The 112315-nt window shown below is 62.5% G+C and carries 106 protein-coding genes and 1 riboswitch (1 of these 107 cut by a window edge); of the genes, 57 read left to right on the forward strand and 49 right to left on the reverse strand.

Features of this window, described 5'->3' with window-relative positions; genetic code table 11:
• A partial coding sequence (locus PSN43_RS02815; protein ID WP_272699205.1) for an integrase core domain-containing protein occupies positions 1-471 on the forward strand: 471 nt, incomplete at its 5' end.
• A gap of 108 nt (positions 472-579) precedes the next feature.
• Here PSN43_RS02815 and PSN43_RS02820 read toward each other — a convergent pair.
• The 3 genes from PSN43_RS02820 to PSN43_RS02830 form a co-directional block, all read right to left on the reverse strand.
• Positions 580-774, reverse strand: coding sequence for a YwbE family protein (locus PSN43_RS02820; RefSeq protein WP_272699206.1), 195 nt, complete (start codon positions 772-774; stop codon positions 580-582).
• Positions 775-898: 124 nt separating this feature from the next.
• The gene (locus PSN43_RS02825; RefSeq protein WP_272699207.1) at positions 899-1402 is read right to left on the reverse strand and encodes a hypothetical protein; all 504 of its coding nucleotides are present in this window, start codon (positions 1400-1402) and stop codon (positions 899-901) included.
• A gap of 72 nt (positions 1403-1474) precedes the next feature.
• Positions 1475-2524: an OmpA family protein gene (locus PSN43_RS02830; protein WP_272699208.1), complete on the reverse strand. Its 1050-nt coding sequence runs from the start codon at positions 2522-2524 to the stop codon at positions 1475-1477.
• 233 nt (positions 2525-2757) lie between these two features.
• On the opposite strand from PSN43_RS02830, the gene rfaD reads away from it, so the two are divergent.
• The 8 genes from rfaD (at position 2758) to PSN43_RS02870 (ending at position 13925) form a co-directional block, all read left to right on the forward strand.
• Complete coding sequence (gene rfaD, locus PSN43_RS02835; protein WP_272699209.1) at positions 2758-3738, forward strand: ADP-glyceromanno-heptose 6-epimerase; 981 nt, start codon at positions 2758-2760, stop codon at positions 3736-3738.
• 15 nt (positions 3739-3753) lie between these two features.
• Positions 3754-6141, forward strand: a complete 2388-nt coding sequence (locus PSN43_RS02840; protein ID WP_272699210.1) for an LPS-assembly protein LptD — start codon at positions 3754-3756, stop codon at positions 6139-6141.
• A 66-nt stretch (positions 6142-6207) separates the two neighbouring features.
• Positions 6208-8055: a DNA mismatch repair endonuclease MutL gene (gene mutL / locus PSN43_RS02845; RefSeq protein WP_272699211.1), complete on the forward strand. Its 1848-nt coding sequence runs from the start codon at positions 6208-6210 to the stop codon at positions 8053-8055.
• Entirely contained in the window at positions 8055-9179 is a 1125-nt protein-coding gene (gene alr / locus PSN43_RS02850) for an alanine racemase (protein ID WP_272699212.1), read from the forward strand. The genes mutL and alr overlap by 1 nt, the downstream gene beginning before the upstream one ends.
• 71 nt (positions 9180-9250) lie before the next feature.
• Positions 9251-9472 (forward strand): hypothetical protein, encoded by a 222-nt coding sequence (locus PSN43_RS02855; RefSeq protein ID WP_272699213.1) that lies wholly within the window; start codon positions 9251-9253, stop codon positions 9470-9472.
• Positions 9473-10156: 684 nt separating this feature from the next.
• Positions 10157-11929, forward strand: a complete 1773-nt coding sequence (locus PSN43_RS02860; protein WP_272699214.1) for a HAMP domain-containing sensor histidine kinase — start codon at positions 10157-10159, stop codon at positions 11927-11929.
• A gap of 39 nt (positions 11930-11968) precedes the next feature.
• Entirely contained in the window at positions 11969-13207 is a 1239-nt protein-coding gene (locus tag PSN43_RS02865) for an inorganic phosphate transporter (protein ID WP_272699215.1), read from the forward strand.
• A 43-nt stretch (positions 13208-13250) separates the two neighbouring features.
• The gene (locus tag PSN43_RS02870) at positions 13251-13925 is read left to right on the forward strand and encodes a DUF47 domain-containing protein (protein ID WP_272699216.1); all 675 of its coding nucleotides are present in this window, start codon (positions 13251-13253) and stop codon (positions 13923-13925) included.
• Between the two features lie 82 nt (positions 13926-14007).
• Here the strand turns inward: PSN43_RS02870 and PSN43_RS02875 are convergent, their stop codons facing one another.
• Entirely contained in the window at positions 14008-14457 is a 450-nt protein-coding gene (locus PSN43_RS02875; RefSeq protein WP_272699217.1) for a YbaY family lipoprotein, read from the reverse strand.
• Between the two features lie 256 nt (positions 14458-14713).
• Here PSN43_RS02875 and PSN43_RS02880 point away from each other — a divergent pair, with 256 nt between their 5' ends.
• Entirely contained in the window at positions 14714-15034 is a 321-nt protein-coding gene (locus tag PSN43_RS02880; RefSeq protein WP_272699218.1) for a tetratricopeptide repeat protein, read from the forward strand.
• Between the two features lie 2 nt (positions 15035-15036).
• Positions 15037-15720 carry an HD-GYP domain-containing protein gene (locus PSN43_RS02885; RefSeq protein ID WP_272699219.1) on the forward strand — a complete coding sequence of 228 codons (684 nt, stop codon included), beginning with the start codon at positions 15037-15039 and terminating at the stop codon, positions 15718-15720.
• A gap of 389 nt (positions 15721-16109) precedes the next feature.
• Here PSN43_RS02885 and PSN43_RS02890 read toward each other — a convergent pair whose 3' ends face one another.
• The 5 genes from PSN43_RS02890 to PSN43_RS02910 all read right to left on the reverse strand — a co-directional run bounded on the left by PSN43_RS02890 (position 16110) and on the right by PSN43_RS02910 (position 20153).
• Positions 16110-16985 (reverse strand): Mrp/NBP35 family ATP-binding protein, encoded by an 876-nt coding sequence (locus PSN43_RS02890; protein ID WP_272699220.1) that lies wholly within the window; start codon positions 16983-16985, stop codon positions 16110-16112.
• Positions 16986-17097: 112 nt separating this feature from the next.
• Entirely contained in the window at positions 17098-17448 is a 351-nt protein-coding gene (locus PSN43_RS02895) for a NifB/NifX family molybdenum-iron cluster-binding protein (protein WP_272699221.1), read from the reverse strand.
• 155 nt (positions 17449-17603) lie between these two features.
• Positions 17604-18935 carry a sigma-54 interaction domain-containing protein gene (locus PSN43_RS02900; RefSeq protein ID WP_272699222.1) on the reverse strand — a complete coding sequence of 444 codons (1332 nt, stop codon included), beginning with the start codon at positions 18933-18935 and terminating at the stop codon, positions 17604-17606.
• 186 nt (positions 18936-19121) lie between these two features.
• Positions 19122-19781, reverse strand: coding sequence for a hydrogenase nickel incorporation protein HypB (hypB, locus tag PSN43_RS02905; RefSeq protein WP_272699223.1), 660 nt, complete (start codon positions 19779-19781; stop codon positions 19122-19124).
• Between the two features lie 15 nt (positions 19782-19796).
• A complete protein-coding gene (locus PSN43_RS02910; protein ID WP_272699224.1) occupies positions 19797-20153 on the reverse strand; it encodes a hydrogenase maturation nickel metallochaperone HypA/HybF in 357 nt (118 codons plus the stop codon).
• A gap of 144 nt (positions 20154-20297) precedes the next feature.
• Positions 20298-20445: riboswitch (FMN riboswitch) on the forward strand.
• 126 nt (positions 20446-20571) lie between these two features.
• On the opposite strand from PSN43_RS02910, the gene ribB reads away from it, so the two are divergent.
• Positions 20572-21225 carry a 3,4-dihydroxy-2-butanone-4-phosphate synthase gene (ribB, locus tag PSN43_RS02915; protein ID WP_272699626.1) on the forward strand — a complete coding sequence of 218 codons (654 nt, stop codon included), beginning with the start codon at positions 20572-20574 and terminating at the stop codon, positions 21223-21225.
• 296 nt (positions 21226-21521) lie between these two features.
• On the forward strand, positions 21522-23183 hold the full coding sequence (gene ilvD, locus PSN43_RS02920; protein WP_272699225.1) for a dihydroxy-acid dehydratase: 1662 nt from the start codon (positions 21522-21524) through the stop codon (positions 23181-23183).
• 1034 nt (positions 23184-24217) lie between these two features.
• On the opposite strand, the gene PSN43_RS02925 is transcribed toward ilvD, so the two are convergent.
• The 6 genes from PSN43_RS02925 to PSN43_RS02950 all read right to left on the reverse strand — a co-directional run bounded on the left by PSN43_RS02925 (position 24218) and on the right by PSN43_RS02950 (position 29611).
• Complete coding sequence (locus PSN43_RS02925) at positions 24218-25408, reverse strand: pyridoxal phosphate-dependent aminotransferase (protein ID WP_272699226.1); 1191 nt, start codon at positions 25406-25408, stop codon at positions 24218-24220.
• Between the two features lie 99 nt (positions 25409-25507).
• A complete protein-coding gene (gene sppA, locus PSN43_RS02930; RefSeq protein ID WP_272699227.1) occupies positions 25508-26485 on the reverse strand; it encodes a signal peptide peptidase SppA in 978 nt (325 codons plus the stop codon).
• A 141-nt stretch (positions 26486-26626) separates the two neighbouring features.
• Complete coding sequence (locus PSN43_RS02935; protein ID WP_272699228.1) at positions 26627-27043, reverse strand: hypothetical protein; 417 nt, start codon at positions 27041-27043, stop codon at positions 26627-26629.
• 134 nt (positions 27044-27177) lie between these two features.
• Positions 27178-27909: an adenosylcobinamide-GDP ribazoletransferase gene (locus tag PSN43_RS02940; RefSeq protein WP_272699229.1), complete on the reverse strand. Its 732-nt coding sequence runs from the start codon at positions 27907-27909 to the stop codon at positions 27178-27180.
• Position 27910: 1 nt separating this feature from the next.
• Complete coding sequence (locus PSN43_RS02945) at positions 27911-28735, reverse strand: SAM hydrolase/SAM-dependent halogenase family protein (RefSeq protein WP_272699230.1); 825 nt, start codon at positions 28733-28735, stop codon at positions 27911-27913.
• Positions 28736-29611: a YitT family protein gene (locus PSN43_RS02950; RefSeq protein ID WP_272699231.1), complete on the reverse strand. Its 876-nt coding sequence runs from the start codon at positions 29609-29611 to the stop codon at positions 28736-28738.
• A 144-nt stretch (positions 29612-29755) separates the two neighbouring features.
• On the opposite strand from PSN43_RS02950, the gene PSN43_RS02955 reads away from it, so the two are divergent.
• The 6 genes from PSN43_RS02955 (at position 29756) to PSN43_RS02980 (ending at position 37458) form a co-directional block, all read left to right on the forward strand.
• A complete protein-coding gene (locus PSN43_RS02955) occupies positions 29756-30244 on the forward strand; it encodes a PocR ligand-binding domain-containing protein (RefSeq protein WP_272699232.1) in 489 nt (162 codons plus the stop codon).
• Positions 30245-30847: 603 nt separating this feature from the next.
• Complete coding sequence (gene lepA / locus PSN43_RS02960) at positions 30848-32653, forward strand: translation elongation factor 4 (protein WP_272699233.1); 1806 nt, start codon at positions 30848-30850, stop codon at positions 32651-32653.
• A gap of 24 nt (positions 32654-32677) precedes the next feature.
• Entirely contained in the window at positions 32678-33298 is a 621-nt protein-coding gene (gene lepB / locus PSN43_RS02965) for a signal peptidase I (protein WP_272699234.1), read from the forward strand.
• Between the two features lie 112 nt (positions 33299-33410).
• Positions 33411-34190: a LytR/AlgR family response regulator transcription factor gene (locus tag PSN43_RS02970; protein ID WP_272699235.1), complete on the forward strand. Its 780-nt coding sequence runs from the start codon at positions 33411-33413 to the stop codon at positions 34188-34190.
• Positions 34191-34199: 9 nt separating this feature from the next.
• Positions 34200-35900 (forward strand): LytS/YhcK type 5TM receptor domain-containing protein, encoded by a 1701-nt coding sequence (locus PSN43_RS02975; protein WP_272699236.1) that lies wholly within the window; start codon positions 34200-34202, stop codon positions 35898-35900.
• Between the two features lie 136 nt (positions 35901-36036).
• Positions 36037-37458 (forward strand): carbon starvation CstA family protein, encoded by a 1422-nt coding sequence (locus PSN43_RS02980; protein ID WP_272699237.1) that lies wholly within the window; start codon positions 36037-36039, stop codon positions 37456-37458.
• Positions 37459-37546: 88 nt separating this feature from the next.
• Here the strand turns inward: PSN43_RS02980 and PSN43_RS02985 are convergent, their stop codons facing one another.
• The 3 genes from PSN43_RS02985 to PSN43_RS02995 form a co-directional block, all read right to left on the reverse strand.
• On the reverse strand, positions 37547-38347 hold the full coding sequence (locus PSN43_RS02985) for an MlaA family lipoprotein (RefSeq protein ID WP_272699238.1): 801 nt from the start codon (positions 38345-38347) through the stop codon (positions 37547-37549).
• Positions 38344-39609 carry an alpha/beta fold hydrolase gene (locus PSN43_RS02990; RefSeq protein WP_272699239.1) on the reverse strand — a complete coding sequence of 422 codons (1266 nt, stop codon included), beginning with the start codon at positions 39607-39609 and terminating at the stop codon, positions 38344-38346. The genes PSN43_RS02985 and PSN43_RS02990 overlap by 4 nt, the downstream gene beginning before the upstream one ends.
• 106 nt (positions 39610-39715) lie before the next feature.
• Positions 39716-41740: a molybdopterin-containing oxidoreductase family protein gene (locus tag PSN43_RS02995; protein ID WP_272699240.1), complete on the reverse strand. Its 2025-nt coding sequence runs from the start codon at positions 41738-41740 to the stop codon at positions 39716-39718.
• A 232-nt stretch (positions 41741-41972) separates the two neighbouring features.
• Between PSN43_RS02995 and PSN43_RS03000 the strand changes: the two genes are divergently transcribed.
• The gene (locus PSN43_RS03000; protein WP_272699241.1) at positions 41973-44648 is read left to right on the forward strand and encodes a cobyric acid synthase; all 2676 of its coding nucleotides are present in this window, start codon (positions 41973-41975) and stop codon (positions 44646-44648) included.
• Positions 44649-44664: 16 nt separating this feature from the next.
• Here PSN43_RS03000 and PSN43_RS03005 read toward each other — a convergent pair whose 3' ends face one another.
• A complete protein-coding gene (locus PSN43_RS03005; RefSeq protein ID WP_272699242.1) occupies positions 44665-46281 on the reverse strand; it encodes a sensor domain-containing diguanylate cyclase in 1617 nt (538 codons plus the stop codon).
• A gap of 354 nt (positions 46282-46635) precedes the next feature.
• Here PSN43_RS03005 and PSN43_RS03010 point away from each other — a divergent pair, with 354 nt between their 5' ends.
• From PSN43_RS03010 to PSN43_RS03045, 8 genes are all read left to right on the forward strand, one after another.
• A complete protein-coding gene (locus tag PSN43_RS03010; RefSeq protein ID WP_272699243.1) occupies positions 46636-47292 on the forward strand; it encodes a CBS domain-containing protein in 657 nt (218 codons plus the stop codon).
• A 117-nt stretch (positions 47293-47409) separates the two neighbouring features.
• Positions 47410-48207 carry an ABC transporter ATP-binding protein gene (locus tag PSN43_RS03015; protein ID WP_272699244.1) on the forward strand — a complete coding sequence of 266 codons (798 nt, stop codon included), beginning with the start codon at positions 47410-47412 and terminating at the stop codon, positions 48205-48207.
• Between the two features lie 138 nt (positions 48208-48345).
• A complete protein-coding gene (locus tag PSN43_RS03020) occupies positions 48346-50259 on the forward strand; it encodes an AMP-binding protein (protein ID WP_272699245.1) in 1914 nt (637 codons plus the stop codon).
• Positions 50260-51147 carry a branched-chain amino acid ABC transporter permease gene (locus PSN43_RS03025; RefSeq protein WP_272699246.1) on the forward strand — a complete coding sequence of 296 codons (888 nt, stop codon included), beginning with the start codon at positions 50260-50262 and terminating at the stop codon, positions 51145-51147.
• Between the two features lie 2 nt (positions 51148-51149).
• Positions 51150-52196, forward strand: a complete 1047-nt coding sequence (locus PSN43_RS03030) for a branched-chain amino acid ABC transporter permease (RefSeq protein WP_272699247.1) — start codon at positions 51150-51152, stop codon at positions 52194-52196.
• A gap of 89 nt (positions 52197-52285) precedes the next feature.
• On the forward strand, positions 52286-53500 hold the full coding sequence (locus tag PSN43_RS03035) for an ABC transporter substrate-binding protein (protein WP_272699248.1): 1215 nt from the start codon (positions 52286-52288) through the stop codon (positions 53498-53500).
• Positions 53501-53670: 170 nt separating this feature from the next.
• Positions 53671-54471: an ABC transporter ATP-binding protein gene (locus tag PSN43_RS03040; RefSeq protein WP_272699249.1), complete on the forward strand. Its 801-nt coding sequence runs from the start codon at positions 53671-53673 to the stop codon at positions 54469-54471.
• 186 nt (positions 54472-54657) lie between these two features.
• Positions 54658-55896 carry a phenylacetate--CoA ligase family protein gene (locus PSN43_RS03045; protein WP_272699250.1) on the forward strand — a complete coding sequence of 413 codons (1239 nt, stop codon included), beginning with the start codon at positions 54658-54660 and terminating at the stop codon, positions 55894-55896.
• A gap of 316 nt (positions 55897-56212) precedes the next feature.
• Here the strand turns inward: PSN43_RS03045 and PSN43_RS03050 are convergent, their stop codons facing one another.
• The 3 genes from PSN43_RS03050 to PSN43_RS03060 all read right to left on the reverse strand — a co-directional run bounded on the left by PSN43_RS03050 (position 56213) and on the right by PSN43_RS03060 (position 57511).
• Complete coding sequence (locus tag PSN43_RS03050) at positions 56213-56560, reverse strand: hypothetical protein (RefSeq protein ID WP_272699251.1); 348 nt, start codon at positions 56558-56560, stop codon at positions 56213-56215.
• A gap of 18 nt (positions 56561-56578) precedes the next feature.
• Positions 56579-56899, reverse strand: a complete 321-nt coding sequence (locus tag PSN43_RS03055) for an IscA/HesB family protein (protein ID WP_272699252.1) — start codon at positions 56897-56899, stop codon at positions 56579-56581.
• Between the two features lie 267 nt (positions 56900-57166).
• Entirely contained in the window at positions 57167-57511 is a 345-nt protein-coding gene (locus tag PSN43_RS03060; protein ID WP_272699253.1) for an IscA/HesB family protein, read from the reverse strand.
• Positions 57512-57672: 161 nt separating this feature from the next.
• Here PSN43_RS03060 and pyrR point away from each other — a divergent pair, with 161 nt between their 5' ends.
• Genes pyrR through PSN43_RS03075 form a run of 3 tightly spaced genes read left to right on the forward strand, consistent with a single transcriptional unit; the run spans position 57673 to position 59353 of the window.
• Positions 57673-58215: a bifunctional pyr operon transcriptional regulator/uracil phosphoribosyltransferase PyrR gene (gene pyrR, locus PSN43_RS03065; RefSeq protein WP_272699627.1), complete on the forward strand. Its 543-nt coding sequence runs from the start codon at positions 57673-57675 to the stop codon at positions 58213-58215.
• Between the two features lie 2 nt (positions 58216-58217).
• On the forward strand, positions 58218-58754 hold the full coding sequence (gene thrB / locus PSN43_RS03070) for a homoserine kinase (protein WP_272699254.1): 537 nt from the start codon (positions 58218-58220) through the stop codon (positions 58752-58754).
• Positions 58751-59353 carry a hypothetical protein gene (locus tag PSN43_RS03075; RefSeq protein WP_272699255.1) on the forward strand — a complete coding sequence of 201 codons (603 nt, stop codon included), beginning with the start codon at positions 58751-58753 and terminating at the stop codon, positions 59351-59353. Before thrB ends, PSN43_RS03075 begins: the two co-directional genes overlap by 4 nt.
• A 228-nt stretch (positions 59354-59581) precedes the next feature.
• Here the strand turns inward: PSN43_RS03075 and PSN43_RS03080 are convergent, their stop codons facing one another.
• Positions 59582-59932, reverse strand: coding sequence for a hypothetical protein (locus tag PSN43_RS03080; protein WP_272699256.1), 351 nt, complete (start codon positions 59930-59932; stop codon positions 59582-59584).
• A gap of 99 nt (positions 59933-60031) precedes the next feature.
• On the reverse strand, positions 60032-60853 hold the full coding sequence (locus tag PSN43_RS03085; protein WP_272699257.1) for a WcbI family polysaccharide biosynthesis putative acetyltransferase: 822 nt from the start codon (positions 60851-60853) through the stop codon (positions 60032-60034).
• Positions 60854-61001: 148 nt separating this feature from the next.
• On the opposite strand from PSN43_RS03085, the gene cobT reads away from it, so the two are divergent.
• Positions 61002-62069 carry a nicotinate-nucleotide--dimethylbenzimidazole phosphoribosyltransferase gene (gene cobT, locus PSN43_RS03090; RefSeq protein WP_272699258.1) on the forward strand — a complete coding sequence of 356 codons (1068 nt, stop codon included), beginning with the start codon at positions 61002-61004 and terminating at the stop codon, positions 62067-62069.
• A 318-nt stretch (positions 62070-62387) separates the two neighbouring features.
• Here cobT and PSN43_RS03095 read toward each other — a convergent pair whose 3' ends face one another.
• From PSN43_RS03095 to PSN43_RS03105, 3 genes are all read right to left on the reverse strand, one after another.
• On the reverse strand, positions 62388-62585 hold the full coding sequence (locus PSN43_RS03095; protein ID WP_272699259.1) for a hypothetical protein: 198 nt from the start codon (positions 62583-62585) through the stop codon (positions 62388-62390).
• Positions 62586-62763: 178 nt separating this feature from the next.
• The gene (gene hemC, locus PSN43_RS03100) at positions 62764-63696 is read right to left on the reverse strand and encodes a hydroxymethylbilane synthase (RefSeq protein WP_272699260.1); all 933 of its coding nucleotides are present in this window, start codon (positions 63694-63696) and stop codon (positions 62764-62766) included.
• A 49-nt stretch (positions 63697-63745) separates the two neighbouring features.
• A complete protein-coding gene (locus PSN43_RS03105) occupies positions 63746-63994 on the reverse strand; it encodes an FmdB family zinc ribbon protein (protein ID WP_272699628.1) in 249 nt (82 codons plus the stop codon).
• Between the two features lie 237 nt (positions 63995-64231).
• On the opposite strand from PSN43_RS03105, the gene PSN43_RS03110 reads away from it, so the two are divergent.
• Positions 64232-65179 (forward strand): tetratricopeptide repeat protein, encoded by a 948-nt coding sequence (locus tag PSN43_RS03110; protein ID WP_272699261.1) that lies wholly within the window; start codon positions 64232-64234, stop codon positions 65177-65179.
• A 257-nt stretch (positions 65180-65436) separates the two neighbouring features.
• A complete protein-coding gene (locus PSN43_RS03115; protein ID WP_272699262.1) occupies positions 65437-66417 on the forward strand; it encodes a tetratricopeptide repeat protein in 981 nt (326 codons plus the stop codon).
• Positions 66418-66676: 259 nt separating this feature from the next.
• On the opposite strand, the gene lon is transcribed toward PSN43_RS03115, so the two are convergent.
• From lon to lptE, 5 genes are all read right to left on the reverse strand, one after another.
• Positions 66677-69193, reverse strand: coding sequence for an endopeptidase La (gene lon / locus PSN43_RS03120; RefSeq protein ID WP_272699263.1), 2517 nt, complete (start codon positions 69191-69193; stop codon positions 66677-66679).
• Positions 69194-69395: 202 nt separating this feature from the next.
• Complete coding sequence (locus PSN43_RS03125) at positions 69396-69668, reverse strand: acylphosphatase (protein ID WP_272699264.1); 273 nt, start codon at positions 69666-69668, stop codon at positions 69396-69398.
• On the reverse strand, positions 69669-70349 hold the full coding sequence (radC, locus tag PSN43_RS03130) for a RadC family protein (RefSeq protein WP_272699265.1): 681 nt from the start codon (positions 70347-70349) through the stop codon (positions 69669-69671).
• A gap of 1 nt (position 70350) precedes the next feature.
• Positions 70351-71346 carry a DNA polymerase III subunit delta gene (locus PSN43_RS03135; RefSeq protein WP_272699266.1) on the reverse strand — a complete coding sequence of 332 codons (996 nt, stop codon included), beginning with the start codon at positions 71344-71346 and terminating at the stop codon, positions 70351-70353.
• A 20-nt stretch (positions 71347-71366) separates the two neighbouring features.
• On the reverse strand, positions 71367-71864 hold the full coding sequence (lptE, locus tag PSN43_RS03140; RefSeq protein WP_272699267.1) for an LPS assembly lipoprotein LptE: 498 nt from the start codon (positions 71862-71864) through the stop codon (positions 71367-71369).
• Positions 71865-72229: 365 nt separating this feature from the next.
• On the opposite strand from lptE, the gene PSN43_RS03145 reads away from it, so the two are divergent.
• The 6 genes from PSN43_RS03145 (at position 72230) to leuS (ending at position 78890) form a co-directional block, all read left to right on the forward strand.
• The gene (locus PSN43_RS03145) at positions 72230-72961 is read left to right on the forward strand and encodes a glycosyltransferase family 2 protein (protein WP_272699268.1); all 732 of its coding nucleotides are present in this window, start codon (positions 72230-72232) and stop codon (positions 72959-72961) included.
• A gap of 130 nt (positions 72962-73091) precedes the next feature.
• The gene (locus PSN43_RS03150; protein ID WP_272699269.1) at positions 73092-73865 is read left to right on the forward strand and encodes a GGDEF domain-containing protein; all 774 of its coding nucleotides are present in this window, start codon (positions 73092-73094) and stop codon (positions 73863-73865) included.
• Positions 73866-74103: 238 nt separating this feature from the next.
• Positions 74104-75315, forward strand: coding sequence for a bifunctional 3,4-dihydroxy-2-butanone-4-phosphate synthase/GTP cyclohydrolase II (locus PSN43_RS03155; protein WP_272699270.1), 1212 nt, complete (start codon positions 74104-74106; stop codon positions 75313-75315).
• A gap of 72 nt (positions 75316-75387) precedes the next feature.
• A complete protein-coding gene (ribH, locus tag PSN43_RS03160; RefSeq protein ID WP_272699629.1) occupies positions 75388-75858 on the forward strand; it encodes a 6,7-dimethyl-8-ribityllumazine synthase in 471 nt (156 codons plus the stop codon).
• Positions 75859-75861: 3 nt separating this feature from the next.
• Positions 75862-76311: a transcription antitermination factor NusB gene (gene nusB, locus PSN43_RS03165; RefSeq protein ID WP_272699271.1), complete on the forward strand. Its 450-nt coding sequence runs from the start codon at positions 75862-75864 to the stop codon at positions 76309-76311.
• Positions 76312-76388: 77 nt separating this feature from the next.
• A complete protein-coding gene (leuS, locus tag PSN43_RS03170; protein ID WP_272699272.1) occupies positions 76389-78890 on the forward strand; it encodes a leucine--tRNA ligase in 2502 nt (833 codons plus the stop codon).
• A 205-nt stretch (positions 78891-79095) separates the two neighbouring features.
• Here the strand turns inward: leuS and PSN43_RS03175 are convergent, their stop codons facing one another.
• From PSN43_RS03175 to PSN43_RS03200, 6 genes are all read right to left on the reverse strand, one after another.
• A complete protein-coding gene (locus PSN43_RS03175; RefSeq protein ID WP_272699273.1) occupies positions 79096-79755 on the reverse strand; it encodes a riboflavin synthase in 660 nt (219 codons plus the stop codon).
• 70 nt (positions 79756-79825) lie between these two features.
• On the reverse strand, positions 79826-80503 hold the full coding sequence (locus tag PSN43_RS03180) for a substrate-binding periplasmic protein (protein WP_272699274.1): 678 nt from the start codon (positions 80501-80503) through the stop codon (positions 79826-79828).
• A gap of 183 nt (positions 80504-80686) precedes the next feature.
• Positions 80687-81439: a substrate-binding periplasmic protein gene (locus PSN43_RS03185; protein WP_272699275.1), complete on the reverse strand. Its 753-nt coding sequence runs from the start codon at positions 81437-81439 to the stop codon at positions 80687-80689.
• Positions 81440-81545: 106 nt separating this feature from the next.
• Positions 81546-82640, reverse strand: coding sequence for a bifunctional diaminohydroxyphosphoribosylaminopyrimidine deaminase/5-amino-6-(5-phosphoribosylamino)uracil reductase RibD (ribD, locus tag PSN43_RS03190; RefSeq protein ID WP_272699276.1), 1095 nt, complete (start codon positions 82638-82640; stop codon positions 81546-81548).
• Positions 82641-82650: 10 nt separating this feature from the next.
• Positions 82651-83109, reverse strand: coding sequence for a deoxycytidylate deaminase (locus PSN43_RS03195; protein WP_272699277.1), 459 nt, complete (start codon positions 83107-83109; stop codon positions 82651-82653).
• A gap of 178 nt (positions 83110-83287) precedes the next feature.
• Positions 83288-83491 (reverse strand): FmdB family zinc ribbon protein, encoded by a 204-nt coding sequence (locus tag PSN43_RS03200; RefSeq protein WP_272699278.1) that lies wholly within the window; start codon positions 83489-83491, stop codon positions 83288-83290.
• Between the two features lie 278 nt (positions 83492-83769).
• Here PSN43_RS03200 and PSN43_RS03205 point away from each other — a divergent pair, with 278 nt between their 5' ends.
• The 4 genes from PSN43_RS03205 to PSN43_RS03220 all read left to right on the forward strand — a co-directional run bounded on the left by PSN43_RS03205 (position 83770) and on the right by PSN43_RS03220 (position 88619).
• The gene (locus PSN43_RS03205) at positions 83770-84297 is read left to right on the forward strand and encodes a Spy/CpxP family protein refolding chaperone (RefSeq protein ID WP_272699279.1); all 528 of its coding nucleotides are present in this window, start codon (positions 83770-83772) and stop codon (positions 84295-84297) included.
• Between the two features lie 152 nt (positions 84298-84449).
• Positions 84450-85268, forward strand: a complete 819-nt coding sequence (locus tag PSN43_RS03210; RefSeq protein ID WP_272699280.1) for a DUF4405 domain-containing protein — start codon at positions 84450-84452, stop codon at positions 85266-85268.
• A gap of 7 nt (positions 85269-85275) precedes the next feature.
• Complete coding sequence (locus tag PSN43_RS03215; RefSeq protein WP_272699281.1) at positions 85276-87228, forward strand: two-component system sensor histidine kinase NtrB; 1953 nt, start codon at positions 85276-85278, stop codon at positions 87226-87228.
• Positions 87229-87230: 2 nt separating this feature from the next.
• Entirely contained in the window at positions 87231-88619 is a 1389-nt protein-coding gene (locus PSN43_RS03220) for a sigma-54-dependent transcriptional regulator (RefSeq protein WP_272699282.1), read from the forward strand.
• A gap of 233 nt (positions 88620-88852) precedes the next feature.
• Here PSN43_RS03220 and PSN43_RS03225 read toward each other — a convergent pair whose 3' ends face one another.
• Positions 88853-90019: an SGNH/GDSL hydrolase family protein gene (locus PSN43_RS03225; RefSeq protein WP_272699283.1), complete on the reverse strand. Its 1167-nt coding sequence runs from the start codon at positions 90017-90019 to the stop codon at positions 88853-88855.
• Between the two features lie 64 nt (positions 90020-90083).
• Here PSN43_RS03225 and PSN43_RS03230 point away from each other — a divergent pair, with 64 nt between their 5' ends.
• The 5 genes from PSN43_RS03230 to gltX all read left to right on the forward strand — a co-directional run bounded on the left by PSN43_RS03230 (position 90084) and on the right by gltX (position 95226).
• Complete coding sequence (locus PSN43_RS03230; RefSeq protein WP_272699284.1) at positions 90084-90713, forward strand: MBL fold metallo-hydrolase; 630 nt, start codon at positions 90084-90086, stop codon at positions 90711-90713.
• Between the two features lie 152 nt (positions 90714-90865).
• Complete coding sequence (locus PSN43_RS03235) at positions 90866-92107, forward strand: OprD family outer membrane porin (protein ID WP_272699285.1); 1242 nt, start codon at positions 90866-90868, stop codon at positions 92105-92107.
• A gap of 102 nt (positions 92108-92209) precedes the next feature.
• Positions 92210-93277: an HDOD domain-containing protein gene (locus tag PSN43_RS03240; protein ID WP_272699286.1), complete on the forward strand. Its 1068-nt coding sequence runs from the start codon at positions 92210-92212 to the stop codon at positions 93275-93277.
• 121 nt (positions 93278-93398) lie between these two features.
• Positions 93399-93620, forward strand: coding sequence for a NifU family protein (locus PSN43_RS03245; RefSeq protein ID WP_272699287.1), 222 nt, complete (start codon positions 93399-93401; stop codon positions 93618-93620).
• A 208-nt stretch (positions 93621-93828) separates the two neighbouring features.
• On the forward strand, positions 93829-95226 hold the full coding sequence (gene gltX, locus PSN43_RS03250) for a glutamate--tRNA ligase (RefSeq protein ID WP_272699288.1): 1398 nt from the start codon (positions 93829-93831) through the stop codon (positions 95224-95226).
• 80 nt (positions 95227-95306) lie between these two features.
• Here gltX and PSN43_RS03255 read toward each other — a convergent pair whose 3' ends face one another.
• On the reverse strand, positions 95307-95588 hold the full coding sequence (locus PSN43_RS03255) for an SHOCT domain-containing protein (protein WP_272699289.1): 282 nt from the start codon (positions 95586-95588) through the stop codon (positions 95307-95309).
• A 246-nt stretch (positions 95589-95834) separates the two neighbouring features.
• Entirely contained in the window at positions 95835-96050 is a 216-nt protein-coding gene (rpmB, locus tag PSN43_RS03260) for a 50S ribosomal protein L28 (protein WP_272699290.1), read from the reverse strand.
• A gap of 208 nt (positions 96051-96258) precedes the next feature.
• On the opposite strand from rpmB, the gene PSN43_RS03265 reads away from it, so the two are divergent.
• From PSN43_RS03265 to glyA, 8 genes are all read left to right on the forward strand, one after another.
• The gene (locus PSN43_RS03265; protein ID WP_272699291.1) at positions 96259-96780 is read left to right on the forward strand and encodes a YceD family protein; all 522 of its coding nucleotides are present in this window, start codon (positions 96259-96261) and stop codon (positions 96778-96780) included.
• Positions 96781-96845: 65 nt separating this feature from the next.
• On the forward strand, positions 96846-97025 hold the full coding sequence (gene rpmF / locus PSN43_RS03270; protein ID WP_272699292.1) for a 50S ribosomal protein L32: 180 nt from the start codon (positions 96846-96848) through the stop codon (positions 97023-97025).
• On the forward strand, positions 97018-98067 hold the full coding sequence (plsX, locus tag PSN43_RS03275) for a phosphate acyltransferase PlsX (RefSeq protein WP_442874861.1): 1050 nt from the start codon (positions 97018-97020) through the stop codon (positions 98065-98067). Before rpmF ends, plsX begins: the two co-directional genes overlap by 8 nt.
• A gap of 78 nt (positions 98068-98145) precedes the next feature.
• Positions 98146-99132 (forward strand): beta-ketoacyl-ACP synthase III, encoded by a 987-nt coding sequence (locus tag PSN43_RS03280; RefSeq protein WP_272699293.1) that lies wholly within the window; start codon positions 98146-98148, stop codon positions 99130-99132.
• A 140-nt stretch (positions 99133-99272) separates the two neighbouring features.
• Entirely contained in the window at positions 99273-100016 is a 744-nt protein-coding gene (fabG, locus tag PSN43_RS03285) for a 3-oxoacyl-[acyl-carrier-protein] reductase (RefSeq protein ID WP_272699294.1), read from the forward strand.
• 35 nt (positions 100017-100051) lie between these two features.
• A complete protein-coding gene (locus tag PSN43_RS03290; protein WP_272699295.1) occupies positions 100052-100285 on the forward strand; it encodes an acyl carrier protein in 234 nt (77 codons plus the stop codon).
• Between the two features lie 105 nt (positions 100286-100390).
• Complete coding sequence (gene fabF / locus PSN43_RS03295; protein WP_272699296.1) at positions 100391-101629, forward strand: beta-ketoacyl-ACP synthase II; 1239 nt, start codon at positions 100391-100393, stop codon at positions 101627-101629.
• Positions 101630-102093: 464 nt separating this feature from the next.
• On the forward strand, positions 102094-103332 hold the full coding sequence (gene glyA, locus PSN43_RS03300; protein WP_272699297.1) for a serine hydroxymethyltransferase: 1239 nt from the start codon (positions 102094-102096) through the stop codon (positions 103330-103332).
• A 293-nt stretch (positions 103333-103625) separates the two neighbouring features.
• Here glyA and PSN43_RS03305 read toward each other — a convergent pair whose 3' ends face one another.
• The 8 genes from PSN43_RS03305 to murC form a co-directional block, all read right to left on the reverse strand.
• Positions 103626-104366, reverse strand: a complete 741-nt coding sequence (locus PSN43_RS03305) for a dienelactone hydrolase family protein (protein WP_272699298.1) — start codon at positions 104364-104366, stop codon at positions 103626-103628.
• Positions 104367-104510: 144 nt separating this feature from the next.
• Positions 104511-105257, reverse strand: coding sequence for a substrate-binding periplasmic protein (locus PSN43_RS03310; protein WP_272699299.1), 747 nt, complete (start codon positions 105255-105257; stop codon positions 104511-104513).
• 127 nt (positions 105258-105384) lie between these two features.
• Complete coding sequence (locus PSN43_RS03315) at positions 105385-107025, reverse strand: radical SAM protein (protein ID WP_272699300.1); 1641 nt, start codon at positions 107023-107025, stop codon at positions 105385-105387.
• 60 nt (positions 107026-107085) lie between these two features.
• Complete coding sequence (ftsZ, locus tag PSN43_RS03320; RefSeq protein WP_272699301.1) at positions 107086-108339, reverse strand: cell division protein FtsZ; 1254 nt, start codon at positions 108337-108339, stop codon at positions 107086-107088.
• Between the two features lie 63 nt (positions 108340-108402).
• Positions 108403-109641, reverse strand: a complete 1239-nt coding sequence (ftsA, locus tag PSN43_RS03325; protein ID WP_272699302.1) for a cell division protein FtsA — start codon at positions 109639-109641, stop codon at positions 108403-108405.
• A gap of 41 nt (positions 109642-109682) precedes the next feature.
• On the reverse strand, positions 109683-110576 hold the full coding sequence (locus tag PSN43_RS03330) for a cell division protein FtsQ/DivIB (RefSeq protein WP_272699303.1): 894 nt from the start codon (positions 110574-110576) through the stop codon (positions 109683-109685).
• Complete coding sequence (murB, locus tag PSN43_RS03335) at positions 110573-111454, reverse strand: UDP-N-acetylmuramate dehydrogenase (protein ID WP_272699304.1); 882 nt, start codon at positions 111452-111454, stop codon at positions 110573-110575. Before murB ends, PSN43_RS03330 begins: the two co-directional genes overlap by 4 nt.
• Before the next feature lie 10 nt (positions 111455-111464).
• On the reverse strand, positions 111465-112315 hold the 3' portion of the coding sequence (gene murC / locus PSN43_RS03340) for a UDP-N-acetylmuramate--L-alanine ligase (RefSeq protein ID WP_272699631.1). Its footprint extends 538 nt past the window's final position; only the last 851 of its 1389 coding nucleotides appear in the window; the start codon falls outside the window, past its right edge — the gene reads right to left on this strand; it ends in the stop codon at positions 111465-111467.

Below are 112315 nucleotides of genomic sequence, written 5' to 3' on the forward strand. Positions count from 1 at the left end.
GGCATTGACGTCGAGTTTATCGAACCCGGCAAGCCGCAGCAAAATGGCTCGCATGAAAGGATGCATCGCACTTTGAAGCGAGAATTTCGCAAGGGCCGGGACATGCGCCAGCAGACACGGCTCATGCGCTCCTGGCGCAGGATTTACAACCATCGGCGCGGTCACGAGGCGCTTGGCATGGCCGTGCCCGCCAGCCGATACGTCAGATCAGTTCGGAGTTTTCCCCCTATCATCCCGGATTTTCAATATGATGAGGGCGAGGCTGTCAGGCGTGTCAAACGCAGCGGGGAAATCCTATGGGCCGGGAAAATGCGATACATCAACCAGGGGTTGCGCGGTTGCTCGGTGGGGCTGCTGGATGATCAAAACGGCGACTTGATTGTTTACGCAGGATCGGTCCTGCTGGGGCTTTTGAAAAGGGACGGCTCCGGGGGCCTGATCAGGCCCCCGGAGCCGAAACAGAAACGGTAAAAGTGTTACCTATGTTCCCGGGCAGAAGTGTTACCCATGTTCCTGGTTGCACAAAACCCTTTTCAAAGGGTTTCCTTCCCCTTCCCCCGGCCGCCGGAGGCAAAATACTTACTCTAATATCTCTTTCACGCGGCCGACCTGGCCGTCGGCGAGGCGTACCTTGATGCCGTGCGGGTGTGTGGGGGATTTGGTCAGCAGGGCGGCGACCACGCCTTCGGTGAGAGCGCCTGTACGCTGGTCTTTTTTGAGCACGATGCGGACCTTTTGGCCCGGCTTGATATCTTTGCGGTTTCTTCCGTCCATGGTGGTTCCTCGGTTTGGCGCTGTTCACGACATGATGCGGGGGCGGCGATGTGTCCGGCGCGGCGTAGCTTGGGCGAACGCGAAGAGCGGCGAGGGCCGCCCGGTGTGATAAAGGGGAGTTGGGCTACTGCCAGGAGCCTTTCTTGAAACTGAAAATCTGGCGGTTGGGGATCACGGTAACCGGTGTGAATTCGGCCGCACGGCAGGCGGCGGGAGAATCGCCCGAGGCTTCCATGACCAGTTCGCAGAAGCGCATGACGCCGACGAAGGGGACGGATTTGGAGGAGGACCGGCGTACATTGGTGACGATGGAGTCCATGTCGATGGCGTGGAAGCGGGCCAGATAGGAGCCGTCCGCCTGCTGCGTGATCTGCATCCGCGAGCGCGCCAGGCGGTGATTGCGGTCCAGAGACTTGGCCCGGGTACGGGCGAACTGGGTGAAGTCGGCTTTCTTGGTGGCCAGTCCCGTGTCCAGGAAGACCGGCATGTTTTCCGCGGTGACGGGGGTGGATGCGTCGCCCGGCGAAATTGAGGCGAGGTCCTGCGCCCAGGCGGGCTGGACGGAGGCCGCAAAAAAAGCCCCGGTCAGAAAAACGGCCAAGGAGGCATAAACGATAAATTTGTGCATGGCGTTGAATCCTTCCAACCAGAGCAAGGGGTTGGGCGGCGGTGCGCCGCCCAACCTATATTTGCTGTACCTCTATTTGGTCTGGATTTCAACCCTGCGGTTGAGCTTACGTCCTTCCTTCGTGGAATTGTCATACTTGGGAGCCATCTCGCCGTAGCCCTTGGCCTCCAGGCGGTCGGAAGCGATGCCGTTGTCGGTGAGCCACTTCATGACGGAGTTGGCGCGGCGTTCGGACAGACCCTGGTTGTAGGCCTCGGTGCCGGTGGCGTCGGTGTGACCGGAGATCTCGTAGGTGGCGGCGGAATCTTCTTCCAGGATCATCTTAGCCTGTTCCAGGACCGGGATCATCTCATCGGTGATCTGGTACTTGTCGAAGCCGAAGTTCAGGTTGAAGGTAACCACTTCCTTGGCCGGAGCCGGAGCCATGACGACCGGAGCCGGAGCCGGATCGGCGACTTCGGAGTAGAAGACGTCCTTGGCGTACTGGTTCAGCGCGGCGGCGTCGGCGAAGGTGGCGCCGTCGGCGGCCACGGAACAGGGGAAGGCGGCGCGGATGCCGTCAACAACGGCCTGGCCCTGGGCGGTCTCGGCGTAGCTGACAACGTGGACGCACAGGTTGTTGCCGTACTTGGCGTACATGTTCTTGGCGACCGCGATCGGGTCGGCGCCGTAGTTGGACTCGCCGTCGGTGAAGATTATCAGCGCGGTCTTGCCGGACATCTTGGCGAGAGTCGGGTTGATTTCGTCAAGGCCGACGCCCATGGGAGTCCGACGGTTGAAGATTGCATAGTCGGTGTTGATGGAGTCGATAGCCGCTGCGACAGTGGCTTCGGAGTAGGCCTTGGGCGGGCACTGAACCTGGAACGGCGCGAACAGGGCCACGGCCGAGTTGTAGTCCAGGGCCGGGATAGCGGCGTTCAGGGCCGCCATGTCGCTCTTCGCCTTTTCGTTTTTCTTCATGCCGTCGGCGTTTTTCATGGCCATGGAGCCGGACTGGTCGAGGAACAGTATGAAGTTATCGACTTTTTTGACCATCTTGGCGTTGGCCGTTGCGGCGAAGGCGAACGAGAACGTAAGCATCAATGCAAGGATCAACAAAAGGGGTTTTCTGGATTGTGTCATGATTCCACTCCTTTAGAGGTTGTTGGCACTTCCTGAATCAATATAACAGAAACCATTATTCTCATTATATACGCATAACGAAGGTAGGAGGCAAGTGGAGTGAAGCAGATTATAAATAGTATAAGGGCTGTCCTGTGGGAGGAGGATGGTCCTTGCGGTTGCGTCCTGGCCGTGAACACAGTATGTAAAGACGTTTACGCCTCTAGGCGTCATTGAGGCAGCAAGGAGTAGCCATGTATATTGTCACCGGCGGCGCGGGTTTCATCGGCAGCGCCATGGTCTGGAAGCTCAACACCATGGGCATCGACGACATCCTGGTGGTGGACAACCTGTCCACCAGCGAGAAGTGGAACAATCTCGTGGGCCTGAAATATCAGGACTACCTGCATCGCGATCAGTTCCTCAAGTTCATTCTGGAGGGCGAGGACCCGTTCAAGACCGAGGCGGTCATTCACATGGGCGCCTGTTCCTCCACCACCGAGCGCGACGCGGATTTCCTCATGGAGAACAACTACCGCTACACGCAGTATGTCTGCCGGTTCTGCATGGCCCATGACGCCCGGTTCATCAATGCTTCATCCGCGTCCACCTACGGCGACGGCGAATTCGGTTTCGACGACGACGAGGACGGCATCGACAGGCTGCGTCCCCTGAACATGTACGGCTATTCCAAGCAGCTCTTCGATCTGTGGGCCAAGGACGCGGGCATCCTCGACCGGATCGTCTGCCTCAAATTCTTCAACGTGTTCGGCCCCAACGAATATCATAAGGATGATATGCAGTCGGTCATCTGCAAGGCCCACGCCCAGATTCTGGAGACCGGCAAGCTCAAGCTCTTCAAGTCCTACCGGGACGAATATCCCGACGGCGGGCAGAAACGCGATTTCGTCTACATCAAGGATTGCGTGGACATCATGGCTTGGTTCCTGGAGAACCGCGACAAGGGCGGCATCTTCAACGTCGGGACGGGAACCGCCAGGACCTGGAACGACCTGGCGAATGCGGTGTTCGCCGCCATGAACCGCGAGCCGTCCATCGAGTATATCCCCATGCCCGAGGCCATTCGCGACAAGTATCAGTATTTCACTCAGGCGAACATGGACAAGCTCAAGGCCGCCGGGTGCACAGTTGAGATGACGAGTCTGGAGGATGGGGCCAGGGATTACGTCCGGAATTATCTGGACAAGGACGACCGGTACCTCAGGTCCAGGTAGCCGGGGGACTCCCTTTTGAAACTGAATCTTTCGCGTATATCGCTGGCCGCCGGGGTGCTCCTCGTCCTGTCGCTGTGCCTGCCGTGGACGATCATGGGCAAGTCTCCGGACCAGAACAGGGTCCGGAAGTACGTGCCTGACGCTCCCGCGCAGGCTCCCGCCGGCAACGAGTGGACCTTTTCCGCCGACCGGGTGTCGGGCGACCACACCAGCGAATACGTGGAGGCGTTCGGCAACGTTTCCCTGAGCCTGGGCGACGATCAGCTCCGCGCGGACTTCGCGCGCTACTACCAGTCCACCGGCTGGGTTTTTCTCAAAGGCAACATCCGTGCGCATTGGGGCGGCGATTTCCTTCAGGCCGAAGAAGGCGAGTTCGATCTGACCAACATGACCGGCTGGCTCAAGAACGGAAAGCTGTTCATGGCCAAGCCGCACGTTTACGTCGAGGCCGAGCGTGTGGGCAAGGCCGTGGGCGATTCCTATACCTTCAAGAACGCCAAGGTGACATCCTGCTCGGGCGAAAAACCCGCCTGGTCCGTGACCACCGAAGAGGGCGACGTGGCCCTGGACGGCCGCATCAAGCTGTACCGTTCGGCCTTCAGGATTAAGGATGTGCCGGTCTTCTACTGGCCGTATATGGTCCTGCCCGGACGGGGGGACCGCCAGTCCGGATTTCTCATGCCCTACCTGTCCAACTCGGACAAGCTGGGTATGCAGGTCAACCTGCCGTATTTCTGGGTCATCAACGACGAGATGGACGCCACTTTCTACCAGAATTTCATGAGCAAGCGCGGCTACATGCAGGGCGTCGAGTTCCGGCACACCGAGGACGCCTCGTCCAAGGGCATGTGGCGGGCGGATTTCATGAACGACAGCATCACCGCGGCGGAAGATGCGGAGGAGTGGGGGGATTACCGGGGCGACGGCTTGACCCGAAGGAACAGCGACCGCTGGTGGGTGCGCGGCAAATATGACGGTTGGCTGGGCAGTCCCCAGTGGAAGATCAAGTTCGATCTGGACGTGGTTTCGGACCAGAACTACCTGCGCGATTTCCAGGACGGGCCCAACGGATTCAACGATACCCGCGAGGAGTTCCTCGACGCTTTCGGCCGCGACATCGAGAACAAGGATTCTCTGCACCGGCTGAACAAGGCCTATGTCAGCCGCAGCTGGGACCGCTTCGGCGTGGTCGGGCTGGCACAGTACGACCAGAACCTGGCGTATCGGAACGGGAACAACCCGAGCAACCTGAATCCGACCACCCAAATCTTGCCCGAGCTGAACGCGTTCGCCTTCCAGCAGTCGCTGGGGGCCGGATTCGAGGGGGCGCTGGACGCCAAGTACGATTATTTCTATCGGGAATACGGGGATTCGGGCCACCGCATCAAGCTTTCTCCCGAACTCAAGTATCCCATGAAGAGCCGGTTTCTGACGGTCATTCCTTCGGTCTCTCTGGATCACACCGCCTACTCCCTGACTCACCGCGAGTCCGTGGGCGATCTGGAGGTCGTCGGCACCGGCGGCCGGAACGATGTCATCGACACCACCAAGATCAAGGACGGCTTCCAGACCAGGACCACGTGGACCGGCGGCTTCTCGGCCTTTTCCGAGATGACCCGCACCTTCGCCGTGGGCGAGGCCCCCAAGGCCGACCCCAGCCTGGCCGGGACGTCCAGCTGGACCCGGCTGAAGAATTCGATCATGCCCCGCGTGGATTACGTGTACACGTCCAACGTCACCGGCCAGGAGACGCTGCCCTATTTCGACGCCTACGACCGGCTGGAGGGCAAGAACGCGGTGACCTATTCCCTGACCAGCGTCCTCGACCGGCGTCGTGACAAGGTCGTCCTCTCGCCCGGCACGGACGGCGAGCCCGTCGCCAGGGTGGCCCGCGACTATCTCGACTTCCTGCTCTTCCGGGTGGAACAGTCCTACGACATCCGGGAGGCCCAGCGAAAAGACGAACTCGGCCGCTACGAGCGCAGGCCGTTCTCGGACATCATGGCCGAACTCAAGATCAAGCCCGTAAATTTCGTGGACTTCCTGACGCGTAACTGGTTCTCGCCCTACAAGGGGGACATGACGCAGAGCGAAAACTCTCTTCGCTTCTACAAGGACGGCCTGGGCGAGATCACCGTGGGTTACGACTTCCTGCAAAGCCTGGACGAGTACAAGCGCACCCGCGACGACTCCATGTCCATCCTCAGGTTGGGAGCCGAGTGGGAGATCAACGAGGCCCTGACTCTGGGTGCAAGATACCGCCACGACTTCGTGGATGAGCAGGACCTGGAGCGGACCCTGTACCTGGATTGGGCGGCCGAGTGCTACACCCTGCACTTCGTCTACACCCGGAAGTCCAGCGACAACCGCTTCGAAATCGGTTTCGACCTGTTGAACTTCTAAGCGCGGCCGCCTGTCCGGCGGGAACCGGGTTGCGTCTCCGGGCGCGATGGTTACATTAATGGGGATATGACCGCATTGCCTGAAATTCGCGTATTGCCTCCGGGGCTCAAGAACCAGATCGCCGCGGGCGAGGTGGTCGAACGTCCCGCCAGCGTCGTCAAGGAATTGGTGGAGAACGCCCTGGACGCCGGGGCTACCCGCGTTGACGTGACCGTCGAGCAGGGGGGGCGCTCCCTTATCGTGGTCCAGGACAACGGGGCGGGCATCCCGGCCGGTCAGCTCAACCTGGCCGTGACCCGGCACGCCACCAGCAAGATTCGCGACTTTCGTGACCTGTCCTCCATCGGCTCCTTCGGGTTCCGGGGCGAGGCCCTGCCCTCCATCGCGTCGGTCTCCCGTTTCGTCATGACCTCCCGAGCCGCCGGGGCCGCCGAAGCCGCCTTCATCGAGGTGCGCGCGGGCGAGGTGGCCGCCGAAGGACCGGCCGCGCTGGCCGCTGGAACCCGGGTGGAAGTCCGCGATCTGTTCGCCTCCACTCCGGCCCGGCTCAAGTTCCTCAAGACCGACTCCACCGAGAATCGGCGTTGCCAGGATGTGCTCATGCGCGCGTCCCTGGCCCACCTCGACACCGGCTTTTCCCTGACCGTGGGGGGACGTGAATTCTTCCGCCTGCCGCCCGGCCAGGCGCTGGCCGATCGCCTCGCCTCCTTCTGGCCCCCGTCCGTCTGCGAGAGCCTCAGTCCCTTCGATTGCGAGCGGGACGGCTTCCGCGCCCGCGGTGTTGCCGGTTCGCCCAACACGGCCCAGGGGCGCGGCGACCGGATTCTGCTCTATGTCAACGGCCGCCCGGTGCAGGACAAGCTCATGCTTTCGGCCGTGCGTCAGGCGTACAAGGGAATGCTCCTGTCTCGGGAATATCCGCAGATGGTCCTTTTCCTCGATCTGCCCCGCGACGAGGTGGACGTAAACGTACATCCGGCCAAGCTCGAAGTGCGTTTCATCGATGAGCGGCGCGTTTTCTCGGTCATCCGTTCGGGCGTGCTTCAGGCCTTGTCCGGCAGCGACGAGGAAGTCGCGTCCGGATTTCCCGTCCCGGAATCGCGTCCTGATCCGGCTGTTTTCTCCGGCTCGGGTTCCGTGTTCCGTGAGACCGGTCCTGCGGAACGTTCCGGCCCCGCTTACCGTTCCGACTCGTTCGAGGAAGCGAAATTTTCCACGTACAAGGCGTTCAAGGAGGACAGGGCGCGTTCCCTGGACCTTCCGGTGCCGCCTCCCGCGCCCTCCTTCTCGGCAGGACGGCAGGGCGGGGACGCCCCGCCCACGGCCCGCGAAGCCGGGACGGACGCCCTGCGGCCCGCATCCCTGGCTGCCGGCGGATACACCTATCTCGGCCAGATCGCCGACACCTACCTGGTCCTGCGCCGGGGGGCCGACATGTTTCTGGTCGATCAGCACGCGGCCCACGAGCGGGTTTTGCTCGCCTCCATGCGCGATCAGCGCAGGAAGGGCGACTCCCAGCCCCTGGCTCTGGCCCTGGAGTTGCCCCTGCATCCCAGTGAGGCCGAGGTCCTGGCCTCCCTGCGCGAGGATTTGCGCGCCATGGGGTTCGTCATCGAGATGGACGGCCCGGCCAAGGCTTTGGTCAGGGGAATTCCCCCGACCCTTGAAACCGGCGAGGCTCGGGAGTATCTCAGGGACGCCCTGGCGGAAAAAGCCAGGGGGCTGGACGACCTGTGGACCATGATGGCCTGCAAGACCGCCATCAAGGCCAATCAGCCGCTGGCCGTGGACGAGGCCCTGGCACTGCTGGAGACCTGGCTTGAGACGCCCGAGCGCGAGTTCTGCCCGCACGGCAGGCCCGTGGTCCTGCGCTGGACGCCTTCCGATCTCGAGAAACTGTTCAAGAGAAAGTGATGATCGACTACAATAAACTGCGCGTGCGCATCCATCTGGATAATCTTCGCCACAACTACCGCCTGTTCGCCGAAATCCACGACAACGTCATCCCGGTCATCAAGTCCGACGCCTACGGCCACGGGCTGGTCGAGGTGGCCCGAGCCCTGGAAAAGGACGGCGCCGCGACTTTCGCCGTGGGCTTCGTCCACGAAGCGGCCAAGCTGCGGGATTCGGGCTGCGGCAAACGCATCCTGGCCCTGCTCGGTCCGGTTTCCGACGAGGACATCCGCTCCCTGTGGAGCCACCGCATCTTGACGCCCATATCCCATTTCACTCAGCTTGGGCGGGTCCTGGCCGCGTCCGAGGAACTCGGTCCCCTGGAGATCGGGCTCAAGTTCGATACCGGTATGCGCCGCCTCGGCTTCCTCCCGGAGGAGGCGGGCGAGGTCGCGGCGCTGCTCAAGGGGAGCAGGGTGACGCCGGTCATGGCCACCTCCCACCTGGCCCGCGCCGACGAAGCAGGCCGCGAGCAGGATGTGGCCCTTCAGGCCCGGCGGTTCAGGGCCGCTCTGGACGGGCTGGCCGGGGCCGGATTCGAGGTGGAGGCCAACCTGGCCAACTCCGCGGGCGGCATGGTCCACGACATCTGCCGCCTGGACTCAATGCGTCTGGGCATCGGCCTGTATGGCTGCGACCCCCTGGAAGGGAGAGGCGGCGAGGCCCTGTCGGGCAAGCTCATGCCCGCCATGGAGGTTTCGGCTCCGGTCATGCAGGTCCACCCGCTGAAAAAGGGCGAATCCATCAGCTACGGCTGGACCTTCACCGCCGAACGCGACTCCATGGTGGCCATCGTCGGCGTGGGCTATGCCGACAACTACAGCCGCTCCCTGTCCAATCGCGGGGAAATGGTCATCCACGGCAGGCGCGTGCCCATCCGGGGCCGGGTTTGTATGCAGATGACCGCGGTTGACGTGACAGACCTTATGGGTGAAGGGAAGGACGTCCTGCCGGGCGACGAGGCGTGGCTTCTGGGCGGTCCCGGAGACAACCCCGTAACTCCCGAGGACCTGGCCGAGTGGAGTGGGACCATCACCTACGAAGCGTTCTGCCTGCTGGGGCAGAACCGGCGCGAATACGTTTAAGCATTTTTCGTGAACGAATAACTTGAGGCCGGACGCGCGCGGAGCGCCGCGGACGGTCGGGGAGCAATAATATGCCTGCTGTGCAAGACGATGAATGGGTTGTGGCCGAGAGCTATCCCGTCCGGGAAATGGAAGCCAACGGCGTGACCCCCGACTGGGTCGAAGGCAAGTGGCTGGATGTGGCCGAGGACATGGCCCTCATTCCCGAGAACAACGTGCGCCTCATCGTGGAAAACGGCGTTTGCCGGGTGGAGGTCTCCACCTACCTCATGGAGTGCGTGCGCGGCTTCTAGACGGCCTGAGGGCCAAAAAGATGGGAACTCCCCTTTAACTCCTGAAGAGGGAAGTCAGGCGTTGAAAGCCGCTTCGCGACAATAGTCGGGTGATTTCGCCTCCGGCGGGCAAGGGTTCGCACCCTTGCATCCCCTGTAAGCGCCTTTGGCGCGGGCTTTCACTCCGCGCGTCCTGCCGCGCAAGAGGGGAGTTAAAGAAAATATAGGTCTCCAAGATATTCCGGCCCGGATCGGCACGCGGAATTCCCGCGTTCCGGCCCGGGGCTTTTTGGGTCCGGCGTCGGTTGCCTCGGTGCGGCGGCGTCTGTCGTCCGGTCCGGCCCATTCTTTTTTGGGGCGGGTCAGATTTGTCTCCTGCCCATCGATTTCCCCGTCCTGCCGCGCGTGGCCGACGGGGCGTTTCCCGGGTGGAACGGCCCCCGCTGTCTCGCTGGATAATACCCGTTGATACAATGCCTTGAACGGTTTTTCAGCCTCCCGCAGGAGCGCTTTCCCGCGGCTTTATCCTTGATTTTTAGCGGCGTCTTTGTCACAGAACTGTAACAATGGAAAATATTACAATTCAGTTACGATTGTGTTACACAGCGCACGCGTTCGGCGAAAGAGGTACTTGATCTCGTCGATCAACATGTAACCGCCGAACGTGCGATCTAAGGACGGGCAATGAAACTGCGCTCTTTTCAAATGCGGATACTGCTGTGGACCTGGGGACTGCTCCTTATGGCCATGGCCGTGGTCTTTTTTTACTCCACGAGCATCGTGGGCGACGAGTTGGTCACCGAGGCGGAAATCCGTACGCGGCACCAGATCGAGGCCATCGAGTGGCTCATCCGCGACCACTCGTTGTTCGAATCCGAGCAGGATTTCGCCGAGTGGCTGGACGCGCTGGCCTTCAAGCTTAATTCCAGGATCACCTATATCGTGAACGGACGGGTGGTGGCCGATTCGGAGGTGCCTTACGCCGATCTCGGTTCACTGGACGACCACGGGCACCGTCCCGAGGTCCTGGCCGCCCTCAAGGAAGGCTGGGGGGTCAACGTCCGCCACTCCGACACCCTGAGCAAGGACATGCTCTATGTGGCCCGGAAGTTTTCCGGCCTCAGCTACATGGACGGGGGCATTCTGCGCATGGCCGTCCCGTTTTCCCACGTCAGTTCCCGCCTCGACCTGCTGCGCACCAATCTCATCTGGCTCTTCCTGGGCACCTTCGCATTGGCCGTCATCCTGAGCGTGGTCATGTCGCACAACATGGGCCGCGACATCCGGGCCTTTTCCGATCTGGCGAAGTCCATCGGGGAGGGCGACTACTCGAAGAGGGTGCGGGCCGTGCCCGGCGGCGAGTTCAAGCCGCTGGCCGAATCGATCAACGCCATGGCCCAATCCATCGAGCACAACATCGAGCTTATCCGGGACCAGAAGGGGCAGTTGCAGGCCGTGTTCGACGGAATGCGCGAGGGCGTGCTGACCGTGGACGCGCATGGCCGCATCGAGTCCTTCAACAATTCCCTGGACGAGATGTTCAACCTGCCTTCCTCCACCATCGGCCGGTCGCCCATCGAAGTCATCCGGCGCTATGAGATTCAGGACCTGGTGGAACACGTCATCGCCGACCCCGATGCCGGGCCGAGGTCCATCCAGATCGACATCATGGACACGCGCACCGTCGAGGTCACTGCGGAGCTGTTCCTGGACCAGAACGGGGTGCGCAAGGTCATCCTGGTTTTCTACGACATCACCGAAATGAAGCGCAGCGAAAAGGGGCTCAAGGACTTCGTGGCCAATGCCTCCCACCAGCTCCGCACCCCCCTTACCTCCATCAAGGGGTACACCGAAACGCTGCTGGACATGCCCCCGGACGATCCCGAATCCGCCCGCCGGTTCCTGGAGACCGTGCTCAAGAACGCGGATCATATGGACAAGGTCATTTCCAGTATGCTCGCGCTCGCCAAGTCCGAGCAGGCGGGCAAGCTTCTCAAAATGACGCCTCTTTCCGGGCGCGAGCATCTGTCCCGCGCCATCGACGACCTGGCCGTGTGGGCCTCGGAACGCGACATCACCTTCCGCACCCGCACTCCGGACGACGAGATGATGGTCATGGGTGAAACGGACGGGCTCCTGCACGTCTTTCACAATCTGCTCAACAATGCGGTCAAGTACAGCCCCGACGGCGGGGTCATTACGGTCAGCGCGGAAGATGACGGCGAGTCCATCGTTTTTTGCGTCGAGGATCAGGGGCCGGGCATCTCGCGCGAGCACTCCACCAAGGTGTTCGAGCGCTTCTACCGGGTGGACGAGAACACCATAGACGGGTCGGGCAGCGCCGGATTGGGGCTCGCCATATGCCGTCGCATCGTCAAGAACCTGGGCGGCGAGATCTGGCATGACGGCTACGGCGAGGATGTGCGCGGGGCGCGCTTCTGCTTTCGCCTGAACAAACCCGAGGAAACGGTCCTGTAGGCAACTTCTAACCAATTCCCTCGAAAGAGGGGCTATACGATGGATATTTACGATCTGTTCTTATACATGTCCGTGGGGGCCGGTTTCCTCATGGCCTTCAACCTCGGCGCGAACGACGTGGCCAACTCCATGGCCTCGGCGGTCGGGGCCAGGGCCATCACGGTCAAGCAGGCCGTGTTCATCGCGGGCATCCTCAACTTCGTGGGCGCGGTTTTTCTCGGCTCCCACGTCACCGCAACAATCAGCAAGGGGATCATCAACCCTGAGGTCATCGCGGACCCGAAGCTGATAATGATCGGCATGTTCGCCGCGCTCCTTGCGGCGGGCCTATGGGTCCTGGTGGCCACGTTGACCTCGCTGCCGGTATCGTCCACGCACTCCATCGTCGGTGCGATCATGGGCTTCGGGCTGGTGGCGGGCGGCCCGGACGTGGTCAACTGGCTGAAGATGGGCGGCATCGTCCTGTCGTGGGTTATCTCCCCGTTCTTTGCCGCAGGTATCGCCTACTTCATCTTCACGCACATACGACGATACATCCTTTTCCAGCATCACTTCATCCGCCAAGCAAAGAAATGGGCGCCCATCTGGGTGGCCATCACCCTCTCCATGATCTCCCTTTCCTTCCTGTACAAGACGCCGGTCGGCAAATCCCTGAACCTGCATTGGCTGGTATCGCTGAGCATAGCCGGAGTGCTGGCCCTGCTTGCCTGGATAGCGGCCCGGGTCTTCGTGGGCAAGATCGTCCTCGATGAGGAGGAAGGCGCTGAGGGCGTGGAGCGGGTTTTCCGCAAGATGCAGGTGGGCACTTCCTGCTACGTGGCTCTCTCCCAGGGGGCAAACGACGTGGCCAACGCCATCGGTCCGGTGGCCGCCATCTACCTCATCGCCAAGGAGCACGTGCTCCTTGCGCGGGCCGAGGTTCCGTGGCCCATGCTCGTTCTGGGAGGCCTGGGCATCGCGGTGGGCATCGCGTTGCTGGGCCATAAGGTCATGGCCACCGTGGGCGAGAAGATCACCACCCTGACCAACACCCGGGGATTCGCCGTCGACTTCGGCGCGGCCTCCACCGTGTTGATCGCCTCCAATCTCGGTCTGCCCGTATCCACCACCCATGCGGCTGTGGGCGGCGTGGTCGGCGTGGGATTGGCCCGCGGCTTCTCGGCCGTGGATTTCCGGGTGCTGTTGCGCATCGTCGCCTACTGGGTGGCCACAGTCCCGATCGCGGCCCTGACCAGTATAGTAATCTTTGTGCTGCTCAAATGGTTGTGTTACGGCTAGGTTACAAAAAATTGAAACAATCCTTTTCAGAAGAGGTCGCCATATGACATTGAGAATCCCCTTCTTCGGCCTGCTCGGTAAGCGTTCCCCCATGGAAGGGCTGGTCGAGCATTACGACAAGATCGCCGAGTGCATTTCCGCCATCGACGAATCCCTTGAGTGCTATGTTTCCGGCGGTGTGTGCCGTGAATTCAAGGAGCTGAACAAGACCGTGGACGAGATCGAGAACCACGCCGACTCGATCAAGCGGAACATCCGCAACCACCTGCCGCAGGGCTTGTTCATGGCTGTCGAGAAGCATCTGTTTCTGTCCTACACCAAGAGTCAGGACAACATCCTCGACGCGGCCCAGGACGCCCTGCATTGGTTGGCCATCCGGCCGGTCATCATCCCCGAGGAGATTCAGAAGGACGTGATCTACCTTCTGGATTCCGTTGCGAAGTGCACGGCGCTTCTCGGACCCGCGCTCAAGTCCACCATCGCGTTGCTCAACGGCGAGTCCCTGGATCGGGAGGGCACCAAGGAGTGCTATCGCCGGGTACGCCGGGAGCGCGACGAAGTCCGTCGCCGCAAGAATGACCTGGAGAAAAAGATTTTCGATCAGGAAATCGATTTCAAGGAAATCTACCAGCTCATCCACTTCGTGGACTGCCTCGACAACATGGGGCACAACACGGAGAACTGCGCCGAGCTGCTGCGTTCCATGATCGCCCGATAGCCCGGCGGCGACGGCCGCATCCGCCATACGCCAAAAGAAGAGGCCCGACGTCATGCGCCGGGCCTCTTTTCGTTTTTGCGGGCTACCGTTTGACCTGCCTGACCGTCACTTCCACGGCCTTGTCCTTGGGCCAGGGCGGGGAATCGAGCCGCACGTTTCCGGCAAAGAGGACCTGCCCCTTGAATTCGATGCGGGTCGAAACCGCGTAACGCAGCGTCCCGACAATCCGCGACGGATCATATCCCAGGACTATCCTGAAAGGCGGCGCGGCCTTGACCGGCAGGAAGGCGTCGGCAACGACCTTGTCTTTCGGATCGAGGCGCGAAAGGTTCTCCAATTCCACGAACAATGCGCAGCCCGGAGGCAGGAGCAACCGCTCAGGATAGGTTACCGATACCTTCATGGTTGCGGTGGAACGGGCTCCGGCGGGCGATTCGGCCTTGCCGGACATGGAGGCGCATCCGCCAAAGGCGGCGAAGAGCATGAGCGCGGCCGCAATGGCCGGGGCGAAGAAAGAAAATCGGCGATGCATGGGAAGCTCCATATTTTCCCCATGCTACGCAATTCCGTCATCGCGCGCCAGTGCCCGGGTGAATGTGGTCCTGTTTGGAAAAAATGCAGAAAGTGCTTGAAAATGAAAATCGATTTCAATATAAGTCCATCCATGTCAGCCATCCAGACAACGGGAACCGTTTCGGTTCATGACGATTCCTTCTTCTTTCGGGAACGATGTATCGGCCGGTCCGCCACGGGCGCGGCCGGATAACCCAATCCCAAGGAGAAGTCGTATGAGCTCGTTGAAGAAACTTGGTATGCTCAATCGTGAAGGAATGCGGGCCTGCAACGAAGGCCGTCCCGGCGACGCCCTGTTTCAGTTGACCCAGGCCGACAGCCTGGCCCGGTCCCTCAACTCGCCCCTGCACGAAGCCAAGGTGCGCAACAACATGGGCCTGGTCTATCAGGTGTCTGGCAAATACGAAGAGGCGCGCGTCAGCTATCGCATCGCGGCCAGCCGCGCCGTGGAGGGCGGAGCCGAAGGAACCGGCCTGCACCGGGTCATCATGACCAATCTGGGTTCCCTTCCCGCCGCCAGAAGCAGGGCCGTTTAGTCATGGACGCATTTCAAATGGCTCCGGCGCCGACCGTATCGGTGCCGGAGCCGTCCTTGAAGCCTCTGGATTCGAGCGATTTTCTTCCCACGACCCTGCATCAGTTCGCCCTGTCCCTGGGCAACGCCATTGACGCCAAGGACCCGCATACTTCGATGCATTCCGACGAGGTGGCCGAAGTCTCCTGGGTATTGGCCCTGACCATGGGAATCCCTCCGACCAAGGCCGCCGCCATCCATGTGGCCGGGCATCTGCACGACATCGGAAAAATCGGCGTCCCGGATTCGGTCCTCAGGAAGGAATACCCGCTCACTACGGCAGAATGGCAGGCCGTGCGGCATCATCCCGAAGCGGGAGCCGCCATTCTCGAACCCGTGGCCGCCCTCAACCGTCTCGGCGTGGTGGATATGGTTCTGCATCACCACGAGCGTTGGGACGGCAAAGGATACCCCCACAGGCTCCAGGGCACGGCCATCCCGCTTGGCGCACGCATCATCAGCGTGGCCGATTCTCTTTCCGCCATGCTCCAGAACAGGCCCTACCGGCCCGCGTTGACCATGGACAATGCGTGCCGCGAAATCTATCGGTGCGCCGGAACGCAGTTCGATCCCCGGGTGGTGGACGCCTTTCGTCTCGCCTCGGGCAAAATTTTCAAACTTCTCCCCACCATATCCACCCACGACTGAAATTCTTGACGGCAGGCCGAGCCGATTGCGCTTTGTCGTCGGCAGGCAGCCGGGGCGCTGCCCCGGACCCCGCCAGGGAACCTTTTGAAAAAGGTTCCCTGGACCCTCCAAAACTTTTTGTGTCGCCTTCGGCGAAAGGGCTCATTAAACTATTTATTAAATGAAGCTGAAGTTTCGACTCCCGCCCTCAAACAAAGTCTCAGAGCATCCCGCGAAGCGGAGCCAGAAAGTTTGGGAAAAGAAGGGGATGGGGGTCCGGGGGAAGGGGAGGAAAGAACCCTTTTCAAAGGGTTTTTCCTCCCCTTCCCCCGGCCGCCGGAGGCGCATCAACAAGAAAAGGCGGACGCGCATTGCGCGTCCGCCTTTCTTGTTGATGAAGCGACAGCCGACTACGCCTTGGGCGGGTCGGGGAGAGCGAGGACGGGGGCAATGATCTTTTCCATGGCCTTGCCGGTCGCGGTATCGCGGTGGACTTTCATGAAGGGGTAGCCTTCGTCACCGGAGTCTGCCACGGCCGGATCGAGGGGGATGCGGCCGAGGAATTGGACGCCCGATTCCTTGGCGAGGGCTTCGCCGCCGCCGGATTTGAAGATGTCGTGGACCTTGCCGCAATCGGGGCAGGCGAAACCGGACATGTTCTCGACGATGCCGAGCACGCGGTTGCCCACTTCGCCGACGAAGGACACGGACCGGCGGACGTCGTCGATGGCCACGCCCTGGGGGGTGGTGACGATGACGGCCATGGCGGTGGGTCCGAGGGTTTGCAGGGTGGACAGGGGCTCGTCACCGGTTCCCGGAGGGCAATCGACGATGAGGTAGTCCAGATCGCCCCACATGACGTCTTCGACGAACTGCTTGATGAGGCCGATCTTGACCGGACCGCGCCAGATGACGGCCTGGCGGTCGTCCTGGAGCAGGAAGCCGAGGGACATGACCGACAGGTTCTTGCTCCAAGGCACGGGTTCCATGACATCGGCGCCGATATGGGGCTGCTGGCCCTTGAGGGAGAGCAGGCGAGGCACGCTCGGTCCGTGCACGTCCACGTCGAGCAGGCCGACCTTCTTGCCGGCCAGAGACAGGGCCACGGCGATGTTGGCGGCCACGGTGGATTTGCCCACGCCGCCCTTGCCGGACATGACCACGATCTTGTGCTTGATGCGGCTCAGGGTCTTTTGCAGTTTCTGGTCCTCGGGCTTGTCGCAGCCCGTGGTGCTGGTACAGGTTCCGTCAGGCGAGGCGGAGGAACATCCTTCACAACCACTCATACTATTCTCCTGAAAAACGGCGACCCGAAGCCGCCTTAGAGGTACATGCAGGTCCCGAACCGGCGAACGGTCGCGGCCGGGTCACAGAGAGATAACCATGGCCTGAAAAAAGTCAAACCGCCGCTCCGGGCATGGTCAATTCGGCCAGTCCGTCGTGGAGATAACCTTCGAGCACTTGGTTTTCGGTGCCGGTAAGCCAGGGGATGACCGTGATTCCGGCCCGCTCCAGGGCGTGCCGGGTCCGGTTGCGGATGGCCCCGCACAAAAAAATGGTTACCCCGCAGGCCAATATGGCGGATGTCCTGTCCATAGGGTCCTTTGAGGGAAGGGATAGGAGGCCTGCGGGGTAAAATTTATCGTCACGTATTTCAAACAGCTTGTATCCGTCCGCGTTCTCGCACACGGAGGCCAGTCGGTCCTGGTAGCACGCCAGGCAGATCAGCTTGGCGGAATCCGTCTTCATCGTCTCTCTCCAAAAGTCCGGCAGGACCCGAACCAGTTGTTTTCCAATGAGCATGGATTGTGCCAAATAAAAATAGTAATAAATTCAGTATCTTGATTTTTCATAGGGTTGCGAAGAGGGCGAATTAATCGCCTGAAATGAAGAGTAATGACGAATTATTCGCCCGGATCGGGAGCGGTTAAAAGGCGGCGCAGCGTGTCCTTGGTGATGCCGAGTTCGCGGCAGGCGGCCATGCGTTTGCCGTTGTTGCGTCGGACGGCTTCCATGGCGGCGCGGCGTTTGATGGCGTCCATGGTCCCGGACAGTCCGTCGGGCGCGTCGCCTCGGGGCTTTGCGGGGTGGAGGTATTCCGGCAGGTGCTCCACCTGGATGAACCCGTCCGGGCAGAGGATGAAGGCGTATTCGAGGATGTTTTCAAGTTCGCGCACGTTGCCCGGGTAGTCGTGGCGCATGAGCACATGCATGGCGTCCTCGCTGACGCCCCGGATGGCCTTGTTGCGCAGCCCGTTGAACTCGGCGAGGAAGTGGTCGATGAGCAGGGGCAGGTCTTCCTGGCGTGCGGTCAGCGGGGGCAGGGTCAGGGTGACGACGTTGAGCCGGTAGAAGAGGTCCTGGCGGAATGTCCCTTCGGCCACGGCGTCTTCGAGATTGCGGTTGGTTGCGGCCACCACGCGCACGTCGGCGTGTTCAGGCGTGACGCCGCCCAGGGGCTCGAAGGTCTTTTCCTGGAGGAAACGCAGCAGCTTGACCTGGAGGTTCTGGGGCATGTCGCCGATCTCGTCCAGGAAGACCGTGCCGCCGTCGGCCAGCTCGAATCTGCCCGGTTTGTCCGTGCGCGCGTCGGTGAAGGCCCCGGCCTTGTAGCCGAACAGCTCCGACTCCAGCAGGGTGTCGGGCAGCGCGCCGCAGTTCACGGCGACGAAAGGCCCGTCCTTGCGCGGACTCAGGGAATGGATGGCCCGGGCGAACAGTTCCTTGCCGGTGCCGCTTTGGCCCAGCAGCAAGGTGGTGGCTTCGGACCGGCTGATCTGCGGCAGGATGCGGAAAATTTTTTCCAGGGCCTGGCTGCGGCCCACGATGTTCTCGAATCGGTAGATGTCCTTGGCCTGTTGCCGCGCCACGTGGATGTCGGTCAGGTCTCGGAAGGTCTCCACCCCGCCGATCACGTTCCCGTCGTTGTCCTTCAGCGGCGAGGCCGAGATGGCGATGGGCAGGGTCGTGCCGTCGGAGCGGATGATGAAGATGGATTTGTTGACGATGCGCCCGCCCTTGCGGATGCAGGACTTGAGCGCGCACTGGCCGTCGCACAGGGAGGAGCGGAACACGTCCCAGCACTTGCGCCCCAGGGCGTCCTCGCCGGAGATGCCGGTGATCCGTTGCGCGGACTCGTTGAAATAGGTCACGTTCCAGTCCGCGTCCACGGTGAATAATCCGTCGGCGATGGAAGCGAACACGGCTTCAAGGGGGAGGTCTTTGGGAAACGACATGGGAAGATTCTACATCCGCCCGCTCGCCTTGCCAAGGGGCTATGGGCGAAAAATTCGCCCACACTCTTTCGCGCCGTGCCTGGCTTGTTCGGGGAGAGGAACCGGGCATCCCCGGCGGAGGGCGTGCATGAAAAAGGCCGCCCTGAGGCGGCCTTGTTGTTCATCGTCGGGTTGCAGCCGTGTCGGCTACAGCTTTTCGGCGCGCTTCTTGCGCAGCCATTCGTACCACTGCTCCATGTTTTCGCCGGTGCGGGCGGAAATGGGCATGACTTCGATGTCCTTGTTCAGCTTCTTGGCGTGATCCTCGGCCTTTTTGAGGTCGAATTCCACATAGGGAAGCAGGTCCACCTTGTTGAGCAGCATGACTGCGGAAATGTGGAACATGAACGGGTATTTTTCAGGCTTGTCGTCGCCTTCGGCCACGGACAGGAGGGTGACCTTGTAGTCTTCGCCCACATTGAACTCGGCCGGGCAGACCAGGTTGCCGACGTTCTCGATGAAGAGAATGTCCAGGCCGTCGGTGTCGATGGCCTGGAGCGCGTCCATGACCATGCCGGAATCCAGGTGGCAGCCGCCCTCGGTGTTGATCTGAACGGCCTGCGCCCCGGTGGCGGCCACGCGCTGGGCGTCGTTGTCGGTCTGGAGGTCGCCTTCGATGACCGCCATGTTGAACTCGTCCTTGAGGTCGGTCAGGGTCCGTTCGAGCAGGGTCGTCTTGCCCGCGCCCGGCGAGCTCATCAGGTTCAGGCACAGGATCTTCTTGACCCGAAATTTCTTCTGCAACTCGTCAGCCAGCCTGTCGTTGGCCTCGAGAACATTGCGGACTATGGTCACTTCCTTGGACATGGTCTCTCCTTGTCTTTATTGCTGGTCGTCCACTTCGATGGAGTCGATGAGCAGTTCCTTGCCCTCCAGCACCTCGTGGCCCAGCAGGGCGTTGCACTTGGGGCAGGGCATACATCGGGTGTGCTCCGGGCTGAATATCTCGCCGCATTCGCCGCAGGCCACCTTCACCGGCACCTCGATGACTTCGAGCTCGGCCCCGTCGAATTCACCGCCGGGAATGAGCGCTTCCCATGCGAACTGGAGGGATTCCGTGACCGCCCCGGCGAGCCTGCCGTTCTTGATGGTCACTTTCGTGAGCTTTTGGCCTTCATATTTGACCATCTCTTCGCGCAGGATGCCGAGGATGGATTCGACAATCGACATTTCATGCATGGAGAACGCACTACACTGATTTCCCTATGGTATCAAGGGGGTTTTCCTCCTTCCGGCATTGCACTGGCCTCCAGGGTGAAATCCCCTATGAATTGTGTCCGTATTGGTTGACTTGCGAGTCAGTTGGGGCATATTACCAAACCAACTTGTTCTCAGGGCGGGGTGGAAGTCCCCACCGGCGGTGATCTGGCTTGCCAGTTAGCCCGCGAGCGCCTCTCCGGGTGGAGAGGGACGAGCAGACCCGGCGTAAATCCGGGGCCGACGGTCATAGTCCGGAATGAAGAGAATGAGGCAGTCCTACAGCCCTTGCCCGGCGGTCTCCGCTCGCGGCACCGACTGTCGCGACGAGAGCCGCGGCGCTCGTCGGTCTGTCTATGCGCCCTGATTCATTCATAGTCTTCAAAGGAGAAGAAAGATGATGGATCAGCCTTTACTCAAACAATTCGGCGGTCCCATGTCCCGTGTCGAGCACGCCTTGGCGGCCCTTCGGGGTGGCCGGGGCGTCCTGGTCACGGACAACATCGAACGCGAAAACGAGGGCGACCTCATTTTTGCGGCCGAATTTCTGACCGTTCCCCAGATGGCCATGCTCATCCGCGAGTGCAGCGGCATCGTCTGCCTGTGCATGACCGAGGAGAAGATCAAGTCCCTCGGCCTGCCCATGATGGTCGAAAACAACCGCAGCCGGTACAACACCGCCTTCACGGTATCCATCGAGGCCGTGGAGGGCGTGACCACAGGCGTATCGGCGGCGGATCGCCTGGCCACCGTCAAGGCGGCCATCGCTCCGGGCGCCAAGCCCGGCGATCTGGCGAGCCCCGGCCATGTCTTTCCGCTCTGCGCCCGTCCCGGCGGCGTGCTGGAGCGCGGCGGCCACACCGAAGCCGTGGTGGACCTGACCCGCATGGCCGGGTTGACCCCGTGCGGCGTGCTTTGCGAGCTGACCAATCCCGACGGTACCATGGCCCGCCAGCCTGAAATCGTGACCTTCGCCCGCAAGCACAACATGACCGTTTGCACGGTGGACGACATCGCTTCCTACCGCAAAATCCGCGAGAAGCAAGCCGCCTAAGCATCCCCTCCGCCAGAAGGGCGGAACATAAAAGATATTACTTCACCTCCGCAATTGAAGGCCCCGTCGTTTCGCCCGACGGGGCCTTTCTCTTTTTGCCGCCGGTTCAATCCGGATGAAAATACTGTAACGAAGCGGGGATGGCTTGCGGCGGGGGATGCGCTGCGGGGCCGTATGCCTGGGAAACCCTTTTCCCTTGGTCCCCTTCAGCCCGGGAGACTGCGGCAAAAACGTTGACAACCGCACCGTATCGGTAGTGAACTGGTCGACCGAATTTCTTAACCAAGAGGTATCAGATGCGTAGTAAGAAAATGACTGGTGGATTGGAAAAGGCCCCGCACCGATCGCTGTTGTATGCGGCCGGATTGTCCAAGGAAGAAATGGACAGGCCGCTGATCGGCGTATGCAACGCCCAGAACGAGATCATTCCCGGTCATGTGCATCTAGACACCATCGCCGAGGCAGTCAAGGCGGGCATCCGTATGGCCGGAGGCACCCCGCTGGAATTCCCGGCCATCGGCGTGTGCGACGGGCTGTCCATGAACCACGAGGGCATGAGAATGTCCCTGCCCAGCCGCGAAATCATCGCCGATTCCGTGGAGATCATGGCCACCGCCCATCCCTTTGACGCCATCGTCTGCATTCCCAACTGCGACAAGATCGTTCCCGGTATGCTCATGGCCATGCTCCGTCTGAACATCCCGGCCGTGCTCGTGTCCGGCGGCCCCATGCTGGCCGGGCACAAGAACACCTCGGACCTGATTACCGTGTTCGAGGGCGTGGGCAAGGTCCGCTCGGGCCGGATGACCGAGGAGGAGCTGGAGGAATACACGGCGGGCGCGTGCCCCACCTGCGGCTCCTGCGCGGGCATGTTCACGGCCAACTCCATGAACTGTCTGGCCGAGTCCATCGGCCTGGCCCTGCCGGGCAACGGGACCATCCCGGCGGTCATGTCCGCCCGCATCCGGCTGGCCAAGAAGGCCGGTATGCAGGTTATGGAAATGTTTGAGCGCGACATCCGTCCGCGCGACATCGTCACCGAGAAATCCGTGCACAACGCCGTGACCATGGATATGGCGCTGGGCTGCTCCACCAACACCACCCTGCACCTGCCCGCGCTGTTCGCCGAGGCGGGGCTCGATCTTTCCCTTCAGGTGTTCAACGAAGTCAGCATGAAGACGCCGAACCTGTGCAAGCTCGCACCGGCCGGTCCCCACTACATGCAGGACCTGGACGAATCCGGCGGCATCCCCGGCGTCATGAGCGAGCTGGCCAAAAAGGACCTGCTCAACCTGGACGTCATGACCGTCACCGGCAAGACCTTGGGCGAGAACCTCAAGGATCTGAAAGCCCGCGTGACCAATTACGAAATCGTCCGGCCCATCGATGATCCGTATTCCAAGGAGGGCGGCATCGCCATCCTGTACGGCAACATCGCGCCCGACGGCTGTTGCGTGAAGCAGTCCGCGGTTGCTCCCGAGATGATGAAGAACACCGGCACGGCGCGGGTCTTCAACAGCGAAGAGGAGAGCGTGGCCGCCATCCTGGGCAACGAGATCAAGCCCGGCGACGTGGTTGTCGTCCTCTACGAAGGCCCCAAGGGCGGCCCGGGTATGCGCGAGATGCTCACTCCCACTTCGGCCATCTCCGGCATGGGTCTGGGCGGGTCCGTGGCGCTCATCACCGATGGACGGTTCTCGGGCGGAACGCGCGGCGCGGCCATCGGCCACATCTCTCCCGAAGCGGCGTCGGGCGGCCCGGTCGGCCTGATCCGCGAGGGCGACAGGATCGAGATCGACATTCCGGCCCGCAAGATCAATGTGCTGGTGGACGACGCCGAACTCGAAGAGCGCCGGAAAACCCACAAGCCCGTGGTCAAGGAGGTCAAGTCGCCCTTCCTGCGGCGCTACGCCAAGCTGGTCACTTCCGCCGCGCGCGGCGCGGTCTACGAGAAATAGACCGCTTCCATAGAAAAAAAAGTTAAAGCCGGTTCGGGGATTGCCCGGACCGGCTTTTTTTGGGAATTATCCTTTTAAATCGAGGAAGAGGGAAATCAGGCGTTGAAAGCCGCTTCGCGGCGATAGTCGAGTGATTTCGCCTCCGGCGGGCAAGGGCTCCACCCTTGCATCCCTGAATGCGCCTTCGGCGCGGGCTTTTTTCGTCCGCTTCGGGGGCGAAGGGGGGGGAACGCGTGGATGCCCCCCTTCAGAAGAAAAAAAAGTTAAAGCAGGTTTGGGGATTGCCCGGACCGGCTTTTTTTTTGGGAATTATCCTTTTAAATCGGGGAAGAGGGAAATCAGGCGTTGAAAGCCGCTTCGCGGCGATAGTCGAGTGATTTCGCCTCCGGCGGGCAAGGGCTCGCACCCTTGCATCCCTGAATGCGCCTTCGGCGCGGGCTTTTTTCGCCCGCTTCGGAGGCGAAGGGGGGGGGAACGCGTGGATGCCCCCTTCAGAAACGAGAAAGGCCTCCTTGCGGAGGCCTGGGAGTTTTCTCGGTGCAAAAATAAGGAAGATGACTATCTTATTGCACCGGCCGTGCCATGTTTTCCCTGTTCTCAAATATTTTTAAATTTGCGTGTTATTACAGTTTGTTATGTGGCAATAAAAAGACAGCTTCAGTCTTTCGCAAACGAAAGGGCGGGTACAACTTTTTAAACTCCCCGCCGAAATCTAGGGTGTCGGGCAAAATTTTTGGACCGCGTCGGATGATCGGTTGCCCCCATTCGAATCGAACAACAACAAACGTTTTCCAACTTCCGCTTCTTGCCTGACGGCCGCGCCTCTCTCTCCGCCCGGCAGGGCGGCAGTGGGGATGCAAGGGGGCGTTCCCCTTGCCCGCCGGAGGCGAAATCACCCGACAATTCCGCCAAAGGCGGCTTCAACTCCTGCTTTTGTCTCCTCCCATCTGCTCCATGGGCCTATCCGGCCAAGCGCCTTAGCAAAAAAAAGGGACGCCCTGAGGCGTCCCTTTTGTGATCGGTCATGGGGACCGTTATTTGAACTTGGCGATGGCGGCGGCGAATCCTTCGCGGGAGCGGGGGATGATCTTGTCCTCCACGGAGAAGGAGAGCCGGAAGAAGCCGGGGTAGCCGAAGCCGGAGCCGGGCACGGCGAGGACCTTTTCCTCCTGCAGGGCGGCGCAGAACTTGACGTCGTCCCCGCCGGGAGCCTTGGGGAAGAAGTAGAACGCGCCTTTGGGCATGGTGAATTCGTAGCCTGCGGAGTCGAGGACTTCGGCCATGGCCTTGCGGCGGCGGTCGTAGATGGAGACGTCCACGCCGGAACCGAGCGCGCGGGCCATGAGCTTTTGGGCCAGGGCCGGGGCGTTGACGAAGCCGAGGATGCGGTTGGCCAGGACCACGCCGCCCACCAGGGTGGCCATGTCCTCCATGGCCGGGTTGATGAGGGCATAGCCGATGCGTTCGCCTGCCATGGACAGGTTCTTGGAGAAGGAGGAGCAGACCACCGAGTATTTGTAGATGGGCAGCAGGCTCGGCACTTCCACGCCGTCGAAGGCGAGGAACCTGTAGGGTTCGTCGGCCAGGATGAAGATGGGCCGCTCACGTCCCTCGTTGTGCTTTTCAAGGATGGCGGCCAGCCCTTCGAGGGAGGCCCTGTCGTAGACCGCGCCCGAGGGGTTGTTGGGGGAGTTCAGCATGACCACGCGGGTCTTTTCGGAGATGGCCTTGTCCATGGTTTCCAGGTCGAGTTGGAAGGTCAGGGGCTTGGCCGGGACCGGGGTGAGCTTCGCGCCGTGGTTCTCGCAGTAGAAGCCGTATTCCACGAAGAACGGGGCCGGGGTAATGACCTCGTCGCCCGGTTCGAGCACGGCGCGGAAGAACGAGTTGAGTGCCCCCGCTGCGCCGCAGGTGATGACCAGGGATTCGGCGGGTACCGGCGTTCCCTGTTCCTTGGAGACCTCGGCGGCCAGCTTTTCGCGGACGTCGGGGTAGCCGAAGTTGGGCATGTAGCCCATGAAAAACGGTTTGTCCGCTTCCTGCGCCAGCTCCAGGAGGCCTTCCTTGATGGCTGCGGGCGGCGGCAGGTCCGGGTTGCCCAGGCTGAAGTCGCAGACCGCGTCCTCGCCGAATTGTTTCTTCAGGGCGATGCCCTCTTCGAACATCTTGCGGATCCAGGAGGACCGCGTCATGTACCCGGCCACCTGGCTGGAAATAAGCTGCATGTGAAAACTCCTTGAAAATCGGATGAAGCCATTACCCTACGGCAAACAACCACCGCCTGCAATACGAGAAGCCTTTGGCGGGCGGGGGGCTGCAGAGCCCTACCGCGTGACGCCTCCTTCCCAGACGTAGCAGAATCCGGCCCTCGGGGGCATGAGGAAGGAGGTATCCACCCCCAGGAGGTTCGGCTTGTACGGTTCGGCGGAATCGAGGGTGTTGTATGGGTTGTCGTCGGGATAGAGGTCGCGGCGGTAGGTCACCACAAGGCTGTCCTCGGGGAGTCCTGCCAGGGAGCGGGCCTTGGCGAAGGCGTCCTGGATGTATCCGACCTGGTCGACGAGCCCGAGGGAAAGGGCCTGGTTCGCGGTGAACACGCGGGCGGTCTTGACCGTTTCGAGGTCAGCCGGGGCCAGGTGGCGATGCTCCTGGACCAGCGCGTAAAACCGTCCGGCCATATCGTCGATTATCGCCTGGAACAGGGCTTTTTCCTCATCGGTTGAAGGCCGGAAGGGAGACCCCATGTCCTTGTCCCGGCCGGATTTGGAGACTTCCATATCCACGCCGACCTTGTCCATCAGGCCGCTCACCTTGGGCCGCATGAAGACCACGCCCACGGAGCCGGTGATGGTGGTCGGGTGTGCCATGATCCAGTCGGCGGGGAGGGCCGCGTAATAGCCGCCCGAGGCTGCCACGTCGAACATGGCCGCGATCACGGGCTTGCCCGTCCGCTCCTTGAAGGCGGTCAGCTCGTGATAGATGACGTCCGAGGCTGTGGCGGTGCCGCCCGGGGAGTCGATGGCCACGACCACCGCGCCCACCTGGTCGTCGGTCTCGGCCAGCTTGAGGTTGTTGACAAGCTCCTGCACCGGGCTGGGCTGGGAGCGGAGCATCCCCCGTGCCGGTTGGGTGGTCAGGAAACCGCGAAGGTGGATCAGTGCGACCTTCCCTTCACCCTCGCCGTCCACCACGTACTCCTTGAGGGGTTCCGTGGCCTGGGAGGCGAAAATCTTGATCTTGGGCGCACAGCCCGGGAGCAAAAGAAACAGTAAGGCCAGCGCGGCCAGGATTCGGGACGGCATGGGGACCTCCGGTGGATTTCGGGTTATGGGAGCATCCTACCGGGGCCGGGGAGTCTTGCCAAGGGGGGCCGCCCGACATGCATCTCTCTCCTCCCTGAGGGAGATGCCGTCGATCGGGTCTTCAGGTTGTCCCGGGAAGGGTTAGACCGCCGCGTTCTGGGCCTCGTAAGCCTGGCTGGCGAGGCGTTGCAGGAGGGCGGAAGAGCCGCCCGACCCCTCGAACAGGGCCTGCACGCTTGCGTCGCCCTGGCGGAACGCCTGTAGCAGTTCGTCCACCGTGACCACGCCGTCCTCGTTGAGATCGTAGGCGTCGTACTCCTCCTCGTCGGACGAGGACTCGCTTTCGCCCGTCCCGGACACCGCCCGGGCCGAGGAGGCTTCGCCTTGGGAAGAGGCCGAACCCTGCATGGATGCCATGAAGCCGCCGCCGTCTTCGGCGTCCTTCTTTGCGATGGACGCAACGGTTTCGTCGGAATCCGACTGGTTTCCCCGTTGGGCCTGCATCATTTCCGCAAGCCCGTAGGATGCGCCGGAGCCGCTCACTGCCGAGATGCTCATGCTCTGCTCCTTGGTTAAAGGTGATGGCGGCAATATCTGCCGTCGACAACTCGATAACGGGACGCAGCAAGGGGCGGGCCAGGAAACGGCCCGTGAATGATAAGAATTGTTAAGACGGAACCGGCGGTGCGGAATCAGGCGACCAGGGCGAATCCGAGTCCGGCGGCCAGTTCTCCGAGGATCACGGCGCAGCCTAGGAAATCGCCGTTCGCGCCGCCGACCTTGTCCGCCAGCCGGAACAGGCCGAGCAGGACCGCCGTGGCGATGACCGTGGAGGCCAGGGTTGCGGCGAACCCGGCCATGACCAGTCCGGTCACGAAGGCGAAAAGGGTGGTGGCCAGGGCCACGCCGAGGGTTGCTCCGTCGACGTACAGCTTGCCCAGGCCGGGACGGACCAGATGGCGCACGTGGTAGCCGAGCCAGACCGCGGCGGCCCTGCCCAGGACGAAGACCCAGGCGGCGGCCCAATATTCGCCTCGGGAGAGCATGGTGTGGAAGAGGAGAATCTGACCGGCCGCGGCCATGACCAGGCCCATGGCGCCGAATGCGCCGGTATGGCTGTCCTTGACCACTTCCCAGAACCGCACGGGGTCGGTGTGCGTGGTCACCGCGTCGCATACGTCGGCCAGGCCGTCCATATGCAAACCGCGCGTGAGATAGATGGAGGCCGCCACCATGAGCCACGCCTGAATCCAGGGGGAGTTTCCGAACAGGCCGAGCCACAGGGGCAGGACGATGACCACGCCGAGGACCAGACCCGCCGGGGCCATCCAGCGCATACACCTGTTCATGGCCGGTTCGGAAATGACCCTGGCCGGGGCCAGCCGGGTCAGGAAACCGAGGGTGTCGACGAAGTCTCGCAGCATGTCATGCCTCCCAGGCCAGCTCCACGGGGTCTCCCATGGACAGGCCGAAACGCTTGGCCGCGGACCGTTGGTTCACGGCGAGTTCAAGAAAACCCTGGCTGCCTTCGAGCAGGCCCGGTTCACCCTCGGGCATGTCCGCATACCGTGCCGCGTAGGCCAGGGGGCCACCCGCCGGGGACTCCATGCGCAGCCCTTCGGGGGTGCCCATGCCGCCCGCTTCCAGGTTGAGTACGCAATTGCCGAAACGATCGATGTGCAGCACGTGCGTGCGCACCCTGCCCGGGCCGAATTCCGGCTGGGACCATGTGCGCGTGACCAGGTCGGCCGGGGCGATCTCCGGCCCGATGCCTTCGGGCCTGCCGCCCAGGGCGAGCCACGCGGCCAGCGGAGCGAAGACGTCCCTGCCGTGGAAGGTGTGCGATACCTTTTCGGGCGCGTCCATGGCCCTGGAAAGATCGAAGGCGCGCACCTCGGACCATGCGCGGTTCAGGGCCAGGGTGAGCAGCCCGTTGTCCGGGGCCACCAGCAGCCGGTTGCCGATCTGGAGGCAGGCTATGCGCCGGTCCGTGCCCACGCCGGGATCGACCACGGCGAGGATGACCGCGTCCGCCGGAAAATGTTCGTAGCTGGCGGCCAGGAAAAATCCGGCCTGGGCCACGTTGTAGGGGGCTACGTCGTGGGAGATGTCCACCACCGGGCAGTTGGGGGCCTTGCGCGCCAGGACCGCCTTGACCTGGCCCACATAGGGGTCTGTCAGGCCGAAGTCCGAAATCAGACCGATGGTCCGGGGCGGCGGAGCGTCCTTCTTTTCGGTGGCGAAAATCATCTAATACACCTTCCTCGACGAGAATCCCTGGCCCTGGACGTGGAAGCCTGAGCCCATGATGAAAAACGCGTTCGGGTCGATGGTGTAGACCAGCTCCTCAAGCTCCTTGAGCTGGATGGACGAGACCATGGTCATGATTACCTTGCGCTCTTCGCCCGTGTATCCGCCCGTGCCTTCCAGGATGGTCACGCCCCGGTCCAGGTCGATCAGGATGGCCGCGTTGATGGCGGCGTGGTGCTCCGAGACGATCATGACCATCTTGCGCTCAGAGAACATGCCCAGCACGTATTCGATGCCGAAGGCGATGACGAAGGTCATGGCGATGGAATAAAAGACGATGTTCATGTCCAGATAGATGAAGCCCGCCACGAAACCGATCATGTTGAACCAGAATTCGAAGGAGCCCATGGACATGTTGAACTTCTCCTTGCAGATCACGGCCAGGATGTCCGATCCGCCGGTGGAGCCGAGCGAACGGAGCGCGATGCCCACGCCCGCGCCCATGATCCCGCCGCCCGTGATGACGGCCAGCCAGATGTCGTCCATGTGCAGGGAGTAGGGAATGACGTCGATGAAGACCGAGGAGACGACCATTCCGTAAAGGGAATAGAGGAAGAACCGCTTGCTGACGAATACCCAGCCGAGGACGAACACGGGCAGGTTCAGGGCGAAATACCACTGGCCCGTGCTCAATCCGCCGAAGGCGTAGTAGCACAGCAGCGCGATGCCCGACATGCCGCCGGTCAGCAGGCCGTGCGGCACGGCGATGGCCTTGACCGAGAAGGCGATGAGAAATGAGCCCAGGGTTAGCAGGGCGAGGTTCCACGGCACGCCGAAAGTCATGGCGCGCAGCTTGTCCTTGAAGGTATTGGTCATAGTCGTTCTCCGCCACATGTTCTAGCGGGTTTTGTCGAGGGTGAAAACCAAAAAACGGAAGTCGTCCGTTACTTGCGGACCGTACCGATTGCCTGTAAACGGGGTAGGGATTTTTCCCGAACAATGCCTTTAAGGAAGTTTTTCATGACACTCAAGGATCTCGTATCGGAAGAGGAGCTGGCCAAGCTCCAGCAGGAACTGCATGACCGCTTCGGCCTGAACGCCGACATCATGGACGGCGACGGCCACCGGCTGCTCGGCAATACCTGGGGAAACGCCCTGTGCCGGGCCATCCGCGACGATGACAAGGGCTTCGGCGCCATCTGCGCCACCGCCGGACAGATGTTCACCCAATTGCTCAAGAAGGGCGAGCCGTTCGTCGAATACTGCGACGGCGGCATGGTCCGCGTGAGCGTGCCCGTGGTCGTCGAAGGCGAGGTCGTCGGCGGCGTGGGCGGCTGCGGCCTGGTCCCCGCCGACGAAGAGGTGGACGAGTTCACCATAGGCATGATGAGCGGCCTGAGCGAAGAGGATATCGCCGAAAAAGCCAAGACCGTGCGGACCGTCACCGAAGAACAACTGGCCGAAATCCAGGCGTTTATCACCAAACGGATCGAAGGATTGCTAAAATAGATTCCGTTGGCGAATCGGTTTCATTGATGAAATCGGATTTTGAAGCCGCCTTCGGCGGATTGGACAGGTGACTTCGCCTCCGGCGGCCAAAGGGTTATAACCCTTTGGAAACCCATTTTCGCCTTCGGCTGAGGTGTTGATGGAGGGGCATTTACTCCTTCAGAATCGCATTATGCGAAACGTCCGCAAACCATACTGGCTTGTGGGCGTTTTTTGCGTAATACCCGCCCTTCAGGGCGGCAATGGGGATGCAAGGGGGCGCTCCCCTTGCCCGCCGGAGGCGAAATCACCCGACAAATCCGCCGAAGGCGGCTTCAAAACCTGATTTCCCTCCCGCCTCCGGTAACAAAGGGGGGGGCCGGAAACGGAACGGTCCTTCGGCATCCGCAGGAGAAACCGGGCGTTCCCCGTTTGGGGCAGGGGAGAACCGTTGCCTCGCGGCGTTTTCGTTCCGGCGGGGCGTGCCGTCCTGCTGCCGGATGTCGGGGGCCATGGCCTATATATATTAGACAAGCGGGTGCAAATGCCTTACAAGACCATTCCAGCCCCTCGGACGGGGTCTAACGCCCTGTCCGGCGGAAAATTCCCTATAGAATGGAAATCATGAGCAAGATCGATAAAATACGCAATTTCAGCATCATTGCCCACATCGACCACGGCAAGTCCACGTTGGCTGACCGCATTCTCGAAATCACCGGCATGGTCGGCGACCGCGAGAAAAAGGACCAGTACCTGGACAAGATGGAGCTGGAGCGCGAGCGCGGCATCACCATCAAGGCGCAGACCGTGCGCATCCCGTACACCGATCACGACGGGACGAAGTACATCCTCAACCTTATCGACACGCCCGGCCACGTGGACTTCTCCTATGAGGTCTCGCGGTCTCTGGCGGCCTGTGAAGGCGCGCTGCTGGTGGTGGACGCCACTCAGGGCGTCGAGGCCCAGACCCTGGCCAACGTGTATCTGGCCCTGGACAATGACCTTGAGGTCATCCCGGTGCTGAACAAGATAGATCTGCCCAGCGCCGATCCCGAGCGCATCGCGCACGAAATCGAGGACGTCATCGGCCTGGACTGCTCCCACCCGATCATGGTTTCGGCCAAGACCGGCAAGAACGTGGAGGAGGTCCTGGACGCGGTCGTCAATCTGCTGCCGCCGCCCAAGGGCGATCCCGACGCGCCTCTCAAGGCGCTTATCTTCGATTCCTGGTACGACTCCTATCAGGGCGTGGTGGTCCTTTTCCGGATCATCGACGGCACGCTGAAGAAGGGCAGGCGCATCAAGATCCATTCGAGCGGGAAGACCTTCGAAGTCACCCGGCTGGGCGCGTTCATGCCCGAGGCCCAGGACATCAAGGAAATGGGGCCCGGCGAGGTTGGCTTCCTGTGCGCTTCCATGAAGGAGCTCGGCGACGCGCCCGTGGGCGACACCATCACCCTGGCCGACAACCCGGTGGCAACGCCGTATCCCGGCTTCAAGCCGGTCAAGCCCATGGTCTTTTCGGGGTTGTACCCGGTGGAGCCTTCCGAATACGAGACCCTCAAGGCTGCTCTGGAGAAGCTCCAGCTCAACGATGCGGCCTTCACCTACGAGCCGGAGACCTCCCAGGCCCTCGGTTTCGGGTTCCGTTGCGGCTTCCTGGGCCTTCTGCACATCGAGATCATCCAGGAGCGGCTTGAGCGCGAGTTCGAGGCCCGGCTGATAACCACGGCTCCGTCGGTTATTTACGAGGTCCTCACCGTGACCGACGAGGAGTTGACCATCGACAACCCGTCCAAGCTGCCGGACCCGACCCGCATCAAAGCCATCCGCGAGCCGTTCGTGCGCCTGGAAGTGCACGTGCCCAACGAGTACGTGGGCGCGGTGCTCGCCTTGTGCGAGGAGAAGCGGGGCATCCAGAAGAACATCGCCTACATCACCTCCACGCGCGTAGTCATCACCTACGAGATACCGTTCGCCGAGGTCATGTACGACTTCTTCGACAAGCTCAAATCCTCCACCAAGGGGTACGCTTCACTCGACTACGAGGTCATCGACTACCGCGAGGCCGACCTGGTCAGGCTGGACATCCTTATCAACGGCGATCCCGTGGACGCCTTCTCCTGCATCGTGCATCGGGAAAATTCCGCCCGCATCGGCCGCTCGCTCGCACTGAAGCTCAAGCGCAGCATACCGCGCCAGATGTTCGAGGTGGTCATTCAGGCCGCCATCGGCAACAAGATCGTTGCCAAGGAACGCAACGCCCCCTTCCGTAAGGACGTTACCGCCAAGTGCTACGGCGGCGACATCACCCGGAAGCGCAAGTTGCTGGAAAAGCAGAAAGAGGGAAAGAAGCGTATGCGCCGCATGGGCAACGTGGAAATTCCCCAGGAAGCGTTCCTGTCCGTACTGAAAGCCGATGAGGACTAGTCGGCGCATCCAACAAGGAATCCCATGACTCAAAGCTCGCTCAAATCCTTTCGTGATACCCTTGAGGCCATTGTGGTGGCCCTTCTTCTGGCCTTCGTCATCCGCGCCTTCATCGTTCAGGCGTTTAAGATCCCGTCCGGGTCCATGCTTGAAACTCTCCAGATCGGCGATCACCTGCTGGTCTCCAAGTTCGCCTATGACGTCCGCCTGCCTTCCAATATCTGGCTCGACACCACCGACGGCAAGGTGTTGATGAAGACCGGCGACCCGCAGCGCGGCGACATCGTCGTCTTCCTGTTCCCGGAGGACGAATCCAAGGACTTCATCAAGCGGGTTATCGGCCTGCCGGGCGAGACCCTGGAAGTGCGCAACAAGGTGGTCTACATCAACGGCCGCGCCCTGGACGAGCCCTACGTGCTCCACACCAAGGCCGACACCCTGCCCGTGCGCGACAATTTCGGGCCGGTGGTCATTCCCCAGGGCGAGTACTTCGTCATGGGCGACAACCGCGAAGGCTCCTACGACTCGCGCTGGTGGGGGACGGTCAAGCGCAGCAAGATCGTCGGCAAGGCCCTGGTCATCTACTGGTCCTGGGGCTCCGTCACCGATATCCGCTTCAACCGGATCGGAACCCTGCTGAACTAGGCCGTTACGCCGCATGACTGAAAAAGCCGCTCTGAGAGCGGCTTTTTTGCGCTCTTGCCAATCGCGCCTCCATGCCTTACTTCGATCGTGTAAGCTGCACGTAGGAATGATTATGAACAAGGTCATACGAACCATATTGGTGGACGACGAGCCCCCGGCCCAGGACGAACTCAGTTACCTGCTTTCGTCGCACGAGGATATCGACGTGGTCGGCACGGCGGGCAACGCCGCCGACGCGGTCGAGGCCATCGCTTCCAAACGGCCCGATCTGGTCTTTCTGGACATCCAGATGCCGGGGCGGGACGGGTTCTCGGTGCTCAGGGACGTCATGGCCATGGAGCGGCACCCCCTGGTGATTTTCGTTACGGCTTTCGACGAGTACGCCATCCGCGCCTTCGAGGAGAACGCGGTGGACTACATTCTCAAGCCTGTGGACACCAGGCGGCTGGCGGACAGTCTCGACAGGGTCCGCAAAAGGCTGGCGGCCAGCGAGACCCGGGAGTCGAGCGAGGTCCTGCGCAAGCTGCTGGCGGGCGCGGGCATCAAGCCAGGAGTGACGCGTATCAGCGTGGAGCACGGGGGGCGCAACATCCTCCTGAGCCCCAAGGAGATCGTCTACTTCAACTATGAGAACCGCAGGGTTCACGCCGGAACGCGCGACAACCTATACCCGTGCGCCTGCGACGCGACCCTGGACCGCCTGGAAGAGCGTCTGGAGGGATTCCCCTTTTTCCGGGCCAACCGGTCCCAACTGGTCAACCTGGCGCTGGTGCGGACCTACGCGCCGTGGTTCAACGGCAAGTACGTCCTGACCATGGGCGACCGCGCCGAGACCGAGATCATCGTCAGCAAGGCGCGGGTGCGTCCCTTCAAGGACGCCATGGAACTGTAGGGAGACTCCGTGAACACTTTTGAAATCATTTTGACTCTGGCCGAGCGGTTCGGCCTCATGGTGGGTCTGGTCCTGCTGTTCCTGACCATAATGCCCGTTCGCCGGATGCAGTTCACGGGCGAGAGTTCCCGGTTGCGCACCTTCCTGGTGACCGTCCTTTTCGGCCTGCTCGGCATCCTCGGCACCTACACCGGCAACGCGGTCTTCGATTCCGTGGCCAACCTGCGGGCCATGGTGGTCATCTCGGGCGGCCTGTTCGGCGGCCCCGTGGTGGGCATCGGCGCGGGGCTCATCGCCGGGGTTCACCGTATCCTTTTCGACCTGCACGGGTTCAGCGCCTATCCCTGCGGCATCGCCACGGCCATCGAGGGATTCGCGGCGGGCATGGTGGCCCTGCGGTTCGGCGTGGGGGCCATGAACTGGCGGGCGGCCGCCGGACTGGCCTTTGCGGGCGAGGCCATGCACATGGGGCTGGTCCTGCTCATGTCCAAGCCCTTTCCCGAGGCGTGGGAGCTGGTCAAGCTCATCGCCCCGCCCATGCTCCTGGTCAACGCGTTCGGCGCGGCCCTGTTCGTGGAGGTCATCAATCTGTATTCCCGCGACCGCGACCGGCGGGAATCCCTTCATGCGCAGATCATTCTCGATATCGCCAACATGGCGGTCAGCTATTTGCGCCTCGGCCTTTCCCTGGAAACCGCCGCGGCCACGGCCGAGATCATCTATACCCGGGTGGGAGTGGCGGCCGTGGCCATCACGGACACCCGCGACGTCCTGGCCCACGTGGGGGCCGGAGCCGACCACCATACGGCCGGGCGCGAGATCCGCACCAACGCCACCCGCGAGGTTCTTCGGACGGACCGTCCCGCCTTCCTGCACAGCGCCGAGGCCATCGGCTGCAACGACCCGGCCTGCCCCATGACGGCGGCCATCATCGTTCCGCTCAAGAAGAACAACGAGATTGTCGGCACCCTCAAGTTTTACGGCAGCCGCGAGCGGCCCCTCAACGTCACTCTTTTCGAAGTGGCCATCGGCCTGGCGAACCTCTTTTCCACCCAGGTGGAGCTGGAGGACATTCAGATCAAGGAACAGATGCTGGCCCATGCCGAGATTCGCAGGCTGCATTCCCAGATCAACCCGCATTTCCTGTTCAATTCCCTGAACACCATCGCCTCGTTCTGCCGGACCAACTCGGAGCGGGCCAGGGAGCTGCTCATGGACCTGTCGCTGTACATGCGCCGCAACCTGGACCTGAGCCGGGGATTCATTCCGTTGGGCGAGGAACTGGAGCAGGTCCGTTCCTATCTGGCCATCGAAAAGGCCCGCTTCGGCGACCGCATCCAGGTGGAGGACGAGGTGGAGGAGGGGTGCGAAAACTGGCCCATCCCGCCGCTGATCATCCAGCCCCTGGTGGAGAACGCCATCCGGCACGGTGTACTCGGCCGGGAGCGGGGCGGTACGGTCAAGGTCCGCGCCTGGCGTGAAAACGGCCATCTTGAAATCAGCGTGGCCGACGACGGCGTGGGCATGGACCGCGCCACCCTTGACCGGGTTCTGAACCCCGACTGCGTCGATTCCGCCGTGGGCGGCATCGGGATGCGCAACTGCCTGAGCCGCATGGAGCATATCTACGGCCGCCAGTTCGCACCCAAGGTGGACAGCGTTCCCGGCAAGGGAACCACCATCGTGCTCCAGGTGCCCGCCCGGCACTGACCGTTCGAACCGGGGATACGTTCGTTCAGACCGGGAAACGGTCGGTTCCGACGGGAACCGTCGCATTGTTTCCGGAAAACCTCCTAAAAAGTAATTGCCGCCCGGCGGCGTAACTTTTCATCGGAGGTTGTGAAACATGCTTTTCTTTTTCGGATGCGTAGGCCTGCTCATCGCGGGATATTTCATCTACGGCACGTTCGTGGATCGCGTTTTCGGTTCTGACGAGAACCGCGTCACCCCGGCCGTGGCCATGGCCGACGGCATCGACTACATGGTCATGCCCAAATGGAAGATCATCTTCATCCAGGTGCTGGATATCGCGGGCATCGGCCCCATCTTCGGCCCCATCCTGGGCGCGCTCTACGGCCCCGTGGCCATGATCTGGATCGTCATCGGCTGTATTTTCGGCGGCGCGGTGCACGACTATTTCTCCGGAATGCTTTCCGTGCGCAACAACGGCGCGTCCATTCCCGAGGTGGTCGGCGAGTATCTCGGCATGTCGGCCCGCCAGGTCATGCGCCTGTTCTCCTTCATCCTGCTCATGCTGGTCGGCGTGGTCTTCGTGCTCTCCCCGGCCAAGTTGCTCAACGGTTTGACCGGCATCGACACCGGCCTGCTGGTCATGGCCATCTTCGCCTACTACTTCCTGGCGACCATCCTGCCCATCGACAAGATCATCGGCCGCATCTATCCATTGCTCGGATTCCTGCTCCTGGCCATGACCGTGTCCCTGTTCGTCGCCCTGATGCTCTCCAGCCACGAAGTGCTGCCCAACCTGGCCTTCAGCAACATGCACCCCGGCGACAAGCCCATCTGGCCGCTGCTCTTCATCACCATTTCGTGCAGCGCCATCTCCGGTTTCCACTCCACCCAGTCCCCGCTCATGGCCCGCTGCGTCGCGAATGAGCGCCAGGGCCGAGCCGTGTTCTACGGCTCCATGATCATCGAAGGCATCATCGGCCTGGTTTGGTGCGCGCTGGGCATTTCCTTCTACGACAATCCCCAGGCCCTGTCCTCGGTCATCGCCGCAGGCTCCCCTTCCGCGGTCGTCGCCGAAGTCTCCCGCTCCCTGCTCGGCACCGTCGGCGGCGGTTTGGCCATCCTGGCCGTCATCGTCCTGCCCATCACCAGCGGCGACACCGCGTTCCGGTCCACCCGCCTGATCGTGGCCGAGACCTTCAAGGTCAAGCAGGACGCCGCCGTCAAGCGGTTGATGATCTCCATTCCGTTGTTCGTCATCGGCTATGTCATCTCCACCCAGAACTTCTCGACCATCTGGCGGTACTTCGGCTTCTCCAACCAGTGCCTGAGCGCCCTGGTCCTGTGGACCTCCGCCGCCTACCTGGCGCAGCGCGGCAAGCTGCACTGGATCGCCACCATCCCGGCCGTCTTCATGACCGCTGTCTGCGTGACCTTCATCGCCAACGCCCAGATCGGTTTCGGATTGTCCTACGACACCTCCGTGATCATCGGCCTGGTGGGTGCCGCCGCGCTCTTCGCGGCCTTCCTCTTCAAGTTCGTCTTCTCCGGCAAGACCGTGGCAGAAACCTCCGCCTAGCCGTCCGCAACGGGCTGCATAGGCATTGCATAAGGGAAAGGCCCGCTCCGTACGGAGCGGGCCTTTCCGCGTTCGGCGGGCCGAGAAATTACCGTTGGATGTCCAGCTCCCGCTTCTTCGTATAGATGAAGCGGACCATTTCGTATTCGAAGGGCGAGCCGGTGGAGTGGTAGCTGAAGGCGGTGTTGGCGCGGAGGTTGATGCCGCGGATGATGAGGTCCGTCATGTCCAGAGGGCGGCTGTTCTCGATGCCCGCCGCCTGGTAGATCATGGTCATTTCCACATAGAGGACCAGGATGTCGCCGCCGAATCCGGCGGCGTCGCGCACGTTGGACGGCCCGAGAAGCGGCATGACGAAGTAGGGGCCGGAGCCGATTCCCCAGTAGCCGAGAGTCTGGCCGACATCCTCGTGCTGGCGCGGCAGCTTCTTGTTGCGCGAGGCCAGGTCGCGAACGCCGAGCACGCCGAAGCTCGAATTGATGAGGAACCGCGTGAAGGAGATGGCCGCCTTTTCCATGCGGCCCTGAAGCACGCTGTTGAACGCCACGGGCATCTCGTTCAGGTTGTCGATGAAATTTTTCACCCCGGTTCGTATGACCTCGGGAATGAAGAACTTGTACAGGGTGGCCACCGGGAGCATGACATATTTGTCCAGGGTGGCGTTGATCTCGTACATGTTGCGGTTCATGGGTTCCCACGGGTCCTCGATGTCCAGGAACTTCAGGGAGTCCGAATTCTCTGTCGGCCAATGATGGACGGTCGTGCGGAATCCCGTGGGCTCCAGGCCCGCCGAGGGGTCTTTCACGTCCAGGACCTTGGGGCCGCAACCGCCCAGCAGGGACAGGGCCAGGAGCGCGGCGAGAAGCAGGGAGGCCGTGCGCGCGCTCATTGTTTCACCACGTCCTTCAATGCCCGGACAAAGGCCGGGTGCATCATGTTGCCGCAATGCCCGCCGTGTTCGAACAGGTGCGCCCGGTTGCCGAAGACCGTTTCGATGAAGCGCACGTCCTCGGGAGCGAGGATGACGTCGTCCCTGGTCCCGACCACCACGACGTTTTTCGTCTCGGCGAGCCAGTCCCGGATGTATTCCAGGCTGGACCGTTCGATCACCTCCGCCCGGCTGGCGGTGGGATCGTTATAGCGCAGATAGGGCAGCAGAAATTCGTTCAGGTAGTCCTCGAAGGAGATGTCGAAGGCCTGGCGGGCGTAGGCCATGAGCGGAGTGGCCGTCTTGAGCGGGTAGCGGTCCGGCGGAACAATGTACTCGGCGCGGAGGCAGACGTCCGAAGAGAAGATCATGGACGCGGAGGACACCCGGAAGGCGGCTCCGATCAAGGTCTTGAAGTCGCGCTCGTCCAGGTTGAAGTCCGTTATCATGTCATAGAGGAAATCATCGTCCAGGTCGGTCACTTCCGCGTGCAGATAGTAGTCGGAGAAACGGTCGATGAACCCCTCGATCTCTTGGTGCACCGTGGTCCGCCCGAGGTTTTCCTCGGTCACCCAGGAGTCGAGCCGTCTGACCGAGCGGTACAGGGACACGGGCGGATTTATCATGATCGCCTTTTGGAAGCCGAATTCGTGCGTCCTCGCGTCCCGTTCGGCCAGAAAGGCCGCGTGCAGGCCGCCCAGGCTGTAGCCTGCCAGGCTGTAGCCGGTGATCTCGCATTCCCTGGACAGCTCTTCCCGAATCCACCCCATGACCCGGTTCAGGTCATCCACGTCGAAGGGGACGTACCCGGCCACGCCGTGGGTCGACGCGCTGACCACGAAGTTCATGTGCGTGGGCGAGGACAGGGCGACCACGTGGTAGCCCGCTTCGTAGAACACCTCGGTCAGGAAGAGCATCTTGCCGGAGTTGTGCTCCGCGCCGGTACCTGCGATGACGAAGATGAGCGGAGCCGCGTGGTCCTGAAGAGCCGTGGAGAAGTTCATGTCCCGGCTGTATTCGAACACCTCCGGCACCTGGCGGCCTTCGATGCGGATGGCCCGGATATCGGGCAGGACCGGGGCCGCGAATTGGTAGCGCAGTTTTGCGGGCGTGCCCAGGACCGTGGCCCGGTACGGGTCGTCAAAAGGGTACGGCTGCTCCTCGGCCGCCGCGAAGGACGGCAGGAGCAAAAGAAGGAGGATGAGAGCGCAGAGTGTTCGCATTGGGTGGTCTGTTCCTGGCCGGACAACCCCGGCAATGCAGCCTGTTAGCCCGGCTCTTCGGGAAAATCAATGTTCTTGGGGAAGGGGGGATCTTCCGCTCTCGGTCCTATTTTAGCGGTTCCACCTCGGCCTTGTTGCAGTGAAATGCGCAGGTGTTGCCCATGTCCGTGATGCGCTGGCTGGTGAGTTGGTTGGAGCCCTCGCCGGGGCGGGCGTTGGGCCAGTGAAGCCCCTCGGCCACGAGCAGGTCCGGTCGGGTGTCCTTGGTCACTTCGGCCCGGACAACGATCTGGCCGCGGCCGTTGAACACCCGGACGGTCATGCCCTGTACGATGCCCCGAACCCTTGCGGCGTCGGGATGGATGAGCACCTTGGGGCCGCCGGTCCTTTCACGGATGGATTCGATTTCGTTGAAGGCGGAATTGAGCAACAGCGGGTGGGGCGGGGTGATGAACTCCAGCGGATAGGCGTCGCCGCCCTCGGGGTCGCGCAGCGGCGCGCCGTCGGGCAGGGGGTCGAGGCCCTGGTCGGCCATGGATTGGGAGAAGAATTCCACCTTGCCGGACGGGGTGTTGAATCCATTCGAGAACGGGTTCGGGCTGATGTTCAGGCGCACGGGTTCGCCCCGGCGCAGGGCGTCGAGGTCCACGCCTTTCATGAAGGGGGATTCGGCAGATTCGGCGAGGATGCGTTCGATGCACTGCTCCTCGGTCAGGCTGAAGACCTCGTCGTCGAAGCTCAGCCGCGCGGCCAGGGCCTGGAAGGTGTCCAGAATGGGGCGGCATTGGCCCACGGGTTTGATGACGGGCCGCGTGATCTGAACGTAGTTATGGCCGTAGCAGCGGTAGATATCGCCCATCTCCAGGAAGCTCGCGCCGGGCAGGATGATGTCCGCGTACCGGGCCGTGTCGGTCATGTACATTTCCTGGACCACGGTGAACAAATCCTCGCGGGCCAGTCCGGCCATGACCTGCGCCGACTGCGGAGCGACGGCCGCCGGATTGGAAAGGTAGTTGTAGAGCAGCTTGACCGGCGGGTCGGAGAGTTCGGTCAGCGCGTGTCCCAGTAGGACCATGTTCACGGTGCGCGTGCCTTCCGGGCGCAGGTCGGCGCGGGTAAGGGACGCTGCCTTGCCCGGTGCGCCGCCCAGGGATCGGGTTATGCCGCCGCCCGGCTTGGCAAAGGCGTTGACCAGCGCCGGGAGCAGGGAAATCGTGCGCATGGCCATGCCGCCCGCAAGTTGCCGAGCCGGTCCCCATCCCGTGCGGATGTATGGGGCGCGGGCCGTGCCGTAGCCGCGGGCCAGTCCGCGGATTTCGTCCTCGCGCAGTCCGCAGACTTCGGCGGCGCGGGCCGGAGGCCAGTCCATGACGCGCTCCTTGAGCCGGTCGAAGCCCACGGTCTGCGTCGCGATGAAGTCGTGGTCGAGCATGTCCTCGGCGATGAGCACGTGCATGACGGCGAGCGCCAGGGCCGCGTCCGTGCCGGGGCGAAGCATGATGTGGCGGTCGGCTTCCTTGGCCGTGGGGTTGCGGTAGGGGTCGACGACAACGATCTTCGCGCCGTTCTTGCGGGCGCGGAGGAAGTGCGGCCAGGCGTGGACGTTGGTCACCAGAGTGTTGTTGCCCCAGATGATGATGAAGTCGGATTTGGCCGCTTCCTGGATTTCGGTGCTCGGACCGGAGCCGAGGCTGGCCTTGAAGCCCGCCGTTGCGGCCGGGCCGCAGATGGTGGCGTCCAGGCGGCTCGCGCCGAGCTTGTTGAAGAAGGCGTCGCCCGAGTGGCGGTGGACCAGCCCCATGTGCCCGGCGTAGGAATAGGGCAGGACGGCCTCGGGACCGAACTCGCCGACCACCCGCCGGATGTTGTCGGCCACTTCATCCAGCGCCTCGTCCCAGGTAATGGGTTCGAACTCGCCGCTTCCCTTGGGGCCGGTTCGCCTGAGCGGTTCGGTCAGCCGCTCCGGGCCGTGAACGTGTTCCGGGAACCGCGCTCCCTTCTTGCAGATGAACCCCTGGGTGTAGGGATGGTCGGGGTCGCCCTTGACCCGGGTGATCCTTCCGTCCTCGACCTGGGCCAGCAGGCCGCAGGTATCGGGACAGTCCTTGGTGCAAACCGCGCGCTTCCACATGATGATTCTCCGTCTCGGCAATGAGGTTGTGTCGGGGGCGGGCCGCCGTGGGAAGAGAGGCGGCAAGTCTGTGAAGATTTGCATAATTCGGGGGAGTTTTCCAGTCGGAAACGGTTGAAACCGTAAAGCGGTTTGCCGATTCCTTTGCAAGTGGACACCCGAGCGCTTTGCGCGTATTTCGATCAAAATTCTTGATCTTTATTTCAGCTCACGCGCAGACGTCGGATTTATAATGGTAAAGCAGAATATTTTCGAAGGGATACCGGAAATCCTGGATGAACGAAGGTTCGCCCACGGGGGGAATCGGCGGCGCATGGCCGAGGCCGCCGGATGCTCGCCGGACGACATCCTTGATTTTTCGGCCAACGTGAACCCGCTGGGGCCGCCGAAGTGGCTCGGGCAGGTGGTCGGCCAGGCGCTCCAGGACGTGGATTCCTACCCCGACCCGGACTGCGCCGGGCTCGTCATGGCCGCGGCCGAGCGGTACAAGGTATGGCCCACCCAGGTCGTGGCGGGCAACGGCGCTTCCGAGCTGCTTTTCGCCGTGGCGGGGCTTAAGGGGTTCCGCCGGGCCATCATCCCGTCGCCCACCTATGTGGATTACGCCCGGTCCTGCGCCGCCCACGGGCTGGCCGTGGTGGAACCGCCCCTGACCGAAGACTTTCAGGTCGACTTTCCGGCCATGGGGCCGCTGCTGTCCTCGCCGTCCCTGGTATTTCTATGCAGCCCGAACAACCCTTCGGGGGCACTGGTGCCCGCAGGCGACCTGCGCGAGGTGGCGGCCATGTTTCCGAAGTCGGTCTTCGTGGTGGACGAGTCGTTCGCCGAATTCCTGCCCGGGGACGCCGATCGGCTGACCCGCGACCGGCCGTCGAACGTCATCACCGTCCTCTCCCTGACCAAGACCTACGCCATCCCCGGCCTGCGGCTCGGCCTGGCCTTCGCCGACCCGGACATGATCCTGCGCATCCGCCGGTCCATGCCTTCCTGGTCAGTGAACGGGCTGGCCCAGAAAGTCGGCGAGCGGTGCCTGAAGGACGCGCCCTATCTGGAGGAGACCCGCGAGCAGACGAAGTTGCTGCGCGAGATGCTGGCTTCGGGGCTGCGCCAGGTGCCGGGCATCAAGGTCATGCCCGGCTCGGCCAACTATCTCCTGTGCCGCATGGACAGGGTGGGGCAGGACGCGACGCTTTTGCGGGACCGCCTGCTCATGGAGCACCGTATCGCCATACGGCTGTGCGGCAACTATACGGGCCTGGACGACCGCTGGTTCCGGGTGGCCGTGCGCGGCCGCGACGACAATGAAAGGCTCATCCGGGCCATGGAGGCCGTGGCGGGCACGGCGCGCGGCCCGGTGGTCCGGCGGACCCGTAAAACCCCCGCCCTGATGATCCAGGGGACCAGTTCCAACGCGGGCAAGTCCGTGCTGGCCGCGGCCTTTTGCCGCATACTTCTTCAGGACGGCTACAACGTGGCCCCGTTCAAGGCCCAGAACATGTCCCTCAACTCCTTCGTCACCGACAAGGGCGGAGAGATGGGGCGCGCCCAGGTGACCCAGGCCATGGCCTGCCGCCTCAACCCGGACGTGCGCATGAATCCGGTGCTGCTCAAGCCCGGTTCGGATACCGGCTCCCAGGTCATCGTTATGGGGCGGCCCGTGGGCAACATGGCCGTGCGCGAATACGTGGAGTACAAGCCGCGCGCCTGGGAGGCGGTCAAGGCCGCCTACGATTCGCTGGCCAACGAGCACGACGTCATGGTGCTGGAAGGGGCGGGCAGCCCCGCCGAGGTCAATCTCAAGCACCACGACATCGTCAACATGGCCATGGCCGAGTACGCTGAGGCCCGCGTTCTGCTGACCGGGGACATCGACCGGGGCGGCGTGTTCGCCTCCATCGTCGGGACCATGAGCCTGCTTACTGCCAAGGAGCGCGGCCTGGTGGAGGGCTATGTCATCAACCGGTTCCGGGGCGACGCCTCCCTGCTCGACCCGGCTTTCAGCCAGATGTTCGAGCGCACGGGCAAGCCGGTGCTCGGCACGGTGCCGTACATCCATTCCCTTGGGCTGCCCGAGGAGGACTCGGTCTCGTTCAAGGAAGGATTCCGTCCCGACGGCGACAAGCTCCCGGAGGACCAGTGCGTGGACATCGTGGTCCTGGATCTGCCGCGCATCTCCAATTTCAACGATATCGACCCGCTGCACGCGGAACCGGACGTGCGCATCCGCGTGGTGGCCGACGCCCGGGACGTGGGGACTCCTGACGCAGTGATAATTCCCGGCTCCAAGTCCACGGTGCCGGACATGCGCGCCCTCAAGGGCACGGGCATGGCCGCTGCGCTGCGCGCGCTGGCCGGGAGCCGCACGCGCATTGTCGGCATCTGCGGCGGGTTCCAGATGTTGGGCCGGACAGTGGACGATCCCTACGGGCTGGAGTCCGAGACCACCCGAGTGGAGGGCTTCGACCTTCTGCCCGTGCAGACCACGCTGTCGCCGGAAAAGACCCTGACCCGCACCTTCGGGACCCATTCGGCCTCGGGGCTGCCGGTGCACGGCTACGAGATTCACCACGGCCTTACCGAGCCGCTTTCCGGAGATCTGCGCGTGGCCATGCGCGACGGCGCCGGGGAGCCGCTGGGCTACATGCGTTCGGACGGGCGGGTGTTCGGCACCTACCTGCACGGCCTGTTCGACGCCGACGGGTTCCGCCGCTGGTTCATCGACCAGTTGCGCATGGACAAGGGGTTGTCGCCCCTGGAAGGGGCAAGGACCGTCTTCGGGTTGGAGGACGCCCTGGACCACCTGGCCTCGGTGGTGCGCGAGGCGGTGGATATGAACGCCGTCTATCGTGCGCTGGGCCTGTCGGACGGGTGCGCCCAGGCCTCGCTGTTCAGGCGCAAGGACGCCTGATTTAGGGAAAGCTGGATCAGTCGTCGGCGCAGCGGGACGAGTCGGCCAGGGTGCAGGTGTTCTTGCCTTTGTTCTTGGAGATGTACATGGCCTGGTCCGCCTTTTTTATCAGGTCCTCTTCGGAGTGGCCGTGTTCCGGGAATACGGCCACGCCCACGCTGGCGCCGATGGTCACGGGACCCGACTTGAGGGCGATGGGCGCGCGCAGTTCCGAGACGATCTTTTCGCCGACCAGCGCCGCGTCCTGCACGCTGCCCACCTGGCTCAGGATGACCGCGAATTCGTCGCCGCCCAGCCTCGACACGGTGTCGGATTTTCTCACCGAGCCTGTCAGAATGGCGCTCACTCTCTTGAGCAGTTCGTCGCCCGCGTCATGGCCCTTGGTGTCGTTGACCGCCTTGAAGCCGTCGAGATCGATGTAGACCAGGGCCAGCCTGCGTTCGTAGCGTTCGGCCGAGACCATGGCCGAATCCAGCCGGTCGAAGAAAAGTTTGCGGTTGGGCAGGCCGGTCAGGGCGTCGAACAAGGCCGCCTCCACCAACTGGTCCTGGTATATCCGACGCCGGGCCACGGCCATCGCCAGTGTCCACGCGCCGAAGTTCATGATGATGAAGAGCGCGCCGCCGAATCCGAGCAGTTTGAGCTTGAGCCGGTTCGCCGGACCGTTCAGGACGTCGGGATGCACCCGTGAGGCCAGGGTCCAGACGTAGGGGGCGGAGACTCCGGCACCGGCGGACGCCACCGCGAGGGCGTTCAATTTGATGCTGAATTTCTGCATATGGGCCAGTGGGTGCAGCTTGGCGAAGGTGAACAGGCCGTTTTCGGTCAGGAGCTGGCCTTGCTCGCCCGCCTTGAAGCTGTGCCACTCGGCCGGGAAGCTGTTGGCGAAGGAGACGTCTTTCCGGCCGGGATACATGAACCCCCACTCGTCGTCCGGCGTGGGCCCCAGGAGCCAGTAGCCCTGGCAGTTGAGGAGCAGACTCAGCCCCTCCGCCGTGGTGCCCGTCCAGAGTATGGTGTCCAGAAGGTCCTGCGCGTTGTAGTTGATGAGGACGATGCCCCGCTTGCGCCTGTATGTGTCGAACACGGGCGTGCCGATGCGCAGCATGGGCCGCGCCGGCTGCTCTATCAGGCCGTGTTCTACGTTGAGGTCCATGGGGGAGAGGAAGATATTTCCCTCGTTCAGGGCGAAGGTCTCCTCGAAGTAATAGCGCCCGCTTTTATCCTGAAGGCGGCTCTCGGGGACGACTTCGCCCAGACCGTTACGGTAGTTGATGCGTACCTGTTCCACGCCCTGTTCGTTCAGGAAGCGGATCTGGTCGTAGTCCCGGCGGCTGGCCGCCAGGTGCAGGTACTCCCGCTCCATGTCCATAACGGCCCGCCGGTCGCCGGTGTCCAGGTGCATGATGAGCTCGTTCTGCTCGGCCAGGAACAGGACGTCGGCCACGACGCGGTCGAGAATCCGCTCGATGGCCACTCGTTGCAGCTCCAGCGAGTTGGCTTCCGTGATCTTCAGCCGTTCGAGGAAATTGTCCTTTTCAATATGATATATGAGGGAACCGCCGCCCACGAGGACGAGGACGACGGCAGTGAAAAGCGCCAGGAAAATACGCACCCCCCGCAGAATGACCATGCGGTCCTCTCCGGGCATTTTGCCGATTCCGGGGCGGTGTTTCCTATTTATGAACATATGTCGGTCCTCTACGCGATAACTGTGCCTTTATTTCCAGGAAAGTCAAGACCGTTAGAGCCGGAATGAACCGGGCGGCCGTTCGGGCCGCTCTTCGTGGCCGGGGAATGTTTGCGGCCAGGAAAGGTGTTTGAGTATTCGCTGGACGTTGCAAGGCGCGCCCCGCTGGTCATGGCCGGGGGGGGCTGCCGTTCACGGTTGGAATTGCGCCGTTCAATGAAAACGTGTATCCAACCGGGACGAATCCATGCCATTCAAGCAACACAGGGCACGCGGTGCGCTGCCAAGGAGGAATTCATGTACGTCGGACTGAAAATGCTTCGCGACTTCGTCAAGGTCACCCCCCAGACGCTGGTCAAGGAGGCCCAGAAACGGCTTGAGGAAAACAAGCTCTGGATGCTCCTGGTGGTGAACGACGACGGAAAGCTTGTCGGCTACGTTCGCAAGGAAGATATTTCGGCCGCGCTGCCCAGCATCATGACTTCCCTGGAGAAGCACGAGATCAATTACCTGATGAGCAAGCTGACGGTGGAGAAAATCTACCGCACCGACATCAAGACCGTATCGCCGGAGACCGAGATCGAGGGCGCGGCGGACATGATGTACGAGATGAACCTGGCCGGGCTGGCCGTGGTCGACGACGAGGGCGAGCTCATAGGTTACATCAACCGCAACGTCATGCTCGACGTCCTGGCCGAGGAGATGGGCTACCGCGAGGGCGGCAGCCGCCTGACCCTCGAAGTCGAGGACCGTTCGGGCGTGCTCTACGAGGTCGCCGGGGTCATCGCCAACATGAAGATGTCCATCATTTCCACCGGCACCTTCTTTTACAACGGACGCCGCATCGTGGTCGTCCGAATAGATACCGAAGACCCCTCCACGGTCGCCACGGCGCTCGCGGAGCGGGGCTACAAACTGGTCGCTCCCGAGGATTTCCGGGGGGAGTGGACCTAGGGACCCTTCAGCCCAACCGGCAGCATATGGACCCGGGCGGTGTTTTTGGCATTCACCGACGGGCCGTGCGGACGTCGTTTGGAACGGTCGGGTTCCGAAGACCATAATGGAACGATTATGGCCTACCTCGACGTCCGCGACGTTACGCTCACCTTCAAGGGCATCGCCGCGCTCATGGGCGTGTCCTTCTCAGTGGAGAAGGGGACCATCGCGTCCCTCATCGGTCCCAACGGGGCCGGAAAGACCTCCATGCTCAACTGCATCAGCGGCCGCTACACCCCGGACGGGGGCGTGCGCGGGCCAAGCTCCATCAAGCTGGACGGCGAATGCCTGCTCTCCCTGCCCGCGCACAGGCGCACGGAGCTGGGACTGTCCAGGACATTCCAGAACATAGCCCTATTCAAGGGCTTGTCCGTCCTCGACAACCTCATGGTCGGTCGGCATGGCCGCATCGGCTATGGGCTGCTGTCGTCCATCCTCTACTTCGGCAGGACCGTGCGCACCGAGCGCAGCCACCGCCGCAGGGTGGAGGACGTCATCGACTTCCTGAACCTATCCCCATACCGCCATCATCACGCGGGGCGGCTGCCCTACGGCGTGCGCAAGCGGGTCGAGCTCGGCCGGGCCCTGGCCGCCGAGCCCAAGCTCATTCTTCTGGACGAGCCCATGGCGGGCATGAACCTCGAAGAGACCGAGGACATGGCCCGATACATCCTGGACATTGCCGAGGAGTGGGGCGTCACCGCCCTGCTGGTCGAACACGACATGGGAGTTGTCATGGACATCTCCGACAAGGTCGTGGTCATCGACTTCGGCTCCAAGATCGCCGAGGGCACGCCGGACGAAGTGCAGGCGAATCCGGACGTCGTCAGGGCCTATCTGGGCACCGAGGACGCCGCGTTCATGGGGAGGTAGCCGAAGGCCCGGACGGCCGCTCCACGGTCCCGCGCGAAATGGCGGAACCGGCATGGGCGGCGGATGTTCCAGGCCCTCGGCACGATGGGAAACAGTGAAGGAAGGCCCGGCTCCGAGCCGGGAAAACGAGGACGTCGAATGGCCAAACCGTACATGACCACGCTGCCCCGGTTGCTTGTCGCGCAGGCCGGGGACCGGCCCCGCAAGACCGCCCTGCGCGAAAAGGCCTGGGGAGTCTGGCAGGCCGTATCCTGGGAGGAGTCCCTGCGCATCACCGCCGAGTTCGCCTGCGGGCTGGAGGCCCTGGGCCTTGGCAAGGGGGATATCGTCATCCTCATCGGCGACAACCGGCCCGAGTGGATCTGGGCCGAGCTGGCCATCCAGGGGCTGGGCGGCATGGCCCTCGGGCTGTATCAGGATTCCCCGGCCGAGGAGATCGAATACGTCTTCGCCCTGTCCCAATGCCGCCTGGTGGTCGCCGAGGACCAGGAGCAGGTGGACAAGATGCTTTCCTTCCGCCGGAGGCTGCCGGAACTGCGGAATATAGTCTACCACGAGCCCAAGGGGCTCAAGGCCTACGAGGCGAAGGTGGAGGGGCTTGCGAGTTTCGATGCCGTGCGCCGTATGGGCCGGGTGAGGGGGGGCGACTGCCTGGCCCGGTTCCGGGACCTGGTCCACAAGGGAAAGCCGGACGATCCGTGCCTCGTCGCCACCACATCGGGCACCACGGGCCGTCCCAAGCTGGCCGTGCTTTCCCACAAGAACCTGCTGTCCATGGCGCATAATCTGGGCAGGCACGATCCCAAGACGGCGAGCGACGAGTTCGTCTCCTTCCTGCCGCTGGCCTGGATGGGGGAGCAGATGATGGCCGTGGCCTCGGCCCTGCTCTTCGGGTTCTGCGTCAACTTCCCCGAAACCCCGGCCACGGCCTCGGCGGATTCCCGCGAGATCGGCCCGCATTTCATCTTCTCTCCGCCGCGCGTGTATGAGTCCATCGCGGCCAAGGTGGCGGGCGACATCATGGAAACCTCCCCGCTCAAGCGGTACCTTTACAACCGGCTTCTGCCCGTGGGCTACGAGTACGTGGACACGGTTTTCGCGGGCGGGACGCCTTCGCCGTGGCTCCGGTTCAAGTATTTCCTGGCCGACCAGGGGCTGTTCCGCGCCCTGCGCGACAGGTTGGGCTTTTCGCGCGTCCGCTCGGCCACCACCGGCGGCGCGGCTCTCGGGCCGGACATCTTCCGCTTTTTTCACGCCATGGGCGTCAATCTCAAGCAGATTTACGGCCAGACCGAGATCGCGGGCATTTCCTGCATCCACAAGGAGGGCGAGGTGGACTTCACCTCCGTGGGCGCGCCCATTCCCGAAACCGAGGTGCGCATTTCGGACGAGGGTGAAATCCAGTCCCGGTCGCCCGCCGTCTTCCTGGGCTACTACCGGAACGAGGAGGCCACCCGCGAGACTCTGACCCCGGACGGCTGGCTGCTTTCGGGCGACGCGGGCTACTTCGACGACAACGGGCGGCTGGTGGTCATCGACCGGCTCAAGGACGTCATGCGCCTTGCCGACGGCACCCGGTTTTCGCCCCAGTTCCTGGAGAACAAGCTCAAGTTCTCGCCGTTCCTGCGCGAGTCCGTGGTCCTGGGCGACGGCCGCGGGTTCGTGGCGGCCATCCTGTGCATCGACATGGCCATCGTGGGCCATTGGGCCGAGTCCAGGATGATTACCTACACCACCTATCAGGACCTGGCCGCCAAGGAGGAGATTTACTCGCTCATCCGGGAAGAGGTGGCCAAGACCAACGCAGGCCTGCCCGAGGAGACGCGCATCCGGCGGTTCTGCCTGCTCTACAAGGAGCTGGACCCGGACGACAGCGAGCTGACCCGCACGCGGAAGGTCCGGCGCGGGACCATCAACGAGCGGTACGGCGCGCTTATCGACGCGCTCTACACCGACGCCTGCGTCCTCAGCCTCGAAACCGAGATCGCCTATCAGGACGGCCGGGTAAGGCGGATGTGCGGCGATATCCGCATCGAAGACATGGAGGGCTAAGTGGAATACTACCTGCAACTCATCGTCAACGGCCTGGTGGTCGGCTCCATCTATTCCCTGGTGGCACTCGGTTTCGTGGTCATCTACAAGGCCACCAAGGTGGTCAACTTCGCCCAGGGCGAACTGGTCATGGCCGGGGCCTACGTCTGTTTCGCCCTGACGGTCCAGTTCCACATTCCGTTCATCTGGGCCTTTTTCATCACCCTGGCCTTTTCCGTGCTGCTTGGCCTGGCCATCGAGCGCATGGTGCTCAGGCCGCTCATCGGCGAGGAGCACATTTCGGTCATCATGGTCACCGTGGGCATGAGCTCGGTGCTCAAGTCCCTGGTCCAGCTCTTCTGGGGCACGCAGATCAGGGTCTACCCCCAGGTCCTGCCCACCGAGCCGGTCATGGTGGCCGGGCTGCCCGTGGCTCCGGTGTATATCGCGGCCTTTATCCTCTCCGCGCTCCTGTTCGCGGTCTTTTCCGTCTTCTTCAAGTTCTCGCGCATGGGCGTGGCCATGCGGGCCACGGCCTTCGATCAGCAGGCCGCCCAGTCCATGGGCATCGGCATCAAGAACATCTTCGCCATGAGCTGGTGCATCGCCTGCGTTGTCTCGGCCGTGGGCGGGGTCATCCTCGGCAACATCAACGGCATCAACGCCCACATCGGCCACCTGGGGCTCAAGGTCTTCCCGGCGGTCATCCTCGGCGGCCTGGACTCCCTGCTCGGCGCGGCCCTCGGGGGGCTGATTATCGGCGTGCTCGAAAACGTCTGCGACGGCGCGGCGCGGCAGCTCCTGGGCCTGGGCGGGTTCAGGGAGGTGGCGGCCTTCATCGTCCTGGTCGTCATCCTGATGATAAAGCCCTACGGCCTGTTCGGAACCAAAGAGATTGAGAGGTTGTAGCCATGCAGGGCAAATGCGGACTCTTCTTCACCACCTACAGGGCCGAGGCCCAGGTCTTTCCATCCGGGTTCCAGAAAAGCATGGTCGGCCTGTTCCTGGCGGTCCTGTGCGCGGCCCCGTTCGTCCTGAACACCCATCTGACCTCCATCGTCAATCTGGTCTTTATTTCGGTCATCGGAGCGGTGTCGCTCAACCTGCTGACCGGCGTGTGCGGCCAGATATCCCTGGGGCACGGCGCGTTTCTGGGCGTGGGGGCCTACGCGGCGGGGCAATGTTCGGTCCACGGCGTACCCTTTCCCCTGGCCATTCTTACGGGCGGGCTGGTCACGGCCCTGGTGGGCATGGTCTTCGGCGTGCCGTCGCTGAGGCTCAAGGGCATCTATCTGGCCATTGCCACCCTGGCCGCCCAACTGGTCCTCGAATACGCCTTTCTGCACGGCGGCGCGCTGACCGGCGGTTCCAACGGGCTGCTCCTGACGCCGCCGTCCATCTTCGGGTTCGTCTTCGACTCCGAGACGCGCATGTATTTCCTGCTTCTGGCCTTTGCGGCCGGAGCGTTGCTCATGGTCACCAACATCATGCGAAGCAAATATGGCCGGGCGTTCGTGTCCATCCGCGACTTCCACCTGTCCGCCGAGATCGTGGGCGTGAACCTGTTCCGGTACAAGCTCGTGGCCTTCGGGGTCAGTTCGTTCCTGGCGGGCGTGGCGGGCGGCCTGTGGGGGCATTACACCGGGTACATCTCGGCGGAGCAGTTCAACATCGGCCTGTCCATCTCCTATCTGGCCATGATTATCATAGGCGGCCTGGGGTCGGTCCTCGGATCGGTCTTCGGGGCCGTGTTCGTCGTGCTTTTGCCGGAGGTCCTGAATGCGGCGGCCAACACCCTCGCCGGGTTCTGGCCGGGCATAGCCCTGCATGTGGTGGCCATGCGCGAAGGGGTGTTCGGCCTGGCGCTCATCCTCTTTCTCATTTTCGAGCCCGAAGGACTGGCCCATCGCTGGCGGCTGATAAAGGCGTATTGGAAACTCTATCCGTTCGCCCACTAGGGCTGCGGTCGCAATCCCGCCGTCCGGCGGGTGGACATAGGCGGCGTTCCCGATGCGGGACGCACAACTTCAACCTCGAGGAGATCAACATGAGGGTTGGAAAAATCATAACCGCGGTCTGCACCCTGCTTTTAGCCGGGCTGGTGCTCATGGGCTGCGGAGGCGGGGAAGAAAAACCGGCTGCCACTTCCGAAAAGAAGGCTGAGCCCATCCGCGTCGGCGGGCTGGTCGACCTGTCCGGCCCCACCTCGTCCGTGGGCGCGCCCTACGCCGAGGGGCTCAAGGGCGGGGTCGAGTACGTCAACGGGCTAGGGGGCGTCAACGGCCGCCCCCTCGTCTTCGATTTGCAGGATACCGCCTACAAGGTGCAGCAGGGCCTTTCCCTGTACAAGAAGATGGTCAATACCGACCATGTGGTCTGCATCCTGGGATACGGCTCGGCAGTGACCGAGGCCCTGGTTCCCACCCTGGCCAAGGACAAGGTGCCGAACCTGTCCGCCTCCTATTCGGCCCATCTGACCGATCCGAAGGTGGCCCCGTACAACTTCTTCAGCGCCGCCGACTATTCCACCCAGTGCCGGGCGGCCATCAAGTACTTCAAGGACGGCTGGACCGAGTCGCGCGCTCCGCGCATCGCCTTCATCTACCCCGATCACCCCTACGGGCTGGCCCCCATCAAGGGCGGCAAGGAGTACGCGGAGGAGCTGGGCTTCGAGATCGTGGGCGAGGCCAACGTGGCGCTCAACGCCATCGACGCCACCACCGAGCTGCTGCCGCTCAAGGACGCGGCCCCGGACTACTGCTGGATCGGAGGCACCACTCCGTCCACCTCGGTCATTCTCAAGTCGGCCAAGAACATCGGCATGGATACGACCTTTTTCATCAATATCTGGGGGTGCGACGAGAATCTGTCCAAGCTGGCGGGCGCGGATGCGGACGGCGTCTATTCCAACCAAGCCGCCGCGGTCTACGGGCAGGACGTGCCTGGCATGAAGGCGATCATGGAGATCACCGCCAACCAGCCGCAGATGACGCACTACACCCGCGGCTTCGTCTCGGTGCTGGTCATGGCCGAGGGCATGAAGCGGGCGTTGGCCAACGGCGAGCTTACCGGCGAGTCGCTCAAGAACGCCCTGGAGACCTTGCGTGATTTCGATCCCATGGGGCTGGCTCCGCTCATCTCCTACTTCCCTGACGACCACCGCCCGAACATGGCCGTGTTCCTCTACACCGTAAAGGACGGGAAACTGGCGTTCGTGAAGGAGCAGATTCTCGAACGGCGGGAGGACTGGCTCGGCCATTAGCCGCGAGGGAGGAGCCGGGGCGCTCTCTCCAGAGAGAGTTCCCCGCTCCCCCGGCATCCGTGAACCGGACCAATTCGCACGCAGCTCCTGCGGCGCGATAAATAGTCTTGAAGGGGAGTCCCGAGGGGCGACTTTTACAGGAGTGGCTTCTCAGGCCGCCGGAGGCGAATGTGAACGACATACTCAGAGTCGAGAATCTGGAAGTGGTCTACAACGACGTGGTGCTGGTCCTGAAGGGGTTGTCCCTGGCCTGTCCCGAGGGACGGATCACCGCGTTGCTCGGCGCGAACGGAGCGGGCAAGTCCACGACGCTGAAGGCGATCTCCGGCCTGTTGCAGTGCGAGGACGGCGAGGTCACGGACGGCGCGGTGGTCTACCGGGGCGAGCCCATCCAGGGGCTTCCGCCGGAACGGATTGTGCGCAAGGGAATTTTCCAGGTCATGGAGGGCCGCCGCATTTTCGAGGACCTGACCGTTGAGGAGAACCTGCGTTGCGGGGCGTTCACCCGGCCCGGTTCGGAGACCGCCGACTCTCTGGCCCTGGTGTACGAATATTTCCCGAGGCTCAAGGAACGGCGCAAACAGCTCGCGGGCTACATGTCCGGCGGGGAGCAGCAGATGTGCGCCATCGGCAGGGCGATCATGGCAAAGCCCCGGCTGCTGTTGCTCGACGAGCCTTCCCTGGGCCTGGCGCCGCTTCTGGTGGAGGAGATTTTCGACATCATCAAGCGGTTCAACCGGCAGGAGGGCGTGGCCGTGCTGTTGGTGGAGCAGAACGCGCGCGCCGCTTTATCCGTGGCCGAGACCGCCTACATCATGGAAAACGGCAGGGTGGTCATGGACGGGACGGCCCGGGAGTTTATGGACAACCCCGACGTGCAGGAATTCTACCTGGGCATGGGGCGCTCCGGCGACAGGAAAAGCTACCGGGACGTGAAGCATTACCGCAGGCGGAAGCGGTGGCTCGGATGACGGTTTGGCCGTGGCCGACACTGGCGCGTCGAGAGTTGTGGCAAAAAAACGGTATCTGACGTAGAGTTACATAGCAGGAATGTCGGGCAGGCATCTCCGCCGAGGGCGGAGCGCAACAAGATCAGAAAGGCGGGGCCGGGGGAATTAGCCCGTGCGGGGGCGTCCGGCCGCTGGAGGCATTCATCCATGTACTACACCGAATATGAGACCGAGCCGCGCGAGAAGCGGATGAAGCGCAAGTGGAAGGGCGTGCGGGACGTGCTGGCGGCGGCGGAACGGTCGTCGGGCGAGTTCCAGGCCAGATTGCGGGAGATGGGCGCGACCGCCCGGGATTTCAAGGGGTGGGAGGATTTCGCGAAAATTCCGCCCCTGCGCAAGAAGGATATCGTCGAATGGCAGCGGGAACACGGCATCGGCTGGTTCCTGAGCGTCAGTCCGGGCGAGCTGTCGCGCATCTACCAGTCGCCGGGGCCGATCTTCGATCCCGAGGGGCGCGAACCGGATTACTGGGCATGGTCCGAGGGGTTCTTCGCCGCCGGATTCCGGCCGGGCGATATCGTCCAGATGACCTTTTCCTATCACATGACTCCGGCCGGGCTGATGCTGGAGGAGCCGTTGCGGGACATCGGGTGCGCCGTCATTCCGGCCGGTCCGGGAAACACGGAGAAGCAGATCGAGTTTCTGACAACGCTTCCCGTCACGGCGTTCGTGGGCATGACCAGCTACCTGAAGGTCATCGGCGAAAAGGCCATGGCGGCGGGGCTGGACCCGCAGCAGGATTTCCATTTGAAAAAGGCGTACGTCGCGGCCGAACCATTGCCCGAATCCCTGCGCGCCGAAGTGGAGGAGATGTTCGGCATCACTGTCCGGCAGGGGTACGGCACGGCCGACGTGGGCTGCATCGCCTACGAGTGCCGAGAACTGGGCGGTATGCATCTGTCCAACTATCGGCATGTGGAGATATGCGATCCGGCCACCGGGCTGCCCGTGCCGGACGGGGAAGTGGGCGAGGTGGTGGTCACTCCCTTCTTCACCGACTACCCTCTCGTCCGCCTGGCCACGGGCGACCTTTCGTCCATGGATTTGAGCGAGTGCGGTTGCGGACGCACGGCCAGAAAGCTTACCGGATGGAAAGGCCGGGCCGACGACACGGCCAAGGTCAAGGGTCAGTTCGTGTATCCGGGACAAGCCGCCACGGTCTTTTCCGGATATCCGTCCATTTCCGGCTGGCAGATCAGAGTAAAGCGTGTTATGGACATGGACGTACTCGTGGTTGTGGCCGAAACGGCGCAGCCTTTCGATACGGAAAGTTTCGAGGCCGACTTCCAGGCTACGATGAAATTGCGACCAGTCGTCGAGACCTGTGCCCCCGGCTCCCTGCCGGATGATGCGCCCCGTCTCGTCGATGAAAGAACTTTCGATTAAACCCGGCTGTCAGGGCCGGGATTGCGGTCCTAATCGAAGTGGGCGGTGCCATGCGAGCACCGCCCTTTTTCTTTGCCCACTGCCGTTTGTCGGGCGGCTGCCCGCGCCGGGATTGAATCGGGTCTTCGCCGTGATCGCCGCGACGGGGGCTCCTTGGGGAAGGGGAGCCGGCTCTTTAGCTCTTTGAAGAGGGGGATAAGGTGTTGAAAGCCGCTCCGCGGCGATAGTCGGATGATTTCGCCTCCGGCGGGCAAGGGCTCGCACCCTTGCATCCCCGGTAAGCGCCTTCGGCGCGGACTTTTTTCGCTCCGCGTCGTCATTCCGTCGGCTTTTTCCTGGCCGGTTTCCGGTGAAGAAAGTGTTGTTCGGCCGACGCCGCCGCGCGACGCGTGGGAAGCTGTGCGATGTGTCCTTTGCATTCTGAAAGTGCAAAAATAATTTCGGACAAAATTGCTTTTTGGGAAAAAATAATCACATAAATTTTCTTTATGTGAAATTTGGGCGGCATGAAGATCGGAAGAGGGGCGATTGCGAGTTCGCGGATGGGGGTTGGAGGCTGGGAGCGGCAGGCGGAAAGGACGGGTGAACGGATCTGGTCGAAGGGCGCGAAAAAAGCCAGGGCCGCCGCGCATGTCCAATGCGCGGCGGCCCTGGTTTGTTGCAACAGGTTGGGGGCGGTGCGTTAGCAGCCGCAGGAGCCGGTGCCGCAGGACGAGCAGCCGCAGCCTCCGCCGCCGATCTGGTTCTCGGAGGAGACGGTGAAACCGTAGGGGGTCATGTCGATGGACACAGCGCCCGAGGCTTCGGCCAGTTCTTCATTGATGAGGAAGGTCAGGTCGCCCTGCTCCACGGACTTGTCGCCCTCGCGAAGCTCGTCCAACGCCAGGGACAGGCGCGGGCCGGAGCAGCCGCCGTCGGCCAGATGCACGCGGATGGGCTGCGTTTCCTTGTCTTCGAAATATTTGATCAGTTCATTCTGAGCGGATTCGGTGACTGTGATCATGTTCTTAATCTCCTGGGTGGGTTTAGTTTCAAAGAGAATAAGTACCATCTATTCAATGTAAAGAGAAAAACAATGGATGGCCGTTACCGTCGGCTCAACTGTCTGGAATTCCGCTCAAAAAAAACGCGGTCCGCCCATGTCGGCGGTTTTTTCGCCGAGGGATGCCGCGCGGCGGGCGCGGGGCGCAAAAAAGCCCGGGCCGCCGCGTACTGGGTACGCGCCGGTCCCGGGCCGAGTAATCAACGCAGGGATGCGTCGAACCGAAGGCTAGCAGCCGCAGCCGCCGGAGCCCGCGGAGGAGCAGGAACCCGACGAGGAGCAGCCGCAGCTTGAGTCGCCGCCGCTCATGGGGTTGGCGGACTCCACGACGAATCCGTAATAGGTCATGTCGATCTTGATGTTGCCGGTCTGGGCCAGCAGGTCCTTTTCCACGAGGAAGGTGAATCCACCGGCCTCGGACACGTCGTCCTTATCGTTAGGCTCATCCAGAGCCAGGGTCAGGCGCGGGCCAGCTCAGCCACCGGCCGCGAGGTATACGCGGATCGGGGACGCTTCCTTGTCCTGGAAGTAGCCTTCAAGCTGCTTCTGGGCAGCTTCAGTGACTTCGATCATTATAATGCCTCCTAATTTGGGTCGGGAAATGAACAGGTAAGATCAATAGTACTCTTTGTCAAATCGAAAGTTCCCATGGAGGCCGGGCGGAGTTGACCGGCCAAGGGGTATGGGCTACTTTTCTACGTTCCTTCAACCGCTAGCCATGCGAGGCCTAGATGATGAAAGACTGCGGCACCATATTATCCGACAAGGAAATGAGCCGAACCCTGGAACGGCTGGCCGTCGAGATCTACGAGCGCCGGGGCGAGGATGAGACCCTGGCCATCCTGGGCATCCAGCGCCGGGGCGCGGACCTGGCCGAGCGGCTGAAATTGCTGCTGGATGCGCGGCTGAACCGCAAAATTCCCTTGGGCAAGCTCGACATCAATCTTTACCGGGATGACTGGACCACCAACCTGGAGCTGGCGCCGACCATCAATTGTTCGGAGATCGGTTTTGAGGTGGAAGGCGCGTCCATCGTGCTGGTGGACGACGTGCTTTATTCCGGCCGCACGGTGCGCGCCGCGCTGGAGGCCCTCCTCGATTACGGCCGCCCCAAGCGGGTGGAGCTGTTGGTCCTGGTGGACCGTGGACACCGCGAGCTGCCCATTCAGGCGGACTACGTGGGCAAGAAGCTGGACACCCTGGGCAACGAGCACGTCAACGTCCTGGTCAACGAGCGCGACGGCGAGGACCGCGTCTGCCTGGTCCGGAGCGAATAGGCATGTCCTTCACCCCCATTTCGCGCGACCTGGTCCCGCAACCGTGCATCACCCTCGTGGGCATGGCCGGAGCAGGCAAGTCCACCCTGGGCGGGATTCTGGCCAGGCGGCTCGATTGGGGCCAGCTCGACACGGATCGGTATATGGAGTCCTACTACGGCCTGCCCCTGCAAGGGATCATGGACACGTACGGGCTTGAGGACTTCCTGCGCATCGAGGAAAAACTGGTTTCGGAGCTGAACCTTGCCCGCACCGTCATATCCACGGGCGGCTCTGTCATTTACGGCCCCGAAGCCGTCAGGCGGCTCAAGGAGCTCGGCCCGGTGGTCCTGCTCGACATCGACGAGGCCACCTTCATTGAGCGCGTGGGCGACGGGACAAATCGGGGGCTGGCCATCGGCCCCGGCAAGACCATGCGCGATCTCTACCATGAGCGGCTGCCGCTTTACCGCGAGGCCGCTGACCTGACCATCCGCACCGACCGATGCGCTCCCGAGGAGTGCGTGGACCAGATACTTCAACACATCGACATCGAATGAACAAACTGACTCCCAAGGCCGCCTTCCGCAAGTTGGCCGCCATATACGACAAGATGGTCGCCCGGTACGACGAGGCGGCCACGCCCATCGGCATGACCTGCGAAGGCTGCGACGACAACTGCTGCCTGTCCTTTTTCCAGCACCACACCTATGTGGAGTGGGCCTACATGTGGGAGGGGCTGAACAAGCTCCCGGCCGACAGGCTCGAAGAGATCAAGGCCCGTGCTCAGGATTACGTGGACCAGGCCCAGGCGGCGCTTGCCCGCGGCGAGCGGCCGCACGTCATGTGTCCGCTGAACATCGACGAGAAGCAGGGGATCTGCGGCCTGTACGAGCACCGGCTGATGATCTGCCGGATGCACGGCGTGCCCAACCTGCTCACCCGCCATACGGGCCAGGAAGTGCGCTTTCCCGGCTGCCATCGCTGTCAGGAAATGACCGGGGGCATGGAGAATGTCCCGTTCGTGGACCGCACCCCCATGTATCGCGATCTGGTCATGCTGGAGATGCAGTTCGTGGGCAAGAACCTGCGCAATCTCCCCAAGGTGGACCACACCATCGCGGAGATGATCGTCATCGGGCCGCCGAGACTGAAGTAATTTTCGAACGGAAAGGACAAAGCCGCCGGAGACATCTCCGGCGGCTTTCTTTTGGGACCTATATATTCAACTTTCCGCTTTCTGTCAGAATGTCGCAGAGCGGAATCAATCCCGCGCCGAAGGCGCATACATGGGATGCAAGGGTGCGAACCCTTGCCCGCCGGAGGCGAAATCACCCGGCTATTGCCGCGAAGCGGCTTTCAACCCCTGATTTTCCTCGGGCGCGGTTCAGACAAATAAGGGAAATCCCGCCCTGGCGTAGGAGAACTGGCCCGCCTGGAGCAGGGCGATTTCGTTTTCGCGGGCCGATATCTGCATGTTCTTTTCGTCGTCGGGCAGGGCGGAATTCCATATCCGGGAGATTTCGGCCCGGACCGTGCTGATGCGCTGCTCCATGCCCCGCAGCACGTAAGTTCCGCTCTTGACTGGCTCGACGGCTGCCTCGCGGAAGGCGCGTATGGCCTCCTCCGAGATTTCCACGATGTCGCCGGGCCACGCCAGGTCCTGGCCGGGCGTCCCGGGCAATGCCTCGAAGATCGATCCGCCTTCCAATTGCGCGATATCCGTTTCGATATACATGACCTTCCTCCCTGATGGCCGTGTATATTCCTTATCGGACAGTTGCCGGAAAACTTGATGCTGCGGCTTGTGCGCGTCCTTTGGCCTGGCCGCTGGGGATCAGGCCCCCTGGAGGAAGGCGATGAAGTCGGTCACGCCGTTTTGCCGGGCGTGGACGTAGTTGGCGGTCCACCTGGCGAAATTCATTTTGCGTCCGTAGATGAAGTACTCCCGGTCCGGTCCTGCGAAATCCCAGCCGAAGAAGGCGGCGACGGAAGGATGGATGGGCTGTTCGAATTCCGGGAATGGGTCGCCCAGCGCTTTCAGCGCGTCTTCGTCCGGTCCCGGCAGGCCGAGCTCGCGCAGCACGCCCCGCGCGGCGTGGTCCATGAGCAGGCTGCCGGGGTGGTTGACCGTGTTGAAGATCTGTTCGCGGGCGTGGCGTTCCTCTATGACGCGCAGGTATTTGATCGGGGTGAGGTCCTCGCGTTTCCGTTCCCGCCGGAAGGTCGCGGCCAGCAGTCCGGCCAGGTCGAGCTTGGCGGCCATGTCGGAGCGGAGATAGAGGAGCACCGTCTCGTCGAAGGACAGTCCCGCGTCGATGTAGCCGTCCAAAAGTTCGCAGCGGTAGTTGAACCCTTCGCGGCCCGACCAGGTGGGCCAGTATCCCTTGAAGAACATGTTCGGGATGCACAGGGCCCGGGCTTTTATAGGCAGCATCGCGACGAGCCGCTCCGAGGCCAACTCGCCCCAATCGGAGCCGAGGTGCTGGAACAGAAACAGGGAGCAGCGTGCCAGGTCCCGCTCCGGGATCGGCTCACGCGCGTAATTGGTGAACATGCGGCATTCGTACCGCGCGCGGAATTCCGGGCAGCAGCCAAGACGCGCCGCCAGCGGTTCGCCCTGGCAGTTGGCGTGGATGATGCAAAGTTCCCGGGTCATGGCCTGTTGTTATCCCCTTGACGAATTGCCATATTTTTTCATGCGGATAGCATTTGCCCTTCATGTTCGCAACGGGCTTTGCGGGTTTACAGCTTACCGGTGGGCGGTGTATTGCTCCTGTACCCAAATTCTTCATCAAGGACGTATAATGGAAACAGCTCTCAAGCGGATATTGGACGGAATCGCTCCCGTGGACCGTACCCGCGAAGCCGATGGACAGGCCCACCTCGATAACCTGACCAAGCCCGTGGGAAGTCTCGGCCGACTCGAATCCCTGGCCCTGCAACTCTATCTCATCCAGGGCGGGCAGCCGCCCGAGGCCGATCCCATGCGGGTCTACACCGTGGCCGGGGATCACGGCGTCAATGCCGAGGGCGTTTCGCCCTATCCCCAGGAGGTCACCCGCCAGATGGTGCTCAACTTCCTGGCCGACGGCGCGGGCATCAACGTCCTGGCCAAGACCGTCGGGGCTGAGCTTTTCGTGGTGGACGCGGGCTGTTGCGGGGGCGCTTTCGACGACCATCCGGCCCTGATACAGGCCAAGGTCGCGCCCGGCACCGCCAATCTTGCGGAAGGCCCGGCCATGACCCGCGAGCAGTGCCTTCAGGCTCTCCTTCTCGGCGTTTCCCTGGCCGACCGCGCCCATTCGGACGGGGTCCGCGTGCTCGGCACCGGCGACATGGGCATCTCCAACACCACGCCGTCCACGGCCCTTTACTCGGCATTTCTCGGCCTCGATCCCGCAGGGCTGACCGGCCCCGGCGCAGGCCTGGCCCCGAAGGTCATCCCGGCCAAGACCGCCGTTATCCGCCGTGGCCTCGAAGCCAACGGCGAGGCCATTCGGTCCGGCGATCCTGTGGAAATCCTCGCGGCCCTGGGCGGCTTCGAGATAGCCACCCTGGCCGGGCTCATCCTGGGCGGGGCGAAGAATCACCAGCTCGTCTGCGTGGACGGCTTCATCTCCACCGCGGCCTATCTCTCCGCCTGGAAAATTCATCCGGCGGTCAAGGATTACTGCCTGCTCAGCCACGCTTCCGCAGAACCCGGCTATTCCGCCGTCATCAAGGCCCTGGGCGTCGAACCCTATCTCCAACTCGGCTTCCGGCTCGGAGAAGGAACCGGCGCGGCCTGCGCCATGTTCCTTGTCCGTTCGGCAGCGAATATCTTCAATCAAATGGCGACGTTCGCTTCCGCAGGAGTATCGGAAAGCCGGTAGGAGAATCTGAGTCGGCGCGGGGAGGGGGAGAGGTTTTGCCCGGAACGGGCTTCGGAGAGGCTAACGACACCAAAATTTAACTCCCTGATAGGGAAAATCAGGTGTTGGAAGCCGCTTTGCGGCGATAGTCGGGTGATTTCGCCTCCGGCGGGCAAGGGCTCGCACCCTTGCATCCCATGTATGCGCCTTCGGCGCGGGTTTTTTTCTTCTCTGCGGCGTTCTGTCCCGATAGCGGGGAGTTGAATATATAGGTCCCTAAAAAAGAATAGGGCCGGTCAGGATTTCCTGACCGGCCCTATTCTTTGGACAAGCGGCGCACTATGCGTCCCCCAAGTCGGTTGAAACGGCTTGGACGATGTCGCCACGAGTGTTGTAGGTACCCGTGGATTCGACCTTGACGAGTTCGCGGGCCTTTTCGGGATTCTCCAGCACTTCGCGCTGGAGGCGAACCTTGCGGATGGACTTCATCTGTTCGGCCAGGTTGGGGCCTTGGGCTTCAAAACCGGCGATTTCCATGATTCGTACCTCCTTCCATGGAGTGTTGAACATATTCCTTGCCGATTTTATCGGAGAATATTTGGAAACCTTTAGGGCCTTGAGCGGGCCGCGGGGCTGGCGTTCCCCCAACAACTTGATACCTTTTATCTTCTTCATATAAAGAAACGTATACGCGCGGCTTGGGCCGCGTCGTCGATTACTTTGTTTCCCGCGCGTAGACTTCGTCGAGGATGGCTTTGCCGCCCGCTTCGAGGACTTGGCCTGCCAGGATCATGCCCAGGTCCCAGGCGTGATTCACATTCCCTTCGACCATGCGGCGGATGGGTGTGGAGCCGTCGACTTCGGCCACGTACCCGGTCAGGCGCAGCGTGTCGCCTTCGATCACGGACCAGGCCGCGATGGGGACCTGGCAGCCGCCGTCCAGCCCGGTCAGGAAGCCGCGTTCGGCCAGGACCTGATGGCGGGTGGGGGCGTGATCCAGGAAGGCGAGCATCGAGCGGACTTCGGCGTCGTCGGAGCGGAACTCGATGCCGAGCGCGCCCTGGGCCACGGCGGGCAGAAACTCGGGCGGGCTCAGAATCTCCTGCTTGGGCGCGGACATGTTCAGCCGCTTGAGCCCGGCGGTGGCCAGGACGATGGCGTCATAGTCGCCGTTCAGGAGCTTGTTCAGCCGGGTGTCCAGGTTGCCGCGCAGGGTCTCGATCTTCAGGTCGGGGCGCAGGGCGCAGAGCTGGGACTGGCGGCGCAGGCTGGAGGTGCCGACTTTGGCTCCCTCGGGCAAACCCTTGAGGCCGTCGTATTTGACCGAAAGCAGGGAATCGGTGGCTTCTTCTCGTTCGGGAATGATGCCGACCTCCAGGCCGTCGGGCAGCTCGGTGGGCACGTCCTTCATGGAATGAACGGCCAACTGCGCGCGTCCGTCCAGCAGCGCCTCTTCGATTTCCTTGACGAACAGTCCCTTGCCGCCGACCTTGGCCAGCGGCACGTCCAGAATCTTGTCGCCCTTGGTCTTGATCTTGAGCAGGTCGACGGACAGGCCGGGATGTTCGGCTTCGAGCAGGTCCTTGATATGATTAGCCTGCCACAGGGCCAGGGCTGAGCCGCGCGTGGCGATGGTGAGCTTTTTCATGCAGATTCCTCTGGTATGACTTCCGCCGTGTGAAAATGGCGTTCGGAGATTAGCCGCAACTGGAGCAGTTGCCGCCGGAACAGCCCGCGCAACCGGAAGAAGGCGCGCTGGGTTTGGCGGGGGCGCTGTCGCCGCCGGCGTCGGGCCTGAAGCCGCCGACCTTGGACCGGACGGCGCTCATGAGCTTGCCGGTGTCGGTGGACTTGCATTTGGGGCATGTGGGGCATTCGTCGCGGTCGAAAACGAGTTCCTCGAATTCGTTGCCGCACGCGTTGCATTTGTATTCGAATATGGGCATGGCGTGCTCCGAAACGGTGTTGTGATGGGCCGGGAACTCCCGGCAGAGGGTTTCCATAGCTGAAAAGGACCGGGCTGGCAACGTTGCCGCCCGGCCGGGACATAAGGTAAGTCCGTTGTGCGCCGTGTCCACCCTTTTCTTGCCTGAATCGGGGCTTTACACCGCGCTTTCCCCCCGGCTAACATGACAACGAGAGGCCGGTGGGAACGTCCGTTCAGCCCAAGCCGCGGAGGGATCATGAAAGACGAGTTTTACGCGCTGCATCTCGATACCGGAAACGGCGAGGCCTGGGCTTCCCGACCGTCCGGCCAGGCGTATCTGGCGGACGGCGCGGTCCATTGCGTCTTTTCCGCCCGCACGGCCGTCAAGATGGGCATGGGCGCCAACAGCCGTTCCCATGAAAGCCTGACTTTTCGTTTCGTGGAGCAGACCGGCGAGGACGAATTCGCCACCCGGCTGCTCAGCAACCGCCGCCTGCCCATGGGCGAGGCCGAGCTGATTTCCCTGGATGAGCTCGTGGAAAGCCATTCTCCCGAGCTGGCTTTTTACGAGGAGCGGGTCGTCCCGGCCATGCTTGAGCGCGGCGCGCCCGAGGATGCGCGATCGGCGTCCATCGACAGGCGGGTCTTCAACGGCCTTTTCGGCCTGGGGCTGCTCTACCTGGAACGGGACGAGCCGGGGCGCGCCTCGGCGCTGTTCGCCGACCTGGCCGGGATCAAAGCCGACTTCGTGGGCAAGAACCAGTTCCTGTTCAACGACTGCGGCATCGGACTGCGCAAGTGCGGCCTGTTCGGCGAGGCCATCGCCTTCTTCCTTCGCGCATTGGATTATGCGCCGGATGACGAGAATCTCCTCTACAATTTGGGCCGCGCCCATTACGAGAACGGCGACTGGACCCGTTCGCTGGACTACCTTATCCAGTCCAACAAGTTCAATCCCGGCCTTGGTCCGACCAACAGCTTGCTCGGGTTGATGGTCCGTCTGGAAACGGACGACCGGCTGGCCGACCGCTACGGCAAACCGCCGGTGCCGCCCGCCGTGGCCGCCCGCGCCCGCCAGATTCTGGCCGCCGGTTCCGGCAGGCTCAAGCTCGACGATACGCTGGTGGCCAGTCCCGTGGAACCCGGGCGCGCCCGGTCCGGCGGCGTGGGCCATGTCGAGTTCAAACGCCGGGGCGAAAAATAGCCTCCGAACTCCGGCGCATTCCTTTTTTCACTAAAGTCCCTTCCCCCGTGGACCGATAAGATTCGGGAATACGGGGTGGAAAGGCCGTTCGGCGTTGCCGGACCTTTTTCACGCAATGCGCCTGGTGACTGCGGGAGCCCACCGGATGGCGCAGGGGAAATGCCATGCCCAAGACCGGCGGCGGTTCGCGTTAGGGGAAAACGCGGATCGGACCGGTTCGAACAGGGCATGGCCGTCCCCCTGCGAAAGGGTGACCCATGATGAAGGATGCGTCAGTTTCTCTCGACGGCAGGAGCCTTGCCAATCGTGCCCCGCAACGGGGCATCGGGCCTGTTCGCTGTATTTTCTCGACCGGCGATTCCCATGACATTGAAAAGGAAACCGCCTCCGGAACTCGGGGACGAATCCGCTATTGGTTCGTTTGCCAGATCGGGGAGGACGGCTATGCCGTGCGCGGGTTGGGCAACGATTTTCTGCCTTCGGGCGGGGAATCGGCCATCACCGCCGACGAACTGATCGCCCGGTACACCCCGGAGGTGGCCGTTTTCGAGAACCGGATGCTTCCGTCGGTGCGTCGCAACGGCTACAGTTCCGCCGAGACCGGCCTGGGCTCGGATGGCCGGGGCATTCCGCCCGCCCTGGACGAGGCCAATGTGCGTGGCCTGTTCGAGCTGGCCCGGGAATATCTCCTCGCGCGGCGTACAGCCAAGGGACGGACGTTTCTCGGCGAGCTGCTGCGGGTCAAGGCCCCGTTCCCCGGCAAGGACCAGCACCTATTCAACGAGTTCGGCATCGCCCTGCGCAAGATCGGCTTCCTCGACGGCGCGGTAATCTGTTACCGCCGGGCTCTCAAGTATGCGGAAAAGGACGACCATCTTTTCTACAATCTGGCCCGCGTTTACTACGAGCAGGGCCAGTGGTGGGATTGCATGACCACTCTTGCCCGCTGCTTCGAGTTCAATCCGGACCTCCCCCTTGCCCGCGACCTCGCGGCCCTCATACATGCCCTGGCGGACAATCCCGGCCTGCGGCGGCGTTACGGCAAGCCTCCGGTGCCGGAAGGCGTGGCCCGCCGCGTCGCATTGCTCTGCGACATCCTTCCCGGCGCCGACGCCCTTGGCCGAGTTCGCAACGGGGCCTTTCAGCCGGAAACGGCGCCCGAGGCGAAACCGCCCTCCCTCGACCAGCGGCGCGACAGGGGGCTGTCCCTGCCGGGCCGCGACGCGGTGGGGATGTGATTTCAGCGGAAGTTCGGCCGCACGGCAGAACCCTACAGAACGGAAAAATCCGCGCCGAAGGCGCATACTGGGGATGCAAGGGTTCGCACCCTTGCCCGCCGGAGGCGAAATCACCCGACTATCGCCGCGAAGCGGCCTTCATCACCCGACTTAACTCTTCAAGAAGTTAAGGGGCGTTCCCCGCCAGAGGGTAACTCCCACAAAAAAGGGGACCGCAGCACGCTGCGGTCCCCTTTGATTTCGATGTGATCGGGATGGCTTATTTGGCCTTGGCGAGGGGCCAGATTTCGTCCACCTTTTCGATGGTTTTGATGGTGATTTTTTTGCGCAGTTCGTCCGGAATCTCGGCCAGATCCTTTTTGTTCTGGGCCGGGATGAGGACCTTTTTCATGCCGCGGGACACGGCGGCGAGGATTTTCTCCTTGATGCCGCCCACGGGCAGGACGCGGCCGCGCAGGGATATTTCGCCGGTCATGGCCAGGTCCGGGCAGATCGGGGTATCGGTCAGGGCGGAGATGAGCGCCGTGACCAGGGTGACGCCTGCGGACGGGCCGTCCTTGGGAGTGGCTCCGGCCGGGACGTGCACGTGGATGTCCCGTTTCTCGGCGAAGGCCGGGTCGATGCCGTAGAGGTCGGCCCTGGCCCGGGCGATGGACAGGGCGGCCTGAGCCGATTCCTTCATGACGTCGCCGAGCTTGCCGGTCAGGATCAGTTTGCCCTTGCCCGGCATGGTGGTCACCTCGATGTGCAGTATCTCGCCGCCCACCGGAGTCCAGGCGAGGCCGACGGCCACGCCCGGGGGCAGGGTGGGTTCCTTCTCGTCGTCGAGGAAACGCGGCGGCCCGAGGAGCTTGTAGAGGTTGTTCGTCGTGATCTTGAACGGCCCCTTTTCGCCTTCGGCCTTTTTCCTGGCCATCTTTCGGCTCAGGGTGCCGATCTCGCGTTCCACGTTGCGCAGCCCGGCCTCGCGGGTGTACTCGCGGACGACCTTGGCCACGAGCTTGTCGGAGATGATGAGCTCACCCTCGTCGAGGCCGTTTTCCCTGATCTGGCGGGGAATGATGTAGCGTCGGGTGATGACGGTCTTTTCCTGCTCGGTGTAGCCGGGAATGCGGATGACCTCCATGCGGTCCATGAGCGGGCCGGGGATGGAGTCGAGCATGTTGGCCGTGCACACGAACATGACCTTGGACAGATCGAAGGGCACGTTCAGGTAATGGTCGGTGAACGAGTTGTTCTGTTCCGGGTCCAGGACCTCGAGCAGGGCCGACGACGGGTCGCCCCGGAAGTCGGAGCCGAGCTTGTCGATCTCGTCGAGCATGATTACCGGGTTGCGCGTGCCGCACTGCTTGATGGCCTGGATGATGCGGCCGGGCATGGCCCCGATGTAGGTCCGCCGGTGGCCGCGAATTTCGGCCTCGTCGCGCATTCCGCCCAGGGACATGCGGTGGAACTTGCGCCCCAGCGACCTGGCGATGGAGCGGCCGAGGGAAGTCTTGCCCACGCCCGGAGGCCCCACGAAGCAGAGGATCGGGCCTTTCATCTTGGGGTTGAGCTTGCGCACGCTCAGGTATTCGAGGATGCGCTCCTTGACCTTTTCCAGGTCGTAGTGGTCGGCGTTGAGAATTTCTTCGGCCTTCTTGATGTCCAACCGATCGCGGGAGAGCTTCTTCCACGGCAGGTCGATCATCCAGTCGAGGTAGGTGCGGATGACCGTCGCCTCGCTTGATTCGGCGTGCATGGTTTCCAGCCGCCTGAGCTGTTTGAAGGCCTCCTTCATGACGTCCTTGGGCATTCCCGAGGCCACCAGTCCCTTGCGCAGTTCCTCCATCTCTTCGGACTCGTCGCCGTCGTCGCCGAGTTCGCGCTTGATGGCCTTGATCTGTTCGCGCAGGTAGAAGTCGCGCTGGGCCTTGTCCATGCCCTCTTTGGCCATGGTCTGGATCTTGTTCTGCATGGAGGCCACCTCGACCTCCTTGAGCAGTTGCTCGTTGACCAGCTCCAGCCGCTTGATGGGGTCGACGCATTCCAGAATCTTCTGGGCCGCCTCCACCTTCATGCGCAGGTTGGAGGCGATGAGGTCGGCCAGCCTGCCCGGATCGGACACGCTGTTGAGCACGGACATGATGTCGGCGCTGGAAATGCCGCGCAGGGAAAGAATGCGTTCGGACTGCTCACGCGAGGAGCGGACAAGGGCTTCCTGCTCGGCGTTCAGAGCGCCCGCTTCGGGCTCCACGATGGGGGTCAGCTCGGCGATGTGGTACGGGTCGTTGGAGGTGAACCGTTTCAGCTTGGCGCGGGCCAGCCCCTGGACCAGGACCTTGAGGCGGCCGTCGGGCATCTTGAGCATACGCATTATCATGCCCACGGTGCCCGTGGCGTACAGGTCGTCCGGGCCGGGGTCCTCCACGCTCTCGTCCTTCTGGGTCAGAATGAGGATGTAGCGGTCACCGGCCAGGGCCGCGTCCACGGCCTGGACGGATTTCTCGCGGCCCACGAAGAGCGGCAGGATCATGTAGTTGAAGACCACGATGTCGCGCACGGCGAGCACGGGCAGGACCTGGGGGATATCGGCCGGATTGTGGCCCGGCATGTCCTCGCCGTCGCTGAACATGGACGCGCCGGGGGTGTTGGTCAGCGCCTCGATGATCTCCGGGATGTCCTCGACGGGTTTTTGGGGCTTGTCGGGCTTCGGCGTCTTATCGATGTCGACATCCGGCTTTTTGCGTTTGATGCGCGACGGACGGATGGGGGATTTCTTTTTTTTCTGGCTCAAATGCGTATCCTCTGATTTGTGTGCAAACAGATGGTGTTAGACTACATATATCGTCAGATCGGGTTGGCAAGTCCATTATTATGGTAAATTCGCGATTCTTGCCTCGTTTGTCCGCTGAGGGGAGATATTGCCGTGGCTGTCCGCCAGACTGTGAAAAAGTCCGGAAAGGGGAACGGGATGTGGGGGACGGGGAACGGAAGATTCAACGGCGTACGGAAAAGGTAGGCAGGGGCGTTCCCAGCGGGGAACGCCGGGATTCGACGGCGGAGACACGGGCAAGCGGCGGGCCGAGCCTGAGGCGCTCCTCGAATCGGTCGAGTTGTTCGGCCGAGCCCTGGGCGAGGACTTCCACGGCTCCGTCGGGCAGGTTGCGCACCCATCCGGTGACGCCCAGATCGCGCGCCGTCTCGCGTGTCCAGCCCCGGAACCATACCCCTTGGACCTTCCCGCGGACGATGGCGGCCATTTCCTGCATCTAGAGCCTCCCGAATTCGTTGAAGCTGTAGTAGTCGTGGTCGGTGACGATGATATGGTCGCGCACGGCTATGTCGAGGCTGGCGCAGGCCTCGGCCACCTTGGCGGTGAGGATGATGTCCTCGGCGGACGGGTCGCTGCCGCCGCCCGGATGGTTGTGGACGAGGATGATGTTGGTGGCTTCGACGCGCAGGGCGGCCGCCGCGATTTCACGCGGGAAGACCGCAGTGGCGTTGGTGGTGCCCTTGCTCATGGGCTCCCAGGCGATAATCCGGTTTTTGGTGTCCATGAAGATCGCCCAGAATTCTTCGATCTCCTTGTGCCCGAGACGGGCCATGGCGGCTTTGGCCAGGGCGGCGGGGTCGGTTACGGACCGGCCGCGCCGGGCGTCCGCCTCGCCCAGCCGGGCGTGCAGCTCCTGGAAAAGCGCCCACTGCGTCTGGGCGGCGGGGCCGAGTCCCTTGATGCCGTCCAGTTGGTCGGGGCGCACCATGACCGCTTCCTTCAGGGAGCCGAAGCGCTCGATGAGCTCTTTGGCTATGGGCTTGGTGTCGCGCCTGGGCAGGCTCAAGGCGAGGAACAGTTCAAGGACCTCGTAGTCGGCCAAACCGCGCGGATTGTCCGCCAGCCTGGTTTTGAGCCGCTGACGGTGGCCGGTGTAGTGGGGGGCGTCCTTGGTCATCTCAGTAGCGTCGGGCCCGGCTCTTGGGTTGGAACAGGTCGATCAGCCCGGCCATGAGCATGTCCAGGGCCTCTTCGTATTTGCGCTCGCCGGTCTTGAGCGAGAGTTCCGCTTCCATGGCCAGGTCGATCATGCGGGCCACTCCGGCCGCGCCGAGACGCTTGGCCAGGGGGGCCTTCTTCTTGAGCATGAACGGGCTGCCCGCGGCCTTTCCCCCATGGGCGAGGAGCCAGTACATGCGCGCCTGGCTGGCCAGAAAACCGATGAGGTTGAAAAGCATCTGGTCCTTTGCGGACTTGGAGTGGTCGTCGATGACTCTTTGCCAGATCGAGGCTTCGGCTCCGGGCTGGCCGAGGGCGTCCATGAGGTCGAAGAAGGGCATTTCGCCGGTGCGGGCCACCAGGGAAACGTGATCTTTGCGCACGATTCTTTCATCGCCCGCGGCCAGTTCGATCTTGTCCAGCTCCAGGCGCGCGGCCACGGCGTCCGTGGGCAGGGCCATGGCGAGAGCTTGTCCCGCGCCCGGCTCGAAGGTCAGCCCGTTCTTGGTGGCCCAGGCCTTGACGAAGTCGGTCAGGGAGCGTTGGTCCAGTCCGGGGGATTCCCAGACCCAACCCGCGTCCCGCGCCTTTTTGTAGAGCGATCGCCGGGAAAGCGCCGGGGGGATGGACGGCTTCTTGCCCTTCCATTCTCCTTCGAGGCAGAAAAACGGGTAGATGTCCTGTCCGAGTCCCCTGACGGAGGCGTCGAGCTTGTCCCATTGGTCGGCCTTGAGGGCGTGGGCGCGGCGGACAAGCAGGGCCTTGGGCTGGGGGAAGAGCGACTTGATGGTCAGGTCGGTCCAGAAAGCCTGGGGCAGGGGGTCTTCGTCGTCGCCCCAGAACGGCTTGATCTGCCAGCCGTCCTGGCCGGACGCCTTGAGACGTTCGTCCACCTGGGCCTTGATGAGCTGGGGGTCGGGGCAGATGAGAAAAATATATCTGGGCCGGTTCGCCATGGTCCGTTCCGATGGGGTTGCTAATAGTCCTGGGTCATTTTGTCGGCCAGCCGCTGGATGCCGCGCCTGGTGACTTCCATGTCGGCTTCTTCGCCGCTGCCGTAGTCGTAGGGCCAGTTTTCGGAGATCGTCCCGGAACGCCAGAGCTCGGATTGGTCCGTGGTGGAGCGGATGATCGCGTTGAACCGGAAAATGGCCTTGGAGAGGAGGGTCCGGTCGTCGTCGCCTTCCACCGCGGTGGGCCGGTAGTACCGCTCGATGTCGATGGTGATGACCGCGTCGGCGTCGTCGCGTTGGTCCGTCCAGGTGAAGGTCCCCCGATTGTTCAGCTCGTCGCGCAGCAGTTTGCGCAGGCGCGGCTCAAGCCACGGCAAAGTGGTCGGGTTGACGATTTCGTCAATGGCGAGGACGCGGTATTTCGGGGGCAGCACGGAAGCTTCGCCCGGGCCGAAGGAATACCCGGCGCATCCGGCCAGGACGAGGAGCATGACTAGCGTCGCATATCGAAGCAGGGGCATTTGATTCTCCAGAGGTCGATGATTGGGGAAGGATAAAGGGATTCGCGGCAAAGGTCCAGCCGTCCCCCAAGGGAGTGGCTTTGGGAACGGCTTTTTTATTTATGGATAAGATGGGCGGCGCGGGCGGCGCGCGAAGAAATCTCCGCTTCGCCCCATTATTTTACGTACAGGCTCGTGGGGGAATGGTTCCGACACCCATAAGTCGCCTGCAAGGCAAAGAAAAACCGCTGCGCAACCCTAAACAATAACCCGATCCCACCGATACATAAAATGAAACGCCGGGTTTTCCCGGCCGTTAGCAAAGATCATCACCGGGGCGCAACCGCCTCGCCAACCCCGCATGGAAGCGGGAGGGAGACAACGATATGGCCATGGACGGCGATATTCTGTTTTCAATCATCACGCCCACGACCGGGAAGCGGCCCAATGCCCTGAGGAACGCGGTGCAATCCGTCGAAAGGGCGGCCCGGTTCGCCGGACTGGAGCGGAACCAGGTGGAAATACTCGTCGGCTTCGACGGCGTGCGCGGAGCGGCTCCCCGCTGCGCCTATCCCGTCCGGGCCTACAGCCTGCCCGGGGACCGCAACCGGGGCCACGGTGTCCGCGACACCCTCATCAAACTGGCCGACGGCGGGAAGCTCGTTTTTCTCGACGACGACAACGTGCTCAAGCCGTGCGCGCTGAGCCGCTATCTCAGGCATCTGGACGCCGAAATGGTCGTGGCCCGGGTCGACGCCCAGCTCACCATGGACCAGCCATGGCTGCCCGTTTTCGACGACGCCCCCCTGATGCGGCCGGGCAACGTGAACCTTCTGAGCCTGTGCCTGTCGCGCGGGCTGGTGGCGGACCGATGCGGCGGATGGCGGCATCACGACGAGCCGGACGCCTGTCGCCGGAATATTGCGGACTGGTACCGGATGGCGCGCAGCGTGACCGTGATCGAAGAGGTGGTCGGCATCCTGGACGCCGGGCGGAGCCTGGACAGGGCGGCCCTGTCCTCCCGTCAGGAGGCCCTGCTCGACGGGCTCGTGGCCCGGCGCGGCGCGCTCGCCGTCGCAACCCCGCTTCCGTCCCGCCCCGGCCTCATGCGGGCCTGATTCCTTCGCACGCGCAGGCCGCCCGACCTTTCGGCCCGGCGGCCGAGCTGCGTGCGGCAGCCCTCTTTTCTTTTTTGCCGATACGGGTACAATGCGCGCAAGTCCCACCGCGAACACAAGGAAGAGCAGCATGTCCCAGCCCTCCAACGGACGCCTCACCCAACAGGCCCGGCGAATATTTCTCCTCCAATGCGGCCTGTCCTTCACCGTGATCGTCTTCGCCTTGCTTCCCGTCACCATCCTGGACGACAGGGAATACGCCCTGACGGCTCCATTCCTGGCCGCCGTCCTGCTCCTGGCCGTGGCCATGCTTTGCGCCGCCCGGTTCATGCGGCTGGTGCGCGGGGCCAACGAGAGAATCGCCGCCCTGACCACGCATGACGAACTGACAGGTCTGCCCAACCGTCCCTGGTTTTTCGCCAGACTGGACGAGGAGATCGACCGCGCCCGCCGCTACGGTGCGGAATTGGCCCTTGTGATGATCGACCTCGACGACTTCAGGCGGATCAACGATACCTTCGGCCACCCGCAGGGCGATCTGGCCCTGGCCGAAGTGGCCAGGCTGCTGACGGCCAACATACGCGCCTCGGACCTCGCGGTCCGGTACGGCGGGGAAGAGTTCATGCTCATCCTGCCGGAGGCGAACGCGCGCCAGGCCGCCCGCGCGGCCGAGAAGCTGCGCATGGTCGTGGAGGTCAATGATATCAGCCTGGAAGGACCGGAGATCAAGGTGACAATATCCTGCGGCGTGGCCGATCTCGCCTCGGTGCGCCCGGGCAGATGCTCGCAGCGGGACGCCCTGATAACGGCCGCCGACCGGGCCATGCACCAGGCCAAGCGCAACGGCCGCAACCAGGTGTTCATGCACGAGCCGGAGCACGAGCGCCAGCTCTCCCTGGTCTGACGCTACGGATCGCCGCTCGCGGCCCCGCGCCGTCCTTGAGGATTGGCCGTCAGGCCGAATGACTGGAGCCGTTTCGGAACCGTCTTTAACAACTATCTGATATTCAAAGCCTTTCGCCGGGGAATTTTCCCCTTCCCCAGCGGGGCCATTTGCGCTAAGTACATTGGTTCCCCGCCGTTTGGCGAGGGGCGCGGTTTTTCACGCGCCCGTCAGGGTAAACCATCATAGAGGTAGAAGCATGTCCCTTTGCAAAATAGAAGAAGCCATTGAGGATATCCGCCAGGGCAAGATGGTCATCATGGTGGATGACGAGGACCGCGAAAACGAGGGTGATCTGGTCTGCGCCGCCGAGGCGGTTACGCCCCAGATAATCAATTTCATGGCCAGTTACGGACGCGGGCTCATCTGCCTGCCCATGTCCAACGAGATGGCCGACGCTCTCGGCCTGGAGCTGATGACCAAGAAGAACGAGTCCGGCTTCGGCACCAATTTCACGGTTTCCATCGAGGCGCGCGAGGGCGTGACCACCGGTATTTCCGCCAAGGACCGGGCCACCACCGTGTTGGCCGCCGTGGCCGACGGAGCCAACCACGACTCCATCGTCACCCCCGGCCACGTGTTCCCCCTGCGGGCGAAGGACGGCGGCGTGCTGGTGCGCGCCGGACAGACCGAGGGCGGCAGCGACATCGCCCGCCTTGCGGGATTCAAGCCCGCCGCGGTCATCTGCGAGATCATGAACGAAGACGGCACCATGGCCCGGATGCCCGACCTCGAAATATACGCCAAGAAGCACGGCCTCAAAATTTGCTCCGTGGCCGATCTCATCGCCTACCGCATGAAGTTCGACGGCAAATCCGTGACCAAGGTCGGCGAGGCCCATCTGCCCACCCGCTGGGGCAATTTCGAATCCGCCGCCTTCCACTCCGAGGCCGACGGCAAGACGCACATCGCTCTCTGGATGGGCGACATTCATCCCGACGAGCCTACCCTGGTTCGCGTGCACTCCGAGTGCCTGACCGGCGACGTTTTCGGCTCGCTGCGCTGCGATTGCGGCCCCCAGTTGCAGGACGCCATGTGCATGATTCGCAACGCGGGCAAGGGCGTGCTCGTCTACATGCGCCAGGAAGGACGCGGCATCGGGCTGGGCAACAAGATCCGCGCCTACCACCTTCAGGACCAGGGGCTCGACACCGTCGAGGCCAACGTCAAGCTCGGTTTCCCGCCGGACATGCGCGAATACGGCACCGGAGCGCAGATCCTGGTGGCTCTGGGCGTGACCAAGATGCGCCTGATGACCAACAATCCCAAGAAGATGGTCGGCCTGGAAGGCTACGGCCTGGAGGTCGTGGAGCGCGTTCCCATCGAAGTGGGCGCCTGCGAACTCAACGAGCGCTACCTCAAGACCAAGCGCGACAAGATGCACCACCTCCTCAAGGTGGATGGCAAGTAACCCCCAAAGTTGACTTTTGGGGAACCGATAACATATTACACCGCTATATATTTCATACAGTAGGGAGAAGACATCATGTCCGTGAAGACCATCGAAGGACTGCTGGACGCCAAGGGACTCAAGATCGCCATCGTGGCCGCCCGGTTCAACGACTTCATCGTTGACCGCCTCATCTCCGGTGCCGTGGACTACCTTGTCCGCCACGGCGCGGCCGAGGCCGACCTGACCCTGGTCCGCCTGCCCGGCGCCTTCGAGCTGCCCATCGCCGCCCAGAAGCTGGCCCGGTCCGGCAACTACGACGGCATCGTCGTGCTCGGCGCGGTCATCCGCGGCGCCACTCCGCACTTCGACTACGTGTGCAGCGAGTGCGCCAAGGGCGTCGCCCACTCCACCATGGAGACCGGCGTGCCCATGGGCTTCGGCCTGCTCACCTGCGACTCCCTGGATCAGGCCATCGAACGCGCCGGTTCCAAGGGCGGCAACAAGGGTGTGGAGGCCGCGTCCGCCATGCTCGAAACGATCCGCGTGCTGGAGCAGCTTTAACTTATGAGCTCGAAATCAAAGGGCAATCGGCCCGGTATCCGCAGGGTGGGGCGCACCCTGGCCTTTCAGGTGCTCTACTCCACGCACTTCCTTGACAAGGAAAACCCCTTGGACATGGACACCTTGTTCGACATCAACCCCCTGGTCATCGAACAGGAATCCGAGACTGCGCGCGCCTTCGCTCGCAATCTGGTCATGGGCGTGAACGTGAACCTGCACGACATCGACAAGACCATCGAAGAACACTCGCAGCACTGGAAGATCGAAAGGATCGCCATGGTCGAGCTGTCCATCCTGCGCCTGTCCCTGTACGAAATGATGTTCACCGACATCCCGGTCAAGGCGGCCATCAACGAGGCCATCGAGCTGTCCAAGACCTTCGGTGACGAGAAGTCCCGTTCCTTCGTGAACGGCATTCTGGACGGCGTGGCCAAAACCCTGAAGCGAAACTGATCGCCCCCGAGGCACGAATCCGCCGCGTCTCCCGGCCGGCAGGCGGGAACGAAACGACCACATAGGAATCATCTACCATGGCATTAGGCAAATACTCCCCCGAGGAAATTGAGAAAAAATGGCAGGCGATCTGGCAGGAATCCGGCTGCTTCCAGGTTGAGACGGACCCCTCCAAGCCCAAATACTACGTGCTGGAGATGTTCCCCTATCCGTCCGGCAAAATTCATATGGGCCACGTGCGCAACTACTCCATCGGCGACGTGGTGGCGCGATTCAAGTCCATGCAGGGCTTCAACGTCCTGCATCCCATGGGCTGGGACGCCTTCGGACTGCCCGCCGAGAACGCCGCCATCAAGCATGAGACCCACCCCGCCACCTGGACCTACCAGAACATTTCCGAGATGCGCGAGCAGCTCAAGCGGCTGGGATACTCCTACGATTGGAGGCGCGAAATCGCCACCTGCCGTCCGGAGTACTACAAGTGGGAGCAGAAGTTCTTCCTCAAGTTCCTGGAAAAGGGATTGGCCTACCGCAAGGATTCTCCGCAGAACTGGTGCCCGACCTGCAACACCGTGCTCGCCAACGAGCAGGTTGAGGAAGGGCTGTGCTGGCGTTGCGACTCCGAGGTGGAGCAGAAGGACATGGAACAGTGGTTCCTGCGCATCACCGACTACGCCGACGAACTGCTCAAGGACCTCGAATCCCTGGAAGGGGGCTGGCCCGAGCGCGTGCTGACCATGCAGCGCAACTGGATCGGCAAGTCCTACGGCGCGGAGCTGACCTTCCAGGTCAAGGACATGGATGAGACCATCGACGTCTTCACCACCCGCCCGGACACCCTGTACGGTTCAACCTTCATGTCCGTGGCCGCCGAGCATCCCATCGTGGAGCGGCTTATCGCCGACGTCCCGAACAAGGGCGAGATCGAGGCCTTCGTGACCAACATCCGGAACATGGACCGCATCAAGCGCGGAGCCGACGATCTGGAGAAGGAAGGCATCTTCACCGGCAAGTATTGCGTCAACCCGGTGACCGGCAAGGACATCCCCATTTTCGTGGCCAACTTCGTACTCATGGGTTACGGCACCGGCGCGGTTATGGCCGTTCCGGCCCACGACCAGCGCGACTTCGAATTCGCCGCCAAGTACGGCCTCGCCATGCAGGCGGTCATCAACCCGCCCGAACTGCATGAAAAGGGCGAAAAGCTGGACGCCGCCGACCTGACCGAGGCCTACACCGCCCCCGGTTTCCTGATCCATTCCGGTGAGTTCGACGGAATGCCCAACGAGGATGCCAAGAAGGCCATCGTCGAGCATCTGGACAAGTCCGGCAAAGGCAAGATGGCCGTCAACTATCGTCTGCGCGATTGGAACGTGTCCCGCCAGAGGTTCTGGGGCGCGCCCATTCCGGTCATCTACTGCGACGAGTGCGGCGTGGTTCCGGTCCCCGAAGAGGACCTGCCGGTGCTGCTGCCCGAGAACGCCCAGGTGCGCAAGGACGGCAAGTCGCCGCTTCCCGAAATGGAGGATTTCGTCAACTGCGTCTGCCCCAAATGCGGCAAGCCCGCGCGGCGCGAGACCGACACCTTCGATACTTTCTTCGAGTCCTCCTGGTACTACATGCGCTATTGCGACCCGCGCAACGAGGCCGAGGCCCTGGGCGCGGAGCACCTGGATTACTGGATGAACGTCGACCAGTACATCGGCGGCATCGAGCACGCCATCCTGCACCTGCTCTACTCCCGGTTCTTCACCAAGGCGCTGCGCGACTGCGGCTTCGTCAAGCACGGCGAACCGTTCGCCAATCTGCTGACCCAGGGCATGGTGCTCAAGGACGGCGGCAAGATGTCCAAGTCCAAGGGCAACGTCGTCGACCCCAACGCCATGATAAATCAGTACGGCGCGGACGCGACCAGGTTGTTCATCCTTTTCGCTTCCCCGCCGGTCAAGGAGCTGGAATGGTCCGATCAGGGCATCGACGGTGCGTACCGCTTCCTGTCCCGCCTGTGGAGGCTGGTCGAGGATTTGGAAGACGTGCTCATGCCCATGACCCCGGCCTCCCACACCCAGCCCGCGTGCGAGGCGGCCAAGGGACTGCGCTTCAAGGAGCACGACACCATCCGCCGCGCCACCCGCGACATCGAGAACGAATTCCAGTTCAATACGGTCATCGCGGCCATCATGGAGCTGGTCAACGAGCTCTACCAGGTCAAGGACGAGCTCAAGGAATCCGATCCCGCGGCACTGTCCTCGGCCATCGCCACGGCCGTGACCCTGCTCTCCCCGGTGGCTCCGCACATCTGCGAGGAGCTGTGGTCCGTCCTCGGCCACAAGACGCACTTGACCTCACAGTCGTGGCCCGCATACGACGAAAAGGCGCTCGTCCTCGACGAAGTGACCATGGTCGTCCAGGTCAACGGCAAGGTGCGCGGCAAGTTCGAAGCCCCGAACAACGCCCCGCAAGCCGACGTCGAGAAGCTGGCCATGGAGCTGGAAAACGTCCAGAAGTTCATTGAGGACAAGACTGTCCGCAAGGTCATCGTCATCCCCAACAAGCTGGTCAACATCGTCGTGGGCTAGCGCGGCAAACTCTTGATTTGCAAAGGCCGGGAGGAAGTTCCTCCCGGCCTTTTTTTGCGTTTGCGCCAGGCGTGAATGATGCGCGATCGTCTGACGTTTTATTGAAGCGCGCACCGCGCAGAGCTTGCCGCGCACCGCGGAGCGCAAATAAAAAAAGGCGCGCTTGCGGGCGCGCCTTTCCTTTGGCCGGTTCGATTCGGGAAGGCTAAAAGCCGTTTTTCCGCAAAAAGTCCATGGTGATGCCGGTGGCTCCCTTGTCGGCTGCGGGCGAGGCGGTCCAGGGCTGGACCATGCGTTCCACATACTTGCCGATGACGTCGGTCTCCATGTTGACCCTGGTGCCTGGGGTCCAGCCGGAAATGGTCGTCACCCTCTGTGTTTCGGGGATGATGTTCACTTCGAGCCAGGTAGGGGCGCAGGCGTTGACCGTCAGGCTGATGCCGTCCAGGGCCACGGACCCTTTGGGGATGACGTACCGCCCGTGGGCCGCGTCGAAGGACAGCCGGTAGATTTTGGATTCGCCCGCCGGGCGCACTTCGGCCACCTCGGCCAGGCAGTCGACGTGTCCGGCCACGATGTGCCCGCCGAAGCGGTCGCCCATGGCCATGGCCCGCTCCAGGTTGACCGTGCTCCCCGGGCGCAGTCCGCCCAGGCTGGTCACGGACAGTGTCTCGCGGCTGGCGTAGCAGGTGTACCAGCCGTCGCCGAAAGTCTCCACGGTCAGGCATACGCCGTTCACGGCGATGGATTCGCCAAGCTCGATGTCGGGCAGATCGAAAAGGGCCCGGATGCGGAACCGCGTTTCAGAGCCTCTGGCTTCGGCGGTCTCGATGCGGCCCATGCCCATTATCAGTCCGGTAAACATGGATGATACCTCGTTTCTGGGTTATGCGGCCTCGTTGTAGCAGGCCGGGGAGCGGGTGTAAATCGGCGCGTCAGCGCAGGTAGGCGTCGAGAAGCGCGGGGTATTCCGGTCGGGCCTTGACCCGATCCAGCGCAGCCTGGAAGACGTTCACCAGCTTGGCCGGGGTGCTGGGGTGGAAGGCATAGAAGACCGGCGTCTCCCGCAGAAGGTACACGGTTTCGAAATCGCCTGGATCAAACCCGTAAAGGGCCGCGATCTTGCGCCAGGAGCTTTCCTCGTAGGCTACCAAATCCAACCGGTTCGTCATGAGCTTGTTGATGTTCTGGTCCATGTTTACCACGGGCTGGATGCGGGCGATGTCCCGGTACTTCGCGAGCAGGGCGTCCGAGACGTCCTTTCGCAGGGTGCCCACGGCCAGGCCTTTAAGATCGTCGAGTGTGTTCAGGCGGATGTGGCGGTCCTTGCGGGCTATCAGGACGAATCGGACCGAGGCGATGGGCCCTGCCCACTGAAAGAGCTTCTCGCGTTCCGGTGTGCGCGCCATGCTGAACAGGACGGTTCGCGGCTCGTGTTGCACCCGTTCGTAGGCCCTGGCCCAAGGCATGGATTCAATGTGTGGCGGGGCGATGTCCAGCTCCGTCCAGACCATCCGCAGCAGGTCCGCGGAGATTCCCCGGACCCGGCCGTTTTCCGTGTAGTTGAAGGGGTAGTACTCCTCGGTCAGCCACGTGTACTCCTTCAGCTCCATGGGAGCGCTCAGGCCGCTTTGGGCAGTCGCCGGGAAAAGAAGCAGGGCGCACCAGACCAAGAGCGGAATCGTGATGGTTCCGATCAGGGGACCTCCCGTTGCCGGGCGGTCGCTGTATGGCGGCTGGCGGAGTGGCATAGTGCTCTCTCTAGCAATTGGCCGCGAGGTTGTAAATTGACGCGATCAGTTCAGGAATTGGGCACGAAGTTTGCGGTAGTCCGGTTTTTTCACGACCGCGTCCAGGGCCTTCTGGAATCGAGCCACAAGGGTGTCCGAAGTGTCGGGGCTGAAGGCGTAGCAAAGAGACTCTTCGCTCAGGACGAAGACGATTTCGAAGGCGTCGGGTGGCATGTTCATGGTCGCGAGCGCGGTGCTGAACCTGAGTTCGTCCAGGGCGAGAGCGTCAACGCGGTCGGACAGGAGCAGTTGTACGGCATGTGAGGGGTTGGATGCATAGGTGGGGGCGAATCCGGCGCGGATCATCTTGCTGGCCGCCGCAATGTCGCGGAGGGAGGCGATCCGCAATCCCCGGAGGTCCTTGAGGGCATTCGGCCGCAGGTGTCGGGAGCGCAGAGAGAAGACGGCGAGCCGGCCTTGGACTATCGGTCCCACCCATTTGAAGGCTTTCTCCCGCTCCGCCGTGCGATACATGGAGAAGATCATGATGTGCGGGTCCAGTTGGGCTGTGTCGTAGACGCGAGGCCAGGGCATGACCTGGATGGGCTGCTCGGATACACCCATTTCCTTCCAGAGCAGCTTGAGCAGGCCCACGGCCAATCCTGCGGGCTTGCCGTTGACGGTAAAGCTCATGGGCCTGAACTCATCGGTCAGGTAAGTGAGATTTTCGACGGCGTCGTCGGTTTCCTGGGCAAAACCGGGAGCCGCGAAAAGCAGCCCCGCAAGAAGCGGGACCACTAAAAATCTGGTGGTGAGCATAAGACAATGTAACCGTTTGGTGAAGCGAAGGCAAGCCGCCCGGACGGAAGCGGCGCAGGTCTCGCGGACCGGGAAAAGGGGCGGCAGCCGCCCGCGCGGGCGCGCGTCAGCGGTTGCGCAGGGTGAGCATGAGATCGGTTCCCACGGGCTCGCATTCGGCGATGCGAAAATCGAGGGCCTGGCCCATGGTCGGTGCCTCGCGGCCGGAGTAGGCCGCCGGCGCGCAATCATCGCCGAGAATGCGCGGGGCCACGAAATGGATGACCTCGTCGGCCAGCCCCTGCTCGATGATGGCCAGGGCCAGCCTGCCGCCGCCTTCGCACAGGGTGTAGTGGCAGCCGCAGTCGTAGCGCAGCCGTTCGAAGCCGCAGGCGAGGGCAAGGGAACCGGCCCGGCCGGGCAAGGGCCAGACCGAGGTGCCGCGCCGCCGCAGGACGTCGGCCTGGGGGCTGCGGGCGGCGGTCTGGGAAGTCATGAAGATGGCCCGCTCCGGCCGATCGCGCAGCAGGGTGAACCTGCTCGGGTCTTCGGGCAGGCGGGAGGAGATGACCACCCCGAAGGGCTGGACGAAGTCTTCGGGCAGGCCGTCCATCCGGCAGGTCAGGCTCGGGTCGTCCGCGTAGAAGGTGTTCCCGCCGACGATGACCGCGCCTACCAGTGCCCGTAGGGCGTGCACCCTGGCAAAGGATTCGGGGCAGGAAACCGGTTCGGGCTTGCGGGAGGCGGCCGCGATCTTGCCGTCCAGCGTGGCGGCCATCTTGAGGATGTTGTAGGACGAGTGGGTCTGTTGCCAGAGCAGGAAGTCGGCGATCAGGTCCCGGCACTCCCGTTCAAGCACGCCCACCGTGACTTTGATGCCGTGGGCCTGGAGTTTTTCCACTCCTCCCGCGGCAATGGGGTTGGGGTCGCGGGTACCGACCACCACCTCGGCCACGCCCGCCTCGATGAGGGCTTCGGTGCACGGCGGGGTCTTGCCGTGGTGGTTGCACGGCTCAAGGGTGACGTACATGGTCGCCCCGCGCGGGTCCACGCCCGAGGCGCGGGCCGCGGCCAGGCATTCCCGTTCGGCGTGCGGTTTGCCGAAACGGGTGTGCCACCCCTCGGCGGCCACCTGGCCGTCGCGGACCAGCACGGCTCCGACGCACGGGTTCGGTGCGGTGGCTCCGCGTCCTCGCCGGGCCAGTTCAACGGCCCGGGCCATGAAGCGTTCGCTAGCTGAAGTCGCCTTCCATGAAAACATGGTTCACTCCGGCTTCGGTGAGCATGTCCTCGGACAGCTCGTCGGGATAGTTCTCGGCATAATAGATGTTTTCCACGCCGCAGTTGATGAGCATCTTGGTGCACAGGATGCACGGCTTGGTGGTGCAGTAGATGTCGCACCCCTTGAGATCCAGTCCGTTGGTGGCGGCCTGGATGATGACGTTCTGCTCGGCGTGCAGGCCACGGCACAGCTCGTGGCGTTCGCCCGAAGGGATGCCGAGGCGGTCGCGCAGGCAGCCCACTTCTTCGCAATGGGCGATGTTGGTGGGTACGCCGTTGTATCCGGTGGCCAGGATGCGCTTGTCGCGCACGGCGATGGCGCCCACGGCGCGGCGGGTGCAGGTGGAGCGCTGGGCCACAAGGTGGGCGATGCGCATGAAATATTCCGGCCAGGGCAATCTGTTGGGCATTTGCGGTCCTCGTTCGTTGCGAAGTGGAGCTTGGTTCGGTCCACCTATCATTTCTCGTGCCGAAAGGGAACGGCCGAAGTCGGCGTGGGCCGGGGGAAAAGCAGACCCCGGCCGCCGGGATGTGGCCGGGGCCGGGGGGAAAACGTATGCGCCCGAACCGGGCGCGGCGCTAGATGCCTCAGCCGCCGCCGGAGCCGCAGCCCGATCCCTGGAGGGCGTCCAGGTTCGGGCCGCCTCCGTCGACTTTGGCGCGGCAGGCGCTCATGAGTTTTTCCGTGTCCTTGGAGCCGCATTCGGGGCAGGTCACAACCGTGTCCGCACCAAGGACAAGCTCCTCGAATTCGTTTCCGCATTTTTTGCAGGTATATTCATAGATGGGCATGATTGACTCTCCAGGTCCCATATGGTTCGTCGATGCCTCTTAGGTCATGCCGCGAAGGCCCTTTGTCAAGGGATGCCACTTGCACATTGCACACATTCTGTGCAACAAGTGTGAAAATAACTGCACAAACAAAGTGCATCGTGGACGGATTTGTTTCGGGTAAGAATAGTAATTTCGGATGATTGTGTCTTTGGCACGCCCCGTGCTTTATGCCAGGCAGAATGTCACACACTCATTTACCTGTTCGCATGAAAGCATAACCTTTAGGAGGCAGACACATGTCCAAGAAAAACATCACCATCTCCGCATTGGCTGCGGCTCTTGTCCTGAGCATGGCGGCTTTCGCGTTGGCCGGTCCCGGCCAAGGCCGCGGATTCTCCGGCTCGTGCGGCGGTCCCGGCTACGGCCCCGGCGCCATGTACAATCAACTGACCCCCGAGAAGCAGGCCGAGGCCGACGCCATCGTGGACAAATACGAGCCGCAGTTCGAAGCCGTGCGCAACGCTCTCTGGGCCAAGCGCTCCGTGCTCCAGGCCATGGTCAACGGCGGCAACGCGGATGAAGCGGCCATCACCAAGCTGGTCAACGAGATCTCCGCTCAGCGCGGCAAGATGTGGGAACTGCGCAAGGCCATGGGCGATGAACTGGTCAAGGCCACCGGCATCGCCGCCTTCGGCGATTGCCCCCGCCGTGGTCCCGGCGAAGGTCGCGGCCCCTGCTCCGGTAACGATTGCGGTCCCGGTCGCGGCATGGGTCCCGGCCAGGGCATGGGCTCCGGTCAGGGCATGAACCGGGGAATGTTCTAGTTCATTGAATTGAAGCGATATTTCCGATAACTCGGAAAACAGGATATTGCGGGGCAGGAGGCGTGGGGCTTCCTGTCCCGCATATGATCGTCGGCTGACGTTGGCGGGATGCCGGAACTTTCCGGCAACGCATTTTTTCGAGGAGGCCCAGAATGTTTAGAAAAATCACGTCCCTTACCGCACTTCTTTCTTTTCTCGTCACGCTGGTCACCAGCGTGATCCTGTATATCGTGCCTGAGGGCCGGGTAGCCTACTGGGCCGATTGGCATCTGCTGGGCATGACAAAAACTCAGTGGGGCGACGTGCACACCACCGTGGGGACCCTGTTCCTCATCGCTCTGCTCCTGCATGTTTGGCTCAACTGGAAGCCCCTCATTAATTACATGAAGAACCGGGCTCGGGAACTGGTGGTCATGACAACGCCCATGATCGTCAGTTTCGTTCTGGTGTTCGTGGTCTTCGCTGGCACGCTCGCCGGACTTCCCCCCATGAGCACGCTGCTCGATTTCGGCGCGCAGATAAAGGAGGACGCCACCGCGACATACGGCAATCCTCCCTACGGCCACGCCGAGACCAGCCCGCTGAAGAAATTCTGCGGTTTCCTTGGACTGAACGTGGATTTGGCCTTGAGCGCGTTGCGCGAGGCCGGGTTTGACGAGTCCGTGAACGAGGATTCGCTGATAAAGGACATCGCGCGGTCGCGCGGAGTGAGCCCTCAGTATATTTACGACATCATCAGGGCCAAGCAGGGCGGCGACCCGTTTTCCCTGATGCCCGTCCAGCCGCCCGAAGGCACCGGCAAGATGACGGTCGCCGTGATCTGCACCTCCTACGGCCTGGAGCTGGAGGAAGTCCTGGCGCGGCTTAAGAACGCGGGCATCGACGCCGCGCCGGAAAGTTCCTTCAAGACCCTGGCCGCGGAGCACGACATGTCTCCCATCGATATCTACAGGATAGTCAAGGGCGAGTAGTCGGCATATGGAAGTCGTTCATCCGGAAGAAAGGGAGAAGGGACCTCTCGTCGCCCTTGTCCTGGCCCTGATCGTGTTGGGCCTCGGCAGTCTGTACCTGACCTGGCAGTCCATCGCCCAGCAGCGCAAGATCGTCGAGGACCACATGATAATGACCGGTAACTCGATTTTGCGCGGCGTGGACAACAACATCTTCCGCATTGCCCGCACCCTGCGAATGGGCGGCCAGTCCTCGGCTCTTTTCCGGACCATGACGGAAGAGCTTTTCACCGAACTCGCTAAATCCGAGGACATCGAGTTCGTCACCCTGTTCGACCGCGCCGGGCGGCCCATCGTGACCTCCGTGAAAAAGGACAATCATCCCATCTTCCAACTGCCCGACGCCGTGGCCGAGGATATAGAGCCCGGCCGGGCCTGGCACGTCATGGCCGAGGTGGACAAGACCAATGTGCTGCTGTCCGGGCTTCAGGTCCGTTCCGGTATCGCGGTTCTGCTCGGCGTTGACCCCGTCGATGGGGATTCGACGCCGGGAAGGGGCGGAGCAGGCCGGGGCATGGGGCAGAACATGGGCCCCGGTATGGGACAGGGCATGGGCCCGGGGATGATGTTCGACGAATCGCAATCCCAGGTTTACCTGGTGGTGGGGCTCAATGCCGAAAAGCATATGCGCCAGTTCCGCCAGTACCGGCAGGCGGCCACCTATCAGACCGGATACGTCTTTCTCGCCGCCGTGGTCCTCTGGTCCCTGGCGTTCGCCTACCTGCGCCGCCGGGGCGCGAGCCGCAAGCTCGTCCGCCTGGAGCGGTTCCAGAACAAGCTGCTGGACAACATGCCTGACGGTCTTGTCACTCTGGCCGAGACCGGCGAGATCCTGGCCGCCAACCGTTCGGCCAGACAGTTGCTTGCGCCGGGCCAGGACGAGGATTCCGGAGCCGGGGGCGAAAACAAGTCCGATGGGAAAAATGGGAAGTCGGACGGGAAAAAGGGCGGAAAAGCCTCGGGAAAGAAGAGCGGGGAAGTTCCCGCGCCGCCGCCCGAGATTGTCGGAGGCTACTGGCAGGATTTCGACTTCGGCCTCCAGACCAACGAGAACCAGCCGTCCGGTCCCGTGGAATGGGAGCAGTTCGACTACCAGGGCCGACAGTTGGAGATTCTGTTCCTGCCTTTTCAGGAGCAGGACGAGGACGCCGCTCCCGAGCTGGGACAGCGGCTCGTGCTCATCCGCGACCGTACCCAGATTCGTTCCCTCGAGGAAGACCTGAACGAGGCAAAGCGGCTGGCGGCCATCGGCTCCCTGGCCGCGGGCGTGGCGCACGAGGTGCGCAATCCGCTTTCTTCCCTGCGAGGTTTCGCCCAGCTCTTCGCCACCAAGCTCAAGGGACAGGCTCCGCTCGACCAGTACGCCGCAGCCATGGTCCAGGAGGCGGACCGCCTCAACCGCGTGGTCACGGACCTGTTGTATCTGGCCCGGCCGCGTCAGTTGGACCCGTCCTTCATCGATCTTTTCAAGGTGGGCGATTCCCTCAGGCAGCTCATGCGTTTCGATTTCGAAGACAAGCAGATCGAGCCCGAGTTCGACTTCGGCCCCGAGCCGGTCTGGGCCGATCCCGATGCGCTCAGGCAGGTCCTGCTCAATCTCATTTCCAATAGCCTGGATGCCATTCAGGGGTGCGCCGATTGCGACAGGCCCGGCCATGTCAGGCTGGTCTCCATGCGCGGACACAAGGGCGTCTGGATCATTGTGGCCGACGACGGCCCGGGCATGGACCCCGAAATCCGCGACGACGTCTTCAAGCCGTTCGTCACGGGCAAGAAGACCGGCACCGGTCTGGGCCTGGCCATCGTTCACAACATCATGCGCGCCCACAAGGGCCGGGTAATCATAGAATCCGAACCCGGGGCGGGAACCGAAATGAAGCTGTTCTTCCCCGATCCGCAGCCCCGGGAAGACAAGGAATAGCCATGAACGAAGAACGTATTGCGCTGATCGTCGACGACGAGCCGGGCCATCGGATGATGGTTCGGGCCGTGCTGGAGGATGACGGCTGGACCGTGCTCGAAGCCGAATCCGGCGAGCGCGCCCTGACCGTGCTGGCCGAGGAAGCCGAGGCCGACACCTTTCCCGACGTGGCCATGGTGGACATGAAGATGCCCGGCATGGACGGTATGCAACTGCTCAAGGAATTGCAGGTCCGGCGGCCGAGTATGCCCGTTGTCCTGCTGACCGCCTTCGGCTCCGTGGGGTCCGCCGTGGACGCCATGAAGCGGGGGGCTTTCGATTATCTGACCAAGCCCGCCGACAACGACGAGCTCACCGCCGTGCTCGGCAAGGCCTACGAATATCACAAGCTGCTCGACGAGAACGCCCGGTTGCGCGCGGAGGTGGGCAGCGAGCCGGATTTCATTGGGGGCAGCCCCGGTATCGAGCGGGTGCGCGATCTCATCGGCCAGGCCGGTCCCACCGAGGCCACCGTGCTCATTCTGGGACAGAGCGGCACCGGCAAGGAATTGGTGGCCGAGGGGTTGCATCGGGCCAGTCAGCGGGCCGACAAGCCGCTTATCAAGGTCAACTGCGCGGCCCTGCCCGACGACCTCCTGGAATCCGAGCTTTTCGGCTACGAGAAGGGAGCCTTCACGGGCGCGGTCAAGGACAAGCCCGGCCGGTTCCAGTTGGCCGACGGCGGCACCCTGTTCCTCGACGAAATCGGCGAAATGCCCGCCGCGCTCCAAGCCAAGCTCCTGCGCGCCTTGCAGGAGAAGACCATCGAGCCGCTCGGCTCGGTGCGCACCCTCCAGGTGGACGCCCGGATCATTGCGGCCACCAACCGCAATCTCAAGCGGGAAGTCGAAGCTGGACGGTTCCGCGAAGACCTCTACTACCGCCTGGCCGTCCTTGAAATCCGTATTCCGCCGTTGTGCGAACGCAAGGAGGACCTGCCGCTTCTGGTCAGCTTCCTGCTTCGCCGTCTGGGCAACAAGAACAACAAGATCATCCGCACCGTGACCCCGGCCTTTCTCGACGCCCTGTCCGGTTATGATTGGCCCGGCAACGTCCGCGAGCTTGAGAACGTGCTTGAACGCGCGCTCATTCTCTCCAGGTCCGACGCTCTGGGCCCGGACCTTCTGCCTCCGCAGATCACCGGCGCGCGGGAAAACGCCATGGAGCTGGAATACGCCCAGGGCGCACGGCACGCGCCCACACCCGCCAATCTCGAGGAAGCGGAAAAACAGGCCATTATCCAGGCTCTTGAGGAAAACGGCAACCACCGCGAACGCACCGCCGAAGCCCTCGGCATCAGCCGCCGCACACTGCAATACAAATTGAAGAAATACGGCCTCACCCGCCGTTAGCAAAAAAAGCGTGGGGGATTCACCCCCACGCTTTTTTTTGCCTCACTTCCCCTTTTCGCGCAGCACGCCGCGAAGCGAAAAAATCCCGCGCCGAAGGCGCTACCAGGGGATGCAAGGGTGCGAGCCCTTGCCCGCCGGAGGCGAAATCACCCGACTATTGCCGCGAAGCGGCTTTCACAACCTGATTCCCATAAAAGGGCAGCAATCTGCCCGCCGGAGGCCTTTCCTCCCCTCTACGCCAACGCGCGCTCCCTGATTTTGTCGAGACGGGCCAGGTAGTCGGCGCGGTAGAACGGGCCGTTGGAGGTGAAGGCTTCGGCTGCCGGGCGGTGGGTGTCGCAGAAGGTAGCCATGAGCGGATTCCTGAAAATGCGTCCGTAGGCGCGGATCATGTGCAGGGTGTTGTGGCAGACGGGCATGAACTCGCCGGACGCGGCGAGCAGGGGCGTCCGGTCGCGGCCGAGGTCCATGAAGAAACTGGCCACGGCCTCGGCCCAGGGATAGTTGCTTTCGGTGGCGAACCTGTCGATGACGGCCTCATCGTCCAGAAGGGCGGGTTTCCATGGCCGGCTCCATTCCGTGGGCACGGTTTCGTCCGCTTCATACCGAATCTCCCCGTCTTCCATGAAATCGGCGACCTTGCGGGCCAGCGCGGCCCACATGGGGCCGATGTGCTCCACGTCGCGGGAGGCGATCAGTCCGACCACGGTGTTGTCGCGTTCCTCCAGTTCCAATTTGAGGAAGGGGCAATGGGCCTCTATGCCCTCGTCCGTTTCCCGCCAGATACCGCCGAAAACGCGGTTCACGTCGAGAATGCGCACGTCCAGTTCGCGTTCCCATACCGCGTAATGGGCCGGGGCCTCGCGGCTCAGCCGGTTCCAGTTCTCCAGGTAGGAGTGCGGGACGGGCCCGAAGGCGGGGTAGTGGTTGAGGCGGGCGGTGACCAGTATGGGCGTTTCCGGGAACTGTTGTCGGACCAGGGCCAGGAACCGGCCGAATCGTTGGAGGTACGAAGCCGGGTTGGGGCCAATGGGGCGGCATTGCTCGCTGATCCAGGCGGCCAGGTCCGGCCTGCCCGCGAAGGCCGCCGGGTTCATGTGGAAGATGAAGCCCTCGTTGTGCAGGAAGAGCGGGGCGGTTTCGTGGAACAGGTTCAGGACCAGAAGTTCGGGCGTGTCGTGGCTGCCGGGCAGTTCGAACTGGTATTCCGGCAGCCGTCCGTTGAAGATGTCCACCGCGCCATGCGGACTGGCCTGCCGCGTAAGCTCGGGCGGAATCCCGCCGGGGTGGCTGGCATGGGTCATGGGCGAAGCGAGGGGCCGGTGGGCGGCGGGCAGGCCGAGAGCGGCCACGGCCTTGCCGAGGAATTCCATTTGACAGTTGCCCAGAAAGTGCAGCATTCTTATCCTCGCGAAATCGTTAACGTCATCGTTTCATACGCAGCAAAAAGCCGCAGGGCAAGCCATGGCCAAACTGACCATTGAAACCTTCATTCTCGGCCCGGACGAGACCAACTGCCACCTGGTGAGCCTGGGCGGCAACGCCGTGGTCTTCGACGTTGGCCTGGAGCCCGGCCGTCTTATAGAGCGCATCACGGCTCTCGGCTTGAATCTGGAAGCCGTGTTCCTGACCCATTTCCATATTGACCATATCGGCGGGGTCAAGGAACTGCTTGAGGCCCATCCCGCGCCCGTCTACGCCAGCCCTGAGGACGAGTTCCTGAAGGAGCTTTCCTTCGAGGCTGGCGGCAACCGGGAATTTGTTCCCTACATCGACTTCGCCTATACCCCCATCGGGCCCGGCAGACGCACCGCGCTGGCCCAGCCGCTGTTCGTGCTGGACACCCCCGGCCATACGCCGGGCGGCCTGTCCTATTTCTTTCCTTCCGCCGGGTGCGTTTTCGTGGGCGACCTGCTGTTCATGATAGCGGTGGGACGGACCGACCTGCCGCGCGGCAGCTCCTCGGCTCTGCTTGGCTCCATCCGTTCCCGCATCTTCACCCTGCCCGGGGACACCCGCGTCTATTCGGGCCACGGCCCCATGACCACGGTGCGCCACGAGAGGGAAAACAACCCGCATTTCATATTCAGTTGATCGCGAAGGGTGATTTTCCCGCCCGAGGAGCCTTTCGCGTCGCCTTTGTTCGCGTGAGGACTTGATTCAACGGAAGATCGAAGGCATAGAGGCGGTAAGGGCCGTTGATCCGGCTCGCTTCGTTTCGAGGTCCGGAACAAAGGAGATTCGCCGTGCCTGCTAAAATCATGTCCGTCGTGTTGGTTTGTCTTCTGGCTTTGGCTATGGTCCCGCCATGTGCGGCCGAGGAGGGGGAAGACGTTTCCAAGTGGGGCGTCGTCACCGGGCAGACCCGGCTGTATTATTTCACCCAGCGGAACAAGACCACAGGCGATGATTACGACAACATCAAGGAATCATTTGCGATAGGCGGTTATCTCAAATACGAGACCCCGTGGCTGGGCGACCACTTCGGCGCGGCCGCCGCTCTGTACGGCACCGCGCCCGTGACCGCCGAGCTCAACCAGGAGAACCAGGGCGGAACCGGGCTCCTCACCCCGGATAACGAAGGGTTCGCGGTCCTGGCCGAGGCGTATTTCAAGGTCCGTTTCGAGCAGTCCGAAGCGCGGTTCTGGCGGCAGCGCATCGAGACCCCGTTCATCAACGGCAACGACAGCCGTATGCTTCCCCAGACCTTTGAGGCCTATGGGTTGAAATCCTCGGACATCGAGACCCTGGAGTGGTCGCTTTTCTGGGTGGACAAGGAGAAGGGCCGCGACACGGACCTGTTCAAGTCCATGACCGAGATGGCCGGGCTGGACAATCGGGGCGGCGTGCTGATGGCCGGGGCCGACTGGACGCCGGAAAAGGCGCTGCCCATGCGGTTCTGGAATTATTACGCCCCCGACTTGGACAACACCTTTTTCACGCAGATCAAGTACGCCTTCGGCGATCCCGAGGGGGTGCGCTACAGCCTGCTCTTCCAGGGGGTGGATCAGCGCAGCGTGGGCGATCAGTTGGGCGGGGACTACACCACGGGCGAACTCGGCCTCATGGGTTCCGTCACGTTCGCCGGAATCACCTTCGAGCTCGGCGGGACCGCGGTGGACGGCTCCAAGGGAATCCGCAATTCCTGGGGCACTTATCCGTTCTTCAACAACCTGATGGCCTACGCCTTCGACAGGGCCGGGGAAAAGACGCTATATCTGGGGCTGGCCTATGACTTCGCGCGTATCGGCGCCAAGGGTTTTTCCGCCAACATCAAGACCGGTTTTGGCGACACGCCGGACTCCGGCCGCAACGCCTCCTTCGACCGCAACGAGTACACCCTGAACCTGAATTACGCCTTTGATGGCGATCTCAAGGGGTTGTCCATTCTCAACCGCTGGTCCTATCAGGACGCGGACGAGGATCTGGGCGGCAAGGACGGCTTCCAGGTACGGCTCCGCCTGCAATACGATTTCCAACTGCTCTAGCGGGCGCAAGCGGCGCGCATGACGCAAAAAGCGCTTCATGTTCATTGCTTTATTTATTATGTTGAAGACGGCTGGCTTCCATAACCCCCCGAGGTTCGACAGATGGCAGAAGAAAGCGTTCCGGTGAAGGAAGAGACGGCGGTTGCGCCCGAAGTGCATGAAGCGGCGAAAAAGTTGCTGACCCGGCGGTTCAGGTTCATCCGGAAGCCGGACGAATCCCTGAAGCGGCTGGCGCGGCTCGGGGTCAAGCGTGTGGCGGCGGACATGGCCGCCCATCCGCAACGCTATCGTGAGCCTGAGCCGGAAGAGCCCCTGCCCGAGGTCAAGCCGCTGGACCCCTTGGACATCCTGCGCAAGGATCACCAGCTTCCGGCCCTGCCCCAAGTCTTTCTGGAATTGCAACAGGCCATCGGCTCCCGCTCCACCTCGGCCGACGACCTGGCCGAGATCATCAGCCAGGACCCCGGCCTGACCGCCTTTCTTCTGCGCATGGTCAATTCCGCCTTCTACTCCCTGCCCATGCAGATCGACACCATTTCGCGCGCCGTCACCGTGGTCGGCGTGAACCAGCTTTCCACCCTGGCCGTGGGCACTTCGGTCATGTCCCTGTTCAAGGATGTGCCTGCCGACGTCATCGACATGGAGCAGTTCTGGAAACATTCCATCTGCTGCGGCCTCATCGCCCGGCGGCTGTGCCGCATGTCGGGCAAGGGCGACCCGGAGCGGGCTTTCGTTTCCGGCTTGCTGCACGATATCGGCCAGCTCATCCTCCTACAGGTCGAGCCGGAGCGGGCCACGGCCGTCCACGCCCACGCGCGGGCCAAGGACGCGGTGCTGTTCGCCGAGGAAAAGACCCTGCTCGGGTTCGATCATGCCACCTTGGGGGGAATGCTGCTGCGCAAGTGGAACTTCCCCTACGTCCTGGTTTCCGCCGTGCTCGAACATCATCATCCCAAACTCGGGCACAAGGAGGCGGAACCCCTTCTGGTGCACTGCGCCGAGACCCTCGCCACCGGCCTGGGCGTCGGTTCCAGCGGTGAGTTCTTTGTCCAGCCGCCGTCGCCGGAGGCGTGGGCGTCCATGAACTTCACCCCGGAACAGATGGACGAGATGGTCGAGGACTTGGACGAGGAATTGGAGGAGGCGTTCTCCATTCTCCTGGACCGGTAGCTACCCTTCGGAAACGGGCTGTCCCCGCTTCGGACGTCGGTCTCCCGCGCGTCGTGTTTGACAACTTTCGCGCCAGGCCGTAGATGTTCCGACCGAACCCGAATCAACGGAGGTTTTGCCATTGCGTGAAAAAGTGGAAGCCGTGCTGGACAAGGTCCGGCCCATGCTGCAGGGCGACGGCGGCGATGTGGAATTGGTGGAAATCACCGATTCCGGTATCGTCAAGGTTCGCCTGACCGGAGCCTGCAAGGGATGTCCCATGTCCCAGATGACTCTCAAGAACGGCATAGAACGGATTATCCTCAAGGAAATCCCCGAAGTGAAAGGCGTCGAAGCCGTATAGCGGCGCAGATGCCTCCAGCCGCCCCATCCCCTTTTCCTTACTAAGCTTTTTGGGTCGCTTCGCGAGGGGAGGCGGAGAGCATCGGATAGACATATTGCCTAAATTAGAAACCCTGCCGCATTCGCACCATCCGCGAGGCGGCGATAAAAGTTTTGGAGATTCTTAAGAACCTTTTTCAAAAGGGTCTTAAGCCGCCGGAGGCATTCTCATGACCAAGATCGTTTCCCGTTTCGCGCCGAGCCCGACCGGGTTCCTGCATATCGGCGGTGCCCGCACCGCACTGTTTTCCTGGCTCCTTGCCCGGTCCATGGGCGGGGAATTTCGTTTGCGCATCGAAGACACGGACCGCGAGCGGTCCACCCAGGAGGCCACGGACGCCATCATCGACTCCATGCGCTGGCTCGGCCTTGAACACGACGGTGAGATCGTCTTCCAGTCCGACCGTTCCGATCGGCACAACGAGGTCATCGACCAGCTCATCGCCTCGGGCCACGCCTACTACTGTCAGTGCAGCAAGGAGGACGTGGACGCCATGCGTGAAAAGGCCATGCAGGAAGGCCGCAAGCCCAAGTACGACGGCACCTGCCGCGAAAAGGGGCTGACTTCGGGCGTGGTCCGGCTCAAGGCTCCGCTGGAAGGAGCCACCGGATACAAGGACATGGTCAAGGGCTTCATCTCGGTGGAGAACTCCGAGATGGACGACATGATCCTGCGCCGCACGGACGGAACGCCCACCTACAACCTGGCCGTGGTGGTGGACGATCACGACATGGGAGTGACCCATGTGTTGCGCGGCGACGACCACGTGAACAATACCCCCAGGCAGATTCTCATCTATCGCGCCATGGGTTGGGACGTGCCCGAGTTCGGCCACGTGCCCATGATCCTCGGCCCGGACAAGAAGAAGCTTTCCAAGCGCCACGGCGCGCTGTCGGTCATGGAATATGAAAAGATGGGCTACCTGCCCGAGGCCGTGACCAACTATCTGGCCCGCTTGGGATGGTCCCACGGCGATCAGGAACTGTTCACCATGGACGAGATGGTCGAATTCTTCACCACCGACGGCCTGGGCAATTCCCCGTCGGTCTTCGACCTGACCAAGTTCGAATGGGTCAACGGCCAGTACATGCAGAAGGCGGACCCGGACCGTCTGGCCGGGATGCTCTGCGATTTCCTGGCCCGAGAGGTGGGCGAGGAAGAGGCCAAGTCCGTGACCCGCGAGCAGTTCGCCCGCATCGCGCCCCTGTTGCAGCCTCGGGCCAAGTCCGTGCTCGATATGCTGGAGCAGGCCCGCCCGTTCATCGTGGACGCCACGTTCCTGCCCTACGACGAAAGCGCCGTGAAGAAATTCCTGACCGACGAGACCAAGCCTCTGCTTGCGGAGATCGCTGAGCGCATGGAAGGTCTCGACGAGTTCACCGAAGCGTCCCTGGAGGAATTGCACCGGCAGTTCATCGAGGAGAAGGACATCAAGTTCAAGGTCGTCGCGCAGCCCCTTCGGGTGGCCATCACCGGCAAGACCCAGTCGCCCGGCCTGTTCGAGACCATGATCGTGCTCGGCAAGGAGCAGACGCTGTCCCGCATCAGAAGGGCGGTGGAGCTGTAGCCCGCCGCACCCGGTTGAAATATCGTGAAGGCCCCCGTCGGATATATCCGGCGGGGGCCTTCGTTTGGGGTGCTGCTCCATTAACCGTCGCGCAGTTCGTCCTTCATGGCGAGGAACGTGCTCTTATCGATCTCGCCGGACGCGTAGCGGCGTTTGAGGATTTCCTCCGGCGTTGCGGATTCCGGAGGTGTGGCTGGTTTGTGGAATAATCGCACCGAGATATATATTATCAGCCCCAGCACCAGGAATTGGATAACTCCCCCGTGGAGGAAGCTCATTGAGCCGAACCAACCGCCGGACCCTTCGCCGAATCGGAATCCCGGGCCGGAACACCAGGTTCCGAGTGAAGTCAAAAATTCCATGATCTCTCCAGAGCTTGTTTGCCTGGAAGATAGCACGGACTATGCCAAACGAGTTGTGGAGCTATTTCAGCGTGTTGAGACTAAGACGGGAGAGAAATATTGTGCAGTTGTGCAATGCTTTGCGTGCGGACTTGACGAAAAATTGCACTATGGGGGGCGGGGAGGGATGGCAGGTCAATAGACGCAAAAAAGTTGCCGCCGAAATGTTTTCGGCGGCAACTTTCGGCCATCGAAATGTGCAGCACGTTATGCTTCGGGCTTCTTGTTGGCCACGGGCTTGACCACTGCGCCGTTGCGGATGCAGCGGGTGCAGGCCTTGATGCTGACGACCTGGCCGGACTCCAACTGATGACGAACCTTCTGCAGGTTGGGCATGAAGCGGCGTTTGGTCTTGATGTGGGAGTGGCTGACGTTGTTGCCAGTCTGGGGACCCTTTCCACAAATATCGCAAACCTGGGACATTGCGACCTCCTGATGTATTCTAAGGAAATAAATCGTTTTCGTACTTGCGAACCCGCCTGGTTCTGGTAGCTTCTCCGGTCGGCGGGAGAGAATCCTTACCGAGCCCTGAAGCAAATGGCAAGGGTTTTTTTCTTGACATGGGATTTTATTACCATATAGGAAGCACCGGTTGTCCGGCCGTGGAGCCGGACCGAAGACGGAGTACGACATGGTTGAATATTGGCTGACGATCAGCGACATTGCCGCGGAGGGCGGGAACTTCACCTTCGATGACCAGGATTTCTGGCGCGAGGCGTGGCGTACGTTCAAACTGGACATCCGTCCGGGCCGCGATCTCGTGGCCGAGTATTCCGTTTTGCCCCAGTCTGACGACGGGGCGCTGGTGCGCGGCACCCTCAAGGGAGCCGTCAAGCTGGCCTGCGACCGCTGCGCCGAATTTTTTGAATACGGGATCGAAGTGGACTTCGACGCCTTCGAGCAGTTGCCCAATGGCGACGAGGACGACGGCGACCCGCGGGTGCGCGTGGAAAACGGCCAGCTCCAGCTCGACATGGGCACCATCCTCTGGGAGGAGTTCGCCCTGGCCCTGCCGTTCAAGCCCTTGTGCGGCGAATCCTGCAAGGGCGTGTGTCCCGGATGCGGGGCCAACCTCAATTCCGGCGAGTGTTCCTGCGAGCTGGATGATGGTGACGAAAGGCTTGCGGTTTTCCGCGACTTGAAGATAAAGTAACGCCCTTGCCCGGAGCTTCGGCTTCGTGCATTCGGTTGAGAACAAATCAATACGAGGTATATATCATGGCTGTCCCCAAGAAGAAAACGTCCAAGTCCCGCAAGGGTATGCGCCGCGCTCACGATAAGGTTGCCGCTCCCAACGTCATTTACTGCGAATGCGGTGAACCCACCCTGCCCCATCGCGCCTGCTCTGTCTGCGGCTCCTACAAGGGGCGTCAGGTCATTGACGGCGAAGATGCCTAGCAGCGAGGGAATCCTGGCTCCGCGCATCGCCGTGGACGCCATGGGGGGAGATTTCGGGCCCGGCATTGTCGTGCCCGCTGCGGTGGCCGCTGCGCGCGAGGGTATATCCGTCGTGCTTGTCGGAGACGCTGAGCGCGTCCGAGCCGAGCTCGGCAAGTTCGACACCAAGGGGCTGGACATAGAAATAGTCCATGCCTCTCAGGTGGTCGAGATGGACGATAAGCCCGCCGACGCGCTGAGGCGTAAAAAGGATTCTTCCATTCAGGTGGCCTGCCGCCTGGTCAAGGAAGGCAAGGCTCACGGCGTGGTTTCTGCCGGACATTCCGGCGCCACCGTGGCCTGCGGCATGTTCGTCCTGGGGCGTATCCCGGGCGTGCAGCGTCCTGCCCTGGCCGGCATCCTGCCCACCGAGAAGAACCCCGTGGTGCTCATTGACGTCGGCGCCAACGTCGACTCCAAGCCGCAGCATCTTCTCCAGTTCGGCCTTATGGCCGACGTCCTGGCCCGGCACGTCCTGGGCGTCAAGGACCCGTCCGTGGGCATTCTGTCCATCGGCGAGGAGGAGGGCAAGGGCAACGCCGCCGTTCGCGAAGCCTTCGACCTGCTCAAACGTTCGCAGATGCGGTTCATCGGCAACGTCGAGGGGCGCGATATCTTCACCGGTGAGGTGGATGTCGTGGTCTGCGACGGCTTCGTCGGCAATGTCGCCCTGAAGCTTTCCGAAGGACTGGCCCGCTCCCTGAGCCGTCTGCTCAAGGATGAGTTGAAGTCGAGCTGGCTGTCCATGCTCGGCACGCTGCTCTCCTTTGGGGCGTTCAAGCGGTTCAAGAAGCTCGTGGACTACGCCGAATATGGCGGAGCGCCCCTGCTCGGCCTTCGCGACATCGTCATCGTCGCGCACGGCAAGTCCAATGAGTTGGCTATGACCAACTGCATCCGCATGGCCGCCACCAGCGTGCGCAACAATGTGCATGGCCATCTGGCGGACGGCCTGGCCGCCCACAAGGATCTGGCGGTCAAGCCTGACAGAAACGCTGCCTGACACATCCCGCTTCCTGCGGGATGTGAAAAATCTTGCGCAGCTTGACCGCGCCATACCGTTGGCATAAACACCGATTCCATGATCAATTCCATCCTTCGCGGCTTTGGCCTGTACGCCCCTGAAAAGGTTTTGACCAACGCCGATCTTGAAAAAATCGTCGACACCACGGACGAGTGGATCACCTCTCGTACGGGGATCAAGGAAAGGCACATCGCCGCAGAGGGCGAGGCCTCGTCCGACATGGCCTACGAAGCCTCCAAGCAGGCGTTGGCCGAAGCGGGCATTGAGCCTTCCGAACTGACGCACATCGTCTGCGCCACCTTCACCCCGGATTCCATGATCCCGTCCGCCGCCTGCCGCCTGCAGGAGAAGTTCGGCATCACCGGACAGATGTGCCTGGACGTCCAGGCGGCCTGCTCCGGCTTCCTGTACGCACTCCAGACCGCTCGCGGCTACCTGTGCCTGGAACCTGACGCCAAGATTCTGGTTGTCGCCAGCGAGGTGCTCTCCCGGCGCATGAACTGGGAGGACAGGTCCACCTGCGTCCTGTTCGGCGACGCTTCCGGCGCGGCCGTGATGACCGCAGGGGAGCCCGGCGACGGTCCCGAAGTGCTGGACATCAAGCTCGCCGCCGACGGATCGCTTGGCGATCTGCTCACGGTCAACGGCGGCGGATCGGCCTATTCCTACAAACTGGGCGACGCTGTCGGTCCCGAATATTTCGTCGAGTTCCAGGGACGCGAGGTCTTCAAGCACGCCGTGCGCAGCATGACCGAGATTTCCGAGGCCATCCTGGAGCGCAACGGCCTGAGCAAGGCGGACGTGGACGTGCTCCTGCCGCACCAGGCCAACTACCGCATCATCGACGCGGTGGGGCGTCGTTTCGATATCCCCGAGGAACGCGTCTTTTCCAATATTCACAAGTACGGGAACACCTCCGCCGCGGCCATTCCCGTGGCCCTGGCCGAGGCCGTGCACACCGGGTTCATCAAGCCCGGGAATCTGGTGCTCATCCCCGCTTTCGGCGGCGGGTTCACCTGGGGCGCCGCCCTGATTCGGTTCTAGTTTTTAAACACCTGTTTGTTTGCATTTTGCGGACAAATGGGGAATAAACTTTCAGGTTACGATTCCGGGGACCGGTTTGCAGTCCTTGACCAATTGGTATATGGGGTCCTGACCACAAGAGAACGACAAGAGGGTATTAGATGAGCGATCTTCCCAAAGTAGCCCTGGTTACGGGCGGCTCCCGAGGTATCGGGCGCACCGTTTCCGAACGGCTTGCCGCAGACGGATTCGAGGTCTACCTCACCTACGTCAGCCGCCCCGAGGCTGCCGACGAGGTGGTCAAGTCCATCGAAGCCGCGGGCGGAAAGGCTCGCGCCTTTCAGCTCGACTCCGGCGACCGCGATGCCGTCGCCGCGTTCTTCAAGGACGAAATCAAGGGCAAGGTCGAACTCCAGGCCCTGGTCAACAACGCGGGCATCACCCGCGACGGCCTGATGATGCGCATGAAGGACGAGGACTGGGACAAGGTCCTCCAGATCAACCTCACCGGCTGCTTTGTCTTCCTGCGGGAAGCTTCCAAAATCATGGGCAAGCAGCGTTCGGGCCGTATCGTCAACATCACCTCCGTGGTAGGCCAGATGGGCAATGCCGGTCAGGCCAACTACTCGGCCGCCAAGGCGGGCCTCATCGGGCTCACCAAGTCCGCCGCCCGTGAGCTGGCGGGCCGCAACATCACGGTCAATGCCGTGGCTCCCGGTTTCATCCAGACCGACATGACCGCGGCCCTGCCCGAAAAGGTGGTTGAGGCCATGCTCGAACAAATTCCATTAAAAACCCTCGGGCAGTCCGAGGATATCGCGGCCGCCGTCTCCTTTCTGGCCGGTCCCGGAGCCGGGTACATCACCGGCCAGGTGCTGGGCGTGAACGGCGGCATGTACATGTAATCAAGCAAAAAACTCATTTGGTAGTGGAGGAAATTATGTCCGACGTAGCAGCGAAAGTGAAAGAGATCATCGTGGATCAGCTTGGCGTGTCCGAAGACGAAGTCGTCGAGAGCGCCGCTTTTGTCGAAGACCTGGGTGCCGATTCCCTGGACCTGACCGAGCTGATCATGGCCATGGAAGAAGAATTCGACCTGGAGATCGATGACGAAGTCGCTCAGAAGATCCTCAAGGTCGGCGACGCCATTTCTCATATCGAGAAGGCCCTCTAAGGTTTGACCGCCCAGGAAAAGACATATATTGTGAGCGTCTTACGCACCTCGTAGGTGTAAGACGCTCCTTTTATTGCACCAACCCAGACATCACGGACAGGTATTATGAACAGGGTAGTTGTCACCAGTATTGCTGCCGTCACGCCGCTTGGCAACGACGTCGAGACAAGCTGGCAGAACCTCCTGGCCGGGAAATCCGGCATTGGACAGATCACCAAGTTCGACACTTCGGACTACGCGACGACCATCGCGGGTGAGGTCAAGGATTTCGATCCCACCGAGTTTATCGGCAAGAAAGACACTCGCCGCATGGAAACGTTCACCCAGTACGCGGTGGCCGCAGCCGCAATGCTCCTCAAGAACGCAGGCTGGACCATTCCCGAGTCCGAGCGTGATCGTGTGGGCACCATCATCGGCGTTGGCCTGGGCGGCCTCGAAACTATCGAGAACTCTCACGAGAGGCTGCTCAAGCGCGGCCCCAAGAAGATTTCGCCGTTTTTCATTCCCATTCTCATCGCCAACATGGCCGCCGGCCAGGTCTCCATCGAGACCGGCGCCATGGGACCGAACATCTGTACCACCACGGCTTGCGCCTCCGGCACGCACGGCATCGGGACGGCCTACACCGATATCGCCATGGGCCGCGTCGACGCCATGATCTGCGGTGGAGCAGAATCGACCATCTCGCCTTTGGCCGTGGCAGGGTTCAACGCCATGAAGGCCCTGTCCGTGCGCAACGATGAGCCCGAGTTGGCTTCCCGTCCCTTCGACAAGGACCGTTCCGGCTTTGTCATGGGCGAAGGCTGCGGCCTGCTGCTCCTGGAGTCCCTTGAGCACGCCACGGCGCGCGGTGCGAACATCCTCGCCGAAGTCGTCGGCTACGGAGCGTCGGGCGACGCCTTCCACATGACCGCACCGCCCGAGGACGGAGCCGGTATGGCTTACGCCATGGCCGCCGCCCTGCGCGAGGCCAAGGTCGATCCTTCCAAGATCGACCACATCAACGCCCACGGCACTTCCACCTATCTGAACGACCTTTGCGAAACGCGGGCCATCAAGAAGGTGTTCGGCGACCACGCCTACGACATCAACATCTGCGCCAACAAGTCCCAGATCGGGCATTTGCTCGGCGCGGCGGGCGGCGTGGAGGCGGTTTTCTCGGTCAAGACTCTGTCCGAGGGAGTCATCCCCGGCACCCTGAACCGCGAGACCCCTGATCCTGAATGCGACCTCGACGTCTGCGCCGACGGCCCCCGGGAGATACAGGTCGAATACGCCCTGTCCAACTCCTTCGGCTTCGGCGGGACCAACGCCTGCGTTCTGTTCAAGCGGTTCGCAGGGTAACGACGAAAACAAACGGAAGGGCCGCTCAAGCGGCCCTTTTCATTTGATTCGGACTCTGCCTTCATTCCTTGGTACGCCTTCGGGCACGGACCATGGGGTGGGGCAAATGGTTTTTTCATCCAAACGTTCTTGCCTTATCGACTGTATGCCGGATACAAGGGGCGGGCGTAAGGCGGCCTCCGCGAATCGCGGAGCAGCGCCGAAAAATGGAGATTCCAGGGGATAATGTCCAACGATCTCCGAGCCGCCGTAGGCTTTTCGTATTCTTTTCGGCACAACCGGGTCGCTTGAACGAGCGGGCCGTATTGATATAAGGACGGATCTCCAGTGCACGGGGCACGGCGGGAGCGCCTGCCGGGAGCGGTGAAAAAGCCGTGACCGTTGAGAGTGGCGCGAGGATCGCCGGTACCCGATTGGGCTGGGAAGCCATTCGCATCCACATTTTACCCCTAGAGGATATCACCATGGAAGAGCTGTTTATCCAAGACCCGGCGGTTGCCTCCGCCATTGCCGACGAGATTGACCGCGAGGTCTCCAAGCTGGAGCTCATCGCCAGCGAAAACTTTGTTTCCACCGCCGTCCGCCAGGCCCAGGGGTCTGTCATGACCCACAAATACGCCGAAGGCTATCCGGGCAAGCGTTGGTATGGTGGATGCGAGTTCGTGGACGAGGTCGAGGATCTGGCCCGCGAGCGCGCCAAGGAGCTGTTCGGCGCGACCTACGCCAACGTCCAGCCGCACTCCGGCTCCCAGGCCAACATGGCCGTCTATTTCGCGGCCTGCAAGCCCGGCGACACCGTCCTCGGCATGGACCTGTCCCACGGCGGCCATCTGACCCACGGCTCCCCGGTCAACTTCTCGGGCAAGCTCTTCAACATGGTTCATTACGGCGTGGACAGGGAAACCCAGACCATCGACTACGACGCGGTGGAGGCCCTGGCCAAGGAACACCGGCCGACCATGATTATCGCCGGTGCGTCCGCCTACCCGCGCATCATCGATTTCGCCCGCTTCCGCGCCATCGCCGATGAAGTCGGCGCCAAGCTGATGGTCGACATGGCCCACATCGCGGGCCTCATCGCCGCTGGCGAGCATCCGTCCTGCATCGAATACGCTCACTACACCACCACCACGACCCACAAGACCCTGCGTGGACCGCGCGGCGGCATGATCCTCAGCTCCGACGATCTGGAGCAGGAGCTCAACTCCAACATCTTCCCCGGCATCCAGGGCGGCCCGCTGATGCACGTCATCGCAGCCAAGGCCGTTGCCTTCGGCGAGGCCCTGTCCCCCGGATTCGTCGAGTACCAGCAGCAGGTCGTCCGCAACGCCAAGCAGTTGGCCGCTGCTCTGACCGAGGCCGGTTACAAGCTCGTCTCCGGCGGCACCGACAACCACATGATGCTCCTTGACCTGTCCGACAAGGACTACACCGGCAAGGACGCTCAGATCGCCCTGGACAAGGCTGGCATCACCGCCAACAAGAACACCATCCCGTTCGAGACCAAGTCTCCCTTCCAGACCTCCGGTATCCGTCTGGGCACTCCGGCCCTGACCACCCGCGGCATGATCGAAGAAGACATGATCGTGGTCGGCGAAGCCATTGTGGCTGCCCTCGAAAACATGAACGACGACAAGACCCTTGCCGAGATCGCCAAGGAAGTCGAGGAGTTCGCCCGCGAGTTCCCCCTCTTTGCCTGGTAGACCGGCTTACATTCGATTTGAAGGCCCCGGCCCGCGTTTGCGGACCGGGGCTTTTCATTGGGATTTATATTCCCCCGTTTTAGAGCAGAACGCCGGGGAGCGAAAAGTCAGCGCCCAAGGCCCTTGCATGGGATGCAAGGGGGCGAGCCCTTGCCCGCCGGAGGCAAAATCATCCGACTATCGCCGCAAAGCGGCTTTCAACTTCTGATTCCCCTCTTCAAAAAACTAAGGAGGAGTTCCCTTTCTATTCGCCTCGGTGGACAGAATTTGTTGCCCAGCGCTTCGCGGGTCGTTTACTTGAGGGTCTGGTTCAGGAATCCGGTGAACCGCGCCCAGGACTTCTCGTCCGCGCTTTTGCGGTAGCGGTCCGTGCCGAACACGCTGAAGGCGTGGGGCGCGCCGCTATAGGTGGTCATTTCGTGGGGGACGCCCGCGGATTCGAGTTCTTCGGCCAGGCTCGCGAACTGGCTCATGGGCACGGACTGGTCCGCCGTGCCGTGGAAGACCAGGATGAAGCCTTTGGCGGCAGTGTAGTCCTGCCCCTCCGGCGTGGCCAGGCCGCCGTGGAAGGGCACGAACGCCTTGAGTTCAGCCCCGGACCTCGCCAGCTCCAAGACCGCTGTGCCGCCGAAGCAGTACCCCATGGCCACGGCGTTGGACAGATCGGCGCCCAGGGAGGCCGCCTTGTTCAATCCGGCCGTGAGCCGCTCGCGCATGGCCTGGCGGTCAGCGTACAGCTCTCCGGTCAGCCTCCGGCGTTCGTCGGTGCTTTCCGGGCGCACGCCCTTGCCGAACAGGTCCACGGCGAACACGGCGTAGCCCCGGTCGGCGAGCATTCCGGCCCGTTTTACCTCATAGTCCGTAAGGCCGTCCCAATCGTGGACCAGAAGGACCAGCGGAGCCTTGTCCGCCGGGGTGATGTAGTATCCTTCGAACGTCCGGCCGCCGACCTCGTACTCCGCAGGTTGCCCGTCCAAGGCCTGCGCGATTTGGGGGATCAGCAGCAGCGACAGTATAATGAGCAGCTTTTTCATGGGGGGCTCCTTTTTTGTATGGGTATACTGCCGGGAGCATATCACGGTATGGCGGCCGCGGGCGAGATAAATGAGCGTCGCGCCTTCGGCGTTTGGCTTGACTGGAAGGACTGCGCTCTCCGCGTGATAAAACGGAGGCCCGGCTCAATACCGGGCTTCTATCCTGGCGGTGGTGCCGTCGCGGCGCATGTCGCGCAGGGCGGCGTTGATTTTTTGCAGGGTTTCGGTTTGGCGCATGAATCTGGTGAAGCCGATGTAGTTGTCGTCGCGGATGAATGGCGGGTCGAGGATGACGAATTGCTCGCGGTTTTCCATGAGCGTCTTGTCGCGAGCCTCGGCGAATCGAACGGATGCCGGTCCTGGTCCCATCAGGGCCGCGTCGATGCGGCCGGCCAGGAGCATACGCAGCCGTTTGACCGCCCCGGAATCTTCGCTGGGAATGAATATCCCGCCCTTGGCCCGGTCGAACTCGTCCCCGTAGGAGGCTCCGCGCGTGACGCCCAGGACTTTGCCCCGCAGGTCCTCCACGGAGCGGTAGGGAAACTCGTTTCCCTTGAGGACCACCAGCAGCATTTCGTCCACATACATGACCTCGGAGAAGTCGAACAACGTCTGCCGTTCACGGTTTTTGGACAGGCCGACTATTCCTCCCCGGTCCTCCAAGGCGTTCATGTAGGCGCGTTTCCACGGCATGAGCCGGATGTCGAAGGTGAGGCCGGTGCGCGCTTCGATCTCGTGCAGCAGGTCCACCAGGATGCCTCTGGGGCGGCCTTCCTCGATCCAGGATTTGGGCGGCTTGGCATCGTTGCCGAAGACAATGATGGGATCGCCCGCCTGCACTTGTGCTGCAATGAGGACAGCGAGAGCCGTCAGGAGGACGAAGATGCGCATATGCCGATCCTTGTACGAGCGTATTGGGGGAACCCATAAATTCAACTCCCCGGTTTCGCCGCAGAACGTCGCGGAGCGAAAAAGCCCGCGCCAAAGGCGCGTACAGGGGGTTGAAGGGGGAGTTCCCTTATTCTTCGGGCGGCGTCTCCATCCCGCACCCGGAACACTGCCCGCATCCCTTGCGGGAACAGCCGGGGCTGACTTTGGCGGCCTTGGCGCGTTCCCATTCCTTCCACATGTGTTCGCGCTTCACGCCGATATCAACGACTTCCCAGGGGAAGGGCTCGTCCCGATCCCGCTCGCGGTCAAGTATATTCGCGGCGTCGCCGTCCCACAACTTGAGCGCCTTTTTCCAGCCGCCGTGGTCCGCGGCGAGCAGGATGAATTCGGCCAGCTCCTCGCCGCCGCGCGCCAGCAGCCCCTGGAGGCGCGCCTGGAACGGGTCGTCGTGCTGGAGGGTCACTCCCTTGTAGGGCTTGACCATCTTGACCAGCCCCTTCATGCGTTCATTCAGGGCGTCTTCGCTCGCCATGGGCGCCCATTGGAACGGCGTGAACGGCTTGGGTACCAGGGAGCTGACCCCGATGGTGATGCGCATGAATTGTTTTTTTCTTCCGCCCGGCTCTTCACTCCTGATACGCACTATCTCTTGGAGGAATTCGGCCAGTTCGGCATAGTCCTCCTCGGTCTCGCCGGGCCAGCCCGCGATCATGTAGATTTTGAGGTGGTTCACGCCGTAGCGGGCGCAAAGCCGGACCGCGTTGAGAAAATCCTGTGGGTCGAGTTTTTTGCTCATCATCCGCCGCAGCCGTTCGCTGGCCCCCTCGAGCGCCAGGGTCACGGTGCGGATGCCGCGTTCCCGCAAATAGACGAGCAGCTCCTCGGTTATGCCGTCCGCGCGCATGGACGACAGGGAGAATTTCTTTTTGCGCTCATGGAGCCATTTGAGGAACGGGAGAAGATCGGGCCAGTCGGTCAGGGCGGTGCCCACCAGTCCGACCTTGGGCGGGTCGGACAGCTCCACGATGCGCTTCAGCTCGTCGAGTTCGGCGTGGCGGGGCGGACGGTAAATGTAGCCCGCCGCGCAGAAACGGCACCCGTATGGGCATCCCCGGTTGACTTCGAGCAGGAGGGTGTCCCGGAAGGCCGCCTTGTTGGAGATGAAGCAGGAGAACGCCGGGTCGGTCAAATGACCGGGACCGCCGGAGACGATGCGCCGTACCGGGGTTTTGGAACGGCCGGGCACGTACACGCCCTCCATGTCCTTGACCGCTTCGAGGATGGCCTCCTTGTCCGCGCCGTCAAAGACCAGCCGCCTGAGGGTGTCGAAAAACGTAAGAAACCGGTCTTCGGCCTCGCCCGCCCAGAAACAGTCCACGAACGGGGCGATGGGAGCCGGGTTGAGGAAGGCCACCGGACCTCCCGCAATGACCAGGGGAAGAGATGGGCGTTCCGCCGCCAGCGGCGGAACGCCCGCTGCCCGGAGCGTTCGAGGCAGGCTGAGGAAATCCTCCTCGAACGTGATGCTCCAGGCTATTACAGGGAATGAGGATAGTGGGCTCTTTGATTCGCGCGTTTTGGGTTCCGCGCCGTCGGTCCCTCCAAGCTTGTCGGGGAAGACCCGTTCAACGGCCAGACCTGAGGCTTCGGACAGCGTCCGGTAAACGGCTTGCCAGCCGAGCGCCGACAGGGCGGCCTTGTCGCCTCCGGGGACGGCCAGCGCCACGGGCAGCCGTCCACCGAGGTCGGGAGCCTTGGGCTCCGACACGCCGAGATACAGGGTGCGGGTACCGATGGTGCACCCCCTTAAACACGCATCATAACGCGTCTAGTCCACGTTCTTGCGAATGAACGCGGGGACGTCGAGGTTGTCTTCCTCGAAGATGAACTCCTCTTCGCCGGGACCGGCCACGGCGCGCTGAGTCACCTGCCGGTTGGGCAGCTCCGTGGTGTTCAGTTCGCCACCGGCCTTGCGCAGGTACGCGGGAATGTTGCGGTCCGTGTTCAGGACACGCTGGTGCCCGGCGCGGCGCGGCTGTTCCGCGCTCTTGGTCACGCCCCGGGGTCCGAGGAGCAGAAGTTTCTGCTGTTCCGCCTTGGACAGGACCGGTTCCGGCTCCTCCATGGCGGGCTCGATGCCCGTGGCGATGACGGTGATGCGCATTTCGTCGCCCGCGTCGGGATCGAAGACCGTGCCGAAGAAGATTTCGGCGTCGTCGTGGGCTTCCTTGTAGATGATGTCGGCGGCTTCGGAGACTTCGTCGATGAGCATGTCCGGGCCACAGGTGATGTTGATGAGCACGCCCTTGGCACCTTCGATGGAGACGTCCTCCAGCAGGGGGCTGGTGATGGCCTTCATGGCGGCTTCCTTGGCGCGGGATTCGCCCGAAGCGATGCCGGTGCCCATGAGCGCCATGCCGGAGTTGGACATGGCGGCCTTGACGTCGGCGAAGTCCAGGTTGATGAGACCGTGCACGGTAATCAGGTCGGCGATGCCCTTGACCGCGTAGTACAGGACTTCATCGGCCTTCTTGAGCATGTCGGAGAAGGAGGCCTTCTTGGCGGCGAGCTGAAGGAGCCGGTCGTTGGGGATGGTGATGATGGAATCCACCACATCCGCCAGGGCGCGGGTGCCTTCCTCGGCCTGCTGGAGCCTGCGTTTGCCCTCGAAGTAGAAGGGCTTGGTGACGACGCCTACGGTCAGCGCGCCCAGCTCCTTGGCCACCTGGGCCACCACCGGGGCGGAGCCGGTGCCCGTGCCGCCGCCCATGCCGGCGGTGATGAAGACCATGTCGGAGCCGTCGAGCGCCTCGCGGATCTGGTCCATGGACTCTTCGGCCGCGGACCTGCCGATCTCGGGGTTGGCTCCTGCGCCGAGTCCCTTGGTCAGCTTTTCGCCGATCTGGATCTTGTGTTCGGCCAGGGACTTGTGGATGTCCTGCGCGTCGGTGTTGGCAACGATGAACTTCACGCCCTTGAGCGCGGACTGGATCATGTTGTTGACCGCGTTTCCGCCGCCGCCGCCGCAACCAACGACTTTGATCTTGGCGTTGGTTTCATGTTCGATTTCGAAATATTCCATTCCAATGTCCTCCTCAGTTTTTCCCTGTTGAGAGTTTCCCTGTATCCTCAAAGTCGTTCCGGTCTATGCGATGTCCGAGAACCACTTCTTCATCCTTCCGACGATGCGGTCGAAGCCGGAATCGTCGCGTATTTTGAAGGGCCGGACCCTGTTGTGGAGGCCTTCCTCCTCGGCCCCGTGGAGCAGCAGTCCGACGGCCGTGGCGTACTTGGGGCTCCTGACTTCCTCGGCCAGGCCGCCGATTCGCTCGGCGGGCACGCCCATGCGCACCGGCAGGTCGAAGATCTGTTCGGCCAGTTCCTGCATACCGTCGATGAGCACCGTGCCGCCGGTCAGGACAACGCCCGCGGCGATCATGTTCTTGAACCCGGATTTGATCAACTCCTGGTCCACCAGGGCGAGTATTTCCTCGCAGCGCGGCTCGCAGATTTCGGCCAGCACGCGTTTGCTCATGCGGCGCGACTCGCGTCCGCCCACGCTGGGGACCTCGATGATCTCCTCGCTGGTGACCAGGTCGGCCATGGCGCAGCCGTATTCCATCTTGATCTTTTCAGCCGACATCATGGGCGTGCGCAGCCCGTAGGCGATGTCGTTGGTCAGGTTGTGGCCGCCCAGCGCGAGCACGCTCGTGTGTTTGATGGAGTCCTTGGAGAAGACCGCGATGTCCGTGGTCCCGCCGCCGATGTCCACCAGCGCGACGCCGATTTCGCGTTCTTCGGCGGAGAGCACTGCCTTGCTGGAGGCCAGCGACTCCAGAACGATGTTCGACACGTCGAGCCCGGACCTGTTGCAGGAGCGGATGATGTTCTGGGCCGACGTCACCGCGCCGGTGACGATGTGGACCTTGACCTCGAGGCGTACGCCCGCCATGCCGAGCGGGTCGGCGATGCCGCGCTGGTCGTCCACGATGAATTCCTGGGGCAGGGTATGCAGCACTTCGCGGTCCATGGGGATGGCGATGGCCTTGGCGGCTTCGATGACCCGGTCTACGTCGCGCTGGGTGACTTCGCCGCCCTTGACCGCGATGACGCCGTGGGAGTTGAAGCCCTGAATGTGGCTGCCCGCAATCCCCGCGTACACGGTGCGGATGTCGCAGCCCGCCATGAGTTCGGCGTCCTCCAGGGACTTCTTGATGCACTGGACCGTCTTTTCGATGTTGACCACCACGCCGCGGCGCAACCCGGTCGAAGGGGCCGTGCCGATGCCGATGATGTCGACGCCGTTGTCCGTGGCTTCGCCGACTACGGTGCATATCTTGGTGGTGCCTACGTCCAGGCCCACTATGAGATCGTTTCTAGCCATACTGACTCCTCTGTTGTTCCCTGTGAGATATCTATGCGCGTTCAGCCCGCTGCCTGGGCGGACCGCTTCTTTATCCAGATCTTGTCGCCGCTGGCCGCGATAATGGCCGCGTCGTCGAATTCATTTCGCCGCAGGAGGTCTCTCCAGACCACTTTGAGCCGTTCGAGTTGGACCTCCCACCGGTCCATGGAAAGTTTCACCGTCAATCCCTGGCCGCCTCCCGCGCCGTCGAGGTAGATTTCCAGTTCGTGGGCGCTGGTCAGTTTGATCCATGCGGCCTGGGCCTGCGTGAACGGGGTCTCGCGGTCGGCCATTTTCTTGAGGACGCCGGACAGGACCTCGGGGGCGTCGGACAGGTCTTCCGCAATGCTCAGGACCGGCAGGGAAGCCTGTTCGCCGGGATGCATGGGCGCAATGACGCGGCCGCGCGCGTCGGCGAAATACAAACCGTCGCCCTGGCGCGTCCAGAAGGCCGGGACCTTTTCGCGCACGGTGATGAGGAGCCGGTTGGGCAGCTCCCTGCGGACCGTCACGGAATCGATCCACGGATTTGCGTCCAGCCGGTTTTTGACCTCGCCCACGTTCATGGCCAGGCAATTGAGGCCAAGCCCCACCTTGGAGATTTCGAGGATGTTCTCGTAGCTCAGCCGGTCGTTGCCCGCAACGCGGATCACCTTGAGGTCGAAATAGGGGTGCGTGGTGATGTAGCGGTAGCCGAAGAGCAGCCCCACGCCGAGCACGGCGACGAGGGACAGGGCCAGGCTGGCCATGACCAGGCGGACGATGAACTTGCCCGCTCCCGCCAGCCTGCGCGGAGAACCGCTCCCCGCCAGCAGGGTGTTGGCGGATTTCGGGCGCTTGCGGGTCTTGTTGCGCCCGGCGCCTTTTCCGCTGAGATTCAGTCGGCTCTGTTTGCCCATGGTCAGGGTGCTCACAGTACGATGACCTCCGGTTCGAGAGTTGTGCCGAATAGTTCTTCGACCCGCTTGCGGCCCATTTCCATGAGCTCAAGGGCGTCGGCGGCAGTGCCGCTTCCGAGATTGACGAGAAAATTCGCGTGTATTTCCGAGAAGGCCATGCCGCCGAGCCGCGCACCCTTCATGCCCGCCTTGTCCAGAAGTCTGCCCGCGCTCTGTTCCGGCGGATTCTTGAAGACGCAGCCCGCGCTTCGGGCCGTAACCGGCTGGGTGGCTTTCTTCTTCCGGTAGACGTCGCGCATGGCCGAGCGCACGGCCTTGGGCTCGGAATCTCCCAGGGCCAGCTCCACTTCCCAGACCAGGAATTTGCCCGGCAGGTCCGTGAGGGAAAAGCTGCGGTAGCCGAAAGCGCATTGACTGCGGTTCAGCCAGACCAGGCCGCCGGACGGGGTCCACACCCGCACCCGGGTTATCAGCTCGCCTATCTCCACGCCGTAGGAACCCGCGTTCATTGCCATGGCCCCGCCAACGGTGCCGGGAATGCCGGTCATGCCCTCCATTCCGGAGAAGCCCGCCTTCTGCGCCCAGCCGAGCAGGCCGGGCAGGCGGAGGCCCGCGCCGCAGCGGACGATGATGGTCGAGCCGTCCCGCTCCACGCGCTCCGGTCCCGGGCAGTCCGCCACGCGGACCAGGGCCAGCTCCAGCGGGCCGTCTCCGGCCAGCAGGTTGCTGCCCGCGCCGATGACGAACGGCGGCAGCGCCTCCCGGCTCAGGAATGCGGACAGCTCGTCCAGGTCCGGCTCCTCGCGCACGACGGCCTCCACGGCGGCGGGGCCGCCGAGCCGCAGGGTGGTGCGCTCCGAGAGCAGTGGGTTGGGGATCAGTTCCAGAGGCATGGGGAAACTCCTATTCTCCGCCTTGTCCGGGGTCGTTTTCCTGTTCGAGCCAGTTCTCGCCGATGCGCCACACGGAACCCGCGCCCTGAGTCATGAACAGGTCGCCGGGCCGCAGGATGTCCTTGAGCCGTTTTTCCAGGGAATCGAAATCCGGGAAGAATTGCACCTTGGTCTCGGAGACCTGCTTGATGCCCTGCGCCAGCGACAGGCCGGACACGCCGGGAATGGGCGATTCCGAAGCCGGGTAAATTTCCGTCAGCAGCAGCACGTCCGCGTCGTCGAAGGCCTTGCAGAATTCGCCGAACAGGGCCTTGGTGCGCGAGAACCGGTGGGGCTGGAAGGCGACCACCAGCCGACGGTCGGGATAGCATTCCTTGGCGGTGCGCAGGTTGGCCATGATCTCGGCCGGATGGTGGCCGTAGTCGTCCACCACGATGACGCCCTTGCTTTCGCCCTTGCGCTCGAAACGGCGTCCCACGCCGCCGAAGTTGCCCAGGCCGCTGATGATTTCTTCCTTGTCCAGGCCGACCTCCAGGGCCACGCCGATGCAGGCCAGGGCGTTGAGCACGTTGTGGGTGCCGGGCTGGGCCACAGTGACCTCGCCCCACTCCTCGCCGTCGAGGTAGACCTTGAACAGGGAGCGGAGGTGGGAGCTGACGATCTCGCCCCTGAGCTTGTTGTTCTTGCCCAGGCCGTAGGTCAGGCAGGGACGCTTGATGAGCGGAAGGAGCCGCTGCACGCCGGGGTCGTCGCCGCAGACGACGTTCATGCCGTAGAAGGGCGTGGAGTTCATGAAACGCATGAACGACAGGTCGATGGCGTCCTGATTGTCGTAGAAATCCAGGTGGTCCTTGTCGATGT

This window comes from Desulfovibrio sp. Fe33, from assembly GCF_028532725.1.
Taxonomy (GTDB): Bacteria; Desulfobacterota; Desulfovibrionia; order Desulfovibrionales; family Desulfovibrionaceae; genus Pseudodesulfovibrio.

What these genes read in the sequence shown, in the direction of transcription:
- PSN43_RS03195 (WP_272699277.1), bottom strand. Translation starts at nt 83,109, where the DNA reads ATGCCCAACAGATTGCCCTGGCCGGAATATTTCATGCGCATCGCCCAC.
- PSN43_RS03290 (WP_272699295.1), top strand. Translation starts at nt 100,052, where the DNA reads ATGTCCGACGTAGCAGCGAAAGTGAAAGAGATCATCGTGGATCAGCTT.
- PSN43_RS02935 (WP_272699228.1), bottom strand. Translation starts at nt 27,043, where the DNA reads ATGAGCATCTCGGCAGTGAGCGGCTCCGGCGCATCCTACGGGCTTGCG.
- PSN43_RS02885 (WP_272699219.1), top strand. Translation starts at nt 15,037, where the DNA reads ATGGACGCATTTCAAATGGCTCCGGCGCCGACCGTATCGGTGCCGGAG.
- sppA (WP_272699227.1), bottom strand. Translation starts at nt 26,485, where the DNA reads ATGCCGTCCCGAATCCTGGCCGCGCTGGCCTTACTGTTTCTTTTGCTC.
- PSN43_RS02860 (WP_272699214.1), top strand. Translation starts at nt 10,157, where the DNA reads ATGCGGATACTGCTGTGGACCTGGGGACTGCTCCTTATGGCCATGGCC.
- PSN43_RS02895 (WP_272699221.1), bottom strand. Translation starts at nt 17,448, where the DNA reads ATGAAGACGGATTCCGCCAAGCTGATCTGCCTGGCGTGCTACCAGGAC.
- PSN43_RS03075 (WP_272699255.1), top strand. Translation starts at nt 58,751, where the DNA reads ATGAACAAACTGACTCCCAAGGCCGCCTTCCGCAAGTTGGCCGCCATA.
- PSN43_RS02890 (WP_272699220.1), bottom strand. Translation starts at nt 16,985, where the DNA reads ATGAGTGGTTGTGAAGGATGTTCCTCCGCCTCGCCTGACGGAACCTGT.
- PSN43_RS02970 (WP_272699235.1), top strand. Translation starts at nt 33,411, where the DNA reads ATGAACAAGGTCATACGAACCATATTGGTGGACGACGAGCCCCCGGCC.
- PSN43_RS03020 (WP_272699245.1), top strand. Translation starts at nt 48,346, where the DNA reads ATGGCCAAACCGTACATGACCACGCTGCCCCGGTTGCTTGTCGCGCAG.
- PSN43_RS03185 (WP_272699275.1), bottom strand. Translation starts at nt 81,439, where the DNA reads ATGCTCACCACCAGATTTTTAGTGGTCCCGCTTCTTGCGGGGCTGCTT.
- ilvD (WP_272699225.1), top strand. Translation starts at nt 21,522, where the DNA reads ATGCGTAGTAAGAAAATGACTGGTGGATTGGAAAAGGCCCCGCACCGA.
- PSN43_RS03080 (WP_272699256.1), bottom strand. Translation starts at nt 59,932, where the DNA reads ATGTATATCGAAACGGATATCGCGCAATTGGAAGGCGGATCGATCTTC.
- PSN43_RS03205 (WP_272699279.1), top strand. Translation starts at nt 83,770, where the DNA reads ATGTCCAAGAAAAACATCACCATCTCCGCATTGGCTGCGGCTCTTGTC.
- PSN43_RS03305 (WP_272699298.1), bottom strand. Translation starts at nt 104,366, where the DNA reads ATGAAAAAGCTGCTCATTATACTGTCGCTGCTGCTGATCCCCCAAATC.
- PSN43_RS03310 (WP_272699299.1), bottom strand. Translation starts at nt 105,257, where the DNA reads ATGCGCATCTTCGTCCTCCTGACGGCTCTCGCTGTCCTCATTGCAGCA.
- gltX (WP_272699288.1), top strand. Translation starts at nt 93,829, where the DNA reads ATGACCAAGATCGTTTCCCGTTTCGCGCCGAGCCCGACCGGGTTCCTG.
- hemC (WP_272699260.1), bottom strand. Translation starts at nt 63,696, where the DNA reads ATGAAAAAGCTCACCATCGCCACGCGCGGCTCAGCCCTGGCCCTGTGG.
- PSN43_RS03045 (WP_272699250.1), top strand. Translation starts at nt 54,658, where the DNA reads ATGTACTACACCGAATATGAGACCGAGCCGCGCGAGAAGCGGATGAAG.
- rpmB (WP_272699290.1), bottom strand. Translation starts at nt 96,050, where the DNA reads ATGTCCCAGGTTTGCGATATTTGTGGAAAGGGTCCCCAGACTGGCAAC.
- PSN43_RS03255 (WP_272699289.1), bottom strand. Translation starts at nt 95,588, where the DNA reads ATGGAATTTTTGACTTCACTCGGAACCTGGTGTTCCGGCCCGGGATTC.
- glyA (WP_272699297.1), top strand. Translation starts at nt 102,094, where the DNA reads ATGGAAGAGCTGTTTATCCAAGACCCGGCGGTTGCCTCCGCCATTGCC.
- PSN43_RS03225 (WP_272699283.1), bottom strand. Translation starts at nt 90,019, where the DNA reads ATGCTGCACTTTCTGGGCAACTGTCAAATGGAATTCCTCGGCAAGGCC.
- PSN43_RS02870 (WP_272699216.1), top strand. Translation starts at nt 13,251, where the DNA reads ATGACATTGAGAATCCCCTTCTTCGGCCTGCTCGGTAAGCGTTCCCCC.
- PSN43_RS03145 (WP_272699268.1), top strand. Translation starts at nt 72,230, where the DNA reads ATGGCCATGGACGGCGATATTCTGTTTTCAATCATCACGCCCACGACC.
- plsX (WP_442874861.1), top strand. Translation starts at nt 97,018, where the DNA reads ATGCCTAGCAGCGAGGGAATCCTGGCTCCGCGCATCGCCGTGGACGCC.
- lepB (WP_272699234.1), top strand. Translation starts at nt 32,678, where the DNA reads ATGACTCAAAGCTCGCTCAAATCCTTTCGTGATACCCTTGAGGCCATT.
- PSN43_RS02865 (WP_272699215.1), top strand. Translation starts at nt 11,969, where the DNA reads ATGGATATTTACGATCTGTTCTTATACATGTCCGTGGGGGCCGGTTTC.
- PSN43_RS03105 (WP_272699628.1), bottom strand. Translation starts at nt 63,994, where the DNA reads ATGCCCATATTCGAATACAAATGCAACGCGTGCGGCAACGAATTCGAG.
- PSN43_RS02825 (WP_272699207.1), bottom strand. Translation starts at nt 1,402, where the DNA reads ATGCACAAATTTATCGTTTATGCCTCCTTGGCCGTTTTTCTGACCGGG.
- PSN43_RS02880 (WP_272699218.1), top strand. Translation starts at nt 14,714, where the DNA reads ATGAGCTCGTTGAAGAAACTTGGTATGCTCAATCGTGAAGGAATGCGG.
- ftsZ (WP_272699301.1), bottom strand. Translation starts at nt 108,339, where the DNA reads ATGGAATATTTCGAAATCGAACATGAAACCAACGCCAAGATCAAAGTC.
- cobT (WP_272699258.1), top strand. Translation starts at nt 61,002, where the DNA reads ATGGAAACAGCTCTCAAGCGGATATTGGACGGAATCGCTCCCGTGGAC.
- PSN43_RS03110 (WP_272699261.1), top strand. Translation starts at nt 64,232, where the DNA reads ATGAAAGACGAGTTTTACGCGCTGCATCTCGATACCGGAAACGGCGAG.
- PSN43_RS03085 (WP_272699257.1), bottom strand. Translation starts at nt 60,853, where the DNA reads ATGACCCGGGAACTTTGCATCATCCACGCCAACTGCCAGGGCGAACCG.
- PSN43_RS03230 (WP_272699284.1), top strand. Translation starts at nt 90,084, where the DNA reads ATGGCCAAACTGACCATTGAAACCTTCATTCTCGGCCCGGACGAGACC.
- PSN43_RS03095 (WP_272699259.1), bottom strand. Translation starts at nt 62,585, where the DNA reads ATGGAAATCGCCGGTTTTGAAGCCCAAGGCCCCAACCTGGCCGAACAG.
- PSN43_RS02985 (WP_272699238.1), bottom strand. Translation starts at nt 38,347, where the DNA reads ATGAGCGCGCGCACGGCCTCCCTGCTTCTCGCCGCGCTCCTGGCCCTG.
- leuS (WP_272699272.1), top strand. Translation starts at nt 76,389, where the DNA reads ATGGCATTAGGCAAATACTCCCCCGAGGAAATTGAGAAAAAATGGCAG.
- lptE (WP_272699267.1), bottom strand. Translation starts at nt 71,864, where the DNA reads ATGCCCCTGCTTCGATATGCGACGCTAGTCATGCTCCTCGTCCTGGCC.
- mutL (WP_272699211.1), top strand. Translation starts at nt 6,208, where the DNA reads ATGACCGCATTGCCTGAAATTCGCGTATTGCCTCCGGGGCTCAAGAAC.
- PSN43_RS02950 (WP_272699231.1), bottom strand. Translation starts at nt 29,611, where the DNA reads ATGACCAATACCTTCAAGGACAAGCTGCGCGCCATGACTTTCGGCGTG.
- PSN43_RS03215 (WP_272699281.1), top strand. Translation starts at nt 85,276, where the DNA reads ATGGAAGTCGTTCATCCGGAAGAAAGGGAGAAGGGACCTCTCGTCGCC.
- alr (WP_272699212.1), top strand. Translation starts at nt 8,055, where the DNA reads ATGATCGACTACAATAAACTGCGCGTGCGCATCCATCTGGATAATCTT.
- PSN43_RS02990 (WP_272699239.1), bottom strand. Translation starts at nt 39,609, where the DNA reads ATGCGAACACTCTGCGCTCTCATCCTCCTTCTTTTGCTCCTGCCGTCC.
- PSN43_RS03200 (WP_272699278.1), bottom strand. Translation starts at nt 83,491, where the DNA reads ATGCCCATCTATGAATATACCTGCAAAAAATGCGGAAACGAATTCGAG.
- fabG (WP_272699294.1), top strand. Translation starts at nt 99,273, where the DNA reads ATGAGCGATCTTCCCAAAGTAGCCCTGGTTACGGGCGGCTCCCGAGGT.
- PSN43_RS03015 (WP_272699244.1), top strand. Translation starts at nt 47,410, where the DNA reads ATGGCCTACCTCGACGTCCGCGACGTTACGCTCACCTTCAAGGGCATC.
- ribB (WP_272699626.1), top strand. Translation starts at nt 20,572, where the DNA reads ATGGATCAGCCTTTACTCAAACAATTCGGCGGTCCCATGTCCCGTGTC.
- PSN43_RS03000 (WP_272699241.1), top strand. Translation starts at nt 41,973, where the DNA reads ATGGTAAAGCAGAATATTTTCGAAGGGATACCGGAAATCCTGGATGAA.
- PSN43_RS02900 (WP_272699222.1), bottom strand. Translation starts at nt 18,935, where the DNA reads ATGTCGTTTCCCAAAGACCTCCCCCTTGAAGCCGTGTTCGCTTCCATC.
- PSN43_RS03030 (WP_272699247.1), top strand. Translation starts at nt 51,150, where the DNA reads ATGCAGGGCAAATGCGGACTCTTCTTCACCACCTACAGGGCCGAGGCC.
- PSN43_RS03005 (WP_272699242.1), bottom strand. Translation starts at nt 46,281, where the DNA reads ATGGTCATTCTGCGGGGGGTGCGTATTTTCCTGGCGCTTTTCACTGCC.
- PSN43_RS02875 (WP_272699217.1), bottom strand. Translation starts at nt 14,457, where the DNA reads ATGCATCGCCGATTTTCTTTCTTCGCCCCGGCCATTGCGGCCGCGCTC.
- rfaD (WP_272699209.1), top strand. Translation starts at nt 2,758, where the DNA reads ATGTATATTGTCACCGGCGGCGCGGGTTTCATCGGCAGCGCCATGGTC.
- PSN43_RS02995 (WP_272699240.1), bottom strand. Translation starts at nt 41,740, where the DNA reads ATGTGGAAGCGCGCGGTTTGCACCAAGGACTGTCCCGATACCTGCGGC.
- PSN43_RS02945 (WP_272699230.1), bottom strand. Translation starts at nt 28,735, where the DNA reads ATGATTTTCGCCACCGAAAAGAAGGACGCTCCGCCGCCCCGGACCATC.
- PSN43_RS02855 (WP_272699213.1), top strand. Translation starts at nt 9,251, where the DNA reads ATGCCTGCTGTGCAAGACGATGAATGGGTTGTGGCCGAGAGCTATCCC.
- PSN43_RS03280 (WP_272699293.1), top strand. Translation starts at nt 98,146, where the DNA reads ATGATCAATTCCATCCTTCGCGGCTTTGGCCTGTACGCCCCTGAAAAG.
- PSN43_RS03115 (WP_272699262.1), top strand. Translation starts at nt 65,437, where the DNA reads ATGATGAAGGATGCGTCAGTTTCTCTCGACGGCAGGAGCCTTGCCAAT.
- ribD (WP_272699276.1), bottom strand. Translation starts at nt 82,640, where the DNA reads ATGGCCCGGGCCGTTGAACTGGCCCGGCGAGGACGCGGAGCCACCGCA.
- PSN43_RS02955 (WP_272699232.1), top strand. Translation starts at nt 29,756, where the DNA reads ATGACACTCAAGGATCTCGTATCGGAAGAGGAGCTGGCCAAGCTCCAG.
- murB (WP_272699304.1), bottom strand. Translation starts at nt 111,454, where the DNA reads ATGCCTCTGGAACTGATCCCCAACCCACTGCTCTCGGAGCGCACCACC.
- PSN43_RS03035 (WP_272699248.1), top strand. Translation starts at nt 52,286, where the DNA reads ATGAGGGTTGGAAAAATCATAACCGCGGTCTGCACCCTGCTTTTAGCC.
- radC (WP_272699265.1), bottom strand. Translation starts at nt 70,349, where the DNA reads ATGACCAAGGACGCCCCCCACTACACCGGCCACCGTCAGCGGCTCAAA.
- PSN43_RS03135 (WP_272699266.1), bottom strand. Translation starts at nt 71,346, where the DNA reads ATGGCGAACCGGCCCAGATATATTTTTCTCATCTGCCCCGACCCCCAG.
- PSN43_RS02830 (WP_272699208.1), bottom strand. Translation starts at nt 2,524, where the DNA reads ATGACACAATCCAGAAAACCCCTTTTGTTGATCCTTGCATTGATGCTT.
- fabF (WP_272699296.1), top strand. Translation starts at nt 100,391, where the DNA reads ATGAACAGGGTAGTTGTCACCAGTATTGCTGCCGTCACGCCGCTTGGC.
- PSN43_RS03220 (WP_272699282.1), top strand. Translation starts at nt 87,231, where the DNA reads ATGAACGAAGAACGTATTGCGCTGATCGTCGACGACGAGCCGGGCCAT.
- pyrR (WP_272699627.1), top strand. Translation starts at nt 57,673, where the DNA reads ATGAAAGACTGCGGCACCATATTATCCGACAAGGAAATGAGCCGAACC.
- hypB (WP_272699223.1), bottom strand. Translation starts at nt 19,781, where the DNA reads ATGTCCAAGGAAGTGACCATAGTCCGCAATGTTCTCGAGGCCAACGAC.
- PSN43_RS03240 (WP_272699286.1), top strand. Translation starts at nt 92,210, where the DNA reads ATGGCAGAAGAAAGCGTTCCGGTGAAGGAAGAGACGGCGGTTGCGCCC.
- lepA (WP_272699233.1), top strand. Translation starts at nt 30,848, where the DNA reads ATGAGCAAGATCGATAAAATACGCAATTTCAGCATCATTGCCCACATC.
- PSN43_RS03175 (WP_272699273.1), bottom strand. Translation starts at nt 79,755, where the DNA reads ATGTTTACCGGACTGATAATGGGCATGGGCCGCATCGAGACCGCCGAA.
- PSN43_RS03125 (WP_272699264.1), bottom strand. Translation starts at nt 69,668, where the DNA reads ATGCAGGAAATGGCCGCCATCGTCCGCGGGAAGGTCCAAGGGGTATGG.
- PSN43_RS03055 (WP_272699252.1), bottom strand. Translation starts at nt 56,899, where the DNA reads ATGATCACAGTCACCGAATCCGCTCAGAATGAACTGATCAAATATTTC.
- nusB (WP_272699271.1), top strand. Translation starts at nt 75,862, where the DNA reads ATGAGCTCGAAATCAAAGGGCAATCGGCCCGGTATCCGCAGGGTGGGG.
- PSN43_RS03010 (WP_272699243.1), top strand. Translation starts at nt 46,636, where the DNA reads ATGTACGTCGGACTGAAAATGCTTCGCGACTTCGTCAAGGTCACCCCC.
- PSN43_RS03180 (WP_272699274.1), bottom strand. Translation starts at nt 80,503, where the DNA reads ATGGAGCTGAAGGAGTACACGTGGCTGACCGAGGAGTACTACCCCTTC.
- PSN43_RS02925 (WP_272699226.1), bottom strand. Translation starts at nt 25,408, where the DNA reads ATGCAGCTTATTTCCAGCCAGGTGGCCGGGTACATGACGCGGTCCTCC.
- PSN43_RS03150 (WP_272699269.1), top strand. Translation starts at nt 73,092, where the DNA reads ATGTCCCAGCCCTCCAACGGACGCCTCACCCAACAGGCCCGGCGAATA.
- rpmF (WP_272699292.1), top strand. Translation starts at nt 96,846, where the DNA reads ATGGCTGTCCCCAAGAAGAAAACGTCCAAGTCCCGCAAGGGTATGCGC.
- PSN43_RS03265 (WP_272699291.1), top strand. Translation starts at nt 96,259, where the DNA reads ATGGTTGAATATTGGCTGACGATCAGCGACATTGCCGCGGAGGGCGGG.
- PSN43_RS03155 (WP_272699270.1), top strand. Translation starts at nt 74,104, where the DNA reads ATGTCCCTTTGCAAAATAGAAGAAGCCATTGAGGATATCCGCCAGGGC.
- PSN43_RS03210 (WP_272699280.1), top strand. Translation starts at nt 84,450, where the DNA reads ATGTTTAGAAAAATCACGTCCCTTACCGCACTTCTTTCTTTTCTCGTC.
- thrB (WP_272699254.1), top strand. Translation starts at nt 58,218, where the DNA reads ATGTCCTTCACCCCCATTTCGCGCGACCTGGTCCCGCAACCGTGCATC.
- PSN43_RS02910 (WP_272699224.1), bottom strand. Translation starts at nt 20,153, where the DNA reads ATGCATGAAATGTCGATTGTCGAATCCATCCTCGGCATCCTGCGCGAA.
- PSN43_RS02940 (WP_272699229.1), bottom strand. Translation starts at nt 27,909, where the DNA reads ATGCTGCGAGACTTCGTCGACACCCTCGGTTTCCTGACCCGGCTGGCC.
- PSN43_RS02980 (WP_272699237.1), top strand. Translation starts at nt 36,037, where the DNA reads ATGCTTTTCTTTTTCGGATGCGTAGGCCTGCTCATCGCGGGATATTTC.
- PSN43_RS02820 (WP_272699206.1), bottom strand. Translation starts at nt 774, where the DNA reads ATGGACGGAAGAAACCGCAAAGATATCAAGCCGGGCCAAAAGGTCCGC.
- ftsA (WP_272699302.1), bottom strand. Translation starts at nt 109,641, where the DNA reads ATGGCTAGAAACGATCTCATAGTGGGCCTGGACGTAGGCACCACCAAG.